This window comes from Streptomyces sp. CNP082 (assembly GCF_059570535.1).
Genome location: NZ_JCANSZ010000004.1, coordinates 114,538 through 229,880, shown reverse-complemented (window position 1 = coordinate 229,880; position 115,343 = coordinate 114,538). Strand labels below are relative to the sequence as shown.

General features: G+C 73.9%; 88 protein-coding genes and 3 pseudogenes (1 of these 91 running past the window's edge). 33 read left to right on the top strand and 58 right to left on the bottom strand.

All coding sequences use genetic code 11. The features are described from left to right. The first annotated feature begins 317 nt into the window (after positions 1-317). Positions 318-647: an integration host factor, actinobacterial type gene (gene mihF / locus B124_RS05325; RefSeq protein ID WP_496501464.1), complete on the top strand. Its 330-nt coding sequence runs from the start codon at positions 318-320 to the stop codon at positions 645-647. Between the two features lie 500 nt (positions 648-1,147). Here the strand turns inward: mihF and B124_RS05320 are convergent, their stop codons facing one another. Then, on the bottom strand, positions 1,148-1,555 hold the full coding sequence (locus tag B124_RS05320) for a RidA family protein (RefSeq protein WP_496501463.1): 408 nt from the start codon (positions 1,553-1,555) through the stop codon (positions 1,148-1,150). 82 nt (positions 1,556-1,637) lie between these two features. Between B124_RS05320 and B124_RS05315 the strand changes: the two genes are divergently transcribed. Further along, complete coding sequence (locus tag B124_RS05315; protein WP_496501462.1) at positions 1,638-2,264, top strand: TetR/AcrR family transcriptional regulator; 627 nt, start codon at positions 1,638-1,640, stop codon at positions 2,262-2,264. A 55-nt stretch (positions 2,265-2,319) separates the two neighbouring features. Here B124_RS05315 and B124_RS05310 read toward each other — a convergent pair whose 3' ends face one another. Together B124_RS05310 and B124_RS05305 are read right to left on the bottom strand one after the other, a co-directional pair. Further along, positions 2,320-4,536 (bottom strand): DUF8823 domain-containing protein, encoded by a 2,217-nt coding sequence (locus tag B124_RS05310; RefSeq protein WP_496501461.1) that lies wholly within the window; start codon positions 4,534-4,536, stop codon positions 2,320-2,322. A gap of 82 nt (positions 4,537-4,618) precedes the next feature. Then, the gene (locus B124_RS05305) at positions 4,619-6,565 is read right to left on the bottom strand and encodes a D-alanyl-D-alanine carboxypeptidase (RefSeq protein WP_496501460.1); all 1,947 of its coding nucleotides are present in this window, start codon (positions 6,563-6,565) and stop codon (positions 4,619-4,621) included. A gap of 1,730 nt (positions 6,566-8,295) precedes the next feature. On the opposite strand from B124_RS05305, the gene B124_RS05300 reads away from it, so the two are divergent. The 3 genes from B124_RS05300 (at position 8,296) to B124_RS05290 (ending at position 10,665) form a co-directional block, all read left to right on the top strand. Further along, entirely contained in the window at positions 8,296-9,045 is a 750-nt protein-coding gene (locus B124_RS05300) for a GOLPH3/VPS74 family protein (protein ID WP_496501459.1), read from the top strand. Between the two features lie 331 nt (positions 9,046-9,376). Further along, positions 9,377-10,234, top strand: a complete 858-nt coding sequence (locus B124_RS05295) for a helix-turn-helix domain-containing protein (RefSeq protein ID WP_496501458.1) — start codon at positions 9,377-9,379, stop codon at positions 10,232-10,234. 221 nt (positions 10,235-10,455) lie between these two features. Continuing rightward, on the top strand, positions 10,456-10,665 hold the full coding sequence (locus B124_RS05290) for a DUF397 domain-containing protein (RefSeq protein ID WP_496501457.1): 210 nt from the start codon (positions 10,456-10,458) through the stop codon (positions 10,663-10,665). Between the two features lie 309 nt (positions 10,666-10,974). Here B124_RS05290 and B124_RS05285 read toward each other — a convergent pair whose 3' ends face one another. The 3 genes from B124_RS05285 to B124_RS05275 all read right to left on the bottom strand — a co-directional run bounded on the left by B124_RS05285 (position 10,975) and on the right by B124_RS05275 (position 18,552). Further along, positions 10,975-12,120: an ADP-ribosylglycohydrolase family protein gene (locus B124_RS05285; RefSeq protein ID WP_496501456.1), complete on the bottom strand. Its 1,146-nt coding sequence runs from the start codon at positions 12,118-12,120 to the stop codon at positions 10,975-10,977. 149 nt (positions 12,121-12,269) lie between these two features. After that, positions 12,270-15,737: a tetratricopeptide repeat protein gene (locus B124_RS05280; protein ID WP_496501455.1), complete on the bottom strand. Its 3,468-nt coding sequence runs from the start codon at positions 15,735-15,737 to the stop codon at positions 12,270-12,272. 166 nt (positions 15,738-15,903) lie between these two features. Then, complete coding sequence (locus tag B124_RS05275) at positions 15,904-18,552, bottom strand: bifunctional FO biosynthesis protein CofGH (protein ID WP_496501560.1); 2,649 nt, start codon at positions 18,550-18,552, stop codon at positions 15,904-15,906. Between the two features lie 316 nt (positions 18,553-18,868). Between B124_RS05275 and B124_RS05270 the strand changes: the two genes are divergently transcribed. Next, positions 18,869-20,398 carry a CehA/McbA family metallohydrolase gene (locus B124_RS05270; protein ID WP_496501454.1) on the top strand — a complete coding sequence of 510 codons (1,530 nt, stop codon included), beginning with the start codon at positions 18,869-18,871 and terminating at the stop codon, positions 20,396-20,398. Positions 20,399-20,580: 182 nt separating this feature from the next. Here B124_RS05270 and B124_RS05265 read toward each other — a convergent pair whose 3' ends face one another. Next, positions 20,581-21,123 carry a flavoprotein gene (locus B124_RS05265; RefSeq protein ID WP_496501453.1) on the bottom strand — a complete coding sequence of 181 codons (543 nt, stop codon included), beginning with the start codon at positions 21,121-21,123 and terminating at the stop codon, positions 20,581-20,583. Positions 21,124-21,184: 61 nt separating this feature from the next. On the opposite strand from B124_RS05265, the pseudogene B124_RS05260 reads away from it, so the two are divergent. The 5 genes and pseudogenes from B124_RS05260 to B124_RS05240 form a co-directional block, all read left to right on the top strand. After that, a pseudogene (locus tag B124_RS05260) lies at positions 21,185-21,691 on the top strand (transcriptional regulator); the annotation flags it as partial. Between the two features lie 885 nt (positions 21,692-22,576). Then, the gene (locus tag B124_RS05255; RefSeq protein WP_496501452.1) at positions 22,577-22,756 is read left to right on the top strand and encodes a hypothetical protein; all 180 of its coding nucleotides are present in this window, start codon (positions 22,577-22,579) and stop codon (positions 22,754-22,756) included. 541 nt (positions 22,757-23,297) lie between these two features. Next, complete coding sequence (gene afsR / locus B124_RS05250; protein WP_496501451.1) at positions 23,298-26,213, top strand: SARP-family global regulator AfsR; 2,916 nt, start codon at positions 23,298-23,300, stop codon at positions 26,211-26,213. A 213-nt stretch (positions 26,214-26,426) separates the two neighbouring features. Further along, positions 26,427-26,594, top strand: coding sequence for a hypothetical protein (locus B124_RS05245; RefSeq protein ID WP_496501450.1), 168 nt, complete (start codon positions 26,427-26,429; stop codon positions 26,592-26,594). A 275-nt stretch (positions 26,595-26,869) separates the two neighbouring features. Continuing rightward, positions 26,870-29,767: an AfsR/SARP family transcriptional regulator gene (locus B124_RS05240; RefSeq protein ID WP_496501449.1), complete on the top strand. Its 2,898-nt coding sequence runs from the start codon at positions 26,870-26,872 to the stop codon at positions 29,765-29,767. A 207-nt stretch (positions 29,768-29,974) separates the two neighbouring features. Here B124_RS05240 and B124_RS05235 read toward each other — a convergent pair whose 3' ends face one another. Beyond that, positions 29,975-32,872, bottom strand: coding sequence for an AfsR/SARP family transcriptional regulator (locus tag B124_RS05235; RefSeq protein WP_496501448.1), 2,898 nt, complete (start codon positions 32,870-32,872; stop codon positions 29,975-29,977). Positions 32,873-33,035: 163 nt separating this feature from the next. Between B124_RS05235 and B124_RS05230 the strand changes: the two genes are divergently transcribed. Further along, complete coding sequence (locus B124_RS05230; protein ID WP_496501447.1) at positions 33,036-33,371, top strand: hypothetical protein; 336 nt, start codon at positions 33,036-33,038, stop codon at positions 33,369-33,371. A gap of 97 nt (positions 33,372-33,468) precedes the next feature. Here B124_RS05230 and B124_RS05225 read toward each other — a convergent pair whose 3' ends face one another. From B124_RS05225 to B124_RS05205, 5 genes are all read right to left on the bottom strand, one after another. After that, complete coding sequence (locus B124_RS05225) at positions 33,469-35,853, bottom strand: poly(A) polymerase (protein WP_496501446.1); 2,385 nt, start codon at positions 35,851-35,853, stop codon at positions 33,469-33,471. Further along, positions 35,853-37,592 carry an RNA ligase family protein gene (locus B124_RS05220; RefSeq protein WP_496501445.1) on the bottom strand — a complete coding sequence of 580 codons (1,740 nt, stop codon included), beginning with the start codon at positions 37,590-37,592 and terminating at the stop codon, positions 35,853-35,855. Before B124_RS05220 ends, B124_RS05225 begins: the two co-directional genes overlap by 1 nt. A 303-nt stretch (positions 37,593-37,895) precedes the next feature. Then, entirely contained in the window at positions 37,896-38,357 is a 462-nt protein-coding gene (locus tag B124_RS05215; protein ID WP_496501444.1) for a helix-turn-helix domain-containing protein, read from the bottom strand. Positions 38,358-41,172: 2,815 nt separating this feature from the next. After that, on the bottom strand, positions 41,173-41,391 hold the full coding sequence (locus B124_RS05210) for a DUF397 domain-containing protein (protein WP_496501443.1): 219 nt from the start codon (positions 41,389-41,391) through the stop codon (positions 41,173-41,175). Beyond that, the gene (locus tag B124_RS05205; protein ID WP_496501442.1) at positions 41,388-42,263 is read right to left on the bottom strand and encodes a helix-turn-helix domain-containing protein; all 876 of its coding nucleotides are present in this window, start codon (positions 42,261-42,263) and stop codon (positions 41,388-41,390) included. Before B124_RS05205 ends, B124_RS05210 begins: the two co-directional genes overlap by 4 nt. 277 nt (positions 42,264-42,540) lie before the next feature. Here B124_RS05205 and B124_RS05200 point away from each other — a divergent pair, with 277 nt between their 5' ends. The 3 genes from B124_RS05200 to B124_RS05190 all read left to right on the top strand — a co-directional run bounded on the left by B124_RS05200 (position 42,541) and on the right by B124_RS05190 (position 44,041). Then, the gene (locus B124_RS05200; RefSeq protein WP_496501441.1) at positions 42,541-42,861 is read left to right on the top strand and encodes a hypothetical protein; all 321 of its coding nucleotides are present in this window, start codon (positions 42,541-42,543) and stop codon (positions 42,859-42,861) included. 23 nt (positions 42,862-42,884) lie between these two features. After that, the gene (locus B124_RS05195; protein ID WP_496501440.1) at positions 42,885-43,385 is read left to right on the top strand and encodes an ATP-binding protein; all 501 of its coding nucleotides are present in this window, start codon (positions 42,885-42,887) and stop codon (positions 43,383-43,385) included. A gap of 125 nt (positions 43,386-43,510) precedes the next feature. After that, positions 43,511-44,041 carry a RapZ C-terminal domain-containing protein gene (locus B124_RS05190; RefSeq protein WP_496501439.1) on the top strand — a complete coding sequence of 177 codons (531 nt, stop codon included), beginning with the start codon at positions 43,511-43,513 and terminating at the stop codon, positions 44,039-44,041. Between the two features lie 160 nt (positions 44,042-44,201). Here the strand turns inward: B124_RS05190 and B124_RS05185 are convergent, their stop codons facing one another. Together B124_RS05185 and B124_RS05180 are read right to left on the bottom strand one after the other, a co-directional pair. After that, positions 44,202-45,443: a flavin-containing monooxygenase gene (locus B124_RS05185; protein WP_496501438.1), complete on the bottom strand. Its 1,242-nt coding sequence runs from the start codon at positions 45,441-45,443 to the stop codon at positions 44,202-44,204. Positions 45,444-45,648: 205 nt separating this feature from the next. Next, a complete protein-coding gene (locus B124_RS05180; RefSeq protein WP_496501437.1) occupies positions 45,649-46,302 on the bottom strand; it encodes a TetR family transcriptional regulator in 654 nt (217 codons plus the stop codon). A gap of 238 nt (positions 46,303-46,540) precedes the next feature. Between B124_RS05180 and B124_RS05175 the strand changes: the two genes are divergently transcribed. Both B124_RS05175 and afsK read left to right on the top strand, forming a co-directional pair. Next, positions 46,541-47,368, top strand: coding sequence for a VOC family protein (locus B124_RS05175; RefSeq protein WP_496501436.1), 828 nt, complete (start codon positions 46,541-46,543; stop codon positions 47,366-47,368). 226 nt (positions 47,369-47,594) lie between these two features. Then, positions 47,595-50,267 carry a protein serine/threonine kinase AfsK gene (gene afsK, locus B124_RS05170; RefSeq protein WP_496501435.1) on the top strand — a complete coding sequence of 891 codons (2,673 nt, stop codon included), beginning with the start codon at positions 47,595-47,597 and terminating at the stop codon, positions 50,265-50,267. Between the two features lie 24 nt (positions 50,268-50,291). On the opposite strand, the gene B124_RS05165 is transcribed toward afsK, so the two are convergent. After that, positions 50,292-51,194: an NAD(P)-dependent oxidoreductase gene (locus B124_RS05165; protein ID WP_496501434.1), complete on the bottom strand. Its 903-nt coding sequence runs from the start codon at positions 51,192-51,194 to the stop codon at positions 50,292-50,294. Between the two features lie 121 nt (positions 51,195-51,315). Between B124_RS05165 and B124_RS05160 the strand changes: the two genes are divergently transcribed. Both B124_RS05160 and B124_RS05155 read left to right on the top strand, forming a co-directional pair. Beyond that, positions 51,316-51,687: a winged helix-turn-helix transcriptional regulator gene (locus B124_RS05160; RefSeq protein WP_496501433.1), complete on the top strand. Its 372-nt coding sequence runs from the start codon at positions 51,316-51,318 to the stop codon at positions 51,685-51,687. A 257-nt stretch (positions 51,688-51,944) separates the two neighbouring features. Then, complete coding sequence (locus B124_RS05155) at positions 51,945-52,541, top strand: RICIN domain-containing protein (RefSeq protein ID WP_496501432.1); 597 nt, start codon at positions 51,945-51,947, stop codon at positions 52,539-52,541. Here B124_RS05155 and B124_RS05150 read toward each other — a convergent pair. Continuing rightward, positions 52,519-53,514 (bottom strand): helix-turn-helix transcriptional regulator, encoded by a 996-nt coding sequence (locus B124_RS05150; RefSeq protein ID WP_496501431.1) that lies wholly within the window; start codon positions 53,512-53,514, stop codon positions 52,519-52,521. The two genes, B124_RS05155 and B124_RS05150, sit on opposite strands and share 23 nt — an antisense overlap. Before the next feature lie 61 nt (positions 53,515-53,575). Between B124_RS05150 and B124_RS05145 the strand changes: the two genes are divergently transcribed. The 3 genes from B124_RS05145 (at position 53,576) to B124_RS05135 (ending at position 55,799) form a co-directional block, all read left to right on the top strand. Beyond that, a complete protein-coding gene (locus tag B124_RS05145) occupies positions 53,576-53,971 on the top strand; it encodes a RidA family protein (protein WP_496501430.1) in 396 nt (131 codons plus the stop codon). Positions 53,972-54,090: 119 nt separating this feature from the next. Further along, on the top strand, positions 54,091-54,669 hold the full coding sequence (locus B124_RS05140; protein WP_496501429.1) for a hypothetical protein: 579 nt from the start codon (positions 54,091-54,093) through the stop codon (positions 54,667-54,669). A 230-nt stretch (positions 54,670-54,899) separates the two neighbouring features. Next, the gene (locus B124_RS05135) at positions 54,900-55,799 is read left to right on the top strand and encodes a GNAT family N-acetyltransferase (protein ID WP_496501428.1); all 900 of its coding nucleotides are present in this window, start codon (positions 54,900-54,902) and stop codon (positions 55,797-55,799) included. A 72-nt stretch (positions 55,800-55,871) separates the two neighbouring features. Here the strand turns inward: B124_RS05135 and B124_RS05130 are convergent, their stop codons facing one another. The 3 genes from B124_RS05130 to B124_RS05120 form a co-directional block, all read right to left on the bottom strand. Then, positions 55,872-56,381 carry a DinB family protein gene (locus tag B124_RS05130; protein WP_496501427.1) on the bottom strand — a complete coding sequence of 170 codons (510 nt, stop codon included), beginning with the start codon at positions 56,379-56,381 and terminating at the stop codon, positions 55,872-55,874. Between the two features lie 145 nt (positions 56,382-56,526). Next, on the bottom strand, positions 56,527-57,126 hold the full coding sequence (locus B124_RS05125) for a hypothetical protein (protein ID WP_496501426.1): 600 nt from the start codon (positions 57,124-57,126) through the stop codon (positions 56,527-56,529). Between the two features lie 193 nt (positions 57,127-57,319). Beyond that, on the bottom strand, positions 57,320-58,534 hold the full coding sequence (locus tag B124_RS05120) for a Cmx/CmrA family chloramphenicol efflux MFS transporter (RefSeq protein WP_496501425.1): 1,215 nt from the start codon (positions 58,532-58,534) through the stop codon (positions 57,320-57,322). Between the two features lie 424 nt (positions 58,535-58,958). Between B124_RS05120 and B124_RS05115 the strand changes: the two genes are divergently transcribed. Then, complete coding sequence (locus B124_RS05115) at positions 58,959-59,345, top strand: DoxX family protein (RefSeq protein ID WP_496501424.1); 387 nt, start codon at positions 58,959-58,961, stop codon at positions 59,343-59,345. A gap of 292 nt (positions 59,346-59,637) precedes the next feature. On the opposite strand, the gene B124_RS05110 is transcribed toward B124_RS05115, so the two are convergent. The 3 genes from B124_RS05110 to B124_RS05100 are packed head-to-tail and all read right to left on the bottom strand — an operon-like array spanning position 59,638 to position 63,829. Further along, complete coding sequence (locus tag B124_RS05110) at positions 59,638-61,710, bottom strand: HelD family protein (RefSeq protein ID WP_496501423.1); 2,073 nt, start codon at positions 61,708-61,710, stop codon at positions 59,638-59,640. 55 nt (positions 61,711-61,765) lie between these two features. Then, positions 61,766-62,428, bottom strand: a complete 663-nt coding sequence (locus B124_RS05105) for a TetR/AcrR family transcriptional regulator (RefSeq protein ID WP_496501422.1) — start codon at positions 62,426-62,428, stop codon at positions 61,766-61,768. A 51-nt stretch (positions 62,429-62,479) separates the two neighbouring features. Further along, entirely contained in the window at positions 62,480-63,829 is a 1,350-nt protein-coding gene (locus tag B124_RS05100) for an MFS transporter (protein ID WP_496501559.1), read from the bottom strand. A gap of 85 nt (positions 63,830-63,914) precedes the next feature. Between B124_RS05100 and B124_RS05095 the strand changes: the two genes are divergently transcribed. Continuing rightward, positions 63,915-64,961, top strand: coding sequence for a GlxA family transcriptional regulator (locus B124_RS05095; RefSeq protein WP_496501421.1), 1,047 nt, complete (start codon positions 63,915-63,917; stop codon positions 64,959-64,961). A gap of 95 nt (positions 64,962-65,056) precedes the next feature. Here B124_RS05095 and B124_RS05090 read toward each other — a convergent pair whose 3' ends face one another. From B124_RS05090 to B124_RS05080, 3 genes are all read right to left on the bottom strand, one after another. Beyond that, complete coding sequence (locus tag B124_RS05090; RefSeq protein WP_496501420.1) at positions 65,057-65,905, bottom strand: NAD(P)H-dependent oxidoreductase; 849 nt, start codon at positions 65,903-65,905, stop codon at positions 65,057-65,059. A gap of 319 nt (positions 65,906-66,224) precedes the next feature. Continuing rightward, positions 66,225-66,725 (bottom strand): ATP-binding protein, encoded by a 501-nt coding sequence (locus tag B124_RS05085; RefSeq protein ID WP_496501419.1) that lies wholly within the window; start codon positions 66,723-66,725, stop codon positions 66,225-66,227. 483 nt (positions 66,726-67,208) lie between these two features. Next, the gene (locus B124_RS05080) at positions 67,209-67,616 is read right to left on the bottom strand and encodes an STAS domain-containing protein (RefSeq protein WP_496501558.1); all 408 of its coding nucleotides are present in this window, start codon (positions 67,614-67,616) and stop codon (positions 67,209-67,211) included. A 317-nt stretch (positions 67,617-67,933) separates the two neighbouring features. Here B124_RS05080 and B124_RS05075 point away from each other — a divergent pair, with 317 nt between their 5' ends. Both B124_RS05075 and B124_RS05070 read left to right on the top strand, forming a co-directional pair. After that, on the top strand, positions 67,934-68,509 hold the full coding sequence (locus B124_RS05075) for a sigma-70 family RNA polymerase sigma factor (protein WP_496501418.1): 576 nt from the start codon (positions 67,934-67,936) through the stop codon (positions 68,507-68,509). Further along, a complete protein-coding gene (locus B124_RS05070; RefSeq protein ID WP_496501417.1) occupies positions 68,506-69,687 on the top strand; it encodes a zf-HC2 domain-containing protein in 1,182 nt (393 codons plus the stop codon). The genes B124_RS05075 and B124_RS05070 overlap by 4 nt, the downstream gene beginning before the upstream one ends. 48 nt (positions 69,688-69,735) lie before the next feature. Here the strand turns inward: B124_RS05070 and purU are convergent, their stop codons facing one another. The 4 genes from purU to B124_RS05050 all read right to left on the bottom strand — a co-directional run bounded on the left by purU (position 69,736) and on the right by B124_RS05050 (position 74,331). Further along, complete coding sequence (gene purU, locus B124_RS05065; protein ID WP_496501416.1) at positions 69,736-70,584, bottom strand: formyltetrahydrofolate deformylase; 849 nt, start codon at positions 70,582-70,584, stop codon at positions 69,736-69,738. A gap of 21 nt (positions 70,585-70,605) precedes the next feature. After that, positions 70,606-71,043: an SCO4402 family protein gene (locus B124_RS05060; protein ID WP_496501415.1), complete on the bottom strand. Its 438-nt coding sequence runs from the start codon at positions 71,041-71,043 to the stop codon at positions 70,606-70,608. 89 nt (positions 71,044-71,132) lie between these two features. Next, complete coding sequence (locus B124_RS05055; RefSeq protein WP_496501414.1) at positions 71,133-72,809, bottom strand: hypothetical protein; 1,677 nt, start codon at positions 72,807-72,809, stop codon at positions 71,133-71,135. Between the two features lie 40 nt (positions 72,810-72,849). Next, complete coding sequence (locus tag B124_RS05050) at positions 72,850-74,331, bottom strand: NsdA family TPR-like regulatory protein (protein WP_496501413.1); 1,482 nt, start codon at positions 74,329-74,331, stop codon at positions 72,850-72,852. A gap of 191 nt (positions 74,332-74,522) precedes the next feature. On the opposite strand from B124_RS05050, the gene B124_RS05045 reads away from it, so the two are divergent. Beyond that, positions 74,523-75,182, top strand: coding sequence for a bifunctional DNA primase/polymerase (locus B124_RS05045; protein ID WP_496501412.1), 660 nt, complete (start codon positions 74,523-74,525; stop codon positions 75,180-75,182). Positions 75,183-75,504: 322 nt separating this feature from the next. On the opposite strand, the gene B124_RS05040 is transcribed toward B124_RS05045, so the two are convergent. The 12 genes from B124_RS05040 to B124_RS04985 form a co-directional block, all read right to left on the bottom strand. Then, the gene (locus tag B124_RS05040; protein ID WP_496501411.1) at positions 75,505-78,537 is read right to left on the bottom strand and encodes a LysM peptidoglycan-binding domain-containing protein; all 3,033 of its coding nucleotides are present in this window, start codon (positions 78,535-78,537) and stop codon (positions 75,505-75,507) included. Positions 78,538-78,858: 321 nt separating this feature from the next. Further along, a complete protein-coding gene (locus tag B124_RS05035) occupies positions 78,859-79,221 on the bottom strand; it encodes an SH3 domain-containing protein (RefSeq protein ID WP_496501410.1) in 363 nt (120 codons plus the stop codon). A gap of 231 nt (positions 79,222-79,452) precedes the next feature. After that, positions 79,453-79,947 carry a TadE/TadG family type IV pilus assembly protein gene (locus B124_RS05030; RefSeq protein WP_496501409.1) on the bottom strand — a complete coding sequence of 165 codons (495 nt, stop codon included), beginning with the start codon at positions 79,945-79,947 and terminating at the stop codon, positions 79,453-79,455. Continuing rightward, entirely contained in the window at positions 79,944-80,339 is a 396-nt protein-coding gene (locus tag B124_RS05025) for a TadE family protein (RefSeq protein ID WP_496501557.1), read from the bottom strand. Before B124_RS05025 ends, B124_RS05030 begins: the two co-directional genes overlap by 4 nt. Before the next feature lie 122 nt (positions 80,340-80,461). Continuing rightward, on the bottom strand, positions 80,462-80,971 hold the full coding sequence (locus B124_RS05020) for a TadE family protein (protein WP_496501408.1): 510 nt from the start codon (positions 80,969-80,971) through the stop codon (positions 80,462-80,464). A gap of 30 nt (positions 80,972-81,001) precedes the next feature. After that, complete coding sequence (locus B124_RS05015) at positions 81,002-81,250, bottom strand: hypothetical protein (RefSeq protein ID WP_496501407.1); 249 nt, start codon at positions 81,248-81,250, stop codon at positions 81,002-81,004. Between the two features lie 37 nt (positions 81,251-81,287). Beyond that, a complete protein-coding gene (locus B124_RS05010; RefSeq protein ID WP_496501406.1) occupies positions 81,288-82,232 on the bottom strand; it encodes a type II secretion system F family protein in 945 nt (314 codons plus the stop codon). Beyond that, positions 82,232-83,152, bottom strand: a complete 921-nt coding sequence (locus B124_RS05005) for a type II secretion system F family protein (protein WP_496501405.1) — start codon at positions 83,150-83,152, stop codon at positions 82,232-82,234. Before B124_RS05005 ends, B124_RS05010 begins: the two co-directional genes overlap by 1 nt. 6 nt (positions 83,153-83,158) lie before the next feature. Next, positions 83,159-84,475: a TadA family conjugal transfer-associated ATPase gene (locus tag B124_RS05000; RefSeq protein WP_496501404.1), complete on the bottom strand. Its 1,317-nt coding sequence runs from the start codon at positions 84,473-84,475 to the stop codon at positions 83,159-83,161. Continuing rightward, positions 84,472-85,581 (bottom strand): hypothetical protein, encoded by a 1,110-nt coding sequence (locus tag B124_RS04995; protein ID WP_496501403.1) that lies wholly within the window; start codon positions 85,579-85,581, stop codon positions 84,472-84,474. The genes B124_RS05000 and B124_RS04995 overlap by 4 nt, the downstream gene beginning before the upstream one ends. 39 nt (positions 85,582-85,620) lie before the next feature. After that, entirely contained in the window at positions 85,621-86,346 is a 726-nt protein-coding gene (locus B124_RS04990; RefSeq protein WP_496501402.1) for a CpaB family protein, read from the bottom strand. A gap of 584 nt (positions 86,347-86,930) precedes the next feature. Next, on the bottom strand, positions 86,931-87,551 hold the full coding sequence (locus B124_RS04985; protein WP_496501401.1) for a hypothetical protein: 621 nt from the start codon (positions 87,549-87,551) through the stop codon (positions 86,931-86,933). 98 nt (positions 87,552-87,649) lie between these two features. On the opposite strand from B124_RS04985, the gene B124_RS04980 reads away from it, so the two are divergent. The 3 genes from B124_RS04980 to B124_RS04970 are packed head-to-tail and all read left to right on the top strand — an operon-like array spanning position 87,650 to position 90,038. Then, positions 87,650-87,946, top strand: coding sequence for a hypothetical protein (locus tag B124_RS04980; protein WP_496501400.1), 297 nt, complete (start codon positions 87,650-87,652; stop codon positions 87,944-87,946). Next, positions 87,943-89,301, top strand: a complete 1,359-nt coding sequence (locus B124_RS04975; RefSeq protein WP_496501399.1) for a putative T7SS-secreted protein — start codon at positions 87,943-87,945, stop codon at positions 89,299-89,301. Before B124_RS04980 ends, B124_RS04975 begins: the two co-directional genes overlap by 4 nt. Continuing rightward, a complete protein-coding gene (locus B124_RS04970) occupies positions 89,298-90,038 on the top strand; it encodes a hypothetical protein (RefSeq protein ID WP_496501398.1) in 741 nt (246 codons plus the stop codon). Before B124_RS04975 ends, B124_RS04970 begins: the two co-directional genes overlap by 4 nt. 25 nt (positions 90,039-90,063) lie before the next feature. On the opposite strand, the gene B124_RS04965 is transcribed toward B124_RS04970, so the two are convergent. The 3 genes from B124_RS04965 to B124_RS04955 form a co-directional block, all read right to left on the bottom strand. Beyond that, positions 90,064-90,399, bottom strand: a complete 336-nt coding sequence (locus tag B124_RS04965) for a hypothetical protein (RefSeq protein WP_496501397.1) — start codon at positions 90,397-90,399, stop codon at positions 90,064-90,066. 100 nt (positions 90,400-90,499) lie between these two features. Next, positions 90,500-90,802, bottom strand: coding sequence for a WXG100 family type VII secretion target (locus tag B124_RS04960; RefSeq protein ID WP_027770582.1), 303 nt, complete (start codon positions 90,800-90,802; stop codon positions 90,500-90,502). A 140-nt stretch (positions 90,803-90,942) separates the two neighbouring features. Beyond that, a complete protein-coding gene (locus B124_RS04955; RefSeq protein ID WP_496501396.1) occupies positions 90,943-95,859 on the bottom strand; it encodes an FtsK/SpoIIIE domain-containing protein in 4,917 nt (1,638 codons plus the stop codon). Between the two features lie 209 nt (positions 95,860-96,068). Here B124_RS04955 and B124_RS04950 point away from each other — a divergent pair, with 209 nt between their 5' ends. Continuing rightward, on the top strand, positions 96,069-96,713 hold the full coding sequence (locus B124_RS04950; protein WP_496501395.1) for a hypothetical protein: 645 nt from the start codon (positions 96,069-96,071) through the stop codon (positions 96,711-96,713). Between the two features lie 128 nt (positions 96,714-96,841). On the opposite strand, the gene B124_RS04945 is transcribed toward B124_RS04950, so the two are convergent. The 4 genes from B124_RS04945 to pdxH form a co-directional block, all read right to left on the bottom strand. Continuing rightward, entirely contained in the window at positions 96,842-97,765 is a 924-nt protein-coding gene (locus tag B124_RS04945) for an alpha/beta fold hydrolase (RefSeq protein ID WP_496501394.1), read from the bottom strand. A 440-nt stretch (positions 97,766-98,205) separates the two neighbouring features. After that, positions 98,206-98,892, bottom strand: coding sequence for an iron-dependent transcriptional repressor DtxR (locus B124_RS04940; RefSeq protein WP_496501393.1), 687 nt, complete (start codon positions 98,890-98,892; stop codon positions 98,206-98,208). Between the two features lie 170 nt (positions 98,893-99,062). Beyond that, positions 99,063-100,595, bottom strand: a complete 1,533-nt coding sequence (locus tag B124_RS04935; protein ID WP_496501392.1) for a PAS domain-containing protein — start codon at positions 100,593-100,595, stop codon at positions 99,063-99,065. 555 nt (positions 100,596-101,150) lie between these two features. After that, the gene (gene pdxH, locus B124_RS04930; RefSeq protein ID WP_496501556.1) at positions 101,151-101,786 is read right to left on the bottom strand and encodes a pyridoxamine 5'-phosphate oxidase; all 636 of its coding nucleotides are present in this window, start codon (positions 101,784-101,786) and stop codon (positions 101,151-101,153) included. Between the two features lie 408 nt (positions 101,787-102,194). On the opposite strand from pdxH, the gene B124_RS04925 reads away from it, so the two are divergent. Next, entirely contained in the window at positions 102,195-103,301 is a 1,107-nt protein-coding gene (locus B124_RS04925; RefSeq protein ID WP_496501391.1) for a citrate synthase 2, read from the top strand. Between the two features lie 417 nt (positions 103,302-103,718). Here B124_RS04925 and B124_RS04920 read toward each other — a convergent pair whose 3' ends face one another. The 8 genes and pseudogenes from B124_RS04920 to B124_RS04885 all read right to left on the bottom strand — a co-directional run. After that, positions 103,719-104,303, bottom strand: a complete 585-nt coding sequence (locus B124_RS04920) for a TetR/AcrR family transcriptional regulator (RefSeq protein WP_496501555.1) — start codon at positions 104,301-104,303, stop codon at positions 103,719-103,721. A gap of 48 nt (positions 104,304-104,351) precedes the next feature. Next, positions 104,352-104,540 (bottom strand): annotated as a pseudogene (locus B124_RS04915) (TetR/AcrR family transcriptional regulator); the annotation flags it as partial. A gap of 71 nt (positions 104,541-104,611) precedes the next feature. Beyond that, the gene (locus tag B124_RS04910) at positions 104,612-105,478 is read right to left on the bottom strand and encodes an enoyl-CoA hydratase family protein (RefSeq protein WP_496501390.1); all 867 of its coding nucleotides are present in this window, start codon (positions 105,476-105,478) and stop codon (positions 104,612-104,614) included. 34 nt (positions 105,479-105,512) lie between these two features. Further along, positions 105,513-106,691: an acyl-CoA dehydrogenase family protein gene (locus B124_RS04905; protein WP_496501389.1), complete on the bottom strand. Its 1,179-nt coding sequence runs from the start codon at positions 106,689-106,691 to the stop codon at positions 105,513-105,515. Beyond that, entirely contained in the window at positions 106,688-109,030 is a 2,343-nt protein-coding gene (locus B124_RS04900; protein WP_496501388.1) for an ATP-binding protein, read from the bottom strand. Before B124_RS04900 ends, B124_RS04905 begins: the two co-directional genes overlap by 4 nt. Positions 109,031-109,077: 47 nt before the next feature. After that, positions 109,078-110,685 (bottom strand): acyl-CoA carboxylase subunit beta, encoded by a 1,608-nt coding sequence (locus B124_RS04895; RefSeq protein ID WP_496501387.1) that lies wholly within the window; start codon positions 110,683-110,685, stop codon positions 109,078-109,080. Further along, on the bottom strand, positions 110,682-112,367 hold the full coding sequence (locus B124_RS04890) for an acyclic terpene utilization AtuA family protein (RefSeq protein ID WP_496501386.1): 1,686 nt from the start codon (positions 112,365-112,367) through the stop codon (positions 110,682-110,684). Before B124_RS04890 ends, B124_RS04895 begins: the two co-directional genes overlap by 4 nt. A gap of 146 nt (positions 112,368-112,513) precedes the next feature. Next, a pseudogene (locus tag B124_RS04885) lies at positions 112,514-113,410 on the bottom strand (TIGR03084 family metal-binding protein); the annotation flags it as partial. Positions 113,411-113,579: 169 nt separating this feature from the next. Here B124_RS04885 and B124_RS04880 point away from each other — a divergent pair. After that, complete coding sequence (locus B124_RS04880; protein WP_496501385.1) at positions 113,580-114,170, top strand: Uma2 family endonuclease; 591 nt, start codon at positions 113,580-113,582, stop codon at positions 114,168-114,170. Here the strand turns inward: B124_RS04880 and B124_RS04875 are convergent, their stop codons facing one another. Next, a protein-coding gene (locus tag B124_RS04875; protein WP_496501384.1) for an FAD-binding and (Fe-S)-binding domain-containing protein crosses the window boundary here: on the bottom strand, positions 114,171-115,343 show its final stretch. The gene runs 1,872 nt beyond the window's last position; only the last 1,173 of its 3,045 coding nucleotides appear in the window; its start codon lies beyond the right edge, outside the window — the gene reads right to left on this strand; its stop codon occupies positions 114,171-114,173. It lies immediately after the preceding gene.

Genomic DNA, 115,343 nt, shown 5'->3' with positions numbered 1-115,343 from the left:
GGGTGTGCCCGGGAGGGTCGCGGGAGCGCGGGCGGCGCGCGCGGCGCCGCCGGGGGCGGAACGCGCCGCGGGGAGGCCGCGGCCGGGCGGGGCTGCGGCGGAGGTGGTGCGGCCGGGGGCGTAGCGGATGTGCGCTCGGCCGTTCGGCGGAGCCGTGGATACGTCCAGCAGACCGTCCGACATCGCGACTAAACGCCCAAGTCGCCCTCTTTTCTGCACAACTGACTTTAGCGGCACACACTCAAATGGCGGATCAAATCCGGATACTCCGGCTACTGTTCTCTTCAAGTCGCAGGACCTAGAGGGGAGTAGTGCGGATGGGGCCGATGAAGAAGATCCCGGGACAGCGCAGTCCGGTGGAGTGTGCGCGCGCCTTGGACCAGGCACTCGAGGCCCAGCGAGCCCGGACCGCCCTCGTCCGGGCGATCAAGAACGGCGAAGTCGACTGCGTACAGGCGCTGGAGCGCGCGGCCCGGGACGCCCTGGCCGGGGACATGCTGGCGAAAGACTTCCTGCTGGCGCTGCCGGGGGTGGGGCCGGCGCAGACGGCGAAGCTGATGACGAGGCTGGGCCTGTCGGACACCCGCAGGCTGCGGAGCCTGGCCCCGGGGCAGCGGGAGCTGATCGGCGCGGCGGTCCGGAGCTGAGCCCTCCGGGGCGGGCGGCGGGGATTGCAGGGCCGGGGCCCGTGGACCGTGCCGTACGGACGGCGGGCCCCGGGCCCACTGAGCGTGCTCGCTGCCGCCGGCCCCGACGAACCGGCCGCAGGACGGCTTCCGGTCGGCTTCCGTCCGCCGCCCGACCACGCGGCGCCCCGTCGACCGCCCTTTACCACCGGCTCCGCCCCCACGTGGCCGTTTCGCGCGGAATCGGCATTTCCACCCGCCCCGGACCACACACTGGAGCCACGGTCGGCGCACGGGGCGGCGGCGCGGCGAGGAGGTGGCCGCCGATGGCATGTGGCTCGTGGAACTCCCGCCGATGCACGGCCAGGCACTACTGGCGCACGCCGACGCCGAGACGCTGCGCCACGTCCGCCAGACCCCCCGTACCCAACCGGCGCTGCACCGCGGGCAACCGGCCCCGGACCCGCTGCCGCTGACCCGCTGCACCACGCACCCGCCCGGCCCACGGCCGCACGCCGCCGCTACTCCAGCACCGCCGTCGCCTCGACCTCGACCAGCAGGTCCGGCTCCCCGAGCGCGGCCACCCCGAGCAGGGTGATCGGCTTGACCGGGTCGACGCCGAGCTTCGCCGCCGCCCGGTTCACGCCCTCGCCCAGCAGCGGCATCTTCTCCGGGCTCCAGTCCACGACGTAGACCGTCAGCTTCGCCACGTCGTCGAAGGAGCCGCCCACCCCGGCCAGGGCGGTCGCGACGTTGAGATAGCTCTGCTCGACCTGGGCGGCGAGGTCGCCTTCGCCCACGGGGCGGCCGTCGGCGTCGCGGGCGACCTGACCGGCGAGGAACACCAGTCTCGATCCGGTGGCGACCGACACCTGCCGGTAGACCTCGGGCTTCGGCAGCCCCTCGGGATTGACCAGGGTCACGGACATATACGGCCCCTTCCTCGCTCGTCTCTTCTTTCTTGCACCTCGTCCCGCACTATACATAGCGATGTTATGTATAGTGCCGGTCATGGCGCGGACGAAGGACCCGGCGGTGCGCTCCCTGCTGCTGGAGCGGGCCGCGCACATGCTGCGCACGAGAGCACCCGTCACCCTCCGCACCCTGGTCGCCGGCACCGGGGTCTCCACGATGGCCGTCTACACCTACTTCGGCGGCATGGACGGGCTGTGGCGGGCGCTGCGGCAGGAGGGGTTCGTCCGGCTGACCGCCGGGCTCGCCGCCGTCGAACCGACCGCGGACGCGGTCCGCGACCTCGCCTCGCTGGGGGCCGCCTACCTGGTCAACGCGGTGGAGAGCCCCGACCTCTACCGCATCATGTTCGACGCGGGCTTCGACCTCGAAGACCCCTCGGCCGCCGACGAGACCCTGCACACCCTCGTCCGTACCGTCGAGCGGGCCACGGACGACGGCCGCTTCGCCGCCGGGACCGACGCGCTGACGCTGGCGACGCAGAGCTGGGCCGTCGGCCACGGGCTCGCCTCGCTCGTCACCGCCGGCCCGCTGCCGCGCGCGGCGCTCGCCTACGGCATCCCCATGCTGACCGCCCTGTTCACCGCCGCGGGCGACGAGCCCGGACGGTGCCGTGACTCCGTCGCGCGGGGATGGGGAGCCCTGGCGACCGCGGATCCGCCGTGACGCTGGTCCGGCCGGTCACGCCGGGCACTCAGTCCCGGCGGTCGGTCCGGACCCGTCAGTCCGGGCAGTGCGTGCCGCGCGGGAGCTGGTACGGGGCCGAGATCCGGTACGTCCCGGGGCGGGGGGCGTGCAGCCGGGTCCACTCACCGGCCTCCGTCACGCAGCCCTCCAGGTTCACGTAGAGCTGCCCGCTCTCCGACCACTCCCGGACCCCGTCGACCTCCGGCTCGTCCGATCCGTCGCCCTCCAGCACCCGCGGCGCCTCGACGCCCTCGCCGTCCTCGTCGACGAGCCCGAGCCACGGCGAGAACGGCACCCGCACCAGCACGGGCCCCGCGTACTTCACGTCGATGACCAGCTCGCCCTCGTCCGCCCGCCGCACCTCCGCGGGCGCCTCGACCAGCGGCGTGGGGTCGTTCACCCGGAACAGCCGCCAGTTCGCGTCCGCCCAGATCTCCGTCAGGTACGGCTGCCCCTCGGCGACGATCTTCGCCTCCTCGTGCGCCCCGGTGTCCGGCCGGTCCTCCACCGGCAGCACCACGTACCGCACCGCCCAGGTCTTCAGCCAGGCGTGGTACGTCTTCGGGGTCAGGCTGCCGTCGTAGAAGATCTCGTGCCGGTCCAGGTCCGCCTGCCGGTTCCAGCCGCGGGCCAGGCTCACGTACGGCGCCAGGGCCGACGCCTCCCGGTGGCTGCGCACCGGCACCACCTCGACCCGCCCGGCCTCCGCGTCGACCTGCCGCAACTGGTCCACCAGCGGCGCCAGCTCGCGCGTCCAGGCCGCGGTCGGGCTGGTGAGCACGAGGTCGACGACGGGCTTGACGACCACCCACACGGTGATCGCCCCGAACGCCAGGTACACCGCCGCCACGGACCGCATCACCCGCGGCGCCGCAGGACGCGTCCCCGTCTGCGCGATGACCAGCAGCACCGTGCCGCCGAAGATCAGCGCCAGCCGCTCGATGTTGCTGCCGATCGGCGACGGGATGACCCACGCGGCGAGCGTGCCGAGGAAGTAGAGCGCCGCGCCGATCCGCACCGTACGCCACGACTCCGGCGCCATCAGCCAGATCAGCGCGGCCGTGATCATCGGCGCCACGGCCGAGATCCACGGCATCGGCTGCGTGCCCTGGAACGGGAACAGCCAGCTCGACAGCGCGACCACCACCGGCGGCGCCACCCCGAGCAGATACGCCTCGGTACGCCGCTTCTGCAGGAACAGCACGGCGGCGACCAGCCCGACGAACAGCCCGGCCACCGGGCTCGCGGCCGTCGCCAGCATGCCGGACAGCACGACCCCGGTCCCCCGCCAGCCGCCCACCCGGCGGCGGCCCTTCCCGTCCTTCCCGCCCTTCTCCCCCGCGCCGTCCTCGTCGTCGCGGTCGCCGGGGAAGACCAGCACGATCGCGACGAGCCCGAAGAGCAGCCCGAGCGCGAACGTCACGCGGCCGGAGGCCGCGTTGCCCACGAGCGCCACGGCGCCCCACAGCGACGGCACCAGCGGGCGCGGCACCTGGCGGCAGCGGGCGAGGATCAGCGCCAGCACGCCGGCGGAGAGCGTGCCGGCGAGCACCATGGTCGTCCGCACGCCGAGCACGGCCATCAGATAGGGCGAGATGACGCTGTACGAGACCGGGTGCATGCCCCCGTACCAGGCGAAGTTGTACGCCGTGGAGGGGTGCCGACCGGCGAACTCGGCCCAGGCGTCCTGCGCCGCCAGGTCGCCGCCCTCGTTGGCGAGGAGCAGCAGCCACAGGATGTGCAGGATGCCGCCGGCGACGAGGGTGGTGAGCACGGGGCGCTGGGCGAGCCAGCGCAGGTGGGGCTGGAACCGGTCGGGCGGGGCGAAGCGCCGCCGCGCGGCGCGGGGGGTGCGGGGGGCGGCGGTGCCGGCGGCGGCTTCCGTACGAGCGGTGCCGGAGGCGTCCCCGGCGTCCGTACGGGCGGCGGCGTCACCGGCCGGGGAGTCACCCTCCGGGGCGTCACCGGCCGCGGGGGCGGCGTCGGCCACCGTGGTGGTGGCGCCCGCAGAGGCGGCGTCGGTCACTGTGGCGGCGTCGCCGCCAGCGAGGCTCGCGTCCGTACTGTCGCCGTCGCCGCCCCTGCCCGCCGCGCCCGGGGCGCGCTTCTCCGCGGGACCCGCCGGGTCGCCGGAGTCCGCGGACGCAGGCGTGGACCCGCCCGCGGCGGCTCCCGCGGGGGGTCCTGCTGCTGATCGGCCTCCTGATCGGCCGCCGGACGCGGCTCCGCGGTCCGGCTGCACGGTGGTCACTGCGACGACTCCCCGTCTTCCCTTGTCTTTCCCCGGGGGCGGTGCCAGCGACGCTAGCACGGGCGTACGACGCCCCCGGGAGCTAACCGAGCCTGCTGAGCTTCGCTCCCATGCCAGGCTCCGCCATGTCCTCCCCGAGCGCCACCGGCACCCGCACTTCCCCCTGGCCAGAGCCCATCGTCAGGACCCCGACCACGTCACCCTTCGCACCCTCGTGCGGTACCTCTCCGGAGCGGTCCTCGCCGAGCTCCAGGCCCACCTTCAGCCCGCCCCAGCCCGGCGCGACGACGTCCTCGGTCGCCACCACCGGTGTCGTACCCCCGAGGCCGTCGTCGACCTCTCCGACGACATCGCCCTTCTTCACGACGGTCATGTCCGTGAGCGCCTTCTCGCCCGCGTCCATCAACTGCCGGCCGAACTCCATGGCGGTCGGAAGCTGCGGCACCGCGTACTGCCCGAGGACCGCGCCGACGATCAGTTGCTGCTCGCCCGCGACCTTCTTCTCGGTGGCGAAGAGGAAGTTGCCGCCGGCCTTGGTGGTCGAGCCGACCTTGATGCCGATGCCGTGCAGCGGAACCATCTTGTTGCTGTTGTCGTGGTCGTCGCCGCGGCTGTCGGTGTAGCCGGACATGACGACGATCTGCTTGAACAGCGGGTCCTTCATCGCCGCCTTGCCGATGATCACCTGGTCCTCGGCGGTGGAGACGGTGGTCTCCTTCAGGCCGCTGGGGTCGGTGTAGGTGGTGCCGTCCATGCCCAGCTCTTCCGCGGTCCTGTTCATCTCGTCCACGAACGCCTGCATGTCGCCGTCCGAGTGCCAGCGGGCGAGCAGCCGGGCGACGTTGTTGGCGGAGGAGATGAGCAGGGCCTTGAGGGCTTCCTCCTGGCTGAGCTTGGAGTCCGGGTCGAGTTCTACGGTCGTCTCGCCCTCGGCGCTGAGAGCGGCCTCGGCGACGGCGGTGTCGTCGACCGGGATGCTCGCGCCCTTGGTGCCGGGCTTCATGGGGTGGTCGCGCAGGATGATGTACGCCGTCATGACCTTGGCGACGCTGCCGATCGGCACGGACTTCTGCTTCCCGTACGAACCGAGGCTGCCGAGCCCGGCCACGTCTATCGCCGCCTGGCCTTCGCCGGGCCAGGGCATCTCGGGGGTGCCGCCCTCGAATTCGTAGCTGGCGGCGGCGGTGAGGGTGAGGGACGGGGCGGGCAGCGGACGGAGCATCTGGACCACGCCGAGGATGATCGCGAGCAGGATGACCAGCGGCGTCCAGATCTTCACGCGCCGCACGAGGGTACGGGTGAGGGTCTCGGGCGGCGGCGGGGTGTTGGTCAGCTCGGCGAGCAGGTCGAGGGGGCGCTTCTCCTCGTACGGGGGGAGGGGCTGCTGCTGGGTCAGCTCCCACCCGGGCGGTGCGGAGGGCCGCCCGGAGGGCGGCGCGGCCGGCGCCGGCGGCGTGGCGGGCTTGGCCGGCGGCGCGGGGGGCTTGGCCGGCGGCGCGGGGGGCTTGGCCGGCGGCGCGGGGGGCTTGGCCGGCAGGTCGGAGTCGGTCTTGAGCGGCACGAAGGTGCTGCCGGGCGGCCCGGCGAGCCTCCCCGCAGCCGGAGCACCGCCGGGGCCCTGGCCGCGGTCCTGTCCGCGGTCCTGGCCGGCGTCCTCCGGCACGGCGTCGGCGGGCTCGTCTTCTACGTCCTCGGCACCGTCTACGTCACCGGGCGTGGCCGCCTCCGGGACGGCGTCACCGGGCTCGTCTTCGACGACGGGTGCCGGGGAGTCGGACTTGGTCACCCAGGCGGCAACGGCGGCACGCAGTTGCTCATCGCCGCCGACCTTGGCGGCGTCGGCCTCGGCGACCAGCCGGAAGCTGGCGGTGGCGGAGTCCTTGGCACCGGCTGCGCCACCGGACGCGCCGGAGCTTGCAGCCGAGGAGTCCCCGGAGCCGTCGGAACCCGTAACCGGAGAGTCCTCGGGGCCGTCGGAGCCGTCGCTCCCGGCCTCCCGGGCACGGCCGGGGGCGAGATCGCCCTCCACGCGCGCCTCAGCCGCCTCAGGGCCCCCGGACCCACCGGCGCCCCCACGGGCCCCGCGAGAGGCGCCCTGAGCCCCCTCAGAGCCCTCCTGCTCCGCACCGGCCCGAGCCCCGGGCACAACGGCACCCCCTGCGTCCGCAGCGGGCGGAACCCTGAGGGTGGCAGTCGCCGTATCCTCCGCCTTCACGGCCTTCGGCCGGGACGCGCCCCGCGCGCCGGCCCCACCGGCGCCCGCCGCCTCCCCGGCCTCCGGCCGAGCGGAACCCGCCGGGGAGCCGGTACCCGACGCACCAGCCGTGCCACCCTCGGCCCCGGCACCGGCCCCACTCCGTGCCGCAGGCGCGTCCGCGGAGTGTGCGCCGGACCCGTCGCCGTCCGCCGGACGGCCTTCGGCCTTCGGCCGCGATGCCGGCTCAGCCGGGCCATCGCTAACCGGCGCGCTGGCGACCGGCTTGGACGCGGCAGGCGCCGCAGCGCCCTCGTCCCGCGACGCAGCCTTGCCCGCGGTCTTCGGCCGGGACGCCGCCTTCGCACCGGAGCCACCGCCGCCCGCCGACGACTCGGCGTCGGCCGACCCGCCGGACTTGCCGGCCTCGTCAGCCGCGGACGACCCACCAGACTTCGGGCGCGACGAACCCGGCGCAGGCGCCGACTTGGCAGCCGCCGATCCGCGCTTCGCACCGGCGCCGTCCGTGTCCGCGCCTTCGCCGCCCGCACGCGACCCGGCACCGGCCGACCCGGCCGTCTTGCCGACGTCGGCCGCAGTGCCGCTCTTCGCCTTGCCGGCAGCCTTGGCCTTCGGCCCGGCGGCCGGCTTCGCGCCGGAGCCATCGCCGCCCCCGGAACGGCCCTCGGCCTTCGGCCGCGGTTCCGCCGCGTCGTCGGCAACCGGGGCGCTGGCGGCCGACTTGGACGCGGCAGGCGCCGCAGCGCCCTCGTCCCGCGACGCGGCCTTGCCCGCGGTCTTCGGCCGGGACGCCGGCTTCGCGCCGGAGCCCTCCGAGCGCGCCGGCGAATCGCCGCCCGTCGACGACCCGGGTGCCTGGCCGTCCGCGTCCGCGGGCTTCGCCGCGGTGGCGCCCCCGGCCTTCGGCCGGGACGGCGTCTTCCCGGTCTTCCCTCCGGAGCGGGCGGCGCCCGCCGAGGGCTGGGACCCGGGCGACGTGTCCGGGGGCTTCGTCCGGGAACCCGCTTCCGCCTCCCGGCCGTCCCCGCGGGCGGCACCCGCCGAGGGCTCGGACGACCCGCCCCGGGACTCCGGCCCCGAACCCGCCCCGGCCTCCCGGCCGGCCGTCGCGGCACCGTCATCCGCCGTCGCCCCGCGCGCAGTTCGCTCCGCGTCCCCCTGGGCGGGAACCGGCGCCGGGGCGGGGGCGTTGTCGGTGGGGGACGTGAACGCCAGGCGCGGGTCGCGTTCGCCGTCCGCGTCGCGATCCGCGTCGTGCGGATCGCGGGGTTCATGTTCGTCCACGGTCGCCGACCCCGACGGTTGCTGCTCCTCGGACCTCCCGGGGGACTCGACCGCCACCGACTTCTCCTCCTCCGTCACAACCGCACAACCGCGTCAACCATGGCGTAGCCACCCACCCTAAGGGGACGCAGCCGTCTCTCGCCCGCTTCTGAGAGACGAGAACGACATACCTACAGGTTCCCGATCAAAGCGCCCACGCACTCTCGACAGACCAATGTGAGAGGCGTCACCCTGTCATTCATCCACGCGGGGAGGCATGGATGGGCAGGAGCCGCAGAACACTTCCGGAGGAGCTTCTGCTGCTGGCACTGGACCCGGCCACGGGTACCACTGCGCAGCCGCAGTCGCTCGACCTCGGCCTGGCAGGAGCACAGCTCGTCGAGCTCGCTCTGGCCGGGCGAATAGCCCCGGACGGGGATCGTATCGCCGTGATACTTCCGCGTCCGACCGGGGACCCCACTTTGGACACAGCGCTCGAGCTGCTGCGTCGCCGTGGCAGTCCCGTGCGCGCAGTCAACTGGATCGGTGGGCCACGTCTGGGGTTGCGCCAGACGTATCTCGCCCATCTGGAGCGCTGCGGCATGGTGCATGCCGTGGAGAGCCAGATGTGCGGGGTCCTACCAACCACTCGATATCAGGCAACGGACACCGCCATCAGCCGGGAGATACGCGCCCGGCTGGACAGCGCGATCCGCACCGGCGTCCCGCCGGACCCGCGGACTGCGGCGCTTGCCGCGCTGGCCCACGCGGTCGGACTCGGCAAGCATCTCTACCCCGGGAACGAGGGGCGCTCCGCGCGCTCCCGGCTCCGGGATCTGATCAGGCACGACCCGATGGGCGGTCTGGTGGCGCACGCCGTGATGGATGTGCAGAACGGCGTCACCGCTCAGCCGCGGCGCACTTCCGGAGGCGGCCGTCCCGCGGCTCGTCCGCCGGCTGTCGCGCAGCCTGCCGGAGTTCCCGCGGGGTCCCGCCGCGCGGGGATGATCCGGACGGCCGCGGTGCGCTGAGCCCGCCCCGGCGGCCGTGAGCGACGCCGGGCCCGTACGCGCCCTTGCGTACGGGCGAGGCGTGGCGCGCCGGTGTGCCAGTGCGGGAACGGGAGCCGCAACGCAGGGTCCCGTCCGGTCGAGTGGCCTCGACCCGGGCGGGGCCCTGCCATGCGTTCCGGCGGTCGCAACGGACGCCCGCGGCCACACAGGGCACACATTGTGTGCCAAACCTTTGCCCTCTGCGGCTATTTCGCGTCGATAGCAGCGCCGCACACTCCGTCGGTGGCAGGCTGCACCCAGTAATCAGATACGTCCGTACGCGGATCACGCACCCGGAGGTGCAACTCCCTTGGCGTCCAACGTCAACCCTACCGTCAGGCGACGCCGCCTCGGCCAGGAGCTGCGCAGGCTGCGCGAGCAGAAGAACATGACCGCCGAGCAGGTCGCGGACCGGCTGCTGGTCTCGCAGTCGAAGATCAGCCGGCTGGAGAACGGCCGGCGCAGCATCAGCCAGCGGGACGTACGCGATCTGTGCGGGGTGTACGAGGTGGAGGACGAGCGGGTCGTCAACTCGCTGATGCAGATGGCGAAGGAGTCCCGCCAGCAGGGCTGGTGGAACGCCTTCGGGGACGTGCCGTACAGCGTCTACATCGGCCTGGAGACCGCCGCCGCCTCCCTGCGCATCTACCAGTCGCTCGTCGTGCCCGGACTGCTCCAGACGCGCGCGTACGCGGAGGCCGTCATCGCCGGCAGTTCGCCGGAGGTGACGACGGCGGACGTCGAGAAGCGGGTGAACGTGCGGATGCGGCGGCAGGACCGGATAAGGGAGACGGACCAGCCGCTGCGTCTGTGGGCGGTGTTCGACGAGGCCGCGCTGCGGCGCATGGTGGGCAACGCGCAGATCATGCGCGAGCAGTTGGACCATCTCCTGGAGGTGTCGGAGTTCCCGCATGTCACGGTGCAGGTGCTGCCGTTCGAGACGGGCGCGCACCCGGGAGTGACCGGGCAGTACGCGATCCTGGAGTTTCCCGAGGAGTCCGACTCCAGCGTGATCTATCTGGAGGGCGTCACCAGCGATCTCTACTTGGAGAAAAGCGACGACGTCCACAACTACAGCTTGATGTACGAACATCTGCGGGCACAGGCGCTCAATCCCGAGCAGACCCGGAAATTCATCGCGGACGCGGCGAAGAAGTACGCCCGCTGATAACCGGGCGCGCGGCCGGGTATCCGAAACGGAGGCACAGTACACCCGTGCCGGGACGCTCCGGAAGAGCAGCGGCCGTTCGCCATCCGGTTGAGTGAAAGCCCGCTGACCGGTGGGTTGTTGAGGGGTAGCGTCTCGGCGTCGGGCCGGGGCGTCGACAACACTCCGGCCTGGAACGGGCAGGGAAGAAGTCTGAGTCCTTCAGCAAACCGGAGAGAAACATGGCAATCGAACTCGGCGCCACCGGCGCCTGGACCAAATCAACCCACTCCGCGGGCAACGGCGAGTGCATCGAGGTGCGTTCGACCGCTCCCGGGCTGGTCTCGGTGCGCGACTCCAAGGTCCCGGACGGGGCGGTCCTGGACTTCGCCCCCGAATCGTGGGCCGCATTCGTCGCCGAGGCGGCCAGCGGTGCATTCCGTCCTGAGTGATCGCGGCTGATTCCGGGGCGTAGCGGCGGAACGACTCCGTTACGCCACCCGGGAATCACACCGCCGCACGTCCGACGGCCCTCTCGACTGGACGCCGTCCCGGCCGAGAGGGCTCGACCTTTTCCGCTCAGCTCCCGACTGCCGCTCAGCTCCCGACTGCCGCTCAGCTCCCGACTGCCGCTCAGTTCCCGGCTGCCGTCTGGCTTCCAGCTACGGCCTGGTTCGCGACTGCCGCGCGGTTCCCGACCGGCCCGGAGACCTCGCCGGGCCGCCTCCCCGAGTCCACACCCCGGCCGCCTCGCGGCGGCGTCAGCGCGGGTAGCGTTGCAGCCAGGCCGTGTTGGGGGCCGTCTCGCCGTGGAGCGCCGGGCCCAGGGTCATCTCCAGCGCGAAGTCGTCCGCCAGTTGCAGGATCGTGCCCCGGCCCTCGACCTCCGCCACCCACGCCGGCGGCAGCGCCGTCTCGCCGTGCTGCGCGCCCAGCAGGCTGCCGCAGAGGGAGCCGGTGGCGTCGGAGGCGCCGCCGTGGTTGACGGCGAGGAGCAGGCCGTGGCGTACGTCGGTGGCCGCCAGCGCGCAGTACAGGGCGAGGGCGACGGCCTCCGCGGCGCTCTCGCCGGTGCCGAGCCGCTCCACCTGCTCCGCGCCGGGGCCGTGATCCGGGCCAGGACCAGGCCCCTGGCCCGGGTCCTGGCCCCGGCGGGCGTCGAGCGCGGTGCGTACGGCCACCGTGGTCTCCTCGTGCCCCGGGCGGCCCGCGAGGATCTCCAGCGCCCGCCCCACCGCCTCCTCCGGCGCGTCGCCGCGGGCGAGGCCGTGGACCACGACCGCGTACGCGCCCGCCGCCAGATAGCCGGTCGGGTGGCCGTGCGTCTGCGTGGCGCACTCGGCGGCGAGTTGGAAGACCAACTGCGGCTCCCAGCCCACCAGCAGCCCGAACGGTGCGGACCGCACCACGGCCCCCGGGTCCTTCGCCTCCGGGTTGCGGGGCTGCTGCAGGGTGCCCATGCGGTCGTCGGCCAGGCCGCGCAGGCAGGAGCGGGGCGCGCCGCGCTGCGCGTACAGCCACTCCTCGCGCGCCAGCCAGCCGTCCTCGGCGTTGCGCTCGTCGGGGCCCCAGTCCTTCTGCGTGGCGTACCAGCGGCGGTACGCGGCGTGCACGTCGGTCGGCGGGTGCCACCGGCCGCCGTCGCGGCGCACCTGGGCGCGGATGAGGCCGTCGACCGTGAACAGGGTCATCTGGGTCTCGTCCGTGACCGCGCCGCGGCGGCCGTAGGCCGGGGCGAAGTCGGCCGCGCCCTGCGGTCCGTGCGCGGCCCGTATCTCCGCCAGGGAGGCGTCCGCGACGCCCGCGCCGAGGGCGTCGCCCACCGCGCCGCCGAGCAGGCAGCCGCGCACTCTGCTGCGGAAGTCCTGCTGCTCGGCGCGGCCCCAGGTGCGGCGTGCGGTCGTCACTAGGCCACCTCAGTCGGACGTTCGGTCAGGTCTCGCTCTGTCAGGTCCCACGCTCTCCGGTCTCGCCCGGTCACGTCTCACGCTGTCGGAACGTGTTCCGGCCCAGCACTGTAATCGAGGGAAACGAGAGGCCAGCGGGCGTTCGCCCGTCAATCTCCGGGCAGCTCGCGGAGCAGATCGCCGATTACGCGCAGATATCCCTCGATCCGGGCACGGTCCGCGTCCGCCGTGTCCGGCCCGGCGGCCAGCAGGCCGAGCATCGCGAACAGGTCCTTGAGCAGCAGCCAGTACGGGGTCCCGGACGCCACCTCCGCCAGCGCCGCGTCCGCGGCGGCCCAGTCCCCGGCGGCGGCACGGCACACCAGCCGGGTCTCGGCCCGGTCCAGGCCGGTGACGCAGTCCTCCAGCATCGCCGCCTCCACCGCGGCCCAGCGCGCGGCGGGTTGCGGGCCGCCTGCGAGGCGCGCCAGCAGGGCCTCGTCGAACCGGTGGAAACCGTCCTCCGGATCGGCCGCAAGCGCCGCCGCGACGTGCAGACCGGCCTCCTCGTACCGCCCAAGCTCCATCAGCGTTTCGGCTTTGTCGGAGTGCACCGACCCGTTGCCGGGATCCGCCGCGAGCGCCTCGTCCAACGCGCCGAGCGCCTCCTCCCCCCGCCCCTCCAGGGCGAGCAGACGTCCCCGCCAGCGCAGCGCGTCGCCGTAGTCCGGCCGGTCGGCGAGGAGCAGGTCGAGCTCGGCGTACGCCTCCGCCGTGCGCCCGACGTGGCCGAGGGTGCGGGCCCGGCCGAGATGCGCCCATCTGCGCGTGGCGTCGATCTGCAGGGCGCGCTCGTAGTCCACGAGCGATTCGTTGAAGCGGTCGAGTCTCCGGTAGAGGTCTCCGCGTTGCTCCAGCGCCCACGCGTTCTCCGGCTCGATCTCCAGCGCGCGGCCGAAGTCGGCCAGCGCCTCATCGTCCCGCTCCAGCGTCACGTAGCACTGGCCCCGGTTGGCGATGGCCCAGGCGTAGTCGTCGTTCAGCTCCACGGCCCGGTCGAAGTCGGCAAGCGCCTGTTCCGTACGTCCCAGAACGCGGTGCACCTCGCCGCGGTCGGCCCAGCTATCCGACCCGTGCGGGTCGATCTCCAACGACCGGTTCAGATCGGCGAGCGCTTCGTCGAAACGCCGCAGGTGCATAAGGCAGCGGGCCCGGTTGGCGTAGGCAAAGTCGTAGGCCGGCGACAGTTCCAGCGCGTGGGAGTAGTCGGCGATGGCCGCGTCGAATCGCCCGGCTTCCTGGTGCACCGCGCCGCGTTCGCCCCAGCACCAATGCCACTGCGGATCGGCTTCCAGCGCCCGGCTCAGGTCCGCCAGTGCCTCGTCGACCCGGCCGAGCTTGGCGTGGCACTGGCCGCGGCTGGCGAAGGCGTACGCATAGTCGCCGTCGGCCGCCTCGACGGCCCGGTCGAAGTCGGCGAGCGCCTGCACCAGGGAGCCGGTGAGGCGGTGCGTCTCGCCGCGCATCGCCCAGGTCAGGGGGGACGGGCCCGCCTCCACCGCCTGGTTCAGGTCGGTCATCGCGTCGCCGAAGCGCTCCAGATTGAGCCGGGTCCTGCCACGGTAGGTCAGCGACCAGGCGGTGTCGGGGTCGTGCTCGACGCAGTACGTGAAGTCCGCCTCCGCCTCCGCGAAGCGGTCGAGGTAGACGTACGCCTGGCCGCGGCCCGCGTAGGCGCGGACGAACCCCGGGTCCAGCTCCAGCGCCCGGCTGAAGTCCGCGATGCTCCGGTCGAGTTCGTTGCGCGTGCGGTGCTCCCGCCCGCGCAGCGCGTACGCGAGCACCCGCTCCGGCTCGGTCAGCTCCGCCTCCTGCAGGAGGAACGTGCACACCTCGACGAGCCCCCGCTGGCCTTCCCGCCGCGCCTCCTCCCCCAGCGCCGCCAGCAGCCGCCGGCCCCAGTCCCGTACCGGCTCGCTGTCCGCGTCCACGCCCGCCTGCTCCAGCGTCTGCGCCCACCGGCGGGTCTCGGCCGGGCCGAGGTCGGCGGCCTGGAGCGCGTCGCGGCGGGCGCGCGGCAGGGCGCCCTGGGGGTCGGCGCAGAGCAGGTGGTACGTCTCGTTGCGGCGGTGGCCGAACCACCGCTCGTCAAGCCAGCGGTCCTCCTCCGGATCGCCCCCGGCCACGTCCGGCAGGCTCGCCTCCAGCTCCGCGCACCAGCCGGCGTGCGCCGCCGCCAGCGCGCGGTGCTGCTCGCGCCACCGCTGCGGCGAGCGGGTGCGCTGCACCCGCAGCATCGCCGAGCGCACCACGCCGTGGTACTGCACCCGGCCCGCCTCGTCGCTGACGAACGGCAGCGCACGCAGCCACGAGTACAGGCCGGCGGCGGCCGGCTCGACGGCGACGCGGAAGACGTCCTCGTCCAGCGCGGGCGGCAGCGCGGCGGCCAGCGCCGCGGACTTCTGCACCGGGTCGGCCACCCACTTCAAGAACCGCTCCACCGCCGTGCCGCTCGGGTCCCCGGCACCGCCCGGCCCCGCGGGCGGCGTCTCGGCGAGCATCGAGGTGAGCACCGGCAGCCGCCCGGACAGATGCAGGATCTCGTCCACGACCCGGGCGTCGGCGATGCCCCGGGCGGCGATGAGCCCGCGGGCCTCCTCCTCGGTGAAGACCGCCAGCTCCAGCTCCGCGGCGAAGTCGCCGGCGGGCCAGCGGGCGCGGTCGAGCCGCTGCTGCCCGGCGCGGGTCACCACGACGTTGGCGGGCAGTGCGCCGTAGCGGTCGCTGGTCATCACGTCGCACAGCCAGGCGTCGAGGACCGGTCCGGTGCGCTCGTACGTGTCGAAGAAGAGCGCGATCCACGGGACCGTCGTGCCGACGGCGCGCAGGTCGTCGAGGAAGGCGGGGGTGAGGGCCTGGAGCGGGGAGAGGACGAGCTGGACGTCGTCGTGGCTGCGCAGCCGGGTGGAGAGCGCGGCGCGCCAGCGGTCGAGGCTCTGCGCGACCTGCTGCGGGTCCATGGCGCCGGCGACGGCGCCGAGTCCGGGGACGAGGCCGAGACCGGCCAGGCCCGCCTGGGCGGCGATGCCGGCGGCGGGCGAGGCGGCGGGCGCCTGCGCCGCGGGGGCGAGGGAGCCGGCGGCGAGGGAGCCGGCAGCGGGAAGGTGCCCGGGGCCGGCCGCGGCCATCGCGGCGGCCTGGCCCGGCACCGCGGGCGGGCCCGCGCCGACCGCGCCGGGCGGGCCGGGGGCGCCGTCGAAGGCGGCGACGACGGAGTCCGCCTCGTGGCGCCGCTGGCGGTAGCGCTGGAGCAGCCGGTCGAAGCCCTTCAGCGGGTGGCCCTGGCGGGCGAGTTGGGTGCTGATCGCCTCCATCGCCTCGGGCACGCTGGCCGCCGCCTCGTCGACCTGCGCGGTCAGCGCCCCCTGCTCCCCCGCGAGCTGGAGCAGCCGGCGCAGCAGCGACGTCTTGCCGACGCCGGCGACGCCGTGGAAGTGGAAGAGGAAGCGGTGCGCCGGATCCTCCGGGGGACAGCGGAAGTTGTCCCGGTACGCGGTGATCTCACGCTGCCGGCCGACGAAGCCGGACCGGCGGCGGTCGCGGATCAAGTCCTGCATGGACGGACGCACTTCGGACACGGCGCCACCTCCCCCGGAGGCGAGCTTAAAGCCTCGTGGGCGGCGCGCGCCGCGGGTCCTGGCGGGTTCACGCCAGGGGTCGGGTCCCGTACGGGCCGGCCCCGCCGGACGCCCGCCCGCGCCGCGTTCCCCGCGGGCCGGGCACCCCGGTCCGTACCGTCGCCCGTTACTGGCCCAGCACCGGCAGCAGCTCCGGCAGCTTGCCGTCCGCCGCCTCCGCCGCGCGCACGCGCTCCGCCGGCACCTCGCCGTACGTCGTCGTCCGCGGCCGGGCCGGGCGGCCCGCGGCGGCGGCGATGGCGACGAGGTCCTGCACCGAGCGGTACGACCCGTACGACGAGCCCGCCATCCGCGAGATCGTCTCCTCCATCAGCGTGCCGCCCAGGTCGTTGGCGCCGGAGCGGAGCATCTGCGCCGCCCCGTCCGCGCCGAGCTTGACCCAGCTCGTCTGGATGTTGGTGATGTGCGGGTGGAGCAGCAGCCGGGCCATGGCGGTGACCGCGCGGTTGTCGCGCATGGTCGGCCCGGGGCGGGCGATGCCCGCCAGGTAGACCGGCGCGTTAGTGTGGATGAACGGCAGCGTGACGAACTCCGTGAAGCCGCCGGTGCGCTGCTGGAGCTCCGCGAGCAGCCGCAGGTGGCCCAGCCAGTGGCGGGGCTGGTCCACGTGCCCGTACATCATCGTGGACGACGACCTCAGCCCCAGGTCGTGCGCGGTGGTGACGACCTCGATCCAGTCGGCCGCGGGCAGCTTGCCCTTGGTGAGGATCCAGCGCACCTCGTCGTCGAGGATCTCGGCGGCCGTGCCGGGGATAGAGCCGAGGCCGGCCTCCTTGGCGGCGGTCAGCCAGTCGCGTACGGACATGCCGGTGCGGGCGGCGCCGTTCATGACCTCCATGGGCGAGAAGGCGTGCACGTGGATGCCGGGGACGCGCTCCTTCACGGCGCGGGCGATGTCGAAGTACGCCGTGCCGGGCAGGTCGGGGTGGATGCCGCCCTGCATGCACACCTCGACGGCGCCCACGTCCCACGCCTGCGCGGCGCGGTCGGCGACCTGGTCGAGGGAGAGGGTGTAGGCGTCGGCGTCGGTGCGGCGCTGGGCGAAGGCGCAGAAGCGGCAGCCGGTGTAGCAGACGTTGGTGAAGTTGATGTTCCGGGTGACGATGTACGTGACGTCGTCGCCGACGGTGGCGCGGCGGAGGTCGTCGGCGATGCCGCACAGGGCGTCCAGGGCGGGCCCGTCGGCGTGCAGCAGGGCGAGGGCCTGGTCGTCGGTGAGCCGGACGGGGTCGTCGGCGGCGCGGGCGAGGGCGGCGCGCAGGGCGGGGTCGAGGCGCTCGGGCGCGGAGTCGCCCGGGGCCGCGGGAGCCGGGCCGCCGGCCGGCTCCGGGCCGCCCGCCGGGTCCGGGCCGCCGGCCGAGTCCAGGCCGCCCGCCGGGGCTTCGCCGTCCGCCGACAGCTCCCGTGCCGTCTCGCGCAGGGCCTCCCAGTCGCCGTACACCGCGTCGAAGTCGGCGCGCCGGTCGCCCGTGCGGCCCTCGGTGTCGATGGTGCGGTGCAGGTCCGTACGGCCGCTGGCGGCGAACCCGCCGTCCGGCTCCTGCCAGGGCAGCCCCACCGGGTGCACGTCCCGGGCGAGGCCCGTCTGAGGGTCGGCCAGCGCGCTGACGTGCGGCAGCACCCGCGGGTCGAGCCACGGCTCGCCGCGCAGCACGAACTCCGGGTAGACCGCGAGCCGTTCGCGCAGCTCGAATCCGGCCGCCGCCGACCGCTCCGCCAGCTCGTCGAGCCGCGGCCAGGGCCGCTCCGGGTTCACGTGGTCCGGCGTCAGCGGCGAGACCCCGCCCCAGTCGTCGATGCCGGCCGCGATGAGCTTGCCGTACTCCGCGTCCACGAGGTTCGGCGGCGCCTGCACCCCGATCGCAGGGCCGAGGATGAGCCGGGTGACGGCGACGGTGGCGGCGAGGTCGTCCAGCTCGGCGTCCGGCATGCCGCGCATCGCCGTGTCCGGCTTGGCGCGGAAGTTCTGCACGATGACCTCCTGGAGGCCCTGGTACGCGCGCTGCACCCGGCGCAGCGCGAACAGCGACTCGGCGCGCTCGGCCGGCGTCTCACCGATGCCGATGAGCAGCCCGCTGGTGAACGGCACGGAGGAGCGCCCCGCGTCCTGAAGCACCCGCAGCCGTACCGCGGGCTCCTTGTCGGGCGACCCGTAGTGCGGCCCGCCGGGCTCGCTCCACAGCCGCTCGGCGGTCGTCTCCAGCATCATCCCCATGGACGCGGCCACGGGCTTGAGCCGCTGGAAGCCGGCCCAGGTCACGACGCCGGGGTTGAGGTGGGGCAGCAGGCCGGTCTCCTCCAGCACCCGGACGGCCATCGCGCGGACGTACGCCTGCGTGTCGTCGTACCCGTGCGCCTCAAGCCACTCGCGCGCCTCGGGCCAGCGGTCCTCGGGCCGGTCCCCGAGCGTGAACAGCGCCTCCTTGCAGCCGAGCGCGGCGCCGCGGCGGGCGATGTCCAGCACCTCGTCGGGAGACATGAACATGCCGTGGCCGTCGCGGCGCAGCCTGCCGGGGACGGTGACGAACGTGCAGTAGTGGCAGCGGTCGCGGCACAGCCGGGTCAGCGGCAGGAAGACGCTGCGCGAGTACGTGATGACGCCGGGCCGGCCGGCCGCCGCCAGACCGGCGTCCCGCACCCGGGCGGCGGAGGCGGAGAGGTCGGTCAGGTCGTCACCGCGGGCCTGGAGCAGCACGGCGGCCTCGGACACGTCGAGAGCGACGCCGTCGCGGGCGCGTTTGAGGGCGCGGCGCATGGCATTGGCGGTGGGCGCGGGGGCGGGCGGCGGCTTCATCTTTCGAGCATACGAGGCAGGTCGGACACCTGGGCACGCCGCGGGGTGGCGTCGGCGGTGGTGGCGGCGGCCGGCGTGCTCTCCCGGCGGCGCGCCCCCGGGCCGCTGCCGCGGCCGTAACGCCCGTAACATCCGTAACGCCCGCCCCACCCGCCGGCGCCCGTCCCGCAGGCTTCCGCCGCCCCGTCCGTCGCGCAGTGTTCCCTTCCGCGTCACCCGCGTATAGGACCCGTGTAGCACCGTTTCAGCGACGAACCCACGCGAAGGGACCGCACCTGTGGACAGACGCGACCTGCTGAAGCTCTCGGCGGCCACCGCCGGCACCTTGACGCTCGCCCCCGTGAGCTTCGCGCACGCGGCCGACGGCGCCGCCGGAGCCGGCTCCGGCGGCGGGCGGGACGACGACAGCCGGACCGTCACCGGGCATCTGGAGCCGGGCGCGCCGGACTTCGTCTACCTGCCGGTCGACGTGCCGCGCGGGGTGCGCGAGATCCACGTCTCGTACCGCTACGAACGCCCCCAGGTGCCCGCGGGCACGACGGGCAACGCCCTGGACATCGGCATCTTCGACGAGCGCGGCACCGGCGAGGGCGGCCGGGGCTTCCGCGGCTGGTCGGGCGGCTTCCGCACGGAGTTCGCGATCAGCGATGACCGGGCGGCGACGACCCCGGCGTATCTGCCGGGGCCGGTACGGGCCGGCCGCTGGCACGTCGTGCTCGGCCCGTACACGATCGCCCCGCAGGGTCTCGACTACGAGGTGACGATCACCCTGCGCTACGGCCCCGCGGGCGAGACGGCCCCGCCGCGGTTCCCGCCGGAGCGGGCCAAGGGCCGCGGCCGGGCGTGGTACCGCGGGGACTGCCACCTGCACACGGTCCACTCGGACGGCCGCCGTACGCCCGCGGAGGTCGCGGCGGCGGCGCGGGCGGCGAAGCTCGACTTCATCGCGACGACGGAGCACAACACCTCCTCCGGGCACGCCGCGTGGGAGGGGCTGTGGGGCGACGACCTGCTGGTGCTGTGCGGCGAGGAGGTGACGACCCGCAACGGGCACTACCTGGCGGTCGGCACCGACCCGGGCGTCTTCGTGGACTGGCGCTACCGGGCGCGGGACGACGCGTACCCGCGCTACGTGCGGCAGATCCACGCGGCGGGCGGGCTGGTCGTGCCGGCCCACCCCAACTGCCCGTTCGTCGGCTGCCAGTGGAAGTTCGGCTACGAGGGCGCGGACGCGGTCGAGGTGTGGAACGGACCGTGGACGGCGGACGACGAGCTGGCGGTGGCGGCGTGGGACAACGCGCTGACGGCAGGCCGCGAAGGCGCGATGGACTGGCTCCCGGCGGTGGGCAACAGCGACGCGCACCGCGACGGGCAGGACGTGGGCCTCCCGCACACGGTGGTACTGGCCGACGACCTGTCGCGGCAGGCGCTGCTGGCGGGCCTGCGGGCGGGGCGGAGCTGGCTGGCGGAGTCGGCGGACGTGGACGTGGAGTTCACGGCGTCGGGCCCGCGGGGCGAGCACGCGGGCATCGGCGAGCGGCTGCGGACGGCGCAGGACGGGCAGGTGACAGTACGGCTGAAGGTCACCGGCGGCCCGGCGGAGACGCAGGTCCGCTTCATGACGGACGAGGGCCAGTTGTACGCGACGACGCTGGCGGCCGGCGCGGGGACGGTGGAGTGGCAGACGACACCGTCGTACGCGGCGTTCGTCCGCGCGGAGGTCCGCCACCCGGTGGCGGACGGCGGGGCGAGCGGGCTGCCGGGGGCGATGGCGGCGATGACGAACCCGATCTGGCTGGGCCGCTGACGCGGCACCGGGGGCGGTGTGCGGCGGCGCCCGCCACCGCCCGGGGCGGGCCCGGGGCCGCAGGAGCAGCGGCCCCGGCCCCGGTTGCGACGGCCTTCTCTGCCTTCGAGCCGGAAGGGGAACCAGGCGCCGAACCGGCCTGAGTTACACGACTCGGCGCGCACCTCGGCAACGGCGTCACGTCAAACGATCAGCCTCGCGGCCTCTTCGAGGGCCAGGTCCCACGGGTATGCGGCCGGCCGGCCCTTGCCCGGTTCGTTCGGCACGAAGCCGCCTTCGCCGTAGAGGACGTGTACGCCCATGGAGCGAAGGGTCTCGATGCTGAGCGTGAACTGGGTGTGCCGCGCATAGGCTTCGTTCACGCACGGCATGGCCACCAGCGGGATGTTCTTGCCGATCCCCTCGGCGGCGAACCCGACGACGAACTTCTCAGTGACCCCCAGGGCCCACTGGTTGATGGTGTTGAAGGTGGCAGGGGCGACGACGGCGACGTCAGCGGGCGGCCAGACGTCCGGCTCATGAGGCAGCTTGAGTTGGCTGCGGACCGGATATCCGGTCAGCTCCTCCAGCCGGGGCACTCGGTCGTCCAGCCATCGGGCTGCGGTGGGGGTGAGACCGAGACACACCTTCCATCCCGCCGCCTGTGCACGTCTGATGACATCCTCGACGTTCAGCACGGGTGGAGCGGCACTGCCCAGCAGGTAAAGCACGCGGTTCCTGGCCATTCGCGCAGTTCATCGTGCGGGGCCGGGCTGACGCAACCGGGAAGGCCCGTCTCACGCGGCTCCCCCGCTCGTCGCCGCTGCGGAGACCCTGTGCCAGCAGGTGAGAGCCACGAAGCTCCATGACGCCGCGCTGGACCTCCCCGGGCTGATCGCAGAGATCACCACGGCCGCGCACCGCACGCCGTCGTCGGAGCTGTGGGCAGCACTGGCCAGCACCTTCCGCACGGCCCATGACATCTCGGTGAAGCTCGGTTTCTACGACCTGTCCACTGTGGCGCTGGACCGCATGGACTGGGCCGCCTCCCGCGCGGCGGATCCGCTCCTGGGGGCGGTGCGCCAGTACATGCGTGCCCTCGTGTACTTCCGTGAGGGGGAATACACGATCGGCCGTCGGCTCGTCTCGTCAGGTCACGGGCTGCTGGACCAGGCCACCCCGTCGAGGGAGCGGGAAGTGGTGGCCGGCCAGCTCCACTTGGGAGCCTGCATCATCGCGGCGCGTGCCCGCGACAGGGGGTCGGTAGACACACACCTCGCCGAGGCCCGCACCCACGCCGAACGGGTCGGGGAGGGTCGGCGGAGGTGTGCCGGTGGCGTCCCGCGGGGTGGTGTAGCGGACCCGGCACGGTGACTCCGCGGATCGTGGCCCCGCCGCTGGGCTCGCCCGCGACTGTAGTCGGCGCTTCCGCCGCGGGCGGTGGCCCCGTTGCCGCGCACAGCGCGAATGTGCCGCACATCGCGAAGCCGGCGCTCGGACTCGGAGACAGCCGCGCTCGGCGCACCCGGGAGCCCGCCGAGTGCGCGCAAGTGAGCGAAAGTCGACCCCGGTGGGCGAATTACCCTAATTCTGCAGGCGGGTTACCCAGGGTTCGTCACGGCGAGACGCATACGGAGCGCCCTCCGCCCACACGCACAACACCCACCCCGACACCACACCCACCCACCGCGCAGGGTCACCCACCCCCGGGACAAGCCCCGATCCGCCCCCCGTTGAGCCGCACCGCCTACCAGCCCGGCCCACCCAGCAAGTCGTATCCCACGGCATGGTGCAGGCGACGCACACCCCGAGCACGACTGCCCTGAATCCGAACACCGGCTCCACGCTGTCCGCAGCAACGGGACCACCGCCCGCGACGAAAGCGCCGGCTACGGTCGCGGGCGAGCCCAACGGCAGGACCACGATCCACGGAGTCGTGGCCGTGGTGCCGGGTCCGCTACACCACCCCGCGGGACGCCATCCGACGGGGCCGGCTCTGTGACCTGCCAGCGTCCTCGCAGGCACAGGGCCGGGCCGTCGACAGCGGCTACCGCCCACGCGGTGGCCGCCTACGCAAGAGGAGGAATGCGACGTGAACGCGAGGGCGTGCCAAGGGTGGACACTCAGCGACCGGCAGGAGGCGCACACGGCGGCAGGTGCCACCGAAGAACGATGCCGACCCGGCGAGGGGGGTGGCCGGTGAGTGACCCCACGCGCCAGTACCCGGCCGGCCCGGTGTGCCTGCCCATCGCATGGCCCCTGCCCGACGAGCCCCCGTGCGCGGAGCTGGCCACCGCACGGACCGCCGCCCGCGCGGCGGGTGATCTGTCGGCTGTCAGCGACGCCGACCTGCTCATCCGCCGGCATCCCGGCCACTGATCCCCCACCCCTGTGCCGCACGGCACGTCGATCAGGAGGCGGTCCCGAAGGGCATTCGCCCGACCGGGATCCCCCGCCCGTTTCACGCGATACCCGGCCCGGGGCATCAGCCAACGCCCCGGGAAGCCGGTCCCCTCCATTACACGAATCCCGAACCGTGACGACCGGATTCGGACACCACCCGTTTCGGCTGTGCCCGCACGGTCAACGCCGCTGCCGGCCTATAGAATCCAGCCGATCTGCCGTGCACGACAGGTTTGGCCGCTGTGGTCGTCCTCCGAGATCGTCTTCGCCAAGGTGGTCTGCAAGGGTTCACCGCAGCACCATCCTGACGTGTCGTCAGCTCACCCGCCGTGCGTACACGGGGGCGCACGGCGAGGAACACGCGCCGCACCGCTGCGCAAGATGCGCTCCCGAAGGCCGAAAAACATCCACTTACTGGGCCATTGGCCCAGCCAGAGCGCAGTCGCTGCTGACTAATACACCCTTGGCAGGGCAGACTTGGCTATCTGGAATCACCGGGACCGGGGAGGGGGCGGCCATGGCCCACGAAGACGAGACGAGTGCGCTGCGCTTCGCCGTGCTCGGTCCCGTTCGTGCCTGGCGCGGCGAGGAGTCCCTCCCGGTCGGCACGCCGCAGCAGCGGGCGATGCTCGCGGCGCTGGTGCTGCGCGGCGGTCGTACCGCGACGGCCCAGGAGCTGGTCGACGGCATCTGGGGCGAGGACCCGCCGCCGCGGGCGGTGTCCGCGCTGCGTACGTACGCCTCCAGGCTGCGCCGCACCCTCGGCGCCGACGCGCTGGTCAGCGAGGCCGGTGGCTACGCGATCCGGACCCACGGCACCGAGGTCGACATCGCCACCGCCGAGGAGCGGGCGCGCGACGCCGAGGCGGCGGCCACCTCCGGCGACTCCGCGCAGGCGCGCGAACACTACGCAAACGCCCTGTCGCAGTTCACGGGAGAGCCGCTGGCCGGCGTCCCCGGCCCGTACGCCGACTGGCACCGCGACCGCCTCGAAGAGCTGCGCCTGACCCTGCTGGAACACCGGATCGAGCTGGACCTCGACGCCGCCCGGCACGCGGAGGCGGTATCGGAACTCACCGCCCTGACCGCGGGCCACCCGCTGCGGGAACGGTTCCGCGAGCTGCTGATGCTCGCCCTCTACCGCAGCGGCCGGCAGGCCGAGGCCCTGGCCGTCTACGCCGACACCCGCCGCCTGCTCCAGGACGAACTCGGCGTCGACCCCCGCCCGGAACTCGCCGAACTCCAGCAGCGCATCCTCCAGGCCGACGAGGAACTGGCCGCCCCGAAGACCGAACCCCACGCGGGCGACGCGACGTTCCGCGTCGTACGCCCCGCGCAACTGCCGGCGACCGTCTCGGACTTCACCGGGCGCATCGGCGTCGTGGAGGAGCTGGGCAAGGAGCTGGCGAACGCGCCGGACACGGTGATGGCGGTGTCGTCGGTCTCCGGCATCGGCGGCGTGGGCAAGACGACGCTCGCGGTCCACGTCGCCCACGCGGCACGGGAGTCCTTCCCCGACGGCCAGCTCTACGCGGACCTCCAGGGCTCAGGCCCGTCCCCGGCGGAACCGGCGGCGGTCCTGGGCGCGTTCCTCCGCGCCCTGGGCACCCCGGACGCGGACATCCCGGAACCGGTCGACGAACGCGCCGCCCTGTACCGCTCGGTCCTCGCCGGCCGCCGCATACTGACCCTCCTGGACAACGCCCGCGACGCCGCCCAGATCCGCCCCCTCCTCCCCGGCACGGAGGGCTGCGCGGCACTGATCACGTCCCGCACGAGGATGACGGACCTGGCCGGCGCGCACCACGTCGACCTGGACGTGATGGCCCCGGACGAAGCGCTGCTGCTCTTCACCCGCATCGTCGGCGCGGACCGGGTGACCCCGGAACGAGACGCGGCCATGGACGTCGTCGCGGCCTGCGGCTTCCTGCCGCTGGCCATCCGCATCGCGGCATCCCGCCTGGCGGCACGGCGCACGTGGACGGTTTCGGTGCTGGCCCGGAAGCTGTCGGATGAACACCGCCGCCTGGACGAACTCCGGGTGGGGGACCTGGCGGTGAAGGCGACCTTCGAGCTGGGCTACGGCCAGTTGGAACCGGAACAGGCCCGTGCGTTCCGCCTGCTGGGGCTGGCGGACGGCCCGGACATCTCGGTGACGGCGGCAGCGGCGATCGTCGACCGCGCGACGGAGGGCGCGGAGGAGCTGCTGGAAGACCTGGTCGACGCCAGCCTCGTAGAGTCCGCGGCCCCCGGCCGCTACCGCTACCACGACCTGGTACGGCTGTTCGCCCGCGACTGCGCGGATCGCGAAGAGCCGGCAGCGGCGCGCGAGGGAGCACTGTCCCGGCTGCTGGACTTCTACCTGGCGACAGCTGCGCGGGTGTACGAGCTGGACCGCCCCGGAGACAACCTCACTTCGCACCTTGCCCCGGTGGCACACCAGGGCCTGAACTTTGACGACCGGCACACCGCACAGGATTGGCGCCTGGCCGAGGCGGACTGCCTACTGGCCACCGCGCGCCAGCTCGCCAGCGAACGCACCCTCGCCCGCGCGGCCGACTTGCTGATGGTGACCGTCGACCTGGCCGAGTCCGGCACGTACTCGCACCAGTTTGCGCAGATCGCCGGCCACCTGCTGAAGGCCGCGAAGCACTTGGGCGACTCTCGCAGCGAAGGCCGGGCACACGACGTGCTGGCCTCCTCGCACATCTACTCCGGCCGCTTCGAACAGGCCGACAAGCACGCCGCCGAAGCCATGCGCCTCGCGCGCGCAAGCGGAGATCCGGTCATCTGTGGCCACGCCGCCTCGGACCGTGGCATCATCGCCGATCTGCAGGGGCGCTCCGCCGACGCCGCTATCCACCTGGAGGACGCGCTCGTCGCCTACCGCACCGACGGGAACCTCTCGGGCGAGGCCAGCGCGCTGAGCAATCTCTCCCGGATGCACAGCGATGCCGGGCGGCCGACGCTCGCCGTCGACCTCGCGGAGCAGGCACTTGCCATTCACCACACACTGGGCCCCAGCTTCCGGATGGCCAACTGCATGTACGCCCTGGGCATCATCCTCACCGGTGCGGGCCGAGCGGACGATGCACTCGAGCAACTCGATGCGGCGCTGAAGCTCTTCCGCGAGAACGGCATGCACCTCTGGTATGGCATGACCCAGTTCCGTATGGCTGAGGCGCACCTCACCGCCCATCAGCCCACCCAGGCAGCCACACTGGCCGAGCAGGCGCTCAGGCGGCTACACGGCATTGGCGGCGACTGGCACCGCGCCCAGGTGCTCACGGCCCTTGGCCGGAGCCTGCACGAGATCGGGCAACAAGGGCGAGCGCAGGCGTGCTGGAGCGAGGCAGCGGCGCTGCATGAGAAGACGAACTCGGCGGAAGCCGCAGAGGTGCGTGCCCTCATGGAACCCGCCACGACTGCCTGAACGTCTTCTACACGAAGTCGTTCATCGGACGTTTATCACCAGCCGTCATGCTCTTTGTCAGTGGCTCGTCACGTCGGGGGAATGGCGGGTCACGCGGGGCCGTTCCCCCCGGCACGAACGGGGAGAGTGGCCATGCAGACCCGTCCGGCGATCCGCGGGGGAGTCGCCGGGCGGGCGGCTGCGGAACGCCCACGGCACAGACAGGGGAGCAAGATGCCGGAGAAGAAGTCGACAGAGCCCGAGGTGGAGCGGGAGAAACACAGGACCGTACCACCGCGCAAGATCGAGCCGACTGACGTTGATGAGCCGACGCTGTCGGATGCCTCGTCGAAGGACGATGACGAGGACATCTTCAAGCCGCTCGACAACCACAGGCCCTGATTGACATCACTGACCGGCCCGAGGGGGGGCCGAAACGGCCCGGTCGCGGCAGCAAGATGGGGACTGCTGCGACCGGGCCTTCCCTTTGCTTCAGAGAGACTCACGTGACCTCCGGCGCCGTCAAGGCGCCACCCCTTCTCGACCTCACCGGGTGAGCCCTTTGTCAGCCACTCCCTACCGTCAGTATCCGGACGCACCACCGAGTGCCGGTGACACCGCGCCACCCTCCACGGCAGACTGTCGAACAGGGCTGCGGGGACCGGGAGGGGTGGGGCATGGTCGAGCGTCGTGGGGTACCGCCGACCCACAAGGCCGCCGACGAGTTGCTGTATTTCGGCCTGCTCGGGCCCGTGGCGGCATGGCGCGGCACCACACCCGTCAACGTCGGCCCGCCGCAGCAGCGCACCGTCCTGGCCGCGCTGCTCATCGGCTCCGGCCACCACACCACCACCCACGAACTCATCGACGCAGTCTGGGGCGAGGACCCGCCGCGCGATGCCGTGGGGACGGTACGGACGTACGTCTCCCGGCTGCGGAAGGCACTCGGCCCCGATGCCCACCTCATTACCGGCCAGGCCGGCGGCTACGTACTCCGTCCTGGCGCCAACGCCGTATCAGACACCGCGATCGCCGAGCAGGCCGTCGCCCTGGCCGACGCGGCGGCGCAGAAGGGGGACGCCGAGCGCACCCGCTCGCTTCTCCGCGAGGCGCTGGGCCTCTGGGACGGCGAACCGCTCGCCGGGCTGCCCGGGGCGTTCGCGCAGACCGAGCGCGCGCGGCTCACCGAGTGGCGGCTGTCGCTGCTGGAGCGCCGGCTGGCTCTCGACATCGAGGCGCACGACTACGCCGAGGCCATCTCGGAACTGACGGCGCTGACGGCGGCGTACCCGCTGCGGGAGCGGGCACGGGAGCTGCTGATGCTCGCGTTGTCCCGCAGCGGCCGGCAGGCGGAGGCGCTGGCGGTCTACACGGACAGCCGGCGGCTCCTGATCGATGAGCTGGGCGTCGAGCCCGGCCCGAAGTTGGCGGAACTGCAGCAGCGGATCCTCCGAGGAGGTGAGCAGCCCGTGGCACCCGTAGCCACCGCGACAACACGGCTCTCACCTGCCCAGCTCCCGGCGAGACTGGCGGATTTCACGGGGCGCGACGCCTTCGTGGACGATCTGGGCAAGCAGTTGGAGCAGGCGCCGCACATGGTGATGGCGGTCTCCTCGGTCTCCGGCATCGGCGGGGTGGGCAAGACCGCCCTCGCCGTGCACGTCTCGCATGCCGTACGGGAGTCGTTCCCCGACGGCCAGCTCTACGTGGACCTCCAGGGCTCGGGCCCGTCCCCCGTCGAACCGGCCGCCGTCCTCGGCTCGTTCCTGCGCTCCCTGGGCACCCCCGACGCGGAGATCCCCGAACCCCTGGAGGAACGGGCCGCGCTCTACCGCTCGATGCTCGCCGGCCGCCGGATACTGACTCTGCTCGACAACGCCCGCGACGCCGCCCAGGTACGCCCCCTCCTGCCCGGCACCGAAGGCTGCGCCGCGGTGATCACCTCGCGGGCCCGTATGACGGACCTGGCCGGCGCCCACCACGTCGACCTGGACGTGATGGACCCGGCGGAAGCCCTGCTCCTCTTCACCCGCATCGTCGGCGCCCACCGCGTCACCCCGGAACGGGACGCGGCGATGGACGTCGTCGCGGCCTGCGGGTTCCTGCCCTTGGCGATACGCATCGCCGCCTCCCGCCTCGCCGCCCGGCGTACGTGGACGGTCGCGGTCCTGGCGCGCAAACTCTCCGACGAGCACCGCCGCCTGGACGAACTCCAGGTCGGGGACTTGGCGGTGAAAGCCACCTTCGAGCTGGGCTACGGCCAGCTCGAACCGGAACAGGCCCGCGCCTTCCGCCTGCTGGGTCTGATCGACGGCCCGGACATCTCCCTCAGCGCAGCAGCCGCAATCCTCGACCGAGAGGAAGACGACGCGGAGGAAGTCCTGGAAACCCTGGTCGACACCAGCCTCCTGGAATCCGCCGCCCCGGGCCGCTACCGCTACCACGACCTGCTGCGCCTCTTCGCCCGCACCTGCGCGGACCGCGACGAACCCGCGGGGGAGCGGGAGGGGGCGCTCTCGCGGCTGCTGGACTTCTACCTGGCCACGGCAACCAGGGTGTACGAACTCGGTCGCCCCGGCGACACCCTGATCAAGCACCTGAGCCCACCAGTACAGGATGGTCTCCGTCTCGACGACCATCAGGCGGCACACGACTGGCTCTTCAGCGAAACGGAGTGCCTGCTCACCGCCGTGCGGCAGTTCGCGACGGGCGGAACCCTGGCCCGCGCCGTGGACCTGCTGCTCGCCGCCAAGGACCTCGCGGAATCCGGCCTCTACTCCCCGCGGTTCGTACCCCTGGCCACCACCGCGCTCCAGGCTGCCGAGCAGCAAGGCGACATCCGCAGCCAGGCCCGGGCCCACGTCGTGCTGTCGTCGGCCCATCAGTTCACGGGCCGGTTCGAGTTGTCGTACGAGCACGCCTCCGGCGCACATCGTCTGGCCCGTGCCTGCGACGACATCTGGGTGATCGGTGAGGCCGCGAACGACCGTGGCGTGACGGCTTCCCTCCTAGGGCAGCAGGAGGAAGCCACAGATTGCCTCGAACAGGCTCTCGTCGCGTATCGGGAGGACGAGAACCTGGACGGGGAGTCCTGCGCGATGCGCAACCTTGCCCGCATCCACAGCGAGACGGGCTCGACTGCCAGAGCGATCGAGCTAGCGGAGCAGACCGTGAGGCTCGACGGCCAAGCCAAGGCGCCGCTCCGCCTGGCGAGCAGCAGATACTCCCTGGGCATCGTGCTCAACACCGCGGACCGACATCGTGAAGCCCTCATCCAACTCGACGCGGCTGCGGCGCTCTTCCGTGAGAACCGCATGGAACTCTGGGAGGGGCTGACGTACTTCCGCATCGCACAGGTCCACCTCGCCGTGCGCGCACCGGCCGAGTCAGCTGCGTACGCAGAGAGGGCCCTGTCCCGGTTCCGGGGAATCGGCGGCGACTGGCACCGCGGCAGCGCGCTCACCGTGCTCGGCCGGGCCCTCGGCGAACTCGGCCAGCCCGACAGGGCACAGGCGTGCCTGTCCGAGGCTCGCGAACTCCGCGAGTCCGGATCGACACGGGCGCAGCAGGGGTGAGAACCCCCGCTGGACCGGATGACCCGACAGCAGATGGCCGCGGCGGCGTACTGATGCCCGCGTCCCCACCGCTGGACCAGCGGGGGCGCGCACGTGCCTGCTGGACCGAAGCGCTCACCCTGCTGCAGAGGTCCGATTCCGCGGAAGCCGCCGAGGTCTGCGCACTGCTGGAGTCCATTACGCCGGGCTGATAGCCCCCACGGCTCCTCAGCCCTGCGGCGCCTGCGTCGAGCCCGATTCCTGGAGATCCCGGGCCTCGGACAGGCACGCCCGTGACCGGTCCGTCTGCCCGAGTTCGCCGAGGGCCTGGCCGAGCACCGTCAGTACGCTGCGGCGGTGCCAGTCTCCGCCCATACCGCGGAGCTTGGAGAGGGCCTTCTCGGCGTACGAAGCGGCCTCGGCCGGCTGCCGCATGGCGAGGTGGACCTCGGCCATGCGGAAGTGGGTCATGCCGTCCCAGAGGTGCATGCGGTTCTCACGGAAGATGCTGAGCGCTTGAGTGTGCTGGATCAGCGCTTCGTCGTACTGGCCGGCGACGGTGAGGGCGATGCCGAGCGCGTACAGGCAGTTGGCCATCCTGAAGCTCGGGCCGAGCCCGTGGTGGATGGCAAGGGCCTGATGCGCGAGTTCGACCGCGAGCGTCGTCCGGCCGGCGTCGCTGTGCATACGCGACAGGTTGGCCAACGCACTGGCCTCGCCCAACAGGTTCCCGTCGGCGCGGTAGGCGGCGAGGGCGTCTTCCAGGTAGCCCGCGGCGTCGGCGGAGCGTCCCTGGAGGTCGGCGACGATGCCTCTGTCGGAGGCGGCGTGGCCGCAGATCAGCGGATCGCCGCTCGCGCGCGCCAGCCGCATGGCCTCCGCGGCGTGCTCGTCCGCCTGCTCGAAGCGGCCGGAGTCGATATGTGCGGCGGACAGCACGTCGTGGGCCCGGCCCTCGCTGCGGGGGTCGCCCACGCGCTGCGCGGCCTCCAGCAGGTGGCCGGCGATCCGCACGAACTGGTGCGAGTACGTGCCGGACTCCGCAAGGTCGACGGTCACCATCAGCAGCTCGACGGCGCGGGCGAGCGTGCCGTTGTCTGCGAGTTGGCGCACGGTGGCCAGCAGGGAGTCCGCCTCGCCCAGTCGCCAGTCCTGCGCGGTGTGCCGGTCGGCGAAGCTCAGGCCCCGGTACTGCACCGGGGTGAGGTGCGAGATGAGGTTGTCGCCGGGGCGGTCCAGCTCGTACACCCTGGTCGCCGTGGCCAGGTAGAAGTCCAGCAGCCGCGAGAGCGCCCCCTCCCGTTCCCCCGCCGGTTCGTCGCGGTCCGCGCACGTGCGCGCGAAGAGGCGCAGCAGGTCGTGGTAGCGGTAGCGGCCCGGGGCTGCGGATTCCAGGAGGCTGGTGTCCACCAGGGTTTCCAGGACCTCCTCCGCCTCGTCCTCCACCCGGTCCAGGATCGCGGCTGCCGCGCTCAGGGAGATGTCCGGGCCGTCGACCAGGCCCAGCAGGCGGAAAGCACGGGCCTGTTCGGGTTCGAGCTGGCCGTAGCCCAGCTCGAAGGTCGCCTTCACCGCCAAGTCCCCGACCTGGAGTTCGTCCAGGCGGCGGTGCTCGTCGGACAGCTTCCGCGCCAGGACCGCGACCGTCCACGTACGCCGCGCCGCCAGCCGGGACGCCGCTATCCGTATCGCCAACGGCAGAAACCCGCAGGCCGCGACCACGTCCATCGCCGCCGCCCGGTGGGGCTCCACCCGGTCGGCGCCGACGATGCGGGTGAAGAGCAGCAGGGCCTCGTCCGGGTCCATCACGTCCAGGTCTACGTGGTGGGCACCGACCAGGTGCGCCATCCTCGCCCGGGAGGTGATCAGTGCCGCGCAGCCCTCCGTGCCCGGGAGCAGGGGGCGTACCTGGGCGGCGTCGCGGGCGTTGTCGAGCAGCGTCAGTATCCGGCGGCCCGCCAGCACCGAGCGGTACAGGGCGGCGCGTTCCGTGACGGTCTCGGGGATGTCGGCGTCCGGGACGTTGAGGGCGCGCAGGAAGGAGCCGAGGACGCCCGCCGGGTCGACCGGGGACGGGCCCCAGCCCTGCAGGTCGACGTACAACTGGCCGTCGGGGAAGGACTCCCGGGCCGCGTGGGCGACGTGGACGGCCAGCGTCGTCTTGCCCACGCCGCCGATGCCGGAGACCGACGACACCGCCATCACCATGTGCGGCGCCTGCACCAGTTGTTTGCCCAGGTCCTCCACCACATCCACCCGGCCGGTGAAGTCCGGCAGCGTGGCGGGCAGTTGCGCCGGGGCGACGGTGGCGGCGGCCGGGGCCGGGGCGGGCTGGTCCGTGCCGCGCAGGATGCGCTGTTGCAGCGCGGCCAGCTCCGGGCCCGGTTCGACGCCCAGTTCGTCCGTGAGCTGGCGCCGCGTGTCCGTGTAGACCGCCAGCGCCTCCGCCTGCCGGCCGCTGCGGTACAGCGCGAGCATCAGCAGCTCCCGGAACCGCTCCCGCAGCGGGTACGCCGCCGTCAGCGCCGTCAGCTCCGAGATCGCCTCCGCTCGCCGCCCCGCCTCGACGTCCAGCTCCACCTGCCCCTCCAGCAGCGACAGCCGCCACTCCGCGAGCCGCGCCCGCTGCCTCTCCGCGTACGGTCCCGGCAGCCCGGCGAGCGGGTCGCCGTCCCACAGGTCGAGCGCGCCGCGGCGCAGTTCGCGGGCGCGTTCGCGGGCGCCGGCCGCTACGGCGGTGTCCGCCTCGGCTGCCAGCCGGGTGGCCGTCTCGACGTCCAGTTCCGCGCCGGGGCGCAGGTGTACGGCGTAGCCCCCCGCCTCGCCGCGCAGCAGGTCCGCGTCGGGGCCGAGGGCGCGGCGCAGCCGGGAGACGTAGGTGCGTATCGTGCCGGTCGCGTCGCGCGGCGGGTCCTCGCCCCACACCGCGTCGACCAGCTCTTCGACGGCCACGTGCCGCCCGCCTCGCAGCAACAGCACGGCGAGCACGGCCCGCTGCTGCGGTGAACCCATGCTGAGGGCCTGCCCGGCGCGGCTGACCCGCACCGGTCCCAGCAGCGCGAAGCGCACCGGCGCACCCTCTGCCGGGCCCGTATCGGATAACCCCCCGCGCCGTCCGTCGGCCATCGCCCACCCCTTGTCCAGCACCCCGCATCCAGTCTGCCCCACCCGGGACAACCCCGCCACCGGCCCCTGTGGACAACCGACCCGGGCCCCGATTGACAGCGGATTGACGAGCCTCCGCGCACCGTCCACAGCGTGTCCATGGACGTCCGTTTCGCTGGACGGCATGAGCGACTCGACTCCCCGGAAAGAATCGCAGGCACACGGTCTCCGTCTCGTCGCCGGCACGTTCCCGGACGAGCTGTTCACCTCCCGGCCCGCGCGGCGGCTCTCCCCACCGCCGCCGCCTCATCTGGTGCCGGTGCTCGCCGAGTTGTCGCGGGGTACGCCCGACACGGTCGCCTGCCGCAATCTGCACATGTCCCCGCGGACGTACAGCAGGCGGGTGGCGGAACTGCTGGAGTGCCTCGGCGGGACGAGCCGGTTCCAGGGCGGGGCGCAGGCGGAGCGGCGGGGGTGGCTGGTGGGGGCGTGCCTCGCCGGTACGGCGGAGGGCCGCTGATCCGGTACGCGCCCCGCCGCGTATCCCGCTACGCGTCCCGACAGGCATCCCCGCCGCGCATCCCCTGCGCGCTGCGGCTACGTACCCAACCCGCCGGTCAGCGCAGGGTCGGCACCGCCCCGCGCTCCGCCCACGCCACGTCCACCCCGCGCAGCCCGCTCGCCCACCCCGCGGTGATCTCCGCGAGCCGGGCGGCATCCGGCGGCGCGGCGCCGAGGCCGATCGCGTACCGCGTGCCCCCGGTCCCGGTGCCGACCGGGCGGGGCCAGGCGTGCGCGTCCGTCACTCCGGCGTCGTCCAGGGCGGTGAGCAGCGCCCGCAGCCGCCCCCGGACGCGCCCCAGCGTCTCGTCGGACTCCTCGGCAGACCCGGGGTCCACGGTCACGACCGCCCAGGCCGCGTGCCGCCGGTGCAGGGGCGGCGGTGACAGCAGCCCGGGCCAGGGGTCCTCGCCGGTCTCCGCCGCCTCCTCCAGGAGGGTCCAGGCGTGGTAGAGCTCGTCGGCCAGCAGGTCCCGGAAGCCGGCGGTGACCTGTCCGGTGCAGTTGCGGACCGGATCGGTGGGGGTCAGGAGAACGACCGGCGCCACCGGCGGTCCCGTACCGGCAGGCGTGAGGGCGACCGGTTGCCGCCAGTCCCAGGCCGCCCAGGTGCCGAAGAAGTGGCGCAGCAGGCCGGGCCCGGCCAAGTCGTCAGCCACGTCCTCTGCCTCGCGTGCCGTCCGGGCCGCGAGCACCGACCAGGCCAGACCCGGCAGTCCGCCGAAGGGGGCCGAGTCGAGGCCGCGCGCCCCGGCCCACGCCTTCACCTGCCTGGCGAGCCGGGTGAAGGCGGTGTGGCGGTCGCCGGCCGCGGCCCGTACCGCGTCCGCGTCGCTCACCGCGCTCAGGGCGACCGCCGCCGCCTCGCCCAACGCGGCGCGCCGGGCCACGGCTTCGCCGGGATCGAGCGTTCCCGTGGCGACGATCACCAAGTCGACGTCCAGGTCGACGTCCAGATCGACGTCCGGGCCGCCGGTACGCAGCCGCAGACCCGGCACGCGCGCGCCGGTCACCTGCCGGACCCGGGTGGCGTCCGGCAGCGCGGCGGTCACCCGCGCCCGTACACCGGCCAGGTCGTCGCTGCCGGGCAGCGCCGCGACCAGGTCCAGGTCCGCGCCGGCGAGGGCGCAGCCCATCCGCCGTGATCCGACGACGTGGACGGCTCCTTCTCCCAGCGCCTCGGAGATACGCCGCACGATCCCGCGCACCCGGGCGTCCTGGGCCGCGCTCTCCGCGCCCGGTTCGGCGGCTGCGGCTGCGGGCACGTCGGTCGTGTCGGGCAGCCACCGTACGCGGCGGGCGTCGAGGGCGTTCGCGGGCTCCGCGGCGCCCAGGTGGAGGTCCGCCGCCACGCCGTAGTGGTCCGATACGTAGAGCCCGTCGGCGGTGGGTGAGTCGCCCCGCAGGTGGGCATCGGTTGCTTCCAGCCGTCCCGGGCGGAGGAAGATCCGGTCCAGCCGGGAGGCCCGGCCGGACAGCGAGGACACCGCGGCCAGCGGGTTGGCGCCCGGGTCGAACGTCGGCGTCCGGTCGCCGGGCCCGTGGACCTGCGTCCAGGCGTCCCGCAGTCCGAGCGCGGCGGCCGGTCCGTCACCGCCGTCGTTGAAGTCACCGACGAGGATCAGCTCGCCGTCCACACCGGCGAACCCCTCCGCGAGCCGGGCGAGTTCGGCCCGCCGCCGGGCCGGGCCGTTGTCGGAGTGGTCGCTGCTCAGGTGGGTCGCGGCCACCACGAGGGGCCCGGCGGCGGTCTCCACGGTGAGGGCGGTGACGGCCTTGTGCGGGCCGAGTCCGTGCCACCCCGCCTCCCGTACGGGCAGCCGGCTGAGCAGCAGCAGCCCGCCGTCGTCGACGTCTCTTTTTCCTGGTCCGCCGGGGTCGGTGCCGAGGGTGTAGCCGGCCCGCACCCAGGGGGCCTGCATCAGCCGGGTGAGCAGACCGGCTTCGACCTCCTGCAGCGCGATGACGTCCGCGTCTGCGTCTTCGAGGGCGGCGAGCAGCAGGGGGCGGCGCCGGGCGGTCTCGATGCGGTCGCTGTCGTAGCGGTCCCACAGCGTGTTCCAGGTGAGTACGCGGACACTCGCCGCCCCGGTCACAGCCATCGGCGGCATGCTTTCGGCGGGGCGCCAGCCGACCCCCGCCTCCCACCTGACAGGTGTCCTGGCCGAGAAGAACGGCGCCCGCAGCAGCCGCGGCGCCCGCACCCTGCCGGCCTCCGAGGTGTCGATGCGGTCCACCCCGGTGGCGCGGTCCCAGACCAGCTCGCCGTCCGCCTCGACGAACAGCACCCGGTGCCACGGGATGTCGCCGCCGGGCACGAAGGAGGGCAGCGGGACCCGCTTGGGGGCGGCGCCGCGCTGGTTGATCCCCAGCACGAACCTGGCCGGATCGAACCGCGGGTCCCAGCGGACCCGGTGATAGATCTCGTCGCTCGTACGCATCACAGCTCCCCTCCGCCGACGGCGTCGTCCAGGGCGCCGCTGGTGTCGACGACGGTTCCGCCCGCCCCGACGTACCACGTACGGTGCGCCTCGCCGGGGTACGGCGGGGTGAACCGGTGCAGTTGGGAGGCGAGCACCCCGGAAGGCACCGGGTGCGCCCGTACCTGGTTGCGCCGTACCAGCTCGTCCTCGTCGACCAGCGCCACCACGTGGGTGACCAGGGCGTCGCGGCGCCGCGCCACCCGGTGCACCGGGGAACGCTGGTGCCTGGTCAGCGACGTGGCGTCCCACACCACGGTCCCCCCGCCGGCCAGCGCCTCGTCGAGCCGGTCAAGACCCTCCCGCAGGACGTCCCCGTTGGCCCGCTGGTCGGCCCGCGCGCCGCGGGCCTGGCGCAGCTCGTCGAGGCAGACGTACGCGTCGGCCCCGCGGAGGCTTCCGGCGAACGTGCTCTTCCCGCTGCCCGAAGGACCGACGAGGTGGATCAGCCGGGGAAACGCCCCAGAGCGCCACCGCCAACTCGCCGCCACCGCCTCCTCGACGCTGCCGATCCGCCCGTCGGCGTACGCGTCCCGCGCCTGGGCCCAGCACCGGTCGGCGGCGTCGGGACCGAGGCCGCCGAGCGCGTCCCGCAACCCGGCACGCAGCGGCTCCAGCGGCGCCTCGCCGAGCAGCCCGGCGTCCTCGGCGTGCAGCGCGGACCATTCGACCTGCTCGCGCGCCTCGGCGCCCGGCGCGACCGCCGCCGCGACCGCGTGCGCCACCCCCACGTCGGCGGCGAGCGCGATGCGTACGAGACCGGCGCGGCGGTCGCCGTCGGGAAAGGGGCGGTGCAGGTTCGGGGACAGCCCGGCCAGATCGGCGACCCGCCGTGCGGCCGGCATGCCCAGCCGCCCGGCGAGCCGGGGCGCGAGCGACGCCCGGGGCGTGCCGTGCAGCAGCACGGCCAGGACGCCCGCCAGCCGCGCGTCGCCGTACCGGCCCAGCGCGTCCAGCCGCGCGGACACCTCGGCGACGGCGGCCCCGGCGGCGGCCGGGTCCTCCGGGGCGGCGCCCGCCGCGGCGGTCAGCGACGGCACATGGGCCGCCGCCCCCGAACGCACCGCCCACAGCGCGGCTTTCGGACCCAGCCCGTTCTCCACGACGGCGGCGTGCATCCAGTGCGTATCGGTCTGTACGTGTCCTGTACGCACCCACTTGGCCACCCGCTGCCCGAACTCCCCCAGACCGAAGCCCTCGACGGTACGCACGACGTAGCCCTCCTGGCGCGCGGTGTCCAGCCGCAGCGCCCGCAGCGACCGCTCGTCGAGCACGCCGCGCCACAGCACCGGGGGCGCGGGCACGCCCAGCCGCCGCAGGAACCGGACCGTCCGGTCCCAGTCCAGGCAGCGGTTGCCGCCGTCCCAGACGGAGAACCCGTAGAACCAGCTCTCCAGGTCGTCGTACGCGATCGAGTGCCGGGCGAAGAGGTTCTCCCCGCACACCCGCCAACCCGGCGGTATCTGGCTGCCGATCCGCCCCTGGAGGGCCTTCACCCACGCCCGCGAGGGATGGTGCCCGGAGTCCAGCGACCGGGCGTGGAGCCCGTCGGCGTAGAGGGTGGTGTTCTCCCCGTCGAGCTTCTCGGTGACCACGACCTCGCGGCCCCGCAGCCCCGACAGGTCACCGGCCCGTACGTCGTCCGAGGCCGCCCCGGGCGACCACGGGAGATGCGGCGTACGGGGATAGTGCACACGCATGGTCTCGGCTCTCCAGGGCGCTTCGGGTCCGGTCACTGTAGGAGGCCGATGAGAGCGGATCCATCGAATTTGCACCCCGCGCCCCGCCCGAAGAACCGCTTCAGATACGGCCCGTGGCCCGGCAGCGGGGGCAGCGGCACGGGGGCCAGCGGCCAGGCAGCGGCACCGGGGCACCGTCGGCGGGCCGCCAGCGGATGCGGCTCGCGGGGCCGCGGCGGCCGGTCCGTGAGACGTGGTAGACGGTGAGCGTCAGACCCGGATGGTCCGGCGGCGGGGGCAGTGGCTTCGACGGCATTGGCCCCCTCACCGCCCTTCGGCGGCCGGGCGACGGGAGGCGCCCCGGGGCCCGGTCACCGGCGGCCCGGTCACCGGCGGCCCGGTCACCGGCGGCCCGGTCACCGGCGGCCCGCGCCGGCCGGCGGCAGCAGGCCGCGCGGTGCGCGGCCGGGGCCGCTCCTGCGGCGTCTCCTGCGGCGTTTGGGGGGCCGGGATGTCGACGGGGTCCAGGTAGGCGAAGGCGAAGACCGCCGCCTGCGCCCGCGAGCGGACCGCGACCTTCCGTACGGCGCTGCTGAGATGCGCCCGCACCGTCCGTTCCGAGATCCCCAGCCGGCGGGCGATGAGACGGTTCCCCGCGCCCGTACCGACGAGGAAGAGCGTCTGCCGCTCCCGATCGGTCAGCAGCAGGATTCCGTCCGGATCCCCCGGAGCCCGTAAGCGCCCTTCCGCAACGGCCTCACACGGGCTCGGCTTTCCCTGGCCCACGGCAGTCAGCCCTCCCAGCCCCCCGGTTCGCAGTGGCACGGCAGCCGCGAAAGTATGCCGGCGGCCGGAGGCGGGTCAAGGAATCCGGACGTCCCGGCGCAATGCTGGCGATTACTCGCCAACGTCCCCGCAACTGCCTTGCGGCAGCGTCCCGTACGCCCCGTCCGCACCGGCCCGCGCCGGGCCCCGGAGGGCGGGCGGTGCCCCCGCGGAACCGGTGGATGAAAGCTTGACGTGGGCATTAACCAAACGTTGACCGGCCCCTGTCATTCTCTTATCAGGCCCGCCAGCAGGGGGAAATGCCGGGCCGAGCGGTCGGCCGCTTTCTACACCGATGAGGTGAGCGGCCCACACGGTGCCCGTCCGATGACCATCAGGGGAAGTCGTCGGACGGGCACCGTCCTCGTTCCCGGACACGGCCGGACGCCGACCGGCCCCGCAGGTTCCGCCCCCCGCCTCAACCGCCGTCCTCGCCGGCTTCCCCACCTCCAGCCCGGGTCACGTCCGCTGGCGTGGTGCAGCGGATCCGGCACCACGACTCGGCAGGTCGTGGCCGGGCATGCAGCCCTCGGCTGCCCCCGTCCGGCGCCGGGTGCACATCACGGGGACGAACTCCGGGTAACCCCCAAGCCGGAGTCCGAGTTTTGGACGGCGTCCCGCCGAGTGGTGTAGCGGACCCGGCACCATGACTCCGCGGATCGCGGTCTCGCGGCTGGGCTCACCCGCGACAGCAGCCGGCGCTTCCGCCGCGGGGTTGGCCCCTTTGCCGTGCACGGCACGAGTTTGCCGCGCCCAGCGCCCAGCGCTGAGCCGGTGTTCCGGCTCGGGACAGTCGCGCTCGGGGTGCGCGTCGCCTGCGCCATGCCGTGGGACAGGACCTGCCGGGTGGGCGGGGCCGGCAGGCGGTACGGCCCAGCGGGGGCCTGCACCGGGTCTCGCCCCGGCCGGTGGACGCCCCGGCAAGGCGGACAGGTGCGGTGTCGGGGTGGGCGTTGTGCGTGCGGGGCTGCGGCGACGGGGGGTTTTGAGCATTGGCCCCCTGGGCCGCACTGCTCGGCTCCCCAGAAGTGCCGCACTTCTGCTTCGCCGGCGACGTCACGGAGCAGACGGCGACCCGCCCACACCGCCTCGGGGGGCGGCCTTCTCCCCCGCAGCGCCGAGCGCGCCCCCACTTCGCCGCTCCCTATGGCGACGGAAGGTCAAAACTCGCGGCAACCCACCCGCCAGACCCGGGCAAATCGCCCGCGGGGATCGACTTTCGCCCCGCGGCGCGCGCCCGAAGGCCAGCCGGCGCCGCATCCGCCCCGGGGCGTTCCGTATGCGCCTCGCCGTGACAAACTCTGGGTAACCCACCCACGAAACCAGGTCAAATCGCCCACCGGGGCCGACTTTCGCTCACCTACGCGCACTCGACGGGCTCCCAGGCGCGCCGAGTGCGCGTAGCCGAGTCCGCTACACCACGTCGCGGGACGCCACCGCAGGCCGGGCCGACGAAGGCCCGGCCGGGGTCGCGGAGTGGGGCGGGGCCGACGAAGGCCCGGCCGGGGGCAAGGAGTCGGGCGGGTGGTGCCGGGCGGCCCGGGACCGGGGACATGCCCGACACCCCCGCCGCCGAAGCCCCGCCCACATCCCCCTCACACCCACCCAAGGGTATGCGGCCCCACCGACAACGCCGGCTGACCACGGCAGCCGGGGGCAGCAGCCCGGCACGGGGCAGACCCGGAGAAACGTGCCGCCGGCTGCTCGGGGTGGGGGCCTGGTACGGGGCGGGGCCCGGTGAGACGTGCCGCTGGCTGTGCGGGGTGGGGGCCGGTGCGGGACGGCCGGCTGGCGGGGGCCCTGTTCCGGGTGCGCGGTGTCGGGGCACATGGCTTCGATGCGAGCTGGGTTGACGGGGGTTTTGAGCATGGGGCCCACCTCGAACGCCCGCCGACTCCCAGAAGCACTCCGGGCTGCGACGTCCGCGGCGCCGATCCGGGACCACCCGCCCCGAAGCGGGACCTGAAGCCCGACAGGGGCCGCGCCACGGACTTCCGGTCGGCCCTCGTCGTGCCGGCACCCCGCCCTCGGGGCGGTGGGGTGCGTCTCGTTGAGCAAATCTCGGGCCATGTGGGCGATTTGACCCGGTTCTGAGGGCCGGTTGCCACGTATTTGTCACGGTGACGTTCACCGGGCCCGGCTGGATGGCCGCTGACGCCCCCGCGGGGTGTGGGTCCGTATATACGGGGGCAAAAGTCGGGCCGCGTGGGTGGTTTGTACCCGTTTGGCTTGAAGGTTACCCAGAGTTTGTCCCCGCCGCGTGCACACGAGGGCTGCCCCGGGCCGTCGACAGGCCTTCGGGCGCCGAACCGCGCCGGTTTCCCCACGTACGCCCCCCGGGCCGGGGCCGAATTCGTCACCCCTGGGCTCGGCGTGGGTGTGGCGCGGGGTGGGCCTCGCTTCGGGGCTGGTGGTTCTGGATCGGCGCTGCTCTCGTCGCAGCCCGGTGTGCTTCTGGGAGGCGGCCGGCGTTCGAGGTGGGCCCCATGCTCCAAAATCCCCGACGACCCAGCTCGCATCGAAGCCATGTGCCCCGACACCGCACCCCCGGAACAGGGCCCCCGCCAGCCGGGCTTGCCCCGCGATCACGTCGCGGGGCCTGATCGCGCCCGAGACCCGCCTCGCCGACCCGCGCGCCCACGACGCCGCCCCGCAGAACCGCTCGGGGCTGGCCCCGATCAACCGGGGCCAGCCCCCTCCGGCAGCGCTGTCCGCCCGCGGCTTGCCGGGTGACGCCGGTCGGACAGGCCGGGATCGCGAGCGGTGCCGAGCTGGGTCAGACGTCAAACTCGGATGCGAACTGGACGAAGGCGCCGAACTCTGCCGGGGTGAAGACCAAAGAGGGGCCGTCAGGGTTCTTGGAGTCCCGCACGCCGATACGGTCTGCACCGAGCTTGGCCACCTCGACGCACTCGTTGCCGTCGGGGCCGCTGTAGCTGCTCTTGAACCAGCGGCCGGCAGGGTCGGTGGGGAGGAGGGCTGAGCGGTGAGTCATCGCGAGATCTCCTGTCGTACGACGCCGAGCAGTCGGGCGGATGCCGACGCGTCGGCCGCCTGGGAACGAAGGTAATCGAACGTGATTCTATAAGCGGCAACGTCTTCGGGAACATCCAAGTAGAGCCCGCGGCGCCGCATTTCGATGTACACGATGCCCATGGAGTTGCGCGGCTCGCCTTCATCGTCTCTGCCGAGAATGACGAAGTGCCCGGCGCCTGCCGCGTGCGCGCCCGCAGCGAACGGGAGCACCTGGATGTCGATGTTGGGCCGCTGCATGACCTCCTGCAGGTGCTCCAACTGCTCCCGCATCACGTCTACGGAGCCGACCACTCGACGCAGTACCGCCTCGTCCAGAACTACCCAGAGGTGTATCGGGGCTTCTGCCCGTTCGAGGATGGTCTGACGCTGCATCCGCGCCTCCGTCATCCGCTCCACCTCCGTATGCGCTCGTCGCACTTCGCGGGCCTCATGAACTGCCATCGCGTAGCGGCGCGTCTGCAGCAAGCCGGGAACGAAGCCGTTGGCGAACACATGCTCGTAGGTGGCTTCGTGTTCGAAGGAGACGAGGGGATCCATCCACTCCGGCACCGCCGGGTTGCCGACCCACCAACCGTCGTCCTGCGCCTTGGCGATGGAGACGAGCGTGTCGCGTTCATCCACGGAGGCGCCGCATGCATCAGCGATAGCGCGGACCGTGGCCCAGCGGACCCGGGACCGGTCCTGCCAGGTCTCGTAGCGGCTCACGGTGGACTTCCCGACGCCTGCGGCTTCGGCGACTTGGACTTGCGTCATGCCGGCACGTTCACGCACCTGCGTCAGACCCCGTGCAATCTGCATGCGGCCGGCCGGTCCAAGCGAGCGAGCGGTCACGCCCAACCACCTCCCAGGATCATCTGACTGAGCGTACGCGCGTGCTGCCTGGTCGCTCACATCTACTCCTTTGACGGGAATCCAACTCTCATGGGCTTCCCATGACAGGGAACCCATGTCATGCTCTGCCGAGGTTACACACGGCGTCAACTTGGTCACATTCCGCGATCGCGACGGCTGGCTCAATGGAGGGCACATGGCCCATCTGGCTTGCGAAACGCCATCAAACGCCCTTGCTGCAGACGTTCTGCGCACGACCGAGCCCATAGGGCTTGACGTGCTGGATCGCCTTCGGCGGGCCCAAGTGCCGCTCGGGCCGGTGGCCTTCACCGTTCCGCGGCAGACGATCGAGTTCATCGTCCCCGCGGGGACCGCCGGGTCCTGGCCGGTGCAGCCGGGGACGACATGTGTTCGGGCGTGCGCCACGCGATGGCCCTCGGCGGGCCGGGGGTTGCCCGTTGGCGGGCGGCGCTGGCTGGTTCCGCCGGCGTCGGCCGCGTCGCCGCACACCGACGCCGACGCCCTCTGCGAGGCCGTCGCCGCCACCCTGGCACACCGGGGGCTGGCCTGGCTGTTCGAGACGAGGGCCGCCGCATGAACCCCCTTCGTCCTGCACCTGCTTTGGCGACCCCACCCGGCCTTCGTGACCGCTTCGCGGCGAGGGTCAGCGCTCTGCGCCGGGACCACGGTCCCCGGGCGGCCTTCGTACTGCCCGGCGGGCACACCGCGCTGCCGCGGCACGCGCGGCGGATCGCCGGCGAAGTCCTCGACGGCTGGGCCGTTCCGGCTGACACCCGCGATGACGCCGAGGCGATCACCTCGGAGCTGGTCACCAACACCGTCCTGCACACCCCGAGCCGCCGCATCGAGCTACGCCTGCGCATGCACGACCGGCACCTCACGGTCGGCGTCGTCGACCAGGGCCGCGGCGCACTTCGGCTCGGTAAGCGGACCGAGGAGCACGGCACCGGCGAGCTGATTGAATCCGGGCGCGGGCTGCTCATGGTCGACAAGCTCACCCGGCAGCAGTGGGGAGTGCTCTCCTGCCGTGGCGGCACCCTGGTATGGGCCCGGCTGACCCTCTCCGCTCCCACGTTGACGGCTCCCGGGCGGGGGCGGTGACCCGTGCTTGCCGCCAACCTCCCTACCCGCCCTGCCACAGATCACCACGCCTTGGGCGAGGTTTTCGTACGAGGGCGTCGCGGTCGAGGACCGCGATCTCAGCCCACCGTGAAGGGAATTCCCCGATGATCAGTGCCAGCGATACCACCGGCGACACCTCTGCTGACCGGCAGAACGAGGAGGTCCCACAGCGCAGTTCCTCAGCGGCGGGCGACTTGCTCTGGGAACTGCCCGCGGTGCGCGTGATGAGCTTCAGCTTCGCGCGCGGGCCGCTTCCCCTCCCCGCCGCGGACATCACGCTCGACCTGCGTCGGTTCAGCGGCTCCCCGGTGCGAGAGCCCGGCGATGCCGCCGACCTCACCGGCGTGACCGTCTGTGACGCATGCGCCCAGGTGGAGCTGACGGCGGAGGGGGCTGCAGAGTTGGTCGAGGGTGTAGTCCCCCTGGTTGCGGCGTTCCGCAGCGGGCCGGTCGGCGGACCGGTCACCGTGGCCGTGGGATGCGCCGACGGGCAGCTTTCCGTGGCCGTCGCGACCTCGATGCAGCGGCGGATGAACGGCCTGGTCCGTGTGACGGTGGAGCACCTCGGGACGGGCACGGCACAAGGTGCTCCTGCTCCGCCCCAGTCGTCTGGGGCGGACGGCCCGCGGCCCTGACGGCGCGGGCCTGCAACCCGCGGGGAGCACGGGCCGGGGCGTCTTGTGCCCGCGATCCCCGCGGCCGGCTAACGGGTAAGGAACGCGGCCGTGCACGGCCTGCTCTGCACCAATCCGCGGAAGGGCACGGTGAACGAGGCGAGTGCGTTCCGTCCCCGCCTCAGCCGCCGTGCCTCGCCGCGTCCCGCGCCAACTTCCCCGCCTCCAGGCCGATTTCCCGCAGGGTCCCGCTCAGCGGCGGCGTGTACCCCACGAAGTGCAGTCCCGGCGCCCCCTCCGGTGACCGCCACCCCCGGGTGCGCGGCAGGCCGTGGGCGTCCAGCACGTTCAGGTGGCCGACCAGTTGCTCCAGCCCGCGCCGCCAGCCTGTCGCCGCGATCACCGCGTCCGGCTCCGCGCGGTCGCCGTCCGCCAGGATGACGCCGTCCGCGTCCAGCGCCGCTACCGCCGGGACCGGGAGCACCCGGCGTTCGCGTACCGCCGCGACCAGGCCCGTGTCCACGACCGGGACCGCGCCCTCGCGCAGCCGGGTGTAGAGGCCGCTCGCCGGGCGGGGCAGGCCGTACGCGCCGAGGTCGGGGACGGCGATGCGGCTGACCCTGGCCGCCAGCTTGTCCACCGTGCGGGCCGGCAGGGCGCCGCTCAGGCGGCGGCCGGTCACCGCGCACCAGCCTGCCGCCGGCCTGCGCACGAGGTGCGGCAGCGTCCGTACCGCCAGCCGTACCCGCTTCGCGCCGCCGGCCGCCAGCTCCACGGCTATCTCCGCGCCCGTGTTGCCCCCGCCGACGACGAGGACGTCCTTGCCCTCGTACGGGGCGGGGTTGCGGTAGTGCGCGGCGTGCAGCAGTTCGCCGCGGTACGTGTCGCGCCCCGGCCACTCCGGTACGTACGGGGTGTGGCAGTACCCCGTGGCGACGACGACGCGGCGGGCTTCGAGGACCCGGCCGCCGGTCGCCGCCGCCTGCCAGCCGGCGCCTGACGACGGGCTGGCCGACGGGCCTGACGACGGGCCGGCGCCGCGGTCGATCCGCGCCACCTCCACGTTGTGCACGATCTCCAGCTCGTGGCTCTCCGCGTACTCCTCCAGGTAGTGCGCGAGCTGGTCCCGCCCCACCCACCGCCCGTACCGGCGCGGGATCGGCGTGCCCGGCAGCCCCGACATCCCCCGCGGCGTGTGCAGCTTCAGCCCGTCGTAGTGCCGGCGCCAGGAGTCGCCGATCCGGCCGCCCCGCTCCAGGACCACGGCCCGGATCCCGGCGGCGCCCAGCGCCGCCGCCGTCGCGAGCCCCGCGGGGCCGCCGCCGACGACGAGCACCGGACGGTCGTCCGGGCCCGGCTGCGCACGCCCCGGGCGCGCGGGTCCCGGTTGCGGGCGCTCTGAAGGGACACGGTCATGAGACATGCCGGTGAGCGTAGTGGGGGCACCCCCGCCAGTGGGGGCGTAGCCGGTGGGGGAGGGGGCACCCCCGCCAGTGGGGGCGTAGCCGGTGGGGGAGGGGGCACCCCCGCCAGTGAGGGCGTAGCCGGTGGGGGAAGGGGCGAAGGCCGCCGTCCGGCGGCTTGCGCGCTCGTAGCACTATCGATTCAGCAGCGGGTACGCTGCGCGCTCACACCTGCTTCGGCGGCTTCCGCCCCGTCACCCCGAGGTGCACCAGCAGCGCCAGCGACGGCTTCAGGTCCGCCTGCCTGACGCCCCACGTCTGGAACGCCTTCTGGTGCGCCGCCACCCCCGCGAGCATCACCACCAGCGACCCGGCCACCGCCGCCGGCTGCACGGCCTCGTCGACCCGGCCCTTCGCCTGCAGCTCCCTGATCGACTCGGTGAGGGACTTGGTGACGGAGTTGAGGATCTTCATCCGGATCTTGTAGAAGCGCTTGTCGCCCTCCGCGGCACCGAGGTCGACGACCCGCAGGATCGCCTCGTTCCGCCGCCAGAACCCCAGGAACCCGTCGACCAGTTCCTCCGCGGCCTGCGCCCCGGACTTGCCGGCCCACGAGCGGCCGGCGACCAGCCCGGTCAGGTCGGCGCCCTCCTTGGCCAACTGCTCCGCGAGCTCCAGGACTGCGCCCTCGACATCCGGGAAATACTGGTAGAAGGTCGCGGGCGACGTGCCCGCCCTGCGGGCCACGTCGATCACCTTCACGTCCCGGTACGGCGAGGAGTCGAGCATCTCACCGAGACATGTGAGCAGCTTGGTGCGGGTCGCCTGGCCGCGCCGGCCGGCGACACGGCCGTCCACCGTCCGAACTTGACCTGTCATGCCGTCAGCTTACCGACGTGTGATCGAACCGCGATCTGACGAGGGCAAACGGGGAGGCCACCCGGTCGGAAGTGCGCGAATTGCCACGCTCGATCAGAATTGACCCGACGTTCGGGGTATTTTCGCAAGAGCCGATGTCCGCTCCGGATACGTTGGCGATGCGACCCATCGCACGATCCCCGTCCCGCCGGTCCCCTCACACCAGTCCCCACCACGGTCCCATGGAAGGACGACGGCCATGGCCGCATTCGCCGAGGGCTCACCCTGCTGGGCCGACGCCGCACTGCCCGACCTCCGCGCCGGTGAGCGCTTCTACGGGGAGCTGTTCGGCTGGACGTTCACGGAGGGCGGCGCGGGCACGGGCAGCGGCAGCGGCTTCCCCCGGCACTCCCGGGCGCTCCTCGACGGCAGGCCGGTCGCCGCGCTGGTCGCCAAGCGGGACGGCCGGATGCCCACGGAGTGGGGCGTCCACCTGGCCACCGGGGACCTCGCCGGCACCGTGGCGAAGGTCCGCCAGGCCGGCGGCACCGTGCTCACCGGGCCGACGACGGCCTCGGAGGCCGGCAGCAAGGCGGAGGTCGCGGACCCGGACGGCGCGGTGTTCTCCCTCTGGCAGGCCGGTACGCGGCCGGGCTTCGGCGCGACCGGCGTGCCGGGCGCCTTCTGCTGGACCGAGGTCTACGTACGCGACGCCGCCGCGGCCGACGCCTTCTACCCGGCCGTCTTCGGCTACGAGCTGGCGGATCCCCCGTCCGGAGCGGGCGGCTTCAAGGCGTGGGCGCTGCCGGGCTCGGGCCGGCGGGTCGCGGGGCGGGCGCTCGTCGGCGACGTGCTGCCGGCCGAGATGCCGCCGCACTTCCTCGTCTACTTCCGGGTCGGCGACGTCGGCGACGCGCTGGATGCGGTGCGGCGCGGGGGCGGGCGGGTGCTGGTGGACCGGCGGGAGCTGCCCGGGGCGACGTTCGCGGTGGTGGCGGACAACCAGGGGGCGGCGTTCGCGGTGCTGGACGGCGACGCGGGCGGTGAGGGTGCCGATGCCCCCGCCACCAGCGCCGACAGGGCCTGACGCCGTGCTCTCCCGCGCCCCGTGGGCGGTACGGGCCCCGGCGGTCCGCCGGACCCGGCGGTTCCAGGGGCGGCGGTGCCCGGAGCCGCCCCCCGGGTTAGCCCCGGCGCGTTCCAAAGTGGAGAATCGGCAGGCGTACTTTCGGGACTGACGGCCGTACGCCTGCGGTGAGAGGCTGCAGGGGGGCCCGGTTCCGGGAGCCCCCCACGGGGAGGTGGATGGTTACGTGGTCGAGCAGCTTGCGCAGCACGACCCGAGGCGGATCGGTCCTTTCGAGGTGCTCGGCAGGCTGGGCGCCGGCGGGATGGGTCTCGTCTATCTCGCGCGGTCGGCCTCCGGGCGCCGCGTGGCGATCAAGACTGTCCGCAGCGAACTGGCCGAGGACCAGCTCTTCCGCGTGCGCTTCACCCGCGAGGTCGAGGCCGCCCGCGCCGTCAGCGGCTTCTACACCGCGCCCGTCGTCGACGCCGACCCGCGGGCCGCCGTGCCGTGGCTCGCCACCGCGTACATGCCCGCGCCCTCGCTGGAGGAGATGGTCAACGACTGCGGCCCGCTGCCGCCGCAGGCCGTGCGGTGGGTGGCCGCCGGGGTCGCGGAGGCCCTGCAGTCCATCCACGGCGCCGGGCTCGTCCACCGCGACCTCAAGCCGTCCAACGTGCTCGTCCTGGAGGACGGGCCGCGCGTGATCGACTTCGGTATCGCCTCCGGGGTCTCCAACACCCGGCTGACCATGACCAACGTCGCCGTCGGCACGCCCGCGTACATGTCGCCGGAGCAGGCGCGCGACTCGCGCAGCGTGACGGGCGCCAGCGACGTCTTCTCGCTCGGCTCCACCCTCGTCTTCGCCGCCACCGGGCACGCACCGTTCCACGGCGCGAACCCCGTCGAGACCGTGTTCATGCTGCTGCGCGAGGGGCCCGACCTGGAGGGGCTGCCGGACGAGCTGCGTCCGCTCATCGAGGCGTGCATGCAGATGTCGGCCGACCACCGGCCCTCCCCGGGGGCGCTCCAGTCCGACCTGGCGCCGCACCTCTTCGGCGCCGCGGGCGACGACAGCGGTACGGCGTCGGCGTGGCTGCCGCAGCCGGCGATCCGGATGATCGAGGCGCGCCGGGGGGCCGCGGCCACGCTGGGCGGTGCCAGGGGGCACGGCTCGTCGGGGCGGAACGGGGGATCGCGGGGGTCCTCCGCGTCGCGCCGGTCGATGCCGCCGCGGCCCGCGCACCCGCCGGCCCCGGCGCCGTCCGCCGGGCCGGGAGCGGGGCCGGGGGCGGGGCCCGTACCGCAGTCGCCGCCGCAGCCGGCGCCCCCTTCCGTACCGCACTCGGCACCGCACTCCGCCCACGGGCGGCACGCCGGGCCGCCCGGGGCCGGCTCCCCCCACGGCGGTGCGGGGGCCGCCCATGCCGCGCCCGGCGCCGCCCCGGCCGCGCCCCCCGCGGCGCCGCCGGAGCACGCGCCCGCGCAGCAGCCGGGCGCCCCCTCTGCCGCCGCCCCGCAGCACGCCGGCGCCGGGGACCAGCAACTGGCCGGCGCCGCCGTGCCGATCGGCCCCGGCCCCCGCGTCGTGGACGCCCGCGCCGCGCGCGCCCGCGCCGCCGCGGACGGCGGGCTCGACCTGGGCTGGGCCCGCCCCCGCGGCGACGCGGCGCACGGCGCCCCGCCGGCGTCCGCCCCGCACTCCGGCCAGCTGAACGCCGCCTCCCCGCCCACCACGGCCCCCCAGCCCCCGGCCGGGGCCGCACCGCAGGAGCCGGCGCGGTGGCGGCCGTGGCGGTTCCGGATGTCCAACGACGTCTGGGGCAAGCCCGTCGTCTCCGGAAACCTGCTGTACGTCACCTCCTTCGAGGTCCACGCCCTGGACGTGACCAGCGGCAGGCGGCAGTTCAAGACCCGCGAGGTCGCCTGGTCCATGGCGCTGTCCGACGGCCTCGTCCACGCCTCCGACGGCCCCAGCCTCTACGCCCTCGACGCCGCCGACGGCCGCGAGCTGTGGCGCCAGGGCACCGGCGGCTGGGTGTACTCGCTCCAGGTCGCCGCCGGCACCGTCGTCACCGGCACCCGCGGCGGCGGCCTGCAGGCCCGGCACGCGGCGACCGGCGAGCCGCTGTGGGAGATGAACGGCGCGCAGACGGAGTTCGAGACGCAGGAGGCGGGGCCGCTGGCCCACGACGGCACGGTCTACGTCTGGGGCGAAGGACGGCTGCGCGCCCTGGACACCCGCTCCGGCGCCGAGCGCTGGTCGTACCCGGTCGGCGACGCCGCCGCCTGCGGCGGCGTCCCGGTGCGGCTGCTCCCCGCGGATGCCACCGCCGGTACAGCGGCGGGCCCCACGGTCTTCGCGGCGGCGGGCAAGCGGGTCCTAGCCCTGGACGCCGCGTACGGCACGCTGCGCTGGACGTTCGAGGCCCCGGCGGTGATCCTCAGCCCGCCCGCGTACGCCCCGGGCGCGGCCCTGAACGGCGGCGGCGTCTTCGTCGCCGACCACCTCGGCACGGTCTACGCCCTCGACGCCGCGGACGGCCGCGAACGCTGGCGCATCGCCACGGAGGCCCGCCAGTCCATCGAGCCCGTCCTCGTCGCCGACGGCCACGTCCACGTCGGCAGCGGCTCCGCCCTCTACACCCTCGACGCCGTCGCCGGCACCCCGATGTGGCGCTTCGCCACCCGCGGCGACCTCATCGGCGCCCCCGTCGCCGCGGACGGCCGCGTCCACTTCGGCTCCGCGGACCACTGCATCTACGCGGTCGACGCCGTGGGCGGCCAGCTCCGCTGGAAACTCGCCACGGACGGCGAGATCACCGGCTCCCCGGTCGTCGCCAACGGCGTCGTCTACGCCTGCAGCAAGGACCGCTGCGTCTACGCCCTGGACGCCGGAAAGGGCACGGCCCGCCGCTGACCGGGGGCGCCGCCCGCGCGCCCCTCAGCGGCGCAGGAGGTCGACCATGCCCCGCGGGTTCTCCGCCTCGCCGCGCTCTGCGAGGGCCCGGCGCATCAGCTCGAAGTAGGGGGTCAGCAGTTCGGCGCTGACGCCCTGGTGGCGGGCGGTGTCCAGGAACGTGGGGGTGCCGGCGACCTGCATGGCGAGGCTGGAGACGTCGTCCTGTGCCTGGCCGCCGGTGGCCGGTCCGGCGGTGAGTTCGGCGGCGATCCCGTGCGCGGCCGGGGCCATCGCCGTCAGCCAGTCGGTCAGCAGCCCCGCGAACGCCGCCGGGTCCACGTCCTCGTTGCGGATCAGCGCGAAGGCGTGCGTGAGGCCGGCGAACATCCCGTACATGGCGCTCAGCAGCGCCACGTCGTGCAGCGCCGCGAAGCCCGGGTCCGCGCCGGTGTACGTGGTGCCCGCCGGGACCGCCAGGGTGTCCCGGTGGCGGTCGAACAGCTCCCGCGGGCCGCTGTAGAACACGTAGCCCCCGGCCTCCGGGACGCCGATCATCGGCGGTACGGCCATGATCCCGCCGTCCAGGTAGCGCGCGCCCCGCTCCTGCGCCCAGGCCGCGCGGGTACGGGCCTGGGCTGGGGTGCACGTCGTCAGGTTGACCACGTCCTTGCCGGTGAGGTCCGCGCCGGCCAGCACCTCGCCGACCGAGGTGTCGTCCAGCAGGCAGACGACGACGAGGGATCCCGCCGCGACCGCCGCCGCGGCGGTGTCCGCGGTACGGGCCCCCTCGGCGGCCAGCGACCGGGCGCGGGCGGGGGTGCGGTTCCAGACGGTCACGGGGTGGCCGGCGGCGAGCCAGGCGCGGGCCAGCGCGGTGCCCATCGAGCCGAGGCCGAGCAGGGTGACGGAGGGCTTGCCTGCGGTGTTTCCGGTGTGCGGTGTCATGACGACAAGGCTGGTCACAGGCCCGTAGCTGATCAAGTACGCACTTTCGAGTGGGTGGTTACCCTGGGGTGAGCGAGCACCTCGGCGGGGGTGCGGAAGGCGGGAAAGGCGGGAGGGGAGCATGACCACGCTCAACCGGCCCGGTGCACCGGACGGCCACGTCTGCGGCATCGACGCGGCGATGGAGATCATCGGCGGCAAGTGGAAGGTGCTGATCCTGTGGGCGCTGGACGGCCGGCAGGCCCGCCGCTTCGGCGAACTGCGCCGGCTGCTGCCGGGGATCACGGAGAAGGTCCTGGCCTCGCACCTGCGCGAGATGGAGACGGACGGAATCGTGCGGCGGGTGTCGTACGAGGAGGTGCCGCCCCGTGTGGAGTACTCGCTGACGGACGCCGGCGCGCGGCTGAACACAGCGCTGGTGCCGCTGGCGGAGTGGGGCAGGGAGCGGGCCGTGGCGGCACGGGCCGCGGAGACGGCGGGCTCCAGCACCTGACCCCCGGCGTACGCGCCGCCGGCGCGCGCGCCGCCCGTACGGCGGGCTGATCCCGCGGACCCGCCGCCGCGGACCCCCCTCCCCGGACTCCCCCGTGTCCCGGGCCTCCTCGCGAGCGCGTCCGGGACCCCGCCCCCCGCCGGGGCCCCGGACCCACCTCCCCCGCCACGCGCTCGGCGCCTGCGCCGTGCCCCGCCGGTGCCCCGGCTGTGCGCGGCCGACCCCGTGACCGGCCGCGCCGGCACCGAGCGCTTGTGGTGCCCGCGACCGAGGATGTCCACGGCGGTGCGCGGACGGCAAGGCGGATCGGCGTTCGCGTACGGGCGCTGCTGCCGGACTCGTCGGAGTCCGGCACGGCGGTGGCCGGCGGCACCGTGCCGGGCCTGAAGGCCGTGGGCAGTTGGGCGCAGATCCATCCGGCCCGTACGCCCGGGCTGTGCGTCACGGAGGGTACGGACCGCACGCGGCGCTACCGCACGGCGGTCGCGGCGCAGCAGCCCTGCGGGCGGGCCGACCGGCCGCTGGTGTACCTCGAACCCGTCGGCGACGGCGCGGTGCAGATCCAGTGGCACCACCCTGAGCACGGCGTGGGCTGCCTGACCGCCATGCGCGACGGACCGGGCCGCGGCCTGCTCGAACCGCGCGACGCGTGCGCCGACGACGATCCGGCGCAGCGCTTTTGGATCGAGGCGGTCGACCGGCCGGACGAGAGGCGGTTCCGGATCCGCCCGGACAGCGGCGCGTGCCTGGCGCTGCGCGACGAGGACACCGCCCCCGGCGCCGAGATCGTCCAGGCGGACTGCTCCGGCGCCGGGGACCAGGAGTTCCGGATCAGCCTGACCCCGCCGCCGTAGCCGGCGGTCCTGCGTACCGGGCGGCGAGGGCGGCGGCGCGGTCGCGCAGGGCGGTACGCAGCCAGTCCGGCGCCAGCGCCTCGGCGTCCGTGGCGAGTTGCCACACCGCCCACTCGGCGTGCCGCGCGTCCTGGAACGCCGCCTCCAGCCGCAGCCGCCCGTCCGGCTCCACGTCCTCGGCGAGTACGGCGAGCGCGGTGCCCACCAGCTCCTCGCGGCGCCGCGGCGTGATCCGTACCGCCACGGCCACCTGCTCACCGCCGCTACGGAACCGGGCGCTCCGTTCCTGCCAGGCCCGGTCGAGGTCGACGCGCCCGGGGCGCCGGGCCGGTTCGGACAGTTGTGCCGCGGCGCGGATCCGCGCGAGGCGGTAGGTGCGGTCGGCGCCGTCCCGGGTGGCGAGCAGATAGCCCTTGTCCCGTACGGTCACCAGGCCGATCGGGTCCACCGTGCGCCACGCCGCGGCCCGGCCCTCCGGGGCGTAGCGGATCCGCAGCTTCCGCCCGGCGAACACGGCGCCTCGGACGGCGGCCAGCACATCGTCCGGTACGTCGTCGGCGGTGAGCGGGCGCGCGAGGAGGTCGGACTCGGGGTCGACGAGGAGCCGTTCGGCCACGCCGGCGGCGGTGTCGCGGTAGCCGGGCGGCAGCGCGTCGACCACCTTGAGCATCGCCGACGCGAGCGCGGAGCCGAGCCCGAACGCCTGCGCCCCGCGCCGCGATCCGGCGATCAGGAGGGCGAGCGCCTCGTCGTGGTTCAGCCCGGTCAGCTCCGTACGGAACCCGGGCAGCAGCGCGAACCCGCCGTGCCGGCCGCGCTCGGAGTGGACCGGCACGCCGGCCGCGGACAGCGCGTCGATGTCGCGCAGCACGGTGCGGGTGGAGACCTCCAGCTCGCGGGCGAGCACGGCCGCGGAGAGCCGGCCGCGCTGGCGGAGCAGCAGGACCAGCGAGACCAGGCGATCGGCGCGCATGCGAAAAAATCTAGCAAGATACACGACACAGGGTGTCGTCTTTCGCTGTGAGGCTGACGCCATGGAACGCACAGCGATAAACCCGGTGAACTGGTCGACGGAGATGGGCTTCCACCAGGGCGAACTGGTCTCCGGACAGACCCGGACCCTCTTCGTCTCCGGCCAGACCGCCATGAGCCCCGAGGGCGTACCGCAGCACGCCGGCGACATGGCCGCCCAGCTGAGGCTCAGCCTCGACAACCTGGAAGCGGTCCTCGCCGCCGCGGACATGTCCCTGGCCGACCTCGTCCGCCTCAACGTCTACACCACCGACGCCGACCTCCTCTTCCAGCACTACGGCGAGCTGGCCGCCCGCCTGGCCGGGGCGAAGGCGGCCCCGCCGACGACGATGCTCGGCGTGACCCGCCTGGCACTCCCGCCCCTGCTCGTGGAACTCGAGGCCACCGCCGTCGCGTAGCGCGGCCCGGGACGGGTCCCCCGCCGGCCGTGGCACCGTGGCGCCCCTGCCGGCGGGCCTGCGGCCAGGCCGGGTCCAGTGCCGGGAGGCGGCGGGCGGCAGGCGGGAGGCCGGGCTCCATGGGCAGTTGCTTCTTCTTCGTTTTCGTCCTCGGCTCCGCGTTCGCGATCGGCTTCGGCCTCGGCGGCGGCTGGGTCTGGGGCCTCGCGGCCGTCGGCGTGCTGATCGTCCTGATGCCGCTGCGCCGGCACCGCTACCTGCTCGGCTCGACCCGGGTCCTCAGTGCCCACCTGCGCCGCCACGGGCAGAGCACGTCCGACATGAAGATCCGCTGGGTGCGCATCGAAGCCGTCACGGGGCTCGACACCCGGGGCCGCCGGCAGTCGCACGTCACGTACGACGAGATAGACGGGGTGCCGCTCACCCTGCTCGCCCGGTTGTCCCGGCGACGGCTGGTGGCGGTGGTCGAGGGCGACCGCCTGACCCTGTGGCACCGCCGGCTCGGCCGCTACCGCGAGGCCGCTCAGCTGAACCCGCGCACCCTGCGCGTCAACAACGTGGACCGCGATCTCCTGCTGCAGCAGCGCGCGTTCCTGGAAGTACACCTGTTCACGCCCATCCACGAGCCCCACAACCTGATCGCGGACTTCGGCAACCGCAGGACCATCAGCTTCTCCGTCCGGTACGGACCGACATGAACCGAAGGGCGCGGGCGGCGCCGCCCCGCCGGCTTCCGCGGACCGCGGAAACCCGTGGACGGCGCGCGGAAGATCACCTACTGTGTGAGGGCGCCACGCCCCGAGACGACCGGAAGGAGGCGAGTGCCGTGCAGTTCACACCTTTCCAGCGCTCCCCTCGTCCGCAGTCCGGCGTGGATCACAGGTTCTGACCGGGAGCGCGCCAAGCAGCACGTACCCCGGAGGAATCCATGACCGATCCGGTCATCCGCGCGCTCTCCCCGAGCGACGCCACTCTCTTCGACGCACTGCCCGACCCCCTCGGCGCCCGCGAAAACCACCGCCGCACCAAGTTCCGTACGGAATGGCAGCGCGTCGCCCTGCGCCACGGCGAGGTCGTCGCGCGCGGCGCGTGGTGGGGCGGCCCCGACGACGCGGAGCCCCTCACCGTCAACTGGTTCGACGTGGCCGAAGGCGAGGAGGAGGCGGGGGCCCAGCTCCTGCGCTCCGCGCCCTGGCAGGTCGAACTCGAGATCAACCTGCCCGGCGACTGGCGCGAAGAACCCGCGCTGCGCGCCGCCGCCGACGCCCGGTTCGCCGCCGCCCGCGCCGCCGGGTACGAACTCCTCGTCGAGCGCTACCTCTACCGCTGGACCCCGGAGCGCGGCCTGCCCGAACTCCCCGGCCGCCTGCGCTTCAGCCCCGAACCCGACGACGCCGTGTTCTTCGACGCCCTGCGCCGCGTCCACTCCGTGACGCTGGACGCCCACGCGCTCAGGGCCATCGAAGAAGGCGGCCTCGACCAGGCCGCCCAGGAGGAACTCGACTTCTTCCACTGGTGCCCCTCCCCGCGGGAGTGGTGGCAGACGGCGTACACGCCGGACGGTGATCTGGCCGGCATCCACATCCCTGCCCACAACCCCTCGGGCCCGACCATCGGCTTCATCGGCGTCGTCCCCGAACAGCGCGGCCACGGCTACGCGTACGACCTGCTCGCCGCGTGCACCCGCTACCTTGTCGAGGAGGGCGCGGAGTTCATCAGCGGCGCGACGGACCGGGGCAACTTCCCCATGGCCGCGCACTTCGCGAAGGCGGGCTTCCCGGTGGTGAGGGAGCGCATCAACTTCCGCCCGCCGGGCCAGGCCACGTAGCGCGCGGGGCGGGGGGCCGGCCGGGGCCGGCCCCCGTGCCCCGCGCCGGCTGCGCGGGCACGGGGCGTCGGCTCAGGCGCCCACGGTGCCGTCGATGCCCTCACGCAGGAAGTCCGCGTGCCCGTTGTGGCGGCCGTACTCCAGGAGCACGTGGACCATCACCATCCGCAGCGACACCTCCTCGCCCCACCTCGGCTGATACCCGGCCCGGTCCAGGGAACCGGCCTCCCGCTCGATGCGGCGCGAGTTCTCCACCTCGGCCTCCCAGGCCGCGAACGCCTCCTGTCGGGTCGAGGTGCTCGCGTCGTACGCCGCCTGGAAGTCGATCCGGTCGGACCAGACCATGGGCGCGTCGTTGTCGTCGAACACCCGGCGGAACCACGCGCGCTCCACCTCCGCCATGTGCCGCACCAGACCGAGCAGCGACAGCGTGGACGGCGGCATCGACTGCTGCCGCAGTTCCTCGTCGGTCAGCCCTTCGCACTTCATGGCGAGGGTCGCGCGATGGTAGTCGAGAAACGCCCGCAGGGTGTCGCGCTCGCTTCCCGACATGGGCGGTCCTACGCGGCTGTCGCTGGTCACTGGCCGTACCCCTCATCCGTGCTGCGTGCGGGGCCAGTATTCCCGCACGGCCCGGGAACCGGCCAGTGAGTAATACGCATTGAGCATTAGCGCCTATTACTCCCAGCGGAGGATCCGAACCCCGCCCACCAGGCGGCGCGGGGCGCTAGGCGGCGCGGGGCGGCTCCTGGGGGCGGTCGGCGGGGGCGCCCTCCTCGCCCTCCCCGCCCTGCTCGCCCCCCGCGCCCTGCCGGGGCTCGCCGGCGTGGGAGACGGAACGGTGCCGGAGCCGGGGCGGGCCCTCTTCCGCGGGCGGGGTGAGGGGGTGACGGTGCTGCTTGCCCCAGACGACCGCGCCGATCAGCATCAGCGCGGAGCCGATGACGGCGTTGGCGGTCCCGACGTCCAGTCCGGTGCCCTGGGTGTTGATCTCCAGACCGCCGACCAACTGGCTCTGCCGGAACATCCACAGCGCGGAGATGAACAGCGCCAGCACGCCCGCCAGAAGCACGAAGCCGCGCGAGCGCGTGAAGGTCCCGTAGAGGGCCAGCAGCGCGGCGACCGCCATGGGCAGGAAAAGCGACCCGAAGAGCTGGGCGCGGGTGGCCGAGATGCCGTCGAAGACGTCACTGAGTTGGTAGTACCGCCCGTCGCGGCCGTTGTACCAGGGCAGCCAGGCACTCGCGACGACGGCCGCGGCGCCGATGAGCACGAGGACGGATCCGGCGACGTAGCGCTTGTTGCTCGCGGTGTTCTTCTCCAGCATCTTCGTACTCCTCCGATGCCGTAGTCCCCCACTCGACGCTACGTCCGGATCACCCCTCCCGCCACCGGGGGCGTCACCGGGGGGCGCCGAGGAGGACCGGGCTCCGGCGGAAGTCCGCGCGGGATACACCCCGGCTACCAGCCCCCCGGAATGCACGCCACCGCGACAAACTCCCGATAACACCCCCGCAAAATCACCCCAAACCGCCCACGCGGCCCGACTTTCGCCCACTGACGTCGACCTCCGCAGTCCGCTCCCGCGGTGCGATCAGACGCAGCGAGGGCAGCATCGCGAGCAAGGCGACCCCGGTCAGCGCGGCGGAAACCCACACCGGCCCCAGGTCACCGGAGCCGGAGAGCGCCGCCGCTCCGATCGCCGGGCCGGCGGCAGCACCGGCGTTGAGGGCGACGGTTGCGTAGGAACCGCCCATCGCGGGTGCGCCGGACGCCGCGTAGAGAACCCGCGTGATCAAGGTGCTTCCCACCGCAAACGCCAGGGCGCCCTGGACGAACACCAGGATGAGCAGCAGGACCGGATGCTCCGCGAACAGCGCCAGAGCCAGCCAGCCCAGCAGCAGGACGGGCGAGGCCGCGCCGATCGTCAAGCGAGGGTGCCGGTCGGAGAGGCGTCCGGCGGCGGTGACCCCGGCGAAGGACCCGACGCCGAACAGCACCAGCGCCAGCGACACCCACCATTCGTCCAAGCCGGCGGTCCCGGTCACGATCGGTGCCAGGTAGGTGAATGCGGCGAAGGTGCCGCCGTTGACCAGAGCGCCGAGCAGCATCGCCATGAGCAAGCCGGGCACCCGGAGCTGGGCGAGTTCGGAGGCCAGGGAGGGACCGCGGTCCGGCCCTTCCGGTGCTTCGTCCGTACGGACACCGCCTGCGATGCCGAGTGCCGCGGGCACGCACAGCAGCGCGACCGCCCAGAACGTGGCCCGCCAGCCCAGTGCCGTGCCGAGCAGCGCACCCGCAGGCACACCGGCGACGGTGGCGGTCGTCGTACCGGACAGCAGGACCGCCAGGGCGCGCCCCTTCTGGTCCGGGGCCACGAGGCGGGTCGCGGTGCTGAGTGCCACCGCCAGGAACCCGGCGTTGGCGACCGCTGCCAGCACACGGGTTGCGAACAGCACGGAGAAAGCCGGGGTGATCGCGGCGACGACGTGGCAGAGGGCGAAGACCGCCACGCACCCGAGGAGTGCTGCCCGTGCAGGCCAACGGCGGGCGAAGGCGGCCATGGTGGGCGCGCCGACGATCATCCCGGCTGCGAACGCGGAGGTGAGCAGCCCGGCGGTCCCGACCGAGACGTCGAGGCTGACGGCGATGTCCGGCACCAGGCCGGCGAGCATGAATTCTGACGTGCCCATGGCAAAGACGGCCAGGGCAAGCAGGTAGAGCGCGAGGGGCATCGAGGACTCCGAGGCAAGTGAACGGACGGAAGGCGTCTCGTCACCACGGCCAGCCCAGGGATGCCCGACGGCCGCCCATGCGAAGGCCGCAGGGCGGGGAGGGGGCGGAACCTCAGGGGTTCAGGGGGCTGACGGCGTGACCGAAAGCCCCCACAGTGGATGCCTCGGGGCTCGACATGGCGCTCACCTTACTTCGGATGGGTGCGTGCCGTTGGGCAAAAGTCGGGCCGCGTGGGCGGTTTGGGGTGATTTTGCGGGGGCGTTGCCGGGAGTTTGTCACGGTGGCGCGCATTCGGGGCTACGCACTCGCCTCCCCGTGCGGGGGCCCGGGTGTCTGAGCGGAGCGGCGTGGGGAAGACGGTGTGTGCGAGGCAGGCACGGGACACCCGCTGTCCAAGGACCGGCAGTCTGAGGGGAGTACGTCGTGAACGTCGCTCTGTGGATCGTTGCCGCACTGCTGGCTGCGGTCTTTCTGGTCAGCAGCACCAAGCTGGTCATTCCGAAGGAGAGGATCCCCACCGGCTCCGCCGCCGCCCAATGGACCCAGGACGTCAGCCCCGGGGGCCTCAGGGCCCTCGGTGTCCTCGAACTCATGGCCGCCACCGGGCTGGTCCTGCCCGCGGCCCTCGACATCGCGCCGGTCCTGGTCCCGCTGGCGGCCGTCGGCGCGGCACTGATGATGGCCGGCGCGGTGACCATGCGCCTTCGTCGCGGCGAGAAGGTGACGACGTGGGGAGCCGACGCGCTGTACTTCGCGATGGCCGTCTTCGTCGCATGGGGCCGCTTCGGACCGGAGTCCTTCACCTCCTGACCGGACCCCGGGGTGCCGCAGGCGGTGCAGCAGCCGGAGGTCGGCCCGGATCGCCTCGCCGATGCGTTGTACGACCGCGGTGGCGCCGTCCGGGCCCGGCGCCTCCAGGTCGATGAGCAGGCATTCGGCGAGCCGAGCCGGCCCTGGCCCGCGACGCCGACGCCGCGGCCGAAACCCTGACCCGGCACCTCACCCAGACCGCCGCCGCCCTCACCGCCCAGCCCGCCGCCGACGCCGGGCCTCCGGCGGACACCTGACGGCACCGCGCCGACCCGCCGCCATACCGACCCGCCTACGCGAGCGCGCCGCTGGTCATCGCCGGGAACGGCAGCGGGCGGCTGTGCACCACGTCGAGGCGGGTCACGGCGCGGGTCAGCACCACGTACAGGCGGCGCAGGCCTCTCTGCCCGTCCTCGGCTTCGGTGATCGCCGCCGGTTCGACCGCGACGACGTGGTCGTACTCCAGGCCCTTGGCCGCGGTCGCCGGCAGGACGGTGACGCGGGCGGCGAGGTCGTCCGGGCCGGCTGTCGCGATGCCGGCCCGCTCCAGCACCGCGCGCACCCGGTCGGCATCGGCCGCGGCGGCTATCACTCCGATCGAGCCCTCCGCGCCGAGAGCCTCCCGTACGGCGTCCCGGGTCGCGGTGAGGACGTCCGCGGCGGGCAGCATCCGCAGCGCCCCGTCGTGGCGCAGGGAGCGGGCGGCGGGGACGTCGACGTCGAGGTGGCCGAGTACGTGGTTGGCGAGGCCGACCACGGCGGCCGGCACCCGGAAACCGGTGGTGAGCGCCGCGATCTCGGCGTCCGGGCGGCCCAGGTGGGCCAGGAGCGAGGGCCAGTCGCGCGCCGCCCACGGCGTGGTGCCCTGCGCCAGGTCGCCGAGCACCGTCAGCGAGCCGAACTCCGCGCGCCGCGCGATCACCCGCGCCTCCATCGGGGAGAGGTCCTGCGCCTCGTCGACGACGATGTGGCCGTAGCCCTCGGGGCGGTCGAGCAGCCCGGACAGCTCGTCGAGGAGTACGTGGTCGGCGGCGCTCCACTTCGCAGACTTGTGAGACCGCGGCGGCTTCGCCCAGAGCAGCGCCCGCTGTTCTGCGCGGTCCAGGATGCCGTGGGCGGCGCGGGCCAGCTCCCCGGCGTCGGTGAAGAGCGCGGCGAGCACCTCGGCGGGCTTCGCCTTCGGCCAGGCGGCGTCGAGGAAGGCGCCGACCGGCCGGGCCCGGCCGACCCGCTGGGTCCAGGCTGCGGTGACGGTCACGGCCCGGCGCTCGGCCTGCCGTTGGATACGGTCCACGATCCGGCTGCGCACCCGCTCGCGGCCGATCGCGTACGGCGGCTGCTCGTCGCGTACGCCCGCGACGATCTCCGCGAGTTCCGCGGGCGGCACCCGCCACCACGCGGAGCCGTCGCGGACCGCCACCGACTCGGTGATCCCGTCCGCCGACACCCGCCCGTACAGCGCCCGCCGCAGCACCTCGGCCATCCGCACGTCGTGCTTCAGCGCGGCGGCCACCGCGCCGTCCTCCGCGGCGGCCGGTTCGCCGACGAGTTCCCCGACCGTCGACTGCCGCACCCCGGTCTCGCCGAGGGCGGGCAGGACGGCCGAGATGTACGACAGGAACGTGCGGTTCGGGCCGAGGACGAGCAGGCCGCCGCGCTGGATCTGCCGCCCGTAGGTGTAGAGCAGGTACGCGGCGCGGTGCAGTCCGACGGCGGTCTTGCCGGTGCCCGGCGCGCCCTGGACGCAGACGGAGACGCCGAGTCCGCGGCGTACCAGGTCGTCCTGGTCGGGCTGGATGGTGGCGGCGATGTCGCGCATCGGGCCGGTGCGCGGGCGCTCGATCTCGCCGGTCAGGATGGCGCCGCCGGGGGCCGCCTCCGCCGCGGGCCGTTCGTCTTCCAGGCTGGTCAGGTCGTCGGAGTCGCCGGTGCTGCCGGGCGCCCAGCCGAACCGGCGGCGGGTTTCGACGCCCTGCGGGTCCTGCGGGCCGGCCTGGTAGAAGGCGCGCGCGACCGGAGCGCGCCAGTCGACGACGAGGGGCGGGGCGGACGGGCTCTCGGTGATGCGCATCCGGCCGATGTGGTAGCTCTGCCCGGCGTGCTCGCCCGCCTGCCCGGCGTCGTCGCCGAAGTCGAGGCGGCCGAAGAACAGCGGCGCCGGCGGCAGTTCGCGCAGTTCCTTGGCGTGGCTGCGCAGTTCGTAGCCGAGCACTTCGGCGTCGGCGCCGGACGCGGACACGTGCTCGCCGACGGCGACCTGCCGGTCGGCACCCGCGAGCATCGCGTCCAGGGCGGCACGGCAGGTCTCGTGGTAGCGGCGTTCGGCGGCAAGGGATGCCTCGGCGCGGGTGTGCGTGGTGCTCATCCGCCCAACATAACGCAACTCGGTTACATTTTTTACTCGGTTATGCAATGACTGCTCACCCTGGTTCAAGCCCCTTCGCGAGCTGCCGGAACGCCAGTTCAGCCGCCTGTCTGGCGTCCGGCGCCACCGCGTCCGCGCTCTCCCCGTCCGCGATCCGCCGTACGTTCTCCTCCGCGAGAATCCGCTGCACCGCCGCGATCTGCCCCGCCGCGAGCCGGGCCTGCACCGCGGACCCGGCCGGCGACTCGGGGGACCCTCCCGGCGCATCGGCGAGCGCGTCGGCGAGCGCCCGCTCCGAGCGCTCCTGCCAGCCGGCGAGCCGCGCGACCAGGGCCGGCGTCCCGTAGAGGAGCCGCTGGTACGCGATCACCGCCGGGTCGTCGCACAGCCCCGTCACCGGGTCGCGGCGCTCAAGCCCGGCCAGGAAGTGCCGGCGCAGCGCCGCCAGCGGCGACTCGCCCTCCCCGCGGGCCGCCACCACCCGGGCCGCCTCGTCCTGGTGATCGGCGAACCGGTGGAGTACCAGGTCCTCCTTGGACGGGAAGTAGCGGAAGAGCGTCGGTTTCGACACCTCCGCCGCAGCCGCGACCTCCGCCACGGACACCGTGTCGTACCCCCGCTGGAGAAAGAGCCGGATTGCGGTCTCGGAGAGGAGCTGCCGGGTGCGCTGCTTCTTGCGTTCGCGCAGGCCGGGCGCGGGGGTGCCGGGGTTGGTCATGGGGTCGAGGATAGGAGCGTGCGCCGCACCCGCCGGCCGGGGGCGCAGGCGCTACGCCGCCGCCCGTACCGGCTCGTCCGCCCGGCCGCCCCGCACCACCAGCGACATCATCGCCGCCAGCGCGCACAGCCCGCCCGACGCCAGCCACACCATGTCGTACGAGCCCGTCATGTCGCGGGCCACGCCGCCCAGCCAGGCGACCAGCGCGGCGCCGATCTGGTGGGAGGCGAGGACCCAGCCGAAGACGATCGCGCTGTCCTCGCCGAAGTGCTCGCGGCAGAGCGCGAGCGTGGGCGGGACGGTGGCGACCCAGTCGAGGCCGTAGAAGACGATGAAGAAGATCATCGGCGGGTGGATGGACGGGCCGAGCAGCAGCGGCAGGAACATCAGGCTCAGGCCGCGGAGGCCGTAGTAGACGGCGAGCAGCCGGCGGGCGTCGTAGCGGTCGGTGAGCCAGCCGCTGGCGACCGTGCCGATGATGTCGAAGATGCCGACGACCGCGAGGAGCGAGGCGGCAGCGGTCATGGCCATGCCGTGGTCGTGGGCGGAGGGCACGAAGTGGGTGCGGATGATGCCGTTGGTGGACGCCCCGCAGATCGCGAAGGCACCGCACAGGAGCCAGAACGTACCGCTGCGCGAGGCGTTGCGCAGGACGCTCAGCGCGCGGCCCGCGGCGCCGCGCTGGGGCGGGGGCTTGGGGACGAACTCGTCGGAGCCGTAGGGGGCGAGGCCGACGTCGGCGGGGTGGTCGCGCAGCAGGAGCCAGACGAAGGGGACGGCGGCGGCCGAGACCAGCGCGACGGTGACCGTCGCCGGCCGCCAGCCGTGGGTCTCCACGATCCAGGACAGCAGCGGGAGAAAGACGAGCTGGCCGGAGGCGGTGGCGGCGGTGAGGAGGCCGGTGACGAGGCCCTTGTGCTTGACGAACCAGCGGTTGGTGACGGTGGCGGAGAAGGCGAGGGCCATGGAGCCGGTGCCGAGACCGATGAGCAGGCCCCAGTAGAGGATGAGCTGCCAGCTCGCCGTCATCCAGTGGCTGAGGAGGGCGCCGGTGGCGATCATCAGGAGCGCCGCGGCCACCACCCGGCGTATGCCGAAGCGGTCCATGAGCGCGGCGGCGAAGGGGGCGGTAACGCCGTACAGCGTCAGGTTCACCGAGGCCGCGAGGCCGATGGTGCCGCGGGACCAGCCGAACTCGTCGTGGAGAGGACCGATCAGCAGCCCGGGGAGCGCGACGAAGGCGGCGGCGGCCACGACGGTCACGAAGGTCACCGCCGCGACGAACCAGGCGCGGTGCACGCGGCGCCCGGCGGGCCGCTTTATGGGGGCGGGCGCGGGCGCGGCGGTGCCGGGGGCGTCGGTTCCGGTCGCGGTGTCGGTTTCGGTGCCGGCGGAGGGTATGCGTGGCTGCGTCACCCGTAGAGGATCGCCCGGCGATCACACGCGCACGAGTGGCCTGAAGGCCAAGGTATGCAAGGATCGGGCCATGAGCATCGTACAGCCCTCCGCCGCGCTCCCGGACCCGGCCCCGGCGCCCGTCTTCCGGCACCCGGAGCGGCATCCCGTCGCGGTCTTCGTACGGCACGGGATGCTGCCCATCGAGCTGGGGATAGCGCACCGCCTCTTCGGCATGGCGCGCTCCGCGTCGAAAGAGCCGCTCTACGAGGTGGTGACCTGCGCGCTCGCGCCGGGCGAGGTGCGTACGGACACCGATGTGACCGTGACCGTGCGGCACGGTCCTGAGGCGCTGGCCCGGGCCCGTACGGTGATCTTCCCGGCGGCGCACGGGGCGGACGAGACGTACACGCACGGGCGGCTGCCGGACGAACTCGCCGTGGTGCTGGGGCGGGTGCCTCCCGGGGCGCGCGTCGCGTCGATCTGCACCGGCGCCTTCGTGCTGGCCGCCGCCGGGCTGCTGGACGGGCGGCCGGCGACCACCCACTGGGCCCATGGCGACCAGTTCCGGGCGCTCTTCCCGCAGGTGCGCTTCGACCCGGACGTACTGTACGTGGACGACGGCGACGTGCTGACGTCCGCGGGGGTGGCCTCCGGGGTCGACCTGTGCCTGCACATGATCCGGCGCGACCACGGCTCCGCCGTGGCCAACGACGTGGCGCGGCGCACGGTCGTACCGCCGCACCGGGACGGCGGGCAGGCGCAGTTCGTCCGGCGGCCGGTGCCGGAGCCGGCGGTGTCGACAACGGCGAAGGCGCGGGCGTGGGCGCTGGCGCGGCTGCACGAGCCGCTGGCGCTGCGGGACCTGGCGGCGTGCGAGTCGATGTCGGTACGGACGTTCACGCGGCGGTTCCGGGACGAGGTGGGGATGAGCCCGGGGCAGTGGCTGACGGTGCAGCGGGTGGAGCGGGCGCGGCAGTTGCTGGAGGACACGGACCTGCCGGTGGACCGGATCGCGGCGGACGCGGGGTTCGGGACGGCGGCGTCGCTGCGGCAGCACATGCAGACGGCGCTGGGGGTGTCACCCAGCGCGTACCGGCGCACCTTCCGCGCGGAGGGCGGCGGGGTGGCCGCCTGAGGCGGGGGGAGCGTCTGCGGCCGGAGGTTGCTCACGGCCCCCGACTGCCTGAGGCGGGCGTCTGCCTGGTCGGGCGGGAATGTCGGTGCGGCGGCCTACCCTTGGGCGGGTGTGCGGGGGCGTGGGGGTGAAGTCGAAGTGGGGATGTCTGTCAGCGGGTCGTCCGCCTTCGGGGTGTGGATGGCCAAGCCCCCGGCGCCCGCGGCCAGTTCCGGGCGCAGCTCCAGTTCCTCGTCGTAGTCCCCGCCCCGCTCCGTCCGGTACGGGAGCGGGGCCGCCGTCCACAGCCCGTGCAGCCGCTCGTGCAGCGCCGCCGCCACCGGCGGGTAGCCGTCCGGTGTGAGGCGGTCCGCGCCGTAGACGACGAAGGGCGGCAGCGGCGCCATGCCCGTGTAGAAGAACGTGCCGTGGTGCAGCGGCCACAGCACCTCGTCGATGTGTCCGTGGATACCGCGCGGGCCGAACCCCGCCTCGCGGGCGCCGGCCGAGGTGACCACCATGGCGCGCTTGCCCGCCAGGCCCCCGTCCCCGTACCGGCGCGTCCGGCCCTCCGGGTCCTTCACCTTGGACGCGAGCCCCTGGACGAGCACCCGGTCGAACCAGCCCTTGAGGATCGCCGGCGGCCCGAACCACCACAGCGGGAAGTGCACGACCAGCGCGTCCGCCCACGCCAGCTTCTCGTGCTCGGCGGCGATGTCGGGGCGCACGGTCCCGGCCCGCCAGGCGTCCTCCTGGGCGTCGCCGACGAGGAAGCGCCCGGCGGCGCCCTCGGCGGCGGGGCCGGGGTAGTCGTCCGCGTCGAGTACGGGCTTGAAGCCCATGGCGTACAGATCGCTCTGCCGGACCTCGTGGCCCGCGGCGCGCAGGGCGCGGATGCCGTCGTCGCGGAGTGCGGCGTTCAGGGAGCGGCGTTCGGGGTGGGCGAAGAGCCAGAGGACGTTCATGCGTCGAGCCTCGCGCCGCGCCGGGCCCCGGACGAGAGCCGTATCGCCAACATTCGCAAGGATCGCGCCACGACCGCCCGGGTCACCCTCTCCGCTACGGGAGAGGGTCGAGTGGCGGTGCGCCCGTGCAACCCCGAGCCCTGCACGGCGAACCGCCACCCGGCATCGGCGGATGGGGACTTGCGCCGGATGCACGACCCGCCTTCGCCAAGGGCGTCCGACCGGCCGGCGGCCCTCGGCGTCCCCTCACAACGAATCGCTGCCCACCAGGGTGATCAGGACCGTACGACTCGTCAACACCTGTTCGGTACCGGAGGTGTCACGTGCTGTTCGTGCCGGCGCGTGCGTGTTCGTGTGCGCCTGCGAGGAGCGCGCCCTCCGCGCCGTCCGCGCGCTCCCCCGGTGGCGGGGTGAGCGCGCAACCGCGGTCGATCTCGCACCAGATGACCTTGCCGAATCCTTCCGCCTGCCAGCCCCAGCGGTCGGCGATGGCGTCGACCAGCTCCAGCCCCCTGCCGTGCGTCTCGTACTCCTGCGCGCGCCGCTGCCGCGGCGGGGCGGCGCAGGTGTCGACGACCTCCACCCGGTACGGGCCGCAGTCCGCGGGCGAGGCGGGAAGGGCGAGGCGGAGCTCGGCGGGGCGGTCGGTGTGCACGACGGCGTTGGTGACGAGCTCCGAGACGAGCATCACCAGCGACTCGGCGTACGGCTCGTCGGCCGGCACCCCGGTCCACGCCAGTCGTGCCCGAGTCCACCGCCTGGCCCGGCCGACCTCGACGGGGTCGGGCCACACCTTGAGCTGAACCTGCAGGGTCTGCACCGCTCACACCATCCTCGGGATCACGTTGCGTGATCTCTCTGCCGTCCAGGATGATTGACGTAGCGTCACGACAACAAGCGCTTCGGGCATATCCCAGCGCGAAAGAGTGCGTGTGCGGCATACTGTGCGACGCTCGCACCCAACAGTCGAACGCCGGTCCGGCTTCGACCACTCATGCTGCTGTGACCTTGTACGAGTCCGGCAAGTCCGCACCGCCGCGGCCGCCGATCCGCGGGCCGCGGGTCCGGGTCGCCGCATGACAACTCGCACCCGATGAAGGGTAGTGGAGTCGGGGCCGACTTCGCTGCGTAACGGAAGAGTTCGCCCAAGCGTGTTGGAACTCTCCCTAGTTTCAGCACTCTCCGTAGTCGAATCCGGGTCCCGGGGAGCGGGGAGAGGGTTCGGGGCGGCCGGCCGCGGGCCGAGTCCCGCCACCAACCGCGCCGGCACGGGGCCGCGCCCCGTCCGGGAACAGTTCCCCGGCTACGCCGAAAGCGGCTCAGCCGTGCCGCTCGTCGCGTCGTCCACGTCCGCGTACACCGCGAACAACCGCCGTACGCCCAGCGCCGCGAACACCCGGTTCACGTGCGCCCCGCCGGCGACCGCGGTCCCCGCCACGCCCCCGGACGCGCCCACCCCGCCGTCCGCCGGCAGGATCAGGCGGAACTCGCCGCCGCAGGAACTCAGCAGCCGGCGTGCCGCGATGAGGACGCCGACGCCGCTGGAGTCGCAGAAGCGGACCGCGGAGAGGTCGAGGACGAGGCGGCGGCGGCCCTCGGCGACGGCGTCGTGCACGTGCTGCCGTACGCGGGGCGAGGTGACCAGGTCCAGCTCGCCGGAGACCCACAGGACGTACCAGTCGCCTCGGTTGTCGGTGGTCACCTGCAGCAAAGACACCCGGTCGCAGTCCTTCCGTCGCCTGTCAGCCTGTCGCGCCCGCTCGTCCGTCCGGTTCCGCCCGCTTGTGTCTGCCCTGTGGTTCGTGTCACCTGCTGTGCCCACGGCGCACAAGATGAAACACCGACCCTATGCGCAATCGCCCCACGCGTCCCCCGCATTCCGGTCAGCGGTGGATAACCGTTGGCAATTCGTTGCCTTCTGTTGCACCTCATGCGGTACAGATAGCGTTCCGAGGGCGTGCGCCCCCACCGCCCGGCGCTACATTCGTTGACACCGGTAACCAGGGGCGGGCGACGGATGGGGGGCGCATGGCGCACGGCACCGGACCGCACGGCACCGGACAGGGGCCCACCCCGCCCCGCTGGAACCGCAAGATGCAGCAGCGGCTCGCGCGTGGCGAAGCCGCCGCGCTGAGTGAGCTGTACGACCGCTTCGGACCCCTCGTCTACGGCCTCGCGCTGCGCGTGCTGGAGAACGAGGAGGAGGCGAACGGCGTGCTGTGCGAGGTGTTCTCCTACGTCTGGCAGCACCCGGACGCGTACGACCCGAAGCGCGGCCAACTGCGCTCCTTCCTGGCCGGGCTGGCGCACAAGCACGCCGTGCGGCGGCTGCGCTGGGCCGTGATCCAGGCAGGCGCGGCCGGTGAGATCGAGGACAGCGAGGAGCGCATCCGCGCCGTGTCCATCGCCGCCCGCGCCGACTACCTCGTCACGTCCATGCCCGAACCGCTGCGCGCCGCGCTGGAGCTGGCGTACTTCAAGCGCCGCGACTACCGCCAGACCGCCGCCGAACTCGGCGTCTCCGCCGACGAGGCCCGCCGCCGGCTGCGCCTGGGACTGCAACTGCTGGCCACCGCACACACCGAGGACGGGCGGCCCACGTGAGCGCCGGCCCTGACGACCACGGCCGGCTGAAGTCCCTCCTCGGCGCGTGGGCGCTGGCGGCCTGCGCACCCGAGGAGACCGCCGCCGTGGAGGCGCACTTGACCGACTGCGCGCCCTGCGCCGACGAAGCGCTACGGCTGCGCGATGCCGTACGCCTCCTGCACCCGCACGACAACCTCGACATGGACCCGTCCCTGCGCAGCCGGGTGCTGGACCTGTGCCTGACGCGGCGGATGCCGGGGATCCCGATGCCGGTCTGGACGGTGCCGTACGACGCCGAGGCGGCCCGGCTCGACGCGCTGCTGGCCGACATGGGCGAGGCGGACTGGGGCGCTCCGGTGCGGCTCGCGTGGTACGCCGACGACCGGCCGGCGGTGCGCGAGACGTCCGTGGCCGGCGTGATCGGCCATCTCCTGGCCGTCGACGGGCTGCTGGCCCTCGCGCTCGGCCTCCGCGACCCGCTCGCCAAGGACGCGCCCGCCGGCGGGGCGCAGCCGCGCACGGTCGCCTCCCCCGCCGAGCGCACCGAGGCGCTGTGGCGGGAGGCCGGCTCGTCGTACGCGGAACAGCAGTCGCTCGCACGGGAGTTCCGGCGCAGGCACGCCAGCACGATGCGCGGGGAGTGGCGGGACCAGACGTACAAGCTGATACGGACCGCGGGGTTCGCGGGCTCCGGCGTCGCCGACGTGCCCGTACCGTACGGCGGCGGGACGGGGCTGCCGCTGCGCGACGCCTTCGTGGACCGGGCCTTCGCGTGCTGGATGCACGCCTGGGACATCGCGGAGGCCGTGGACTACCCGTACGTACCGCCGACGCCGGAGCACATGCACCTCATGGTCGACCTCGCGGCGCGGCTGCTGCCGCAGACGCTGGCGGACCGGCGCCGCTCGGGGCGCGCGGCGCCGCCGCGCACGCTGGTGGCCGCGGGTGCGCCGGGGCGGACGCTGCACCTGGAGGTGGAGGGCAAGGGCGGCGGGAACTGGTATCTGCCGCTGGACTCGCCCGCCGCGATCGCGGGGCCGGAGCGGACGGTGGCCCATGTGGCGCTGGAGGACCTGGAGTTCTGCCGGCTGGCGGCGGGGCACGTGTCGCCCGAGGACGCGGCGGCCGGGCGTGACGGGGAGCTGGAGGCGGTGGACGAGTTCCTGTACGCGACGGCGGCACTGTCGCGGCTGTAGCGCGTGCCCAGCGCGCCGCTGCGCGAAGACCCGCCGCGCGAGGACCCGCTACGCGAAGACCACCGTGCGCGTGCCGTTCAGCAGCACCCGGTGCTCGCTGTGCCACTTCACCGCCCGCGCCAGCGCCTGGCACTCCACGTCCCGGCCGACCGCCACCAACTGCTCCGGCGTCACCTCGTGCCCGACCCGCTCGACCTCCTGCTCGATGATCGGGCCCTCGTCGAGATCCGCGGTCACGTAGTGCGCGGTGGCGCCGATCAGCTTGACCCCGCGCGCGTGCGCCTGGTGGTACGGCTTGGCGCCCTTGAAGCTCGGCAGGAAGGAGTGGTGGATGTTGATGATCCGCCCCTCCAACTGCTTGCACACGTCGTCGGAGATCACCTGCATGTAGCGCGCGAGCACCACCAGCTCGACGTCCTCGGCCCGGACCAGCTCCAGCAGCCGCTGCTCCGCCTGCGCCTTGGTGTCCTTGGTGACCGGCAGGTGGTGGAACGGGATGCCGTAGGAGCCGACCAGCTCCTCGAAGTCGGTGTGGTTGGAGACCACGGCCGCAATCTCCACCGGCAGCGCGCCGATGCGGGCGCGGAACAGCAGGTCGTTCAGGCAGTGCCCGAACTTGCTGACCATGAGCAGCACCCGCATCCGCGTGCCCTGCTCGTGGATCTGCCAGTCCATCCCCCACGACTCCGCCACCGCCGCGAAGCTGGCCCGCAGCTTCTCGACGTTCGCCTGCGCCTCGGCCGAGAAGTGCACCCGCATGAAGAACAGGCCGGTGGTGGGGTCGCCGTACTGCTGGCTGTCCTCGATGTTGCAGTCCGTCATGAAGAGGTAGCTGGAGACTGCATGCACGATGCCCTTTTTGTCCGGGCAGGACAGCGTCAGCACGTACTCGCTCATGGGCCTACGATCCCACACCCGTCAGGCGGCACCCGTCATGATCGCCAGCACTTCGAGGGAGCGCGGCGGGGCGTCGGGGTCCTCACCGTCGTTCTCCGCGAGCCGCACGTGCGCCTCACGCGCCGCGCGCACGGCCTCGGGCCAGGCGTGGTTCTCCATGTACGCGGAGACCGGCGAGTCGGCGCCGACCTGGTGCATGATGCGCAGCACCCGCAGCACGGCGACGTCCACGAGCGCGGCCTCGCGGGAGTCGCGGAAGATCGTGCCGACGTACTTCTCCGCCGACCAGTTGTCCAGCCAGGTGTCCTCGACGAGGCGGTAGACGGCGTCGGTGACGTCCCCGTACCCCGCTGTCCCCGCCGCCCAGTACTCCCGCTGGAAACCGGGGTCGGAGAGCATGTGCAGCGCGGAGCGCACATTGGCGCGCCAGCGCCACCACGGCATGTCGTTGATGGGCATGGGGACCATGGTGGAGTAACGGCGGGCGCGGCGGGAAGCCCTTTCACCGACCGTACCGGCGCCGTCCCCGACCGTGCCGCTCACGGGGCTCACAGATCCGTCGCCGCCCGTCGCGTGAGGCCGTACTCGTCGGCGATCGGGTTCCAGAGCCCGGCGGCCTCCTCCTTGGCGGTGGTGGCCTCGCCGCTGGACGCGTTGCCCGCCGACAGGTGGTTCCCGCCGCCGCCGCACTTCCTGCCGCGCTTGGCGGTGTCGGCCCAGTCCGCGTAGTGGTCGTCGGCGGAGGCGCTGGCGTTCCAGGCGTCGGTGAGCGAGCGGGTCAGCTCCTGGTGGGACGGGAGTTCGTCGACGGTCAGGTCCGAGAGCCGGGTGACGAGGTCGCGGCGCTGGCCGGCCGCGTCGCGCAGGTCCCTGGCGGCCTTGTCGAGCGCCTTGCACTGGCGGATGTTCTCGACCGAGCTGATGACCGCGTCGCGGCTGTCGTTGCTCTCGGCGAGCAGCGCGTCCAGCTCCTTGGCCTGCTTCTCCGCGGGGTCGTCCTCGACCGGCTCCGCGCTGCCGCCGTCGCCGTCGTCCTTGCCGCCCGGGTCCTGGTCGGCGCTGGCGCTCGGAGTGGCGCCGCTGGCGGTGTCGCCGCCGCCGTCGCCGCTGCTGAGCAGCCAGCCGGCGGTGATGCCGACGGCGGCGCAGGCGGCGGTGCCGATGGCGATGGCGGCCCAGCGGGGGATGCCGCCGCGGCGGTCGTCGTCCTCGTCGTAGTAGGGGCCGGCAGGACCGCCGGGGCCGTTGCCGTACGGGCCGGGGGGCGGGCCGCCGGGGTGGGCGCCGGGGGCGTCGGGTCCGGGGTAGCCGTAGCCGGGGCGGTGGGCGGGGCCGGGGGCGCCGTGGCCCTGGGCGGGGTACGGGCCGGCGGGCGGGGCGCCGGGGCCGGTGGGGCCGCCGGGACCGGCCGGGCCTGCTGCGGAGACGGGCGGGAGCCTTTGCGTGGCGCCGGGGTCGCCCGCGGACGGGCCGCCGGGGCCGCCCGGGGCCGCGTCGCGGAACAGGCCCTCGAACTGCGTGTGCACCGGCGCCGCGTGCCGGGCCGAGCGTGGGGAGTCGTCCTCGAAGGGCGGCTGCATCGACGGCTGTGCCGACGGCTGTGCGGCCGGCTGGGCCGGGGGCTGGGCGGGCGGGGCGCCGGGGTGCGGGGGCGGCTGCCCGCCGGCGGCCTGCGCGGCGTGGGCGCCGGCGAACGGCGGGATGAGCTGGGTGGCGTCGGCGTCGGCACCGTCCCCGGGTCTCTGCTGCGGGGCGGCGGCGACCGGGGGTATGAGCTGGGTCGCGGCCCCGTCGTCCGCCAGGCCCGGCGGCGGGCCGGCGGGCGGCTGGTGCGGGGGGCCGCCGTACGGCGGCTGGGCGGCGGCGCCGGGCACCGGGCCCGTACCGGCGGGGCCCGCGGCAAGATCAGCGGCAGGGTCAGCGGCTCCCGGCGCTCCCGGCGTGGCCGCCAGCGGCCAGGGCTGCTGATCCGCCGGAGGAGCCGGGGGCGCGGCCGGCGGGGCGCCCGCCGGACGCGGGCGCTCCGGCCGGTTGCCGAGGTGACGTATCTGCTGCGTCGACTCGTCCTCGGTCTCCGCGGCTGCCGCGGCCGGCGACGGGGACAGATCCTGTGCAGCCCACCACGGCTCGCCGCCCGGGGGCGGCCCGGCGCCGTCCGACGCGGGGGGCACCGCTCCCGCGCGCTCCTCGCGCCGGGGCTCGCTGCCGTGTCCGTTGTGGGTCACCGGGACTCCAAGCTGGGTATGGACTCTGACCGTCCGGACACTACCTGCTCGGTGCCACGGTGAGCCAAGAGCCCAGCGCATGGCACCGGGCGGTGAACTCCCGCACCGCCGGATCGGCTTCGTACGGCTCCAGGCTCTGTGCCAGCCGCGCCAGTTCGGCCGCCGCCCGGCCCGAGGCGAGCCCGTCGAGCAGCCGCAGCGCCCGCGCCCCCGTACGGCACGCCTGCGCCGGCTCGCGCCGCCCGCTCTGCGCCCTCCCCAGCGCCGCGAGCGCCAGGCAGCGCAGCCGCACCGACGACTCCGGCAGCCCGCCGAGCGCCTCCTCCGCACGCCGCTGCGCGGCCTCGTACCGGCCCAGCTCCAGCAGGCTGCATGCCAACTCGTAGGCGAGCGCGGCGCGGCCGAAGCGGGCCAGCCACGCCGGTTCGCGCCCGCGCGCGGGGTCGCGCGGGTCACGCCCGAGATCCCGTACGCCGCCGGCCGCGCCCGCCGCGCCGCCCTCGCGCGGTCCGCCCGACTCCGCCTGCTCCATCGCCGCCCGCGCCCGCGCCGCCGCCTCCCGGAACGCCCCCTCGTCGCCGAGCCCCGCCGCCCCGCGCGCCTCCGCGGCGCTGAACAGCGCCTCGGCGCGCGGCGGCACGCGGTCGCGGGTGCCCTCGCGGGCGGTACGGGCCAACTGGACGACCTCGCGGTGGTTGCCCAGCGCGGCGGCCAGCCGGCTCATGCCGGCGGCCAGGACGTACCCGCCGAAGGCGCGGTCGCCGGCCGCGTCGGCGAGGCGCAGGGCCTGGACGTAGTAGCGCTGGGAGACGCCCGGCAGGCCGGTGTCGGCGGCCATGCCGCCGGCCAGCTCGGTCATCCGGGCGGCGGCGGCGAGGAGTTCGCGGCCGACCGTGTCGTCGTAGCGCCCGCCGAGCAGGCCGGAGACGACGGAGTTGAGGTAGTGCACGGTCACCGGCCGGTAGTGGCCGCTGCCGTAGCGGCGGTCGAGGGCGGCGAGCGTGGCGGTGGTGTCCCGTACGGCCGTCACGTCGGTACGGGTGACGGGGCGGCCCGAGGTGCGGGCCAGCGGCGGCCCCGGCGCGCTGATCAGCCAGTCGCGGCTGGGCTCGACGAGCGCGGAGGCCACGGGGGTCGCGCGGGTCAGCACCTCGCGCCGGCCCACGTCGGCGCGCCACAGCTCGCAGACCTGCTCCACGGCGGCGGTGGCGGTCGGGGCGTAGACGAGACCCAGCGCGGTGCCGGAGTGCCGGGAGTCGGCCATGCCGACCTCGTCCAGGGTGACCGCGCGGCCGAGCTTGCGGCCCAGCGCCTCGGCGATCATCGCGGGCGCCTGGCCGCGGGGGCGCTGGCCGCGCAGCCAGCGGGCCACGGAGGTCTTGTCGTAGCGCAGGTCGAGGCCGTGTTCACGGCCGCACATGTTGACGCGGCGGGCCAGCCCCGCGTTGGAGCAGCCGGCCTCTTCGATCACCACCTGAAGTCGTACGTTGGGCGTGCGTGCCTCGATTGGCCTGGCGGCCATGGGTAGTCCTCCCTCAGGGGGCCGTGCTCGGCCGGTTCCTGCCGGAACCGCCAGGAGATCATTTCCCGTGAAATAACCGGAAAACGCCATGACCCCTCCCGCGCATCCGTGCGCCCCGCTGCCGGAACGTTGCTGCGGCCGAACCCTCGGAGGGCCCGTAACCCCTGCTCACGCCGGGAGTTGAGTCGTTCGTGAACGAGATACTGGGAGTGCCGGCGACGCACGAGGAACTACTGTCCGCAGCGCTGCAGTACGCGGCGGACCGGCACTGGGACGTCGTGCCGGGCACCTGGCTGGAGACCGACGACGAGAGCGGAGCACAGCGGTGCTCCTGCGGTGATGTGCGGTGCCATGCGCCGGGCGCGCACCCCGCGCGGCGGGACTGGAAGGCAGCCGCAACGGCCAGCGCCACCACCCTGCGCCGCATGTGGCAGCAGCATCCGCGGGCGGCCGTACTGCTGCCCACCGGGCGGGCGTTCGACGTCGTGGACGTCGCGGAGGACGCCGGCTGCCTGGCGCTGGCCCGGCTGGAGCGGGACCGCACGGACCTGGGGCCGGTGGCGGCGACGCCGGACCGGCGGATCTGCTTCTTCGTCCTGCCAGGCGCCACGGCGAAGGTGATCGACCGGCTGCACGCGCTGGGCTACGCCTCATCGGCGCCCCTGGACCTGGCGGTACGGGGCGAGGGCGACTGGACGGCGGCACCGCCGACGCGGGTCGGGGCGAGCGGGCGGGTGCAGTGGGTGCGGCGGCCGACGGTGGCGAACGCGTGGCTGCCGGACGTGGACGACCTGATCACCACCCTGGCGTACGCCTGCGGGCGGGAACGCATCGCCGCCCGGCGGGCATAGGGCGGGGCGCGGTTCCGGAGGGAGCCGGAAGGGCGACGTAAGCGCTGCGGCAGGGAGTGCGGTCGCGGAGCCCGACGCGCCCCTGCCCGACGGCACCCGGCCGCGCCGCAAGGGCGGCGGGGCGGCGGGGCGCATCCGCATCCCGGCCCCCCGCAGCCCGGCCCCCCGCAGCCGCCGCACCCACCGCAGACGCCCGGCTCACCGTGCCCGCCGCCGGCCCACCGTGTCACGCACGCCCCGGCCGGCCCCGGCCCGCGGCAGGCGCCCCGCGCCAGCACCATCGCCCCGCCGGCGCACCCACCGGCCTGGCTGCGGCCGGCCCCTAGCCCGCTGCCCCGGCGGAGCCGGATACGCGCCAGCCCGGGAGGAGTTCGTCCAGCAGCGCCTCCGTGCGCGGCGGCAGGCCGCGGGCGCCGTGGAGGGCCGCCGCGCGGTCGAGGAGGTCCGAGGCGGTGGCCTCCAGGCGGGCGGTCTCGCCGGTGGCGTGGACCGCGCGCAGCAGTTCGTTCCACAGCCGCTCGTCCGCCGGCGCGACGACCAGCGCCGCCTGCACCGCGGCGACCGCGCCGTCCGCCTGCCCCGACTCGCGGCGCAGCGCGGACAGCGTCAGGCCCGCGTCGGCGACGAGCAGCGGCAGTTGGGCCTCCACGATCTCGTTGGACAGCCACCCGTACCGCCCCTGCGGCCGGTCCGCGAGCAGCGGGCCCGCGGCCAGCGCCAGCGCGTCGTTCAGCAGCCGCTCGCGCGTCTGCGGGCTCGCCTGCCGGTCCGGGTCGGTCGCTTCGAGGTGCAGCGTGCGCAGCACGTCCCAGTCGGAGACGACGGACCTTGACAGCGCCAGCCGCCCGTCCGCGTCCGGCGCGAGCCGCGCGGCGCCCGAGGGATCCCGGCCCAGCCAGGTGACCAGCCGCTCGACGAAGGCGTCGCGCACGTCGTCCGTCACGCCCCGCGGCCACAGCGCGGCGGCGAGCACCTGCGGGTGCACGCCCTCGCGGTGGAACAGCAGCAGCGCCAGCGCCTCCCGCAGCAGCGGGCTGCGCTCGCCGTCGGGCTCGGCCAGGCCCGTGATCTCGTACGAGCCGAGCAGCCGCGCGTACACGGCGGGCCGGCCCTGCTCGGACAGGTCCACGGTGAAGCCGACGTCGCCGGCGGCGCGGGTGACGGAGATGCCGCGGCCGTCCGTGCCGCTGGTCGCCGGGCCCTCGAAGCCCACCTGGGAGAAGAGTTCCACCAGCGCGTCGTGCTGCTCCTGCGGCAGCCGCTGCGCCTCCAGCTCCAGGCCGAGCAGCGGGGCGCGCAGCCGCCCGTCGCGGGTGATCTCGAACTCCCAGGAGGCGCCGGCCAGTTGCTCCTGGCCCGTACCGACGAGGTAGCCGATGCCCAGCCGCGAGGAGCCGCCGGCGAGGTGCGCGAGCCGGTCGGCCTCGGCCGCGGTCGGCTCGGTGGCGACGATGACGAGGTGCGGCGCCCAGTGCGTACGGCCCGTCTGCCCGGCGCGGCCGGTGAGCACGCTGTCGTGTCCCGCGTTGCCGAGGGCGTTGGCGCGCTGGTCGGTCTCGGCCTCCATGACCTCCAGGAGCGCGGGAATGTCCTCCAGGTAGCGCACGCGCGTGGGCGCCAGCTCCGTCAGCCGCGCGCCGAAGCCGACGACGGTCACCGACATCCGGTCCGACCAGCCGTTGGTGGCCAGCTCCGCGGCGATCGACGAGAGCACCGCGAGCCGGTCCGCGGGGGCGCCCTTGACGGCGGCGATGCCGGGGACGGCCTCCAGGTTGAGCAGCAGCCGGGCCTCCTCGCGGGTGCCGAGGCTGGCCAGTCCGGGGTACGGGGCGGCGGCGGCCTCGTCGGGCTGCGGGTAGCTCTCGACGTCGGCGCGGTCGATGCGCCAGAACGTCTGGTCCTGTCCGGTACGCCACGGGGCGGGCGGTTCGCCGGCCACGCCGGCCAGTTGCAGGTACAGGTCGCTCTCGGTCAGCCAGGCGGCGTAGATCGTGGGCAGCGGGCGGGCGGCCTCGGTCAGCGCGGCGGACAGGCCGCGCAGCGCCCGGTCGAGGAAGCCCACGCCGCCGGGGTCGGCGCCCACCAGGAGCGCGTCGCGGGCCAGCGCGGCGCGGCCTTCCGGCTCCGCGCCCGTACGGCCGGCGCCGCCGGTGTGGAACGCCGCCTGCCACAGCGCCTGCCGGCGCCGCCGGCTGAGCGCGCCGAGCACCCCGGCGGCGAGCAGCGGCGCGCCGATGAGCACCCCCGGCAGACCGATGCCGCCGCCGTCGCCGTGCACCTCGGGGGCTGCCTGGTCACCGCCGCCGCCCTGGCGGTCGCCGCCGTCGCTCTCGCGGGTCGGGATCTGCTGGACCGACTGCTCGCCGCCGCGGTCGCCGGAGTCCCGGTCGACGGCGGGGGTGTCGGGCACGAGGCGGTCGCCGCGGCCGGAGGTGGCCTGGTCGCCGCCGCCCCCCGTGCCGCGCTCGTCGAGGGTGGGGCTGGACTTGTCGTAGTCGTCGATCTGCCGGGCCTCGGACTTCGACACCTCGTCGCGGTCCTCGGGCATCTCGACCAGGTCGCCGCCGTGCGCGTCGGCGGGCATCTCCATGATCCAGCCGGGCCGGATGAGGCTGGCCTGGCTGAGCTTGGAACCGTCGGGCTGTACGCGGTCCTTGTTGAGCTTGTAGATCTCGCCGTAGCGGCGGCCGTCGCCCAGGTGCCGCTCGGCTATCTCCCACAGCGAGTCGTGGTGGCGGCCCTCGGGCGGCTGGATGCGGTAGAACTTCGTGTCCCGCTGGGCCTGTTCGCGGGTGTCCTTGCTGACCTCGCCGCCGGCGCCCTGGCCCTCGGGGGCCTCGACGTCCACGGCGGGGCGGGCGGTGTCGACCTGCTCGCCCGGGGTCTGCTGGGCGGCGGCGACCGGCGGCTGGCTGGGCTGGTTGAGCTGGCCGAGGTCGGACAGGCCCGGCGCGAGGCTGGCGGCGCTGGCGGTGAGCAGCAGCACGGCGGCGACGAGCTGGCGGGCGAGCGCCTGGCTGGCGCCGGAGCCCGGCACCCGCCCCGGCATGCCGATCCCGGAGGCGGCGGCCTTGGCCTCGACGAGCACGCAGGCGGCGAACTGCGCCCAGGCGAGCCAGACGACGACCGCGAAGATCTTGACGAAGACGTCGGCGGTGATGTCCTCGTTGAGCATGTCGAGGGAGGGCGTGGAGTCGGGCAGCGGCCAGCCGACGAAGTAGGCGAGCGCGCCCGGCACGCCCACGATGAGCACCACGAGCGCGAGGAAGGCGAAGAACGCCCTGACGACATCGCCGAAGGTCCTGCGCCGGATGCGCACCGGTACCGGAGTCCTGTTCGCGCTGCTGCGTGCCATCGCTGGTCCTGAGCCCTCCCGGTCGGCGCGGCGCGGACCGCGTCCCCCACAGTGCGCGCGTATCGCGCGCAGGCCGCTGGGCGGCGTCCCCGTACTTGCCCACCTGACGTTACCTAAGGCGGTTTTGGGGGTCGAGCCCAGGCGGGTGACTGCATCGTCACGACCTCGTCACCGCTGCCGTGCAGCGTACGCCTGTGCCGTACGGGCCGGGCGGGGCGCGGCGAGGCCGCCGGGCCCGCCCCGCGCGCGGCGGTGCGGCCCGGCGGCCTCGCGTACGGGCAGCGCCCGCGCTCGGCCGGCTGTATCGGTCAGCAGTAACCGTCAGCAGAACGGGATGTGGTCCACGTTCTTGACCCAGCGGGCGGCGATGTAGCCGTTGTGGGACTTGATCTTGTACCAGAGGCTGTTGCCCCACACGTCCTGGCCGACGACCTTGCAGTCGATCCAGACGATCTCGCCGCGCGGGATGAAGCCCATCTTGTGGGAGTGGGTGGTGGGTTGGGAGCGGATCAGGACACCGGGCTTGGCGATCACCACGCCGCGCTGCTCGTGGCTCCAGTCGTCCCAGGTCTTCGTCGCGGGCGCGTGGTCCGGCGCGGTGGCCGCCACGGGGGCCGCGCCCAGCAGCCCCAGCGCCATGGCTCCCGCGGCGAGCGCGCCGGCGGTCTTCGTTCTCTTCAGCACAGATGCCCCTTGACAGTCGAGCGGAGTGAGGCGGTCGCCTCGGTCCGGTTTGTATGACTATCTGACCGATGTCCGGGGCAAGGCTCGTCGAAGAGGGGCTATTTCCCCCGATTGGCAGCGCAGCCTCCCGCGTACGGCCCTACGCCCCCCTGAGAAACCGCCCGGGGGCCGCCGGCGACCCGCCCCTACGCGGTCCGGGACGGGTCCGGGGCAGGCCGGACGGGCGCGGGCCTACGGCTCGCCGACCTCCGTGCGGGGCTCGGCGTGGGCGTTGCCCGTGGCCTCAAGGGGGCCGCTGAGGGCCAGGCCCGTCAGCAGCGGCCGGTAGCTGAGGACGATCTCGACCTCGACGAACTCGGCCGTGGCGTCCGTGCACGTCGCGGACTCGACCTCGCCGTTGTGGACCGTCACATGGGACATGAACTCCTGGACCCGGGCGTCGCAGTTCTCGTGCCGGATCGGGGCCTCCAGCTCGGTCTGGCCCTCGTACAGCGCGTCCTTGTCGGTGTCCTGCGCCGCGTACCGCGCCGCCTGCTCCGCGATGTCCGCGGCCCGCTCGCGCTGCGAGATCGCCAGGCCGCCGTCGACCACGAACGCGGCCAGCGCCATGAACAGGAACGCGAAGATGATGACCGCGCCCGCGCCGGAGCCCCGGTCGTCGAGCCGGTCCGCCCGCCGGGCCAGGCCGGCGCGCAGCCGGCCGGCCAGGGCGCGTACGCCCGTCATGCCGCCCTCCGGTACGGGTCGAGCGGCGCGGACGACGAGCCCGTCATCCGCGGGTCGATGTCCAGGCCCAGCATCCCCAGGCCCTTCACCTTGCAGCTCACCTCCACGGTGATGACGTTGCTGGCCTCGCCCGGCTCCGGCGGCGAGAAGTCCCCCGACAGGTCCACGTCCACCGGGCCCGTGCACACGTCGCCCTCCAACTGCGCCTCCGCCGCCCGCTGCGCGGCCGACTGCGCCTCGCCCACGGTGCGCTGCAGGGACGCGGCCCGCACCGCGTCGCGTGCCGCGCCGTCGACACCCCCGCGGCCGTCGACCAACTGGCCGAAGGCCACCAGGACGAGGATGAACAGGAACATCACCGGGGCGAGGATCACCACCTCGATGGTCGTCACCCCCCGGTCGGAGTACAGGTCCCGGCGCTCCCCCGGCTCCCCGGTCCCGTTCTCCCCCCGGTCGCCGTGCGCCTTGCTCACCGCGCTCCCAGCGCTCCCAGCCATGTGTCCCCCGTCCCCCGTCAACCCAGATCCGGTACGAACCGCTCGATCGGACCCTCCGACTCCGCCCGCGCCGTGAGGTCGATGAACGGGAAGACGTTGACCACGCCGCCCTCCACCGACACCCCGACCCGGTCGCCGTCGGACTGGTAGGCGTCGATGTCCGGGCTCGTGAGCAGCTTCGGGCCGACGGTGTCCAGCCGCTCCTGCGCCTCCGCCCGCGCCAGGCCCTGCCACGCGCCCGGGTTCGACTCCGCGGTCCTGCGTGCCTCGCGCGCCCCCGCCTGCGCGGTGGCCTGCGCGACGTGGTCGGCGAAGAAGTACAGCCCGAACTGCACGGTGGCGAAGATCATGAAGTACAGCACCGGGGTGAGCAGCACGAACTCGATCGCGGTCATGCCGCGGTCACCTCCGCCCCTGCCGTGCCCCCCGCCACCCGGGCCCGTGTCACCGCCGCCGCCGTCGCCGCGGCAGGCGTCGAGCCTGCGCCGCAGCCACGGCGGTGCCTGCGGCCGCGCTGTCATCGCCATGGTCGTCAACCCACCCCGTCGGCCGATGGCTCAGCAGCCGTCCGCGCCGGCGTTCTGGATGCAGTCCTCCACATCGGACGCGCCATCGCTCAGTGCGCGGTTGATGATGACGGCGACCGCGCTGACGATCGCCACCACGATGGCGGAGATGATCACCCATTCCACGGCGGAGGCGCCGCGGTCCAGTTCGCCTGAGCGGGCGCGCTCCACGCGACCGCGCAGGAAGGTGACCAGGAAGTCGATGGCCGGATGGCCGGTGCTGGTGAAGCGGTTCTTCATGACGTTCTTACGTCCTCTCTGCGTAGTGGGGGATGACTCAGACCTGCAACACGCGGATCGCCGCGGGATAGACCAGGAAGACCAGGAACCCGGCGCACAGCAGCAACTGTGCGACGAGCATGGACTGCGACTTCTCGCCTGCCGCCCCCTCTATTTCGGCAAGCTCGCGGTGCCTCATGGTCTCCGCCCTGGACGCCAGCGACTCGCGCACCTTCGCGCCGTCGTCGGAGACCAGCGCCAGCGACGCCGAGAGGTCCTTCAGCTCTTCGATCCCCAGCTCGTCGCCGAGATTGCCGAGCGCCTGCCACTGGCTGGTGCCGGTGATACGGGCGTCGGCAAGTGCGTTGCGCACCCTGCGCAGGGCCCAGCCGTCGCTGATGTCGGCCGCGGCCATCAGGGCCTCGGGCAGGCCGCGCCCGCCCGCCAGGTTCATGGCCACCAGGTCCAGGTACGCGCCCACGACGCGGCGCAGGTCCTTGCGCTTGTCGGCGGCGTCCCTGCGTACCTCCAGGTCGGGCAGGAGGAAGAAGAGCAGGGCGGCGACCAGCGCCAGCCAGACCGGGATGACCGGGTTCAGGCCGAAGCCGGCCACCGAGATCAGCGCGTACACGCCGGGGCCGAAGATCAGCCCCACCGCGGACAGCAGCACCTTCGTCGCCAGGAAGCTCTCCCAGGAGCGGTCCAGCACCGCCAGGTCGGAGCGGAGCGAGCGCTGCTCCCAGCCCTGCCGCAGATAGAACTCCGCGGCCCGCTCCCCCACCTGCGCGCGCAGGCCCCCGAAACGGCCCTCCTCCTGCTGCTGCGGCGAGGACGTGGTCGTCCGGCCGGAGCCGCGGGCGCGCAGCGCGTCGACCCGCGCGACCGTGGCGACCGCGCCGCGGCGGCCGGGCGCGATGGCCCGTACGAGCAGGTAGATGCCCAGGCCCAGCACCGCGCCGATGACGACGGAGTACGTCAGTGTGTCCGCACCCTGAAACTCCATCAGGAGACCTCCTCACGCGGCCGGACGAAGGCGACCTGCTGCGGCTGCTGCTTCGCGCCCGCCAGGAAACGCTCCGGCGTCTCGATCGTCGACAGCTTGCGCAGCCACCAGAAGCCGGCCGCGAACAGGCCGCAGACGCAGGCCAGGACCGCCTGCCCGACCGGTGAGCCGTACGGCTCGACGAAGCCGCGGTTGAAGACGGACAGGCCGAGCACGAACGCCACCGAGACGCTGACGACGATCTGCACGCTGCGCCGCGTCGAGGCGCGCTGCGCCATCACGCGCTGGCGCATGTCGACCTCCTCGCGCGCCGACTTCGCCAGCGCGCCCAGCACCTCGCGCAGACCGGGGCCGCGCAGCCGGGCGTTGAGGATCAGGGCCGCGATGATCAGGTCGGCGGAGGCGTCGTCGAGGTCGTCGGCGAGGTGCTGCAGGGCGTCCGGCAGCGGCGTACGGGAACGCAGCCGGTCGACCATCGCGTCCAGGTGGGGCCGCAGCGCGGGCGCCGAGGCCCGGGCGGACGCCGGAATGGCCTGCTCCAGGCCGACCGCGCCGGCGATCGTGTCGCGCAGCGACTCCGTCCACTGGGCCAGCGCCTCGACCCGCTTCATCGCGATCCGCTCGGCGGACGCGCCGCCGAAGAGCTTGTCCCAGAACGCCACCAGCACGCCCGTGGCCAGGCCCGCGACCGGCCAGCGGGTCAGCAGCAGCACCAGCAGCCCGGCGACCGCCGCGAGCGTCGCCCGCTGGCTGGCGAACCGCACCAGCTCCCCGGCCCGTTCGCCCTGCTGATCCTTCTCGTGCTGCGGCTTCGCCGGCAGCCCGCGGAGCGCGACGACGAGCAGCGCGACTCCGCCGCCGAGCACCGCGCCGGCGAGCAGCCCGTAGGCCATCGTCACGGAGAAGACCGAGCCGTTCATGTGCCGTTACCTCCAATCTCCGCTGGGCTGGTAGCCGAAGGGCATCAGCTCGTCGATGCAGTTGATCGGCGCGTGCGGGTGCAGCAGGCCGTCCGGGCCCTCCTTGAAGACCTCGGACGACATCACGCGGCCGTCCACGCCGTTGACCTCGCGCACCGAGGTGACCATGCGCTGGAGGCCGCCGCCCTGGTGGTAGAGGTTGCGCCGCTCGATGAAGACGACGAAGTCGATGGCGCCGGCGACCAGCATCTGGCTGGCCTCCACCGGCAGCCGCTCGCTGGCCTGGAGGGCGTACGTCGAGATGCGGTTGAACACCTCGGAGGAGCTGTTGGCGTGGATCGTGGACAGCGAGCCGTCGTTGCCCTGCGACATCGCGTTCAGCATGGTGACGATCTCGTCGCCGAGCACCTCGCCGACGATGACGCGGGACGGGTTCATACGCAGCGACCGGCGCACCAGCTCGGCCATCGTGATGGCGCCGTGGCCCTCGGAGTTGGGCAGCCGCTCCTCGAACGCGACCACGTTGGGGTGCAGGTCGGGGAACTGGTCGAGCCCCAGCTCCAGCGCGCGCTCCACGGTGATCAGGCGCTCGGGGGCGGGGATCTCGTTGGCCAGCGCGCGCAGCAGCGTCGTCTTCCCGGCGTTGGTGGCACCGGCGATCATGACGTTCTTACGGGCCCGTACCGCGCAGGTCAGGAAGGAGCCCAGCTCCGGGGTGATCGTGGCGTTGCCGATCAGGTCGGGCAGGAACACCTTGCCGAGGCGGGCGCGGCGGATGGACAGCGCCGGGCGGCGGGTGACGTCCATGACCGCCGAGAGCCGGGAGCCGTCGGGCAGGCGCAGGTCGAGCTGCGGGTTGGCGGAGTCGAAGGGGCGGGAGGACAGGCCGGAGTAGGCGCCGAGTATCTGGATCAGCTCGACGAGTTCCTCGTCGCTCTCGGCTACCGGGTCGACCTTCTCCTCGCGGCCGTCGGCGTAGCCGACGAAGACCTGGTCGTAGCCGTTGATGTCGATGTTCTCGACTTCGGAGTTGTCCAGCAGCGGCTGCAGCCGGCCGACGCCGAAGAGGGCGGCGTGCACGGCCGCGGCGTACGCCTCCTCGGTCTCGGCGTCCAGCGGCGTACGGCCGTAGTTGATCTCGGAGCGGGCGTAGTCCTCCAGGATCTGCGCGATGACGGCGCGGGCGAAGTGCCGCTCGTCCTCGGCGGACATGGGGGTGACGGCCGCGAGCTGGTCCTCGTGGCGCTGACGGGCTATGCGGTCGCCGGCTTCCTGGCGGAAGCGTTTGACGAGGCCGTGGTCTACTGCGGGTCCGCTGCTCATCGGGCGGCTCCATGGCGGGGGCCGGGGCCCTGCGTGGTGCCGGGGCCGGGGGTGGCGCCGGGGGCGCCGTAGGCCGGGTGCTGGCCGGGGGCGCCGGGCTGACCGGGCTGGGCCGGGACGGCGGGGGCGCCGGGCTGGCCGGGGGCCGGGGGCTGCTGGCCGTAGGGTTGTTGAGCCGGCTGACCGGGCTGGCCCGGTTGCTGGGGTACGGCGCCCGCGCCCTGGCCCGCGGCGCCGCCGTACGGTGCCTGCGGCACCCCGCCGTCGTACGGCGGCTGCGGCGGGCCCGCGGACGCCGGGCCGGCCAGCAGCGAGTTGCCGAAGCTCTGGTGCAGATCGCCGGCGACCTTGCGGATGGACCGTACGAGCATCGACTTCTCCGCGCGCCCGCGCCGCCGCCCGGCCAACTGCTCGGCGCCCGCGGCGTCGTCCGCGATGGCCCCGAGCACCCGGGCGCCCGACTGCGACGCCGTGAGCATGTCGTTGACCTGCCCGGCGACCTTCGCGGCGCCCGACGGGTCGGTGATCAGCAGCACGCCGATCAGCGGCGTGCCCAGCGCCGCGGCGCCGCGCTGCGTGCCGTGCAGCCGCGCGGACAGGGACGACGCCCGGTCCCGTACCCGCGCGATCTGCTCGGGCAGCGCGCGGGCCACCAGCAGCACCAGCGCGGCGTGCGAGAACAGCTCGATGGTGCCGGAGTCCGCGCCTACGCGACCGCAGTCCGCGATCACGTCCGCGCCGCCGTGCGGCGACTCGGCGAGTGCACCGAACGCCCGGCCCAGCGTGGGCCAGAGGCGGGTGAGGCCGGCGGACTGGTCGGAGTTGCCGAGGCCGACGATGACGTCGAGCCCGCCGGACATCGGCTGGGCGTGGTCCCACAACTGCTCCGCGGCGATCCCCCGGCGGGCGGTGGCGGCCAGCGACAGCATGCCGGTGTTCGGGTCGAGTGAGTTGCCGTTCTGCCCGACCGAGCGGTAGACGAGGTCGCCGCCGGCCGGGTCGGCCTCGGCGAGCAGCGCACGCCGGGGCCAGACGGCGGCCAGCGCGACGGCGGTCGTCGTCACGCCGGGCGCGCCCTTGTCTGCCGCGACTGCGATCAGCGCCATGGTGAGTTCCCTCGCTCCCGTGAAGACCTGTGCCGACGTTCAGCTGTCGCTGGATACGAGAGTCAGGCCGACTTCCTTCTCGGACGCCGCCGCCACGAGGGAGCCGGCCTGAGTCTTGTCGACGAGGAGGTTGACGGTGACGGATCCGCTGGTGACCGTGCCCTCGTCGCCGTGGCTGATGCTCTGCACCTTGACGCCCTCGGCGAGCACGTCGCCACTTGAGACGGCACCGGAGGAGCCGGTGCCGGAGTCGCCGGTGTCCGAGGTGGTCGGGGCGTCGCCGACGAAGTAGGCGTCCACGCGCGCGCCGTCGACCAGGCCGCCGGGCATCGAGCCGGACTCCATGGTCACGCCGACCACGGTCTGGCCCGCCTTGAGGCCCTTGCCCTCCTGGATCATCTCCGGGACCAGGACGCTGCCGGGGACGAGGTCGGTGGTGGCGTAGAAGTCGGCGAGCTGGCTGCGCTGGTCCCAGCGGATGTACGGAACGTCGCTGTCCTTCGGCATCATCACCTGCTCGACGTCGCCGTCGGTGATGCCTTCGCCCGCGGGGACCCGGTCGGAGATCTGCACGGCGGCCACCTGGTTGCCGGCGCGCAGCACGAGCACCGCCGTGCCCAACGCGCCCGCGAGGATGAGCAGCACGGCCAGCGCCGCCAGGGCGGGTTTGCGTTCGCGAGGAGCAAACGGCAGTCTGTCGCCGGACTGCGGAGCGGGGGCGGCCGACCTGCCGCCCGCGGCTGCCGTGCGTTCCCTGGTCTTCACGGAATCACCCCGTAACTCGCCGTTTCCTGGCCGAAATTCCCCTACCTGATCGGCCGAGAACGCCGCAACAGGTTGTCAAGCCATCGAACCGTAGCAGTAGCCTAAACCCCCCTCAACCCGCGCTGGGCAACGAGAGCGTCACAGCCCATCGACAGTTCCGATAGCTGAGACGACAACCTTGTCCAGGCCGCAAATCAGCAGCTTGCAGGGGCGCGTGGGGCCTGCCCCGGCGGGTGTGCACGGCGCCGCGCGCGCCGGTGGCGGGGTCGGCGGGGGGCGTTGGCGGGGTGCTCTGTGACAGCCGAGTGGGCCGGGTATTGGCGAATCAGGATATGTGCACTCGCCAACTCGCCGAATGGAGAGAATTCTACGGGCGCCGGGGTGCGATTAGGGATGTCGGCGGTCGTCGCTGTGATCCCGGCGGGAAAGAGCGGTACGCATGCGACGGCCGTGCGGCGGCGGGTGCGCGGCGGTTCCGGGAGCGCCGGGGGACGGCTGCGTTCGCGGGGTTCGCGGGGTTCGCGGGGTTCGCGGGGTTCGCGGGGTTCGCGGGGGTATCCGTGTGCGCCGCCCCGCGCGTCGGGTCAGCCCCGGGCGCCTGCCGGCGGCCACGTCACCCCGGCCTGCGCCAGCCGCGTGCGGTACCGGCGGTTCTGCCGGCGCATGATCGCCGACGCCAGCCACAGGTACAGCCACCACACCGCCGCGATCCCGCCCGCCACCGCCAACGGCACCGGGCGCAGGGTGCCGTTGACCGCGAGTGCGATGAACACGCCCAGGGGCACCGCCACCGCGAGCATCCGGAGCCGCCCGCGGCGCGACGTGCCGTACAGGTCCACCATGATCCGCGCGTGCAGCAGGTCCACCTCCTGCCGCGCCTCCGGCAGCGGCGCCGGGTTGCTGCCGGAGGTGAGGCCCGGGAGCGGGCCGCCCAGGGGGGCGTCCGGGTAGCGGGAGCGCGTGCGGGTCGCGCGTTCCGCGGCGTCCGGGAGGCGGCGGAAGGCGAAGACGGGGTGGCTGCGGCTCGCGCTGTGGTCGGGGGAGAGGCCGGCGTAGCGGTATCCGTACTGTTCAGCGAGGTAGGCGAAGGCTGCGAACGTCCGCCGGGAGTTCCAGGGGTTGATCGTCGTGTACGTCCCGGCGCCCTGCTCTCCCGCCTTCAGCAGCGCCCGGAGCTGGGACCGGGGCTGGGGCCGCAGTGCCATAACCGTCCTCTGTGTGGAACCGTGCACACCCTATTCCGCCTCTATCATGCAGTGGCGGGGCGTTCCGCAGGACGGCAGCTTCAGCATTCGGGGGATTCGTGTCATTTCTGAGGTTCTTCCACGACGACGTCATGGCGATGGCCAGGACGCTCGAATCCAGCGGGGACCGCATGAAGGAGTCCTCGAAGAAGATCGCCGACACCGACGCGAGCCTGGTCGGCCACGGCGAGCTGCGGTCGGCGTGCGACGACTTCGCGGACTCGTGGAACTACGGCTTCGGCCAGCTCTCCAAACTGACCAAGGGTGTCTCCCAGTTCGTCGTCACGGCGGCGGACGAGCTGGAGAAGCTGGACAAGAAGCTCCACGACGAGCTGCAGAAGGCGGGGGAGAAGTGACGCGCCCGGAGGACTTCCCGAACCTGGGGTTCGACCCCGCGCCCGGCGACCTCGACACCGTACGCCGCCTCGTCACCGCCATCGGCACGGTCACCGGCCAGAGCGGGACGGCGCAGTCCCAGCTCAGCCGCATCGGAGAGACGGACGGGATATGGGTCGGCAAGGCGGCCAACGCCTTCAGCGACTCCGTCTCCGAGATCCCCCCGTACCTGGACAAGGCCCTCAACTCCCTGAACGCCGCACACCGTGCGCTGTCGTCGTGGGAAACGAGCCTGACGGGGTATCAGAGCCGCGCCCGCAAGCTGGAGCTGGAGGCCGAGGCCGCCGCGGGGCGGGTCGGCTCGGCGCAGCGCGCCCTGGACGGGCTGCCGGACGACACCGAGGGGATGACCGACAAGGAGAAGGAAGAACACAAGGAGAACAAGAAGGGCAAGACCGCGTCGTACGACGCCGCCGCGGCCGAGCTGGAGGCGATACGCGGCCGGGCGCGCACGCTGAACGAAGAGTTCAACGGTGACGCCGAGACGGCCGCGCGGCAGATCAAGAATGCGGCGGACGACGCGCCGCCGGAGCCCAACTGGTTCGAGAAGCGCCTGGACGACCTCGGGAACCTCCTCGAAGCCGCGTGGGACACGATCACCGACCCGAACTTCTGGAAGCTCATCGGCGACATCCTCGCCGACGTCGCCATGGTCATCGGCGTCATCTGCCTGCTGGCCATGCCGTTCGGCGGCATCGCGGGGCTGGCCCTGATCGGCCTGTGGGTCGGCGCGGGCGCCTTCGCGGCGCACGCGATCGCGCTGGCCGGCGGCGCCGAGGGCATGACCTGGCAGACGCTGGCCTGGGACGCGGCCGGGGTGCTGGCCGGCGGCATCGGCCTCGCCGGGTCGCGGCTCGCGCAGTCCGGCCGGGCGCTGGTCCAGGCCGGGCGGAACCTGCGCGCCACCCAGGGGTTCGCCGCCACGCTGGGCCGGGTCGGCCCCGGCAACTGGGGCAACCTCGCCCGCCTTCCCAGCGGCGTGGCCAACTCGATGCGCGGCTTCGCCATGTCGGGCCAGGGGTGGATGAACGTGGCCACGGGCAACCTCGTCGACTGGTCGGCCACCATCGCCGGCGCGGGGTTCGCCATCGGCTCCAACATCAACCCCGGGCGCTGGACCGACGGCGACTGGAACGTCGCCGACATCCCGGTGGTCGGGCCGATCGCGGCGCTGGCCGACTACCGTCCGCCGGAGCCCGACGTGGTCGCGCCCGGTCCGCTGCCGCCCCAGGTCGACCCGCCCACGATGCTGGCGTCGGCGGGCGACAGCTTCACCCGCGGGCTCAGCCCCTCGCAGCTGGGCACGGCGGCATGACGGCGGCGGCCGGGCGGACCGAAGGCGCCCGCAAGGTCCCGTACGCCTTCAGCTACCGGGTACCGGACGAGTTCGTGCGCCTGCCCGAGAGCGACACGCTCGCGGGCTGGGACGAGGCGCTGGGGCGGCTGCTGCCGGACGCGAACGAGGAGGAGCTGGCTTCTGCCGGGCTGCAGATGCGCCGGTTTCTGCCCATGCTGGCCGAGGGGGGCGAGACGACCATCCTCACCGCCATGTGCATCGGGACCGAGGACGTGGCGGGCGAGGAACGGCTCTCCATGGGGCTGCTCGCCGTCTCCGCCCGGCCCAGCGACCACGACGACCAGCTCATGGCCGCGGAGGGGATCTTCCGCGGCAAGGAGCAGAAGTTCTTCGCCGGGGAGAAGGAACCGGTGGAGCTGGACTACGAGTTGGGCAAGGGGCTGCAGGGCAAGCAGGACATGCTGCTGGCGGTGAAGCTGCCCGGCGGGCCCGGGGTCATGTCGGCGTCGCTGCGGTCGCTGACCCTGCCCGGGGACGGGGCGGATGGCGGGGCGGAGGGCGGGGCGCCGATGATCCCGTTCGCGTCGCTCCAACTGATCGTGCCTGCGCCGCGCGGCTACTGCGCGTACGTCACGATCGCCACGCCGTCCGTCTTCCTGCTGGACTCCTACTGCATGCGGCTCGCGCACATCGGGCGTACCTTCGGCTTCGACGTGCCCGGGGCAGACGCCGCCGGCACCGCCGGCGGCGAGTAGGCCCGGGGCGCCGGGGGCCAGGCGGCTACTTGTTGCCGCCTCCCACCTGGCTCTCCTCCGTCTTCGTGCCCTTCTGGAGTTCCTTCTCCAGGTCGACGTCCACCTTGTGCGCCTCGCGCACCACGGTGTCGGACATCTCCGCCAGGCTCGTCAACTGGTCGTCGATATCGCCGCGGCCGTCTTTCCAGCCGGACTCGAAGTCCTCCAGCTTGTCGACCACGCCGCCGTCCCCGATGTCGTCGCGGTACGACTCGAAGGTGGCCTTCGTGCGGTTCATCCGGTTCTTGATGCTGCGCAGCCGCCCACCGAAGCCGTCGAGTTCACTGAGCGGAATCGCCAGCCTGTCGCCATCGTTGCCCATGAGCTTCTCCCCCAGTCACTGCAGAGCGGGGCGCCGCCGCACCGAATACGATGCCACGGCGCCCCGGCCAAGCGAAACGAACCGAACCGAATCGCGGAGGTCAGCCCTTGAGGCCCTTCTCCAGCTCGGAGTCCAGGTTCTCGAAGGCGTCCGCGGCGGACTTCAGGAAGTCGCCCATTCCCTCAAGGCCCTCGATGGTCTTTTTCGCACCGGTGGTGAACTCGTCGAAGGACTGGTCGAACTGCTTCGAGGACCGACCGGTCACGTAGCCGTCGCTCACCAGGCTCTGGATGTACTTGCGAAGGTCATCCAGCTTGCGGTCGATGTCCTGCCGCTCATCCTTGAGTCGCTTGGCAGCATCCCGCATGTCCTGATATGTAACATCGACATCGGCCTTGCCCATGGCAGCTACCCTCCCGTATTTCTCATCGTCGCGAGGGCCCTCCCCGAGACGTCAGTCGTGCATTGTGCGTATCTCGCCACCGTAGACGCAAACCTCAGCCCCCGCGGTTGCAGGGTAAGTCCGGTCGGCAGGACGGCAGATCACGCCAGCGGCGTCGTCACCGCGAACGGCTCGCCGTCGCCCAGGTGCAGCAGGCCCTTGCCCGGCTGCACCTGGTCACCGACGGAACCGCGGTTGAGCCGGACGCCGATGAGGTCGCCCGCCGACGGGTCCTGCGGGGACAGGGCGACGCCGCGGCGGGCCTTCTTGGCCTCCACCTGCCAGCCGGAGAAGCCCGAGGCGACCTCTTCCTCGTCGCCCGCCAGCACCAGCGCCCAGCCGCGCTCCGCGCCGCGGCGGGCGATGGCCTTGAACTCGTCGCCGGCGTCGCAGTTCGTCAGCATCTCCGCGTCGTCCACGAGCACGGCGATCGGCTCATCCGGGGACGCCTGCTTGAGCAGGTCGTGCACCTCGTCCTCGTCGATGTCGTCGTCGGTGAAGACCTGCAGCACGCCCTCGCGGCCCGCCAGATCGCGCATCGGCGAGGGCCGCGGCGCGGCGATGACCAGGCGCACGCCCTGGTGGAGGTAGGTCAGCGCCATCGACTTCAGCACCGTGCTGCGGCCGGACTTGGCCGGGCCGCCGATGATGAACGCCGGGATGCCGTCGGCCAGGTCGGGGCCGAAGCCCATCAGCTCGTCGCCACCGACGCCGACCAGCGCCCACAGCTTGGAGTTCTCCTGCGCCTGTACGTCGCGCATCTCCCACGCCTCCTCGAAGCCGAGGCGGCTGGGCAGCACGTCGACGCGGAACGGGCGCAGCGAACGCGGCACCGCCGTGTCCCGCGCGGTGGCCGCCTCGCCGATGGCGGCGACGGCGGCGGCCTGGGCGGCGCCGGACAGGTCGTCGCTCAGGACCGCGATCTGGGTCTCCAGGCCGCTTTCGGCGCGGAACATCCGGCCGGGCTCGATGTCCTCGGGGATGTTGCGGGCGTTGAGGCTGATCATCGAGAAGTCGGAGCGGTCCGGCAGCCGGAAGGCGAACTTGTCCTCCGTCAACGTGCTGATCCGGCCGGTGAGCACGCTGCGGTCACCGGTGATGATCATGTGGATGCCGACGCTCGCGCCCTCGCGGAGCAGCGCATAGATCTCGTCGGTGAGGTCACCGTGGTTGATCTCGCCGAGGGTGGGCAGCCAGCCCTCCCAGCGGTCGAGGAGCACGACGGTGTACGGCAGCTTCTGCTCCGGGTCCGACGCCGCGGCCCGCTGCTCGGCGATGTCGGCGAAGCCGTCCGCGGCCAGCAGCTCCTGGCGGCGGCCCAGCTCCTGCTTGAGCCGGCCGATGAGGCGCACCGCGCGCTCGGTCTGGTTGCGGCTGACGACGGCGCCGCAGTGCGGCAGCCGGGTCAGCGCGTTGAGCGCGCCGTTGCCGCAGTCGATGCCGAACAGGTGCAGGTCGGCGACCGAGTGCGTACGGGCCAGGGACGCCGCGATCGTCCGGAGCATCTGCGAACGCCCGCTGCGCGGGGCGCCGCCGACGATGAGGTGCCCGAAGTCGGCGAAGTCGATGGCGACGGTGCGCCGGGCCTGCTGCGCGGGCAGGTCCTCGATCCCGTACGGCGCCGGGGGCAGCGGTCCTGCGCCCTGCGGCGCGGGCAGCGCGTCGAGCTCGATGCTGTCGGGCAGCGCGGGCAGCCACGGGCTGTGCTGCTCGGGGATGCCCAGGCGCTCGTTGGCCTCGTTGACCGCGTCGACGAGCACCTTCAGGTCGGTGATCTCGTCCTCCTCCTGCTGCGCGCCCTTGGGCCGCTTCAGGGCGCTGCGCCCCAGCTCGGCCCAGCCGAGGCGGCCGACCCAGGGCTGGGCGGTCGCGGGGTCGGCGGCGCCGGGGCGGCGACCGCCGACGCGGCCGGACTGGAAGGGGACGAGGGAGGCATGCCCCAGGCGCACGTACGCGCGGCCCGGCATGGACTTGGCGATGAACCCGGCGTCCGGGGCGTCGATGACGTCCGCGGACTCGCCGCCGTCGGTGACGCGCAGCGCGATGCGCAGGTTGGTGTTCGCGCGGATCTCCGGGGAGACCACGCCGCTGGGGCGCTGGGTGGCGAGCATCAGGTGGATGCCCAGCGAACGGCCTCGGGCGGCGATGTCGACCAGGCCCGTGACGAAGTCGGGCAGTTCGCGGACCATGGCGGCGAACTCGTCGATGACGAGCAGCAGCCGGGGCAGCGGCGCGTACCTCCCGGGCTCGCGGCGCAGCAGGTCCTGGAAGTCCTCGATGTCCTTGGCCTCGGCGTCGGCGAGGATGTGCTCGCGACGGTGCAGCTCGGCGCGGAGCGACTCCAGGGCGCGGGTGACGAGGTGGTTGTCGAGGTCGGTGACCATGCCGACGGTGTGCGGCAGCTTGACGCAGTCCTTGAACGCGGACCCGCCCTTGTAGTCGATGAGGACGAAGGTCATGTTCTCCGGGGTGTTGGACACCGCGAGCGCCGCGACGATCGTCTGCAGCAGCTCGGACTTGCCGGAGCCGGTGGTGCCGGCGATGAGACCGTGCGGGCCGTCCTTGCGGATGTCGATGGCGAACGGGCCGTCGTACGACTCGCCGATGACCGCGGTCGTCGACTGCCCGCCGATCTGCCAGCGGGCGGCGATGGCGTCCCCGGTCGGCGGCTCCAGCTCCACGACGTCGAGCAGCCGGCTGGACGACGGGATGGCCGCGTCCTCGGCCTCGCCGCTGATGTCGCGCACCGGCGACAGACCGCGCGCCACCAGCGCGCACCACGCGGGCGAGACGAAGTCCGGGCGCACCCCGCGGCGCCGCTCGGCGCCGGCCTGCTCGACGCGCAGCCGGATCGGCCCCGTGCCGTCGGCCGCGGCGGCGCGCTGCGCGGCGTCCTGCGAGGGGCCGGTGCCCCAGGCGCCGACGCGGAACGGCGGGAAGCCCCCGGGGCCGCCGGGACCGCCGGCCCCGGCCACCTGCTGCATGGGGATGCCGCCGTGCCCGACGGCCGCCCGCGGGTCGTGCTCCTCGAGCTTGGGCTCGGCGACGACGATCGCCTGGCACTCGCCGGGCAGGAAGCGGTCCTCGGAGTCGAGGCAGATGGCGAAGATCGACACCGCCGGGCCTTCGCGCAGCAGCCGCACCACGCCGGGCAGCGAGCGCAGCCGGCGCGAGCCGTCGAAGACGACGACGATGTCGGGGTCCTTGAAGGACGTCGGCCCGCTGGCCCGCTGGTCCTTGGCGGCCTTCTGGCGCGCGTCGAGCAGCTGGGTCAGCTCGGCAATCCGGGCGGCGACGGTCTCGGTGTCGGTGCCGAGCAGCGCGTTGGTGTCGTACTCCCCGGGCGGGCGGGCGTGCGGCAGCCAGCGCATCCAGTCCCAGCCGGGCTGCCCGCCGGGCTCGGTCAGCACGTAGAACTGGACGTCCAGCGGGCTGTGCAGCACGGCGGCCTGCGCGACGGCCCAGCGGCCCAGGGCACGCGGGGTGTCGCCCGCGCCGGCGATGCCGAGGACGCCGGTCTGCCGCAGCGGCACGGTGACGGGCGCGTCCTGGATCTTCCACAGCACCTGGCGGCGGTGCTCGTCCTGCTCGGGGTCCTCCAGCAGGACCTCGGAGTCCAGCTCGGCGGTGCCGAAGCGGAGCAGCAGATGGTCGGCGTCGGTACGGCGGCGCTCCCACAGCCGGGTGCGCGGGCCGGTGGCGGTCGACAGCAGCAGGGCGGGGTCCGGGCCGCCCAGGCGGCGCTCGTTGCGCTCGGCGACGAGGGCGTCGCGGGCGTCCTTCTCGATCCGGGCCTTGTGCTCCTTGTACTCGGCGACGGCCTTCACATGGGACTTGCGGCCGTGCTTCTTGTCCATGAAGTAGTTGCCGATCATGATGATCGGGCTCATGAACGCCATCAGCAGGTAATACCAGCGGCCCATGACCAAGCACATCGTCACGCCCATGACGGCGGGCATCAGCGCCATCAGCCACGGCAGCGGCCGGGCTTGGCCCTCCTTCGGCGGCGAGGGCAGCTTGAAGCGGGTCTCGCGGTCGGGCGGCAGCAGGCGCGGGGGGCGGTTGTAGTCCAGCCCGGCGCCGTCCTCCGAGACGGCGACGGCGGCGTCCGGCGGGCCGTAACGCACCAGCTCGAACAGCGAGTTGCCGATGGCGACCTGGGCCCCGTAGGGCCAGGCGTCCTTGCTCTGCGGCTGCTCCTGCGGCAGCGGCGGGGCCGCGGCCTCGCCGGCGCGCCGCCGGCGGCGGGCCTCGCGCTTGGCCTCGCGGCGGCGGCGCCTGCGGGCCCGGCGGCTGTCGTCGTCGTCCGACTTCTCCTTGGGCTTGGCCAGTTCCGCGAACGTCGTGCCGTCGAGGGTGGCCTTCTCCTGGTCGCCGTGGACGTGGACCTTGCACGTGCCGTCGGCGGAGACGGTGAGGCTGAAGGCCTGCTCGGGCAACTCCGGGTCGGCGACCCGGATGTGCGTCGCATTGCCGCTGCCGATGTCGACGCGGCCGAGGCCCAGGCGGTGCACCACGCCGGCCATGGGGCCGCCGACGATGCGCAGCTCGACCAGGCCCGTGACCTCGCGGGGCGGGCAGCCCACCGGGTCGTAGAGGCTGACGACCGTGCCCTCGCGCAGGGGCGACTGGGCAACGGGCAGGGCGGGGTCGACGGCGAAGCCGTCGACGAAGACGGGCGGGGGCGCAGCCGCGCCGGGCTGCTGCGCCGGGGCACCGGGCGCGCCGGGCGCGCCGGGCGCGCCGAAGCGGACGGCCGCCGGAGGCGCTCCGGGCGGGGCGGCCGGCGGCGGGGCCGTGGCCCAGCCCGCGGGCGCCTGCGCCGGAGCCGCCTGGGCGTGCGCGTGGACCGCCTGGGGCACGGCCTGCGGCGCCGCGGCTGCGGGCGGCGGCGCCGAGTTGAGCTGGCCGGCCAGGACGCGGGCGACGTCGCCGACGGACGACTCGGCCTCGGCGTCGAGGACGACGTCGGCGCGGTCGCCCCCGAGCGGATCGACGACGGTCAGGGTGAGTCGCACGCTGATCCTCCTCGGACGTCCCCGGCTGTTCCCCGGCTTTCCCCCCGCGGAAATCGTTCAGCTCGGACACTAGGGTTGACGAAACGATATCCGCCCCGGGCTTCGCGGGAACAGCGCGTATCCGGGATTGTGGATAACTACGCCGCCGCGGCCCGGCCATGGGGCGCCGGAGCCGACCGACCGTGCGGCACGTGTGACGAGGGGGCAGCATGAGCCGCTGGATGGAGGCGCTCACGATCGAGCGCGGGGGGTTCCGGATCCGGGTGCCGGAGTCGTGGTGGGAGTTCGACGTCCGGCCCGAGTCCCGGGACGACGGCATCCGGCAGATGGTCAACGACCGGGTCCGCCGCAACCCCGAACTGGCCGAGCAGCGCGGCGTGCTGGAGGCGTTCCTGCGCAAGGCCGCCAAGGACGCCTGGGCCTCCGGCGCCCTGTACTGCGGCTGCATGGCGGAGAGCTTCGGCGGCGAGGTGCCGGTGACCGGCTCGATCACCGTCTCCCTCATCGGCGCCCGCACCGAGAGCGGCGAGCTGCTGCCGACCGACCCGGCGCTGATCGTCGGCCAGATCAAGCAGATCCGGCCGAAGAAGGAGGGCGACGCCTGGCGGAAGGTCTCGACGGTCGACATCGAGGGCATCGGCACGGCGGCCCGCACGCAGGGCGTGGAGGACATCAAGATCCCCGGCGACGACCGCACGATCCGCGCCGTGCTGATGCAGACCTTCATCCCCGTCCCCGGCCAGGAGGGCAAGGTGGCGCTGGTGGCGGGGAGCAGTCAGGTGCTGGATCTGGCGGACTCGTTCTTCGACGTGTTCGACGCGATCACGTCGACCTTCCGGTTCGTCGGCGAGTAACACCGGGCGGTACGCGCCGGGCCGCATGCGCCAGGCGGTACGCACCGGGCCGGACCCCGCCGGGTACGGGACGCGCCGGGCCGTACGGACGTCCGTCCCGTACGGCCGCAACGCGTCCCGCTCCCCCGTCACTTCGGCGTGAGCACGTCCTTCAGGAACGGCTCCACGGCCCGTTGGAACGCCTCGGTGTCCTCCAGGTGCAGCAGATGGCCGGCCTCCAGTTCGGCGTACACACCGCGGGGCAGGACCCGGACCATCTCCTGGGCCTCCGCCCGCCCCAGCTCGCCGTCGATGCCGCGGATCACCAGGGCCGGGCACTGCACGTGGGCCAGCTCCTCCCAGTGCGCGTCGTGCACCCACGTCTCGCGGGCCCGCAGCATCTGCCGGCGGGAGAACACCGGGCGCCAGCCGTCCGCGCGCTCGGCCATCACCTCGGCGTAGAACTCGCCGCGGGCCGGGCGCGGGCGCTCCAGGACGGGGTCGTCCTCGCCGAACCACCTGCGGACGTCGGCGAGGGTGGCGAACGGGACCGGCCAGGAGCGGAACCACTCCTCCCACTCGCGCTGCGTGGCCGCGCCCAGCGCGGAGGCCCGCATGTCGCAGATCACCACCCCGCGCACCAGGTCGGGGCGGCGGGCGGCCAGTTGCCAGGCGGTCAGCGCCCCCATCGAGTGACCCACGAGGATCACGGGCGCGAGGTCCAGTTGTTCGATGGCGGCCTCGGCGTCCGCGACGTACGCCTCGCGGTCGAACGGGCCGTCCCCCGGTTTGTCACTGCGCCCGTGCCCGCGCTGGTCGAGCGCGATGGCGCGGAAGCGGGCGGAGAGCCAGCGGGCCGTGGGCGCCCAGTGGGACGCACGGCCCATCAGGCCGTGCAATAACAGCACGCCGGGGCGATCCTGCGGCCCGGTGTCCCGCGGGGTCGCGGCCGGTCCTGCGGCGGACCGCTGACGCGCCGTGCTGCCGTCACCGCCGCGCTTGGGCGGATCTCCGTACTCCCAGGCGGCGAGGCGCAGCCCGCCCGCCCCCGTCACGTTGATACGACGAACCATCTGTACCGACACCCCCAATCCGTTCGGCGAAGCTCACGTTATCGAATGCCTATTCGAACACCGAGGCACGAGGCCCAACACCCCTCGTTCGAGTGACCGCGGCCGGGGATTGGCCGCGGTCGTCGCGGGGAGACAGAGGGCGGGAGGCGGACCCGCATCGGGGACATCGGGTCCGTGGGAAACGACCCTGGGAGCTCGGGGCTCCGGGTCGATACGGGGGAGACAGGGCCCCGGCGAGCCAGGAGCCGGGGCCCTCGTCATACCCGCGGGCGCACAGGTCCGGATATGTCAGCGGCATGACCCACCCCTCCCTGATGACGTCAGCGACAGCGTGGCACGACCGGCCCCGGTGCGCTGCCGTTCGGACAGGAATCCCGCAGTCCGCTTAACGCCAACCGCGGTATCGGCGCAAACCCGCCACCAGCGTGGCCCGAACGGGTCTAGCGCTTGGCCACGAAGACGTGCGAGGCGACCTCGGCGTCCAGCTCGGCAGCCTCACCACCGCTGCCGACGAGCACCCCGCCCGCCGAGTCCGTCACGCTCACCACCGCGCCCGGCTGCACACCGGCCCGCCGCAGCGCGTACATGAGCTGGGCGTCCTTCTGGATCGGCTCGCCGATCCGGCGGATGATCACCGTCCCGGTGTCCGGCCCCAGCGCGCCCAGGCTCACCATCCCCTCGTCCAGGAACGGGTCCACCTCGGCCTTCTCGCCCAGCTCCTCGAGCCCGGGGATCGGGTTCCCGTACGGCGACTCCGTCGGGTGCTTGAGGAGCGTCAGCACACGGCGCTCCACGGCCTCGCTCATCACGTGCTCCCAGCGGCACGCCTCCGCGTGCACGTGCTCCCACTCCAGGCCGATCACGTCGACCAGCAGGCACTCCGCCAGGCGGTGCTTGCGCATCACCCGGGTCGCGAGCATGCGGCCCTCCGGTGTCAGCTCCAGATGCCTGTCCCCGGCCACGCGCACCAGGCCGTCCCGCTCCATGCGGGCGACGGTCTGGCTCACCGTGGGGCCGCTCTGGTCGAGCCGCTCCGCGATTCTCGCGCGCATGGGGACGACGCCCTCCTCTTCCAGTTCGAGGATGGTGCGGAGATACATCTCCGTCGTGTCGATCAGTCCGGACATGCGTGCCCCTAGATTTCTCGTGCGGTGGCCCTGGCACCAATTCTGACTCATCCCGGTGACAACCGGACCTGCCGCGTTCCTTTCGCCTGACTTTCGCCGCCGATCTGCGGGAAAAACGCGATCTGAGCCCCGGCCCGGTCCCCGGCCACCGGGGTTCCGCCGGGCGGGTCCTAACCCAGCAGCTCCGCCAGGTCCAGCGAGGCCGCGACCCGTACCGCCACGTCCTCCGCGTACGCCGCGTCCTGCCGCGTGAAGCCGCGCCGGCCGCCGCCGCGCAGGAACGTCACCACCCCCAGCGTCCGGCCGCGGCTGCGCAGCACCGTGCACAGCGCGTGCATCGTGCCCGGCGGCCACTTCCGCGCCACCGACCAGCCCTCCGCGACCTCCGGGTCCACGCCGCCGCAGCCCGCGCGCACCGTGCCGCCGCGCTCCACCGCCTGCAGCGCGGGGTGCCCCGCGGGGTAGCGGACGGGGAAGCCGTGCGGTCCGGCCGGCAGGCACGGGCCCGGCCCCTCCACGGGGGTGGCCGCGGCCCGGGTGAGCTGCACCGCGCCCGGCGGCGCACCCGCGCCGCGCGGGGCGCCGGGGCCGGGCACGGCGCCGGGGTCCGCGGGCGCGGTGGCCAGGTCGACCAGCGCGTGGTCGGCGAAGCCGGCGAGCGCGAAGTCCAGGTAGACCGTCGCCGCCTCCATCGGGTCCTCGCACTCGGCCGCCGCGCGCGAGGCGCGGTGCAACTGGTGGTCGCGGAAGCGCAGCACGGACGCCGCGTCCTCGGCGAGCTTGGCCTCGGTGACGTCCTGGAAGAGCCAGCCGACACCGAGCGGCACCGGGTGCTCGGCGAGCGGCGAGGCGAGCCGGACGAACGCGCCGCGCAGGCACCGCCGCCGTACCGCCGGATCACCGCCGCTCTCCCCGCGCACTGTGACCCACACGTCGGCGGGGACCGCGGTGGAGCCCTGCGCCAGCACGTGCTGCAGCGCGCTCTCGACCTCCTCCGCGCCCTGCTCCAGCAGTTCGCCGAAGGGGCGCCCGAGCAGCCCCGAGCGCCGGGTGCGCAGCACGCGCGCCGCCTGGCCGTTGGCCAGCGCCGGCCGCAGGTCGGCGTCCACGAGGAGCACCCCCCAGGCGGCGTCCTCGCACAGCGCCTCGCTGAAGGCGATGGACCGCTCCAGGTCCATCTGCGCGTGGACCTCGCTGAACGCGCAGTAGACGCCGACGGCGACGCCGCCGGTCTCGCCACCGCCCGGGCGGACGGCGGAGGTCTGGGTGCGTACGAGCACCCGGCCGCCGTCCTTGCGCAGCAGCGCGAACTCCTGCACCTGCCGGCCCGGCACGTCCATCGCCCCCATCAGCCGCGCCTCCACCTCGGCGGCGTCGTCCGCGCGGGCGGCCCAGCCGGCCAGCCCGTGGCGGCCGACGGCCTCCGCGGCACTCCAGCCGAGCAGCCGCTCGGCCTCGCGGTTCCAGTGGGTGACGACGCCGTCGGCGTCGAAGGCGCACAGGGCGGCGTCCATGCCGTCGAGGAGCGCCACCAGCAGATCGGGGGCCGCGGCGCGGCGGCCTGCCGGCGGCGCCTCACCGGGCGCCGTGTCCGCCGCCGCGGGCGGGGACCCGGCGGCGTCGTCCCCTGTGTCCGGAGCGTCCGCGGCCTGTCCGCCGGAGGCGTTCCTGCGGTCCCGGTTGGTACGCCGGGTCGCGCTCATCAGGCACCCCCTGCTCGCCGCGGCGTCGTGTGCGTGGTGTGGTGCACCCGGATCATTCAACTCGAACGTGACGCAGCACACACCCCATTCCGACGAAATCGTTGCACGCCAAGGGACTCCGCCGGAAGCAGGCGCCGGGCGGGATCCCGGGGGCCGTGCCCCCGGGATCCCCCTCGGACCAGCGCGTTCCCTGCGGGCGGCGGAGGGCGGCCGGGCCGGGGACCGGCAGCGCGGGGGCCGCCGGGAAATCACTTGAGGGACCACAGAGGCGTGCCTACTGTGTGAGGCACACGAGAAGGGAGGTGGTTCGGCAGATGATGAAGTACCGGACGCGTGAGGTGGCTGCGGGCTAGTGGTCCGCCGTCGCGCTTAAGCGCAATGCCGGACCGGGGCGCCCAGGACGCGCCCAGCCGGCCCTTATCCCAAGCAGTTCACCCGACCCGCGGTCCGCCGGTACGTCCGACCGGCTCCCCTCCAGGGGAATGGGCCGCGGGTCGCCCTTTTGCCCGTCAGGCCCCGCGGAGGTTCCCCGCGGGGGGTGTGCGTCCCGTACGGCTACGGGCAGAGGCGCTCCACCGTCCAGCCGCCGCCGGCCGCGCCCTCGGTGCGTACGTACCGGAGACGGTCGTGGAGGCGGTTCTCCCGGCCCTGCCAGAACTCCACCGTCCGCGGCCTGACCCGGAAGCCGCCCCACTCCGGCGGCGCCGGCACCTGCTCGCCCTCCGGATAGCGGTCCGCCAGCTCCTCGTACATCCGGTCCAGCTCCGCCCGCGACGCCACCGCCGAGGACTGCTCGCTCGCCCAGGCGCCCAACTGCGAGCCGTGCGGCCGGGTGCGGAAGTACGCCACCGTCTCGTCGCGCCCCGTACGCTCCGCCGCCCCCGCCACGATCACCTGGCGGGCGATGGGGTGCCAGGGGAAGAGCAGCGACACGTGCGGGTTGGCGGCCAGCTCGCGGCCCTTGCGCGAACCGTAGTTGGTGTAGAAGACGAACCCCCGCTCGTCCACCTGCTTGAGCAGCACGGTGCGGGAGCTGGGGCGGCCTTCGGCGTCGGCGGTGGAGACGACCATCGCGTTGGGCTCGTGCAGTCCGCTCTCCGCGGCCTGCCTGAACCAGCGGCCGAACTGCTCGAAGGGATCGGCGGCGAGGGAGTCCTCCAGCAGGCCCGCGGCGCGGTAGTGCGCGCGCATGGCAGCGGGGTCGAGGGAGCGTTCATCGAGGGAGCGTTCGGTGTCAACGTCAACGTGTCGCACCCACACATCTTGCAGTATGAGCGGCCTTCCGGGGGCGGGAGTTTGCCTGCTCGAACGCAGCCCGTAACCCTCCGTGCGCGCCGCGGCGGACCGGGAGCCGCGGAGTGTGCCCGATCTCACGCCCGCCCGCATGTGGGCAACCCGACAGATCGGCCGCCTGCCCACTGTGGGAAGTCCACACCCCCGGCTATGGTGAGCCGGAATGGACGCCCCGGACCGCGAGCAATGGCGCCGCGGAGCCTGGCCAGCACGTACACCCCTGCCTCACTCCACGCCCCGGGGCCGACCCCGTCCGCTAGCTGCACACCCTGACGCAGCGCACGCAACACAGTAGGGAGCCGCCTGATGTCCGACTTCGTACCCGGGCTCGAGGGAGTCGTCGCCTTCGAGACCGAGATCGCCGAACCCGACAAGGAGGGCGGCGCGCTCCGCTACCGCGGGGTGGACATCGAGGACCTGGTGGGTCACGTCTCGTTCGGCAACGTCTGGGGTCTTCTGGTCGACGGCGCGTTCAAACCCGGACTGCCGCCCGCCGAGCCCTTCCCCATCCCCGTGCACTCCGGTGACATCCGGGTCGACGTGCAGTCCGCGATGGCGATGCTCGCACCCGTCTGGGGGCTGCGCCCGCTGCTCGACATCGACGAGCAGCGCGCCCGCGACGACCTGGCGCGGGCGGCCGTCATGGCGCTGTCGTACGTCGCGCAGTCCGCCCGCGGGCAGGGGCTGCCGATGGTGCCGCAGCGGGAGATCGACAAGGCCCGTACGGTCGTCGAGCGGTTCATGATCCGCTGGCGCGGCGAGCCCGACCCCAAGCACGTCGCCGCCGTGGACGCCTACTGGACCTCCGCCGCGGAACACGGCATGAACGCCTCCACCTTCACCGCCCGCGTCATCGCCTCCACCGGCGCCGACGTGGCGGCGGCGCTGTCCGGCGCGGTGGGCGCGATGTCCGGGCCGCTGCACGGCGGCGCACCGTCCCGGGTGCTCGGGATGATCGAGGAGATCGAGCGCACGGGCGACGCCGAGGGGTACGTGCGGCGGGCGCTGGACGGCGGCGAGCGGCTGATGGGCTTCGGCCACCGCGTCTACCGCGCGGAGGACCCGCGGGCGCGGGTGCTGCGGCGGACGGCGAAGCAGCTCGGCGCGCCGCGGTACGAGGTCGCGGCGGCGCTGGAGAAGGCGGCGCTGGCGGAGCTGCGGGCGCGGCGTCCGGACCGGGTGCTGGAGACGAACGTCGAGTTCTGGGCGGCGATCGTGCTGGACTTCGCGGAGGTGCCGGCGCACATGTTCACGTCGATGTTCACGTGCGCGCGTACGGCGGGGTGGTCGGCGCACATCCTGGAGCAGAAGCGGACGGGACGGCTGGTGCGGCCGTCGGCGCGGTACGTGGGACCGGGGTCGCGGTCGCCGCAGGAGATCGAGGGCTACGCGGAGTCGGACGGCACGGCCTGAGCCCCTGCGGGGCGGCGGGCGCGGGTCCCGGCGGCGGGTCCCGGCGGCGGGGTTGGCGGCGGGGTTGGCGGGGGCGGGGCTGGCCAGGGCTCGGGGTTGGCCGGGGCGGGGCTGGCCAGGGCTCGGGGTGCCGGTGGCCCGGGGGCCCCGGGGGCGGTGGCTTGCGTGCCGGTGGCCCGGGGGCCGGCGGTGGATTGCGTTCCGGTGGCTGGGGGCGGGGGTGGCTTGGGTACCGGTGGCCGGGGGCGGCGGTGGCTTGCGTGCCGGTGCGGGCTCGGTGTCAGTGGGGCGGCCTACCCTTGGGCGGGTGCGTGGGGGGCGTGCGTGTGAGGGGTGGCCGTCGGGCGGTGTCGGGAAGGGGGGCGGTGCGAGCGGTTTCCGGTGGTACGGGCCCGGGTGCCCCTCCCGGGTCGGGGCTCAGCGGGGGTGGGCCAGTGCCGTCGTCAGCAGGTGTGACCACTGGGCCACGACGCGGTCGCGGCGGGCGCTGTCGTCCGTGAGCAGGGTCGCGAGGCCCAGCCCCCGGGCCATGTCGAGGAAGCCCTGCACCGTCTCCCGTACGCCCGGCACCGACTCGTCGGCACCGAGCAGCGCCACCGTCATGTGATGCGCCTCGCGGCCGACGCGGGCCTCCAGCGCGGCGACGCGGGGACGGAGTTGCTCCTCGTTGGCGGCGGCGACCCAGAGTTGGAGCGCGGCGCGGAAGAGGGGGCCGGTGTAGAGGTCGACGACGCCGCGGACGACGGCGGCGGTGGCGGCGTCGAGGGCCCTGTCCGCGGCGGCGGGGGGCGCTATCGCGGTGATGGCGTCAGGAGCCGCGTCCGCCGCGGCGCCGGCCCGACTCGCGGCGTTCCCGGCGCCGGTGTCCCGCCCACCTGCGGCGGCGGAGGGCTCCGCCGCAGAGTCGTCCCGCCTCGCGGCGTTGCCGGCGGCGGCCTGCCCGCCGGCGTCCGCGGCGGCGGGCGCGTCGCCCCGTACGGCCTCCGCCGCCCCCGCGGCCAGCGGGGCCGCGGGCAGCCGTGCCGCGGGCAGCGGTGCCGGGGCCCGCGGCGGCAGGGCCCGCAGGGCCGCCGAGCGTTCCGCCGCCACGTGTTCCACCGCCGCCGTGAACAGGTCCTCCCGGGTCGGGAAGTGGTGCTGCGCCGCGCCCCGGGAGACGCCCGCGCGCTCCGCGACCACGCTGACCGTGCTCCCGCCCCAGCCCAGTTCCGCCAGGCACGCGACCGCCGCCTCCAGCAGCCGCTGCCGCGTCGCCCGGCTGCGGTCCTGCTGCGGGCCCCGGCCCCGTGGCTGCCGGGGTTGCGGGTCCGTCAGCGGAACCACTTCGGCTCCCGGCGCTCCAGGAACGCCGCCATGCCCTCCCTGGCCTCGGGGGACGCGAACAGGGACGCCGACAGCACCGCGAACGGCTCCGTGTCGCGGTCGAACGCGCGCAGCACCTCGCCCGTGACCAGCCGCTTCGACGCGGCAAGTCCCTGCGGCGACGCCGCCCGCAGCCCGTCGAGCACCGGCGTGAGCAGCGCGTCCACGTCGTCGCCCGCCAGCGTGACCAGCCCGATACGGGCCGCCTCCTCCGGCCCGAAGCGCTCGCCGGTGAGGTAGTAGCGGGCCGCCGCGCGGGCGTCGAGGCGCGGGAGCAGCGGCATCGAGATCACCGCCGGCGCGAGCCCGAGCCGCGCCTCGGTGAACGCGAACGTCGCACCCGTGCCCGCCGCCGCGATGTCGCAGGCGCCGAGGACCCCCAGGCCCCCGGCCCGTACGTGCCCGGTGACCCGGGCGACGACGGGCTTCGGGCACTCCACGACCGCGCGCAGCAGCCGCGCCAGCGCCAGCGGCCCGGCGGTGGGCCCGCCCGCACCGGCAGCGCCACCGGCGGCAGCGCCCGTACCGCCAGCGCCCGCGCCGGCGGCCGGCTCCGCGCCCGCCCTTGAGGCTTCGCCGAGGTCGGCCCCCGCGCAGAAGGTGTTGCCGGTGTGGGTGAGCAGCACGGCCCGTACGTCGTCGTCCGCCGCCGCGGCGGCGAGGCCGTCGTGCAGTTCGGCCATGAGCCGGGTGGACAGGGCGTTGCGGTTGTGGGGCGAGTCGAGGGTGAGGGTGAGGACGGCGCCGCGGTCGTCGCGCGCGCTCCGGACGAGGGGCGCGTCGGCGGCGGCCGGGCCGGCGGGTGCGTCGGTCATGGCGTGGAGGTGCTCCTTCGGTACGTATGCGTTCTCAGTACGACTTGGGCAGGCCCAGCGTCTGGTGCGACACGTAGTTGAGGATCATCTCCCGGCTGACCGGGGCGATCCTGGCCACGCGGGACGCGGTGAGCATCTGGGCAAGACCGTACTCCGTGCTGAGCCCGTTGCCGCCGAGCGTGTGCACGGCCTGGTCGACGGCCTTCGCCGCCGCCTCGGCCGCCGCGTACTTCGCCATGTTCGCCGCCTCGCCCGCGGCTGCTGCCAGGTCGGCGGCACCCCCCGCGTCGTACAGCGCGGCGGCCTTCTGCGTCATCAGCCGGGCAAGCTCCAGCTCGATGTGCGCCTGCGCGAGCGGATGCGCGATGGCCTGGTGCACGCCGATGGCGCCGCCCTTCCACACCTGGCGCGTACGGGCGTACTCGACGGCCTGCCCCACCGCCTGCCGCCCCAGGCCGAGCGCGAACGCGGCGGTCATGATGCGCTCGGGGTTCAGGCCGGCGAAGAGCTGGAGGAGACCGGCGTCCTCGTCGCCGACGAGGGCGTCCGCGGGCAGCCGCACGTCGTCGAGGACCAGCTCGAACTGCTTCTCCGGGGCGTGCAGTTCCATGGGGATCTGCGAGCGCTGAAAACCCTCCGCGTCGCGCGGGACGATGAACAGGCACGGCTTGAGCCTGCCGGTACGGGCGTCCTCGGTGCGGCCGACGATCAGCGTGGCGTCGGCGATGTCGACGCCGGAGATGAACACCTTGCGGCCGGACAGCACCCAGTCGGTGCCGTCGCGGCGGGCGGTGGTGGTGATGCGGTGGGAGTTGGAGCCGGCTTCGGGCTCGGTGATGCCGAAGGCCATCTTGCGGGTGCCGTCGGCGAGTCCGGGGAGCCACTGCCGCTTCTGCTCCTCGGTGCCGAAGCGGGCGATGACGGTGCCGCAGATGGCTGGCGACACGACGAGCATGAGCAGCGGGCAGCCGGCGGCGCCGAGTTCCTCCAGCACGATCGCCAGCTCCGTGATGCCGCCGCCTCCGCCGCCGTACGCCTCGGGGAGGTTGACGCCGAGGTAGCCGGCCTTGGCGGCGTCGGCCCACAGCTCGTCGGTGTGCCGGCCGTCGCGGACGACGGAGGTGAAGTAGTCGCGGCCGTAGCGGGCGCCGAGGGCGGCGACGGCGGCGCGGAGGTCGCGGTGCTCCTGGGGTTCGAGGATGGCGCTCGTCATGGCTGTGGGCCTTCCTGGTCGCGGGGCGGGGCGTCGTCGGCTTGTTCGGCCTGGTCGGCTGGTTCGCCTGGTTCGACTACGGCGAGAAGGGCGCCCACGTCGACCTGGCGGCCGGGGGCGGCGTGCAGGGCGGTGAGCACGCCGGTCGCGGGAGCGGAGACCTTGTGCTCCATCTTCATCGCCTCCAGCCAGAGAAGCGGCTGGCCCTGGCGCACGGTGCGGCCCGGGGCGACGCCGTCGGCGAGCCGGACGACGGTGCCGGGCATCGGGGCGAGGAGTGACCCGGGCGCGGTGTCGGCGCGGGGGTCGGGGAAGCGGGGCAGGGGCCTCAGGGCGTACGAACCGTGGGGGGTGTCGACGTACGCAGCCGGGGCGGCCCGGCCCGGAGCGCCCGGTCCGGCGGCGTACCCGGCGACGTCGAAGGCGCGGGCGACACCGGCGACTTCGAGCATCACGGCCCCGGGCGCGGCGGCGAGCACGCGCACGCCGGGCAGGTTCCCGGCGCGTACGCCGTCGCGGGTGAGGCGGTAGCGGACCTCGACCTCGGCGCCGCCGGGTTCGGCCCGGTACGCCTTCACCTGCGGCTGCGACGGCACGTTGCGCCACGCCCCGAACCGCGCGGGCAGCACCGCGCCACCGGCGTGCTGCCGCGCGGCGGCGTCGGCGAGGGCGGCGGCGAGGGCGGCGAGTTGGAGGGGGGTGGGCGGGGTGGTCTCGGCAGGCGCCGCGACGGCGACGGCCTCGCCTGCCGCGGCCACGGCACCGGCTGCGCCGGTAGCCGTGTCCGGCGCATGACCGGCCGCGCCGTCCGGCGCGTCGGCCGCCTCGGCGACACCGCCCTCCGGGCGGGCGTCAGCCTCGCCCGTCGCGCCGGCGCCGGCCCCGTCCGCCGCTCCAACCGGGGGGCGGGTCAGCGCTGCCAGGTGGCGGTCGTAGAACGACGTCGTCATCCCGGCCCGTACGAACTCCTCGTGCTCCAGCGAGCCCACCAGCAGGTCCCGGTTCGTCACCGGGCCGTGGATCCGGGCCTGCCGCAGTGCCGCCGCGAGGCGGCGGATCGCTTCGGCGCGGGTCGGGGCGTGGACGATCACCTTGGCCAGCAGGGCGTCGTAGTACGGGGTGACGGTGTCGCCGGCGGCGTAGCCGGTGTCGAGGCGGAGGGTGGGGGGTTCCCCGATCCCTCCCCTTCCCGAAACCGGGCCTGCGCCCCGGACCCCGCCGGAGCTGTCCCCCAACCCCCCCGCGGCGTCAGGCGCATAGCCGTACCCGGCGGTCCCGAACCGCGCGCCCTCCGCCGCCGTCAGGCTCAGGCGGTGCAGGACCCCCGTCTGGGGGGTGAAGTCCCTCGGGTCCTCCGCGTAGAGGCGCGCCTCCACCGCGTGGCCCCGCGGCTGTGGCGCCTCCCGCGGCAACGAGCCGCCCTCCGCCACCCGCAACTGCAGGGCGACCAGGTCGACTCCGTACACCGCCTCCGTTACCGGGTGCTCCACCTGGAGCCGCGTGTTCATCTCCAGGAACTGCGCCCGCCCGTCCGGCGCCAGCAGGAACTCCACCGTCCCCGCGCCCACGTACCCGATCGACCGCGCCGCCCGTACCGCCGTCTCCTCCAGCTCCCCGGCGACGCCCGGAGGCAGTCCCGGTGCCGGGGCCTCCTCGATCACCTTCTGGTGCCGCCGTTGCAGCGAGCAGTCGCGCGTGCCCAGCGCCCACACACCCCCGTGCGTGTCCGCGAGCACCTGCACCTCCACGTGCCGGCCGCCCTCGACGTACGGCTCGACGAACACCTCGCCGTCCCCGAACGCCGCCGCGGCCTCCGCCGACGCCGACGCCAGCGCGGCGTCCAGCGACGCGAGTTCGCGTACGACGCGCATGCCGCGCCCGCCGCCGCCCGCCGCCGCCTTGACCAGCAGCGGCAGGTCGTCCTCCACCGCCTTCGCAGGGTCGAAGGGCGCGAGGCCCATCAGCTCCTTCGCCCGCGTCTTGGACGCCATCGCCTCGATCGCCTCCGGCGGCGGCCCGACCCACGTCAGCCCCGCCGCGGTCACCGCGCGCGCGAACTCCGCGCTCTCGGAGAGGAACCCGTAGCCGGGGTGGACCGCGTCCGCGCCTGCCGACACCGCCGCCGCGACCAGCAGGTCGGCCCGCAGGTACGTCTCCGCCGCCGCGTTCCCCGGCAGCCGGACCGCCGCGCCGCCGGCGGCCAGCGCGGTGCGTACGTGCAGCGCGCCCGCGTCGGCGTCGGAGTGCACGGCTACGGGCGTGATGCCCAGGTCGCGGCAGGTGCGGAAGACGCGGCAGGCGATCTCGCCGCGGTTGGCGACAAGAAGGGTGCGGATCACGGGAGTTGTCTCCTCCGTCGTCACAGCACTCACAGCACTCACAGCACTCACAGCCGGAACACCCCGTACCCGTCGTGCACCCCCGCGTACGGCGCCGTGTGGATCGCCGACAGGCAGATCCCCAGCACCGTCCGCGTGTCCCGCGGGTCGATGACCCCGTCGTCGTACAGCCGCCCCGACAGGAACACCGGCAGCGACTCCGCCTCGATCTGCTGCTCCACCATCGCCCGCAGCGCCGCGTCGCCCTCCTCGTCGTACGGCATGCCCTTCGCCTCCGCCGACGCCCGCGCGACGATCGACAGCACGCCCGCGAGCTGCTGCGGCCCCATGACCGCCGACTTGGCGCTGGGCCAGGCGAAGAGGAACCGCGGGTCGTACGCGCGCCCGCACATGCCGTAGTGGCCGGCGCCGTAGCTGGCGCCCATCAGCACCGACAGGTGCGGGACGCGGGAGTTGGAGACGGCGTTGATCATCTGGGCGCCGTGCTTGACGATGCCGCCCTGCTCGTAGTCCTTGCCGACCATGTAGCCGGTGGTGTTGTGGAGGAAGACCAGCGGGATGTCGCGCTGGTTGGCGAGCTGGATGAACTGCGCGGCCTTCTGCGACTCCTCGCTGAACAGCACGCCGCGCGCGTTGGCGAGGATCCCGACGGGATAGCCGTGCAGCCGGGCCCAGCCGGTCGCCAGGCTCGTCCCGTACAGCGGCTTGAACTCGTCGAAGTCCGAGCCGTCCACCACCCGCGCGATCACCTCCCGCGGGTCGAACGGCACCTTCAGGTCGCCCGGCACGATGCCCAGCAGCTCGTCCTCCGGGTACGCGGGCGGGGCGGCCGGCGGCGGGTCGGGGTGCGCCTTGCGCCAGTCGAGGCGGGCGACGACGCGGCGGGCGGTGTGCAGGGCGTCCGGCTCGTCGACGGCGAAGTAGTCGGCGAGTCCTGAGGTGCGCGCGTGCATGTCGGCGCCGCCCAGCGACTCGTCGTCGCTCTCCTCGCCGGTGGCCATCTTCACCAGCGGCGGGCCGCCGAGGAACACCTTCGCGCGCTCCTTGACCATGATCACGTGGTCGCTCATGCCCGGCACGTACGCGCCGCCCGCCGTGGAGTTGCCGAAGACGACGGCGACCGTGGGGATGCCGGCGGCGGACGAGCGGGTGAGGAACTTGAACAGCGCCCCGCCCGGGATGAAGATCTCCTTCTGCGACGGCAGGTCGGCGCCGCCGGACTCCACGAGGTGGATCGACGGCAGCCGGTTGGCGAGGCTGATCTCGTGCGCGCGGAACGCCTTCTTCAGCGTCCACGGGTTGGACGCGCCGCCGCGTACGGTCGGGTCGTTGGCCGTGATCAGGCACTCGACGCCGGAGACCACGCCGATGCCGGTGACCAGCGAGGCGCCCACTGTGTACGCGGGGGAATCGGAGCCCCAACCGGCCAGCGGGCTCAGCTCCAGGAACGGGGTGTCGGGGTCCAGGAGCAGCTCAATGCGTTCGCGTACGAGCAGCTTGCCGCGGGCGCGGTGCCGGGCGGTGTACTTCTCGCCGCCGCCCGCCACGGCCTTGGCGTGCTCGGCGTCGAGCGCGGCGAGCTTGTCGAGCATCGCGGCGCGGTTCGCGGCGTAGTCGGGGGCCGCGGTCTCCAGCGACGAGGCCAGCACGGTCACAGCAGCAGCTCCTCGGGTATGTCGGCGTACCGGGCGCGCAGCCACTCGCCGAGCGCCTTGGCCTGCGGGTCGAAGCGGGCCCGGGAGGCGACGCCTTCGCCGAGGAGGCCGGCCACGGTGAAGTTGAGCGCGCGGAGGTTCGGCAGCACGTGCCGTACGACCGGGAAGGCGGCGGTCTCCGGGAGGAGTTCGCGCAGGCGGTCGACGGTGAGGGTGTGGGCCAGCCAGGGCCAGGCGGCGCCGGTCCTGGCCCAGACGCCGACGTTGGCGCTGCCGCCCTTGTCGCCGCTGCGCGCGCCGAGCACCGTGCCGAGCGGCGCGCGGCGGGTCGGTCCGGGTGGCGGGGGCGGCGGCAGCGGCGGTTCCGGTACGGGCTCCAGCGCCCGGGTGCGCGGCGGCGGGGCGACGGGGACGCGGGTGCCGTCGGGCAGCACGGCGGTGTGGGGGACGTCGGCGGCCGGGACGTACGCGGCCTCGAAGACGCCGTACGGCTGCGCCTTGCCGGGCGGGGCGGTGACGTGGAAGCCGGGGATGCTGGCGACGGCCAGTTCGACGGCGGCGCCGCTGACGGCGCGGCCGACGGCGGCCTCGTCGGGGTCCCGGACGACGAGGCGGAGCAGGGCGGACGCCTCCTCCTGCACGTCGGCGTCGGGGCGGTCGGTGCGGGCGAGGGTCCAGCGGACGTCGGCGACGCCGTCGAGGACCGGGGCCATCTGGGCGCGCAGGAGTGCGGCTTTGGCGTCGATGTCGAGGCCGGTGAGGACGAAGACGACCTCGTTGCGGAAGCCGCCGAGGCGGGAGAGGCCGACTTTGAGGTCGGGGGGCGGGGGCTCGCCGCGTACGCCCGTGACCCGGACGCGGTCGGGTCCTTCGGGTTCGAGGCGTACGGAGTCGAGGCGGGTGGTGACGTCGGGGCCGGCGTAGCGGGGGCCGGCGGTCTCGTAGAGGAGCTGGGCGGCGACGGTCTCGACGGTGACGGCGCCGCCGGTGCCGGGGTGCTTGGTGATGACGGCGCTGCCGTCGGGCTCGATCTCGGCGAGGGGGAAGCCGGGGCGGCGGACGTCGTGTTCGGTGAAGAAGGAGTAGTTGCCGCCGGTGGCCTGGGGGCCGCACTCCAGCACGTGGCCGGCGACGACGGCGCCGGCGAGGGCGTGGAGGTCGTCCGGGTCTTTGCCGCCCCAGCCGTAGTGCGCCTGGGCGGCGCCGGTGACGAGCGCGGCGTCGGTGACGCGGCCGGTGACGACGACGTCGGCGCCGGCGCGCAGGCAGGCGGCGATGCCGGCGCCGCCGAGGTAGGCGTGGGCGGTGAGCGCGCCGGGCCACTGCCCGCCGGCGGTGAGGTCGTCGCCCTCCACGTGGGCGACGCGGGCGGGGACGCCGACGCGCCCGGCCAGCTCGCGGACGGCGGCGGCGAGGCCCGCGGGGTTGAGGCCGCCGGCGTTGACGACGAGGGTGACGCCGCGGTCGCGGGCGAGGCCGAGGCCGTCTTCGAGCTGGCGGAGGAAGGTCTTGGCGTAGCCGGTGGCGGGGTCCTTGAGGCGGTCGCGGGCGAGGATGAGCATGGTCAGCTCGGCGAGGTAGTCGCCGGTGAGCACGTCGAGTCCGCCGCCGGTGAGCATCTCGCGGACGGCGGCGAAGCGGTCGCCGTAGAAGCCGGAGGCGTTGCCGATACGGAGGGTCACGGGCGGACCTCCGGGGCGGTGGGGGCGCCGGTAGGGCCGGGGGCGGTGGGCGGGCTGTCGCCGACGGGGCCTTCGACGTCCCTACGGCCCCGGGCGGCAGCCGGGGGGTCGCCGACGGGGCCTTCGGCGTCCGTACGGCCCGGGGCGGGGTCGCCGGCGGGCGCCGCGCTCGTACGGCCCGGGGCGTGGTCGCCGACGGGCGCCGCGCCGCTTCCACCCGCGCCGCTCTCCGCCCGTGGCCGCCCGCCGCCCGGCGGGCCGGCGAACGCCTGGGCGATGCCGAGCCAGCGCTCCGCCTCCGCGCCCTCGGCGACGAGCGCGGTGTCGGCGCGGTGGACGCGCTGGGTGGCCAGCAGACAGAAGTCGAGCGCGGGCCCGGTGACCCGCTCGGCGGCGTCCTCGGGCCCGTACGCCCACACCTCCCCGTCCCCGCCGTCCCCATCGTCCCCACCGCCCGGCGCGGTCAGCTCGACGCGGAACTCGGCGGCGGGCGGCGTCAGCCCGTTCACGGCGTACGCGAAGTCCCGCGTCCGTACGCCGATACGGACCACGTGCCGCAGCCGGGCGGTGGGCGCACGCCGTACGCCGAGCGCGTCGGCGACGTCCTGCCCGTGCGCCCAGGTCTCCATCAACCGCCCCGAGGCGACGCCCCCGACGCTCATCGCCGGCCCGAACCACGGCATCCGCACCCCCGCCGGCTGCGCCAGCAGCACGCGCCGCAGCTCGTCGCGCCCCTGCCGCCACCGTTCGAGCAGCACGCCGGGCGGCTGCGCGGCACCCTCCGCGGCGCCGTGGTCGACGAAGTCGTACGGCGCCTCCTGGGCGTGCGCCAGCATCCGCCGGAACTCCTCGGGGTCGACGGCGGCGGCGAGCGCGGCGCGGTCGGTCCACGCGAGGTGGGCGATCTGGTGCACGACGGTCCAGCCGGCGGCGGGCGTATCGAGCGCCCACCGATCGGGCGGCAGCCCGGCGACGAGGCGGTCCAACGCGGCGCTCTCGTCGCGGAGGTCGTCGAGCAGGGCGGTGATCTCCGGGCTCGCCATGGCGCGCTCCCCTCGTGACTACTGCGCAGTAGGGTGGCAGCGGGCCGGAAAACAAGCAAGCATGCTTGCCGGATCATTCTATCGGCTACTCCCCGTGACCAACCGGCTGCGCGTATCGTTTGAAGGGCGGCAGCATGCCACCCACGGAGCTGCGGGGAGGAGAGCCGGAATGACCCTCGTCGACGACAGGACCGAGATGGCCGACACCGACGACAAGCGAATTTTGGACAGCCTGTTCGAGGTGTTCGAGCAGACCCCCGCCTTCGAGGGCTACCGCATCGAGGTCGTCGAAGGGTCCATTCACATGGTGCCGCAGCGTGCAGTGCACTGGGAGATCATTTTTGAGATCGCCCGAACACTGGACAGGGCGTTCGGCGAAGACGCAATGATCTTCTCCGACGTACGCATCGACTTCCCCGGCGCGGAGAACGCCTTCTGCCCGGACGTGGCGAAGCTCCGGGATGGCGCTGAGGCGGACGACGAAGAGCACTGGCGCTACCAGGATGTCGAGTTCGTGGCCGAGGTGATCTCCCGGAGGACGGCGCAGAACGACTACGGCCCCAAAAAATCCGCCTACGCCCTCGCAGGCGTACCGGTCTACCTGGTCGCCGACCCGTATCAGCGCAAGTGCCACCTCTACACCGAGCCCGAGGACGGCGACTACGCCAAGGAGGTCACCGTCGCTTTCGGTACCGAGCTGGACCTCAAGGAAACACCCCTCGGCCTGACCATCCCCACCGACAGGTTCCCCTTCGACTGATCAGCCCTCCTCCAGCAGGCCCTCCGCCAGGAGTTCCGCCAGGTGGCGGGCTCGGATGCCGGCCAGTTGGTCGAGTTGCGTACGGCAGGAGTAGCCGTCCGCCACCACCGCGGCGTTGTCCGGCGCGCTCCGTACCGCCGGGAGGAGCTGGTCCTCGGCGCAGGCCGCCGAGACCTCGTAGTGGCCGCGTTCGAAGCCGAAGTTGCCCGCCAGGCCGCAGCATCCCGCGGCGAGCTGCCCCTCCAGTCCGGCCTTCGCCATCAGGCGGCGTTCGGCGGCGTCGCCGAGGATCGCGTGCTGGTGGCAGTGCGTCTGGCCGGTGACCGGGCGGTCGAGGCGGGGCGGGGTCCAGTCGGGCGCGGCGGATTCGAGGGCTTCGGCGAGGGTACGGACGCGGGCGGCCAGGCGCGGGGCGCGGGGGTCGTCGGGCAGCAGTTCTACGAGGTCGGTCTTGAGCGCGGCGGCGCAGGGCGGTTCGAGTACGACGAGCGGCGGCCCGGCCTCGCTCCGGCCCGCACCGGCGCCCCCGCCCGCACCGGCGCCTTCACCGGCACCTTCGCCTGTACCTGCACCGGCGCCCCCGCCCGTACCGCCGTCTCCGCCCGCACCGCCGTCTCCGCCCGCACCGCTGCCCCCGCCCCCCGGCTCCAGCGCGTCCAGCGTGCGCCGCATCACCCTGCGGGCCTGGTCCAGTTGGCCCGTAGAGACATACGTCAGCCCGCAGCACACCCTCCCCGCCCCCCGCGGCAGCCCCACCCGCAGCCCCGCCGCCCGCAGCACCCGTACCGCCGCGGAACCCGCCTCCGGCGACAGGTAGTTCGTGAACGTGTCCGGCCACAGCAGCACGTCCGGGTCGCTGTCGAGGCCCCGCCCGAGCGACCGCGTCAGCGGCACCCGCGCGATCCGCGGGATCGGCCGCTCCGCCGCCAGCCCCGCCACCCGCTTCGCCACCGCCGCCAGCGGCCCCACCCCCGCCAGCGCGTTCGCCGCGCCCGCCGCCCGCAGTGCCGCCGTCAGCCGCAGCCACTGCGGCAGCCGCCCCATCGCGTAGTGCGCCATCGGCCGCCGCCGCCCGGCGTAGTGGTGGTACAGGAACTCCGCCTTGTACGTGGCCATGTCGACGTCCACCGGGCAGTCGCTGCGGCACCCCTTGCACGACAGGCACAGGTCGAG

Bases quoted from the DNA above. Each gene is read 5' to 3' on its own strand.
- B124_RS05265 (WP_496501453.1), bottom strand. From the start codon at position 21,123: ATGGCCAGGAACCGCGTGCTTTACCTGCTGGGCAGTGCCGCTCCACCC.
- B124_RS05050 (WP_496501413.1), bottom strand. From the start codon at position 74,331: ATGGCCGCCAGGCCAATCGAGGCACGCACGCCCAACGTACGACTTCAG.
- B124_RS04925 (WP_496501391.1), top strand. From the start codon at position 102,195: ATGTCCGACTTCGTACCCGGGCTCGAGGGAGTCGTCGCCTTCGAGACC.
- B124_RS05110 (WP_496501423.1), bottom strand. From the start codon at position 61,710: ATGAGCACCACGCACACCCGCGCCGAGGCATCCCTTGCCGCCGAACGC.
- B124_RS04970 (WP_496501398.1), top strand. From the start codon at position 89,298: ATGACGGCGGCGGCCGGGCGGACCGAAGGCGCCCGCAAGGTCCCGTAC.
- B124_RS05005 (WP_496501405.1), bottom strand. From the start codon at position 83,152: ATGAACGGCTCGGTCTTCTCCGTGACGATGGCCTACGGGCTGCTCGCC.
- B124_RS05060 (WP_496501415.1), bottom strand. From the start codon at position 71,043: ATGCCCATCAACGACATGCCGTGGTGGCGCTGGCGCGCCAATGTGCGC.
- B124_RS04945 (WP_496501394.1), bottom strand. From the start codon at position 97,765: ATGGTTCGTCGTATCAACGTGACGGGGGCGGGCGGGCTGCGCCTCGCC.
- B124_RS05165 (WP_496501434.1), bottom strand. From the start codon at position 51,194: ATGACACCGCACACCGGAAACACCGCAGGCAAGCCCTCCGTCACCCTG.
- B124_RS04880 (WP_496501385.1), top strand. From the start codon at position 113,580: ATGACCCTCGTCGACGACAGGACCGAGATGGCCGACACCGACGACAAG.
- B124_RS05160 (WP_496501433.1), top strand. From the start codon at position 51,316: ATGACCACGCTCAACCGGCCCGGTGCACCGGACGGCCACGTCTGCGGC.
- B124_RS05190 (WP_496501439.1), top strand. From the start codon at position 43,511: ATGATCAGTGCCAGCGATACCACCGGCGACACCTCTGCTGACCGGCAG.
- B124_RS05030 (WP_496501409.1), bottom strand. From the start codon at position 79,947: ATGACGGGCGTACGCGCCCTGGCCGGCCGGCTGCGCGCCGGCCTGGCC.
- B124_RS05000 (WP_496501404.1), bottom strand. From the start codon at position 84,475: ATGAGCAGCGGACCCGCAGTAGACCACGGCCTCGTCAAACGCTTCCGC.
- B124_RS05135 (WP_496501428.1), top strand. From the start codon at position 54,900: ATGACCGATCCGGTCATCCGCGCGCTCTCCCCGAGCGACGCCACTCTC.
- B124_RS05300 (WP_496501459.1), top strand. From the start codon at position 8,296: ATGGGCAGGAGCCGCAGAACACTTCCGGAGGAGCTTCTGCTGCTGGCA.
- B124_RS04950 (WP_496501395.1), top strand. From the start codon at position 96,069: ATGAGCCGCTGGATGGAGGCGCTCACGATCGAGCGCGGGGGGTTCCGG.
- B124_RS05010 (WP_496501406.1), bottom strand. From the start codon at position 82,232: ATGGAGTTTCAGGGTGCGGACACACTGACGTACTCCGTCGTCATCGGC.
- B124_RS05175 (WP_496501436.1), top strand. From the start codon at position 46,541: ATGGCCGCATTCGCCGAGGGCTCACCCTGCTGGGCCGACGCCGCACTG.
- B124_RS04985 (WP_496501401.1), bottom strand. From the start codon at position 87,551: ATGGCACTGCGGCCCCAGCCCCGGTCCCAGCTCCGGGCGCTGCTGAAG.
- B124_RS04935 (WP_496501392.1), bottom strand. From the start codon at position 100,595: ATGAGCGCGACCCGGCGTACCAACCGGGACCGCAGGAACGCCTCCGGC.
- B124_RS04995 (WP_496501403.1), bottom strand. From the start codon at position 85,581: ATGGCGCTGATCGCAGTCGCGGCAGACAAGGGCGCGCCCGGCGTGACG.
- B124_RS04905 (WP_496501389.1), bottom strand. From the start codon at position 106,691: ATGACGAGCGCCATCCTCGAACCCCAGGAGCACCGCGACCTCCGCGCC.
- B124_RS04910 (WP_496501390.1), bottom strand. From the start codon at position 105,478: ATGACCGACGCACCCGCCGGCCCGGCCGCCGCCGACGCGCCCCTCGTC.
- B124_RS05150 (WP_496501431.1), bottom strand. From the start codon at position 53,514: ATGCGCGCCGATCGCCTGGTCTCGCTGGTCCTGCTGCTCCGCCAGCGC.
- B124_RS05185 (WP_496501438.1), bottom strand. From the start codon at position 45,443: ATGTCTCATGACCGTGTCCCTTCAGAGCGCCCGCAACCGGGACCCGCG.
- B124_RS05105 (WP_496501422.1), bottom strand. From the start codon at position 62,428: ATGACCAACCCCGGCACCCCCGCGCCCGGCCTGCGCGAACGCAAGAAG.
- B124_RS05225 (WP_496501446.1), bottom strand. From the start codon at position 35,853: ATGCGTACGAGCGACGAGATCTATCACCGGGTCCGCTGGGACCCGCGG.
- B124_RS05235 (WP_496501448.1), bottom strand. From the start codon at position 32,872: ATGGCCGACGGACGGCGCGGGGGGTTATCCGATACGGGCCCGGCAGAG.
- B124_RS05015 (WP_496501407.1), bottom strand. From the start codon at position 81,250: ATGAAGAACCGCTTCACCAGCACCGGCCATCCGGCCATCGACTTCCTG.
- B124_RS04960 (WP_027770582.1), bottom strand. From the start codon at position 90,802: ATGGGCAAGGCCGATGTCGATGTTACATATCAGGACATGCGGGATGCT.
- B124_RS05090 (WP_496501420.1), bottom strand. From the start codon at position 65,905: ATGAACGTCCTCTGGCTCTTCGCCCACCCCGAACGCCGCTCCCTGAAC.
- B124_RS04965 (WP_496501397.1), bottom strand. From the start codon at position 90,399: ATGGGCAACGATGGCGACAGGCTGGCGATTCCGCTCAGTGAACTCGAC.
- B124_RS05145 (WP_496501430.1), top strand. From the start codon at position 53,576: ATGGAACGCACAGCGATAAACCCGGTGAACTGGTCGACGGAGATGGGC.
- B124_RS05290 (WP_496501457.1), top strand. From the start codon at position 10,456: ATGGCAATCGAACTCGGCGCCACCGGCGCCTGGACCAAATCAACCCAC.
- afsR (WP_496501451.1), top strand. From the start codon at position 23,298: ATGGCCCACGAAGACGAGACGAGTGCGCTGCGCTTCGCCGTGCTCGGT.
- B124_RS05125 (WP_496501426.1), bottom strand. From the start codon at position 57,126: ATGCTGGAGAAGAACACCGCGAGCAACAAGCGCTACGTCGCCGGATCC.
- B124_RS05245 (WP_496501450.1), top strand. From the start codon at position 26,427: ATGCCGGAGAAGAAGTCGACAGAGCCCGAGGTGGAGCGGGAGAAACAC.
- B124_RS05220 (WP_496501445.1), bottom strand. From the start codon at position 37,592: ATGCGTGTGCACTATCCCCGTACGCCGCATCTCCCGTGGTCGCCCGGG.
- B124_RS05320 (WP_496501463.1), bottom strand. From the start codon at position 1,555: ATGTCCGTGACCCTGGTCAATCCCGAGGGGCTGCCGAAGCCCGAGGTC.
- purU (WP_496501416.1), bottom strand. From the start codon at position 70,584: ATGAGCGAGTACGTGCTGACGCTGTCCTGCCCGGACAAAAAGGGCATC.
- B124_RS05180 (WP_496501437.1), bottom strand. From the start codon at position 46,302: ATGACAGGTCAAGTTCGGACGGTGGACGGCCGTGTCGCCGGCCGGCGC.
- mihF (WP_496501464.1), top strand. From the start codon at position 318: ATGGGGCCGATGAAGAAGATCCCGGGACAGCGCAGTCCGGTGGAGTGT.
- B124_RS05240 (WP_496501449.1), top strand. From the start codon at position 26,870: ATGGTCGAGCGTCGTGGGGTACCGCCGACCCACAAGGCCGCCGACGAG.
- B124_RS05140 (WP_496501429.1), top strand. From the start codon at position 54,091: ATGGGCAGTTGCTTCTTCTTCGTTTTCGTCCTCGGCTCCGCGTTCGCG.
- B124_RS05040 (WP_496501411.1), bottom strand. From the start codon at position 78,537: ATGGCACGCAGCAGCGCGAACAGGACTCCGGTACCGGTGCGCATCCGG.
- pdxH (WP_496501556.1), bottom strand. From the start codon at position 101,786: ATGCGCGCGCACTACCGCGCCGCGGGCCTGCTGGAGGACTCCCTCGCC.
- B124_RS05230 (WP_496501447.1), top strand. From the start codon at position 33,036: ATGAGCGACTCGACTCCCCGGAAAGAATCGCAGGCACACGGTCTCCGT.
- B124_RS05210 (WP_496501443.1), bottom strand. From the start codon at position 41,391: ATGACTCACCGCTCAGCCCTCCTCCCCACCGACCCTGCCGGCCGCTGG.
- B124_RS05315 (WP_496501462.1), top strand. From the start codon at position 1,638: ATGGCGCGGACGAAGGACCCGGCGGTGCGCTCCCTGCTGCTGGAGCGG.
- B124_RS05120 (WP_496501425.1), bottom strand. From the start codon at position 58,534: ATGCCCCTCGCGCTCTACCTGCTTGCCCTGGCCGTCTTTGCCATGGGC.
- B124_RS05275 (WP_496501560.1), bottom strand. From the start codon at position 18,552: ATGCGCCGCGCCCTCAAACGCGCCCGCGACGGCGTCGCTCTCGACGTG.
- B124_RS05020 (WP_496501408.1), bottom strand. From the start codon at position 80,971: ATGGCGATGACAGCGCGGCCGCAGGCACCGCCGTGGCTGCGGCGCAGG.
- B124_RS04940 (WP_496501393.1), bottom strand. From the start codon at position 98,892: ATGTCCGGACTGATCGACACGACGGAGATGTATCTCCGCACCATCCTC.
- B124_RS05095 (WP_496501421.1), top strand. From the start codon at position 63,915: ATGAGCATCGTACAGCCCTCCGCCGCGCTCCCGGACCCGGCCCCGGCG.
- B124_RS05075 (WP_496501418.1), top strand. From the start codon at position 67,934: ATGGCGCACGGCACCGGACCGCACGGCACCGGACAGGGGCCCACCCCG.